Genomic DNA, 112,718 nt, shown 5'->3' on the forward strand with positions numbered 1-112,718 from the left:
CGACCTGACCGTCGACGAAGCCGCGGTCATCGCCGAACACGCCCGCTCCGGTGCCCTCGACGTCGACGACCCCGAGGTGCGGAAGGTCGTCGAGCAGGCGAACCGGGTGCTCGTGCGTGCGCAGATGTGGGGCGAAGAGCGGAGCCCGAAGCTGCGGCGCCGCCGACGGTTCATCGCGATCGGCGCCCTCGTGATGGTGCTCGTCTGGGTCGCCGGGTTGCTCGTGCCGCTGGCACTGCGCTTCGGCTGACGGGTCCGTCAGCGCCGGCCGCGGTGTGCGCGGTGTGCGCGGTGTGCGCGGTGTGCGCGGTGTGGACCGAACACGGTCAGACCCTGGTCAGACGCGCCCCGATGGTGCATGATCCGACGACCACACCACCGCCGCGCTGCAGGGAGCACGACTTGGACCAGCACATCGATCGACGGCGCTTCGTGTCGCTCGGACTCGCAGGCGCTGCCGCCACCGCGCTCGGCGTCACGGCGATCGGCGCGGACGGGTCGGCGCAGGCGGCGACCGGGGCTGCGGCCCCGACTGCCGAACCCGTCCTGCTCGCCGCCGACGAGTTCGACGGCCCGGCCGGCAGTGCACCGAACCCGGCGGTCTGGCGGTACGACCTGGGTGCCGGCGGCTGGGGAAACGCCGAACTGGAGACCTACACGGACTCGCGGCGGAACGCGGCGCTCGACGGCGCGGGCAACCTCGTCATCACCGCACAGCGCGAAGCCGACGGCTCGTACACCTCGGCCCGGCTGAAGTCCGAAGGCACCTCCACCGCGCAGTACGGCCGCATCGAGGCGCGGATCCGGATCCCTCGGGGGCAGGGCATCTGGCCGGCGTTCTGGATGCTCGGCGCCGACATCGGGCAGGTCGGCTGGCCCGCGTGCGGGGAGATCGACGTCATGGAGAACGTCGGGTACGAGCCGGGGATCGTGCACGGCACGGTGCACGGGCCCGGGTACTCCGGTGCCCAGGGCATCTCGGCGTCGTACACGGCTCCGTCCGGCGCAGCGTTCGCCGACGACTTCCACGTGTACGGGGTCGACTGGCGCCCCGGTTCGATCACCTGGACGGTCGACGGTGTCGCGTACCGGACCCTCACCCGCGACGACGTGGGGTCGAACCCGTGGGTCTTCGACAAGCCGTTCTTCGTCATCCTCAACGTCGCGGTCGGCGGCACGTGGCCCGGGCCGCCCGACGACTCGACGCAGTTCCCGCAGCAGATGACCGTCGACTGGCTGCGGGTCCACCAGAACGCCTAGCCGGGGTCGCGCCGGAGCAGGAGCGTGTCAGGGACGACGGTTCGCCCGGGCGACGAGCCACAGGTAGGTGCTGTGCCCGACCAGGGCGAGTCCGAAGAACACCGCGGCGACCGCGTACACCCGGTCGAGCTTGCCCTGTCCGATCACGAGCATCACGACGCAGAACACGACGGCGATCGCGAGGACACCGACCTGCACGGTCGACCAGATCCGTCGGAAGCGCGGCATGCCCGTCTCGTTCACGTCACCCATTCTGCCCGATGCCGTCAGTGCTTCTCCGGGTCGTGTCCCCAGTTCATGAGCGAGTACCGCCACGGGGTGTCGTGCACGTCGCCGTCGGGGCGCTGCTCCGCGTGCCGGGCGACGTAGCCGACGACCTTCCGCATGTGCGCCAGGTCGTCCTCGGTCCGGTCGGCCTTGCGCTTCTGGAGGATGCGGATGATGTGCCGACCGCTCTCGTGCCCGGGTCGACTCGCCGCCGCCGGAGGGCTTCTGCCCGACGGACTTCGACTCGTCGGTGTCGAGCCACCTCCGCAGCTCGGTGGCGGTCATGTTCACCGCGTCGTCGAAGTCGGCCCGGGTCTGCTCGTCGTCGTGCTCGCTCATGCGGTCGAGACAACCCGTCGGTCCTGGACGACTGCGCAGTGCGGGCCGGGTCAGATGGGAATGGAACGACCCCGCGCGGTGTCGAACTCTCCACTGACCACGAAGGAGCCCACCATGAGCGTCGACCTCCACGAGAGCACCGGCACCCGGATCGTCACCGACGAGCGGACGTGCCTGCAGACGACCGTCCTGCCGAAGCTGCACGACGAGCGCACCCCGTCCTTCGGCCGCTGGCTCGGACAGATCAACCACACCGGCTGAGCCGGCACCCGGCGACGGCACGCACGGCCCGGTCCAGACACCCGGCCCGCCAGGCCCGCCAGGCACGGCCTGTCGCCGCCGCAGTCGCCGTCGCCGGCACTGCTACCGTGCACCCATGTCCTGGGGCCGGCGGTACTACGCGCTGCAAGCCGTCGGCGGAGCGGCCTGGTGGATCGCCGTCGCCACGCTGCCGTGGGTCCGGACCACCACGCTCGGTTCGGTCGACCCGGTGCTCGTCGCCGTCCTCGACGTCCCGTTGTTCGTCGTGGCCTCGGCCCTCGCCGCCGCCGGTGTCCGGGCCGCCGCGGTCGTCACGACGGGATGGACCGCCGTGGTGCTCTGCGCGCTCGCCGTCTGGGCAACGGCCACCGGCGAGGCCGGCTGGGGCGTGCTGATCATGCTCGCGGCCACGATCGGCTCGGTGCTCGCGCTCGGTCTCGTGCTGCTCGGACGGATCCCGACCGAGTGGGTGACGAGCGGCCCGCTGCGGATCCGCACCGCCGACGCCGACGCCCCGCGGTCCCGGCACGTCGCCGCGACCGTGCTGCAGATCGTCGTGTTCTGGGGTCTGTTCCTCGGGGTGTTCCCCCTGGTCATCGCGTTCGCGGAGCACCGATGGGGCCTGCACCCGGACCCGCCCGTTCCCCTGGTGAGCGCCTCGACCGTCCTCGGGGTGGTCGTGCTCCTGCTGGCGAGCGCACTCGGCATCGCGTCGGCGGCGGCCATGTCGACGAAGGGCGGCGGCACCCCGCTGCCCTCAGCGACGGCGAACCGCCTGGTCGTCGCGGGGCCGTACCGTTCGGTGCGGAACCCGATGGCCCTGGCCGGCATCACCCAGGGCGTCGCCGTCGGCCTGCTGCTGTCGTCGTGGCTGGTCGTCGTCTACGCGGTCGCGGGTTCCGTCGTGTGGAACTGCATCGTCCGACCGCTCGAGGAAGCCGACCTCGACGAGCGGTTCGGCGACGACTTCCGCCGGTACGCCGAGCAGGTGCGCTGCTGGGTGCCTCGGTGGCCGATCCCCGCTCGGGTGGGCTCGGTGCCGCTCACCTCGTCGCGCCGCTGAGCGGTTTAACGACGCCGGCGTCGTCGTTCGGCGCCGCCGGGTCGTCGAGACGCCTCCGTTTCCGGCGGCGTCTCGACGACGGGGCGGCGTCTCGACGACACGCCGGCGTCTCGACGACGGGGCGGCGTCTCGACGACGGGGCGGCGTCTCGACGACACGCCGGCGTGTCCGGACCGGCACCGACACCGGCCTGGAGGCGCCAGGCGGCGCCGCCACGGGCCTCCTGTCCGTCAGCCGGCCGGGTCCACCACCGGCGGCCGCGCGGACGGGGCGAGCGCACGGATCCGCTTGGCGGGGACGCCGGCGTAGACGCCGTGCGCCGCCAGGCGGCCGACCACCACGGCGCCGGCTGCGACCACGACGTCGTGCTCGATGTGCGCCCCCGGCAGGATCGTTGCCCGACCGCCGATCCAGACGTGCTCCTCGATGAGGACCGGGCGGCCCGTCGGGACGTCGTTCCACCGGCCGTCGGCGTCGATGTCGTGGTGGCTCGTCATGATGAGCACCTGCATGCCGATCGCGGTGTTCGCACCGATCGTCACGGGTGCCACGGCCTCGACGGTGACGTTCCGGTTGCAGAACACGCCCCGGCCGATCGTCAGGTGCCTGGGATCGCCCGTCAGCGAGAACCCGGCGCCCACACCGGACTCCGCGCGGGCCCCGGCGACGAGCAGCAGGAGCCGCCGCACGATCCGCGGCAGCAGCGCCGACCCGAGCACGGCGGTGAAGAGCAGGTGTTCCCTGGCGTGTGCGGCGTCCTCGACGAGCCGCCGACCGAACGTCGACGGGGCAGGGACCGCCGGGGCAGGTGCCGAGGTCGGGACGGGTAGTGCTGCTGAGCCGGCCATGTGGTCTCCAGTCGTCGTGGCTGCGTGTCCGTGCAGCGCCACCGTAGGACGACGACCGTCGGCGATCGGCCGGACGACGGGCGGTTGCGGGATTCTTGCGGGGCCGCGCCGCTCGGCGGCCGCGCGCCGGCCCGGCTACGCGCGTGCGCCGTCGCGGGCGGTGGACGCCGTCTGCCGGGGCAGCTCGCCGAACTCCTCGCGGTAGCTCCCCGCGAACCGGCCCAGGTGGGCGAACCCGGTGGCACGGGCGATCTCGGCGACGCTCCGGCCGTCTCCGGACTCGAGCTGTTCGCGCGCGAGCAGCAGCCGGATCCGACGCAGGTACATCGTCGGGGTGATGCCGTGGTGGCGCTGGAACGCCGCCTGCACGCCGCGCACGCTCAGGCCGGCGGCCTCGGCGACGTCGTCGACGCTGATCGGTTCGGTGGCGTGCTCGAGCAGGAACGTCTCGGCTCGGGCGAACCGGGCCGTGGCGGCCACGACCGGTTCGTGCTGGCCCACAGGCCAGTGCGGGATGGCGGTGAGCAGGCCACCGGCCGCGAAGCGGGCGAGTTCCCGCTCACGCTCGACCCGCACGGTCTCCGGTCCGGCCAGGACCTCCTGGGCGACGGACCGGACCATCAGCCACCAGGCCGCCAGCGGTGCGCCCTCGGGGACGTGCCGCGGACGGAACTCGAGCGGGCCCGGGGCCCAGTCCCCACGCTCCGCTGCGACCTGCTCGACGATCGCGCGGTCGATGCGCAGGACGTCCTTGTTGCAGTCGATCCACCGGAAGCGCTGCGGGCCCTGCCGGAACAGCATCGGGCGGCCGATCTGCACCGGCTCGCCGTCGAGCTGCGCGACGCCCGACTTCATCCAGACGATCATCATCTCGCTGCCCGGCTCGATCGCTCCGCGCAGGTCGCCCGTGCAGCGGGTGGACTCGAGCGACAGCAGCGACGTCCCGCGGATCCGTTCCTCGAAGACGAACTCGGCGTCCGTCGGCTCGACCGACAGGTCGTGCGTGGTGTGCGTCCGAGCCAGGGCCTCGGCCGCGACCGACGGCTCGACGGTCTGGATCTCCCGCAGCAGGCGGTGCATCGTCTCGGGCACGTGACGATCCTCCCGAGATCTCGGCGTCCGCGCAACGAGCGACGCGCCGGGTTCCTGTACGGCGACCAGCGAGGGCACTGTTTGCTGTGCTCCAGGAGGTCGCCACATGAAGCAGATCCAGTACGACCGCTCGACGATCCTGACGAGCGACGACGTGGCCGATGCCGTGATCGAGTACGCCGCGGCCCTGGCCGGCGGCAACCGGGCGGACACCGTCGCGATCCCCTCGGTGGCGGCGGACGGCACCATGACGACCACCAAGGTGCTCATCGGCCCGTCGAGCCAGCTCGTCGTCGCCGATGCCGACGAGGACGAGCTCGAGCGCGAGGACGCGGACTTCGTCGAGCGGTTGCGTGCCGCCGCACTGACGTTCGAGCACGACGAGGTGATCCACGCGGACACCCGGTCGGACCTGACCGAGGGGCCCGTGGCCTAGCAGGGCCTGCGGGCGCGGGGAGGTGGACCGCTGGACTAGCGCCCGAAGTCCGGCGGCTCGGCGCTCGTGTCCACGGCGAGCACCGCTTCGGTGCGGCGCGCGACCTCGAGCAGGAACGCTTCGCCCTCGGGTTCGAGGTCGTCGTCGGGTGCGGGCTCCACCGCGACCGGGACACCCGGGGCCAGCAACACCTCGACGGTGCTCGCCACCCCGAAGTCGTCGGCGGTGGGGATCGACACGACGTCGCTCAGTCGGCTCTGGTGCAGCGCGGCCGCGTACCGGATCACCGCTTCGGCGATCGAGTCGCTCGTCAGGACACGGACGGTGCCCGCGTAGTTCACGTACTTCAACGTTGCTCCCTGGTGAAGAGGAGCATCCGCCGCGGTGACGGTTCCCTGATCCGGTGCCACGGTAGGCCGCCGTCGGGCCACGCACACATCTTCGCGGACAGAACGGGGTACGCGGCGCCCGGCCGGTCGGTGCCGGGTGACCGGTGTCGGGGGACGCTCCCCCTGAACCGTCGCCCACCGCGAGCGGCCTACGTTCTGGCCCATGTCCACGCGAGCGAAGACCGTCACGGCGCTGTTCGGCGCCGCCACCGTAGCCCTGCTGCTCACCGCCTGCGACCCCGGCGGAGCGCAGAACATCGACCCCGTCGGCAAGGTGCCCGGCTCCGAGCAGAAGTCCCAGTCGGCGCAGTGCGACGTTGCCGCGAGTGCCACCGTCGACATGATCGACGAGGCGGTCGGGTCACACGACACCACCGAGTTCGCGAACGTCCAGGAGGGCGACGGCGGCTGGTACCTCGGTGCGGCGATCGTCCCGGCGGACAGCAACGACTCGAACGACGACGAGATCACCGTCTGGGCGACCACCGCCGACCCCACGGCCGACGACTTCGACGGTCCGCTGTACGCCGTGAACGACGTCGCGAAGCAGGCCGTGGCCGACGAGTCGACCACCACCTCGGACGCGCCGACGCCGTTCGCCGACGACTCCGAGGCCGCCCAGCAGGTCGAGAGCTGCGTCGTCGAGGCGTCCGACCGCTAGTCGCCGGACACCCTGCCGTGGCCGGTCAGCCCTTGGGCTGGTCGGCCACCTCCACGTCCACGTGGTATTCGTCGCCCCCGTCGGTGCTGATGGTGGACACCGAGTCGTAGACCACGTCGTAGCCCGCGGTGTTCACGTCGCAGTGCACCTCGGCGCCGTCCTCGATCGCGATGTCGTCCTCGCCGCAGTCGACCTCGGGCGTCGCGTCCGAGATGTCCGCCAGCGCGTCGACGACGACCTGTTCGAAGGCCTCCGGCGTGACGGTCCGCGAGGACGAAGCGGTCGAAGTCGACGTCGTCACCGTGCACCCGCTGAGCGTCACCGCCAGCGTGATCGTCGCGGTGAGCGTCGCGAGCGTGGTGGTGGTGCGCTGGTGCATGGTGTCCCCCGTCGTCCCCTGGCCGGTGGCTGCCCGCGATCGGGGCCGGCCGTTCCCGACGGTAGTCGCCGCGACGGTGCGAGGACGCCGTCTGGTCCGAATCCGGTGGCGCACCGGCGGCTGGACGTCCGCCCGGGGTGTCGTGAAGGGGCGCTCAGCCGGTGGGCGAGTTCACTAGACGATCGTCTTCTGAACCCCTACGGTTCCGAACACCCCGTCCTGCCACGAACCGTGAGAGACCGCATGCGCACCCCTCGTCAGACCACACCCCTGATCGGGCCCGGCAGCTGACGTGGCAGCTGCGAAGGTCACCGTCCTGCTCGTGAGCGACTTCCCGCTGTCGGCGATGCGCGGCGAACGAGCCGCCCTGGTCCAGCAGGCGAAGGCGTTCGCCGCGTCCGGACACGTCGTCTGGGTGGCGACTCCCCCGACGAGCGACACTGCCGACCTGCGGAAGTCCGGTGTGCGCCTGCTCGAGGTCGAGCCGTCGATCAGCGTCCCGGGGGCGGACCTGCCGGTGGTCCGCAACTCGGTGCGGGTGCGTCGGCACCTCGGCACGGTGATGCTCGAGGAACGGATCGGTCTCGTCGTCACCCACTCGGACTTCGGTCTCGCCGCCGCAGCCCTGACCACGGCGCGCTCGCTCGGGCTGCCGACGATCCACACCGTGCACGGTTCCGCTCCGATCCGCGGGCGGACCGCCGCGGCGTTCGCGCCCCTGGCACGTCGTGCCCACCGCGTCGTGACCGGGCTCCGGACCGGCCGACACCGCGTCGGCGGCCACCCCATGGAGGACGCGCGCCGCAGGATGGCCGTCGCCGTCTCCGCGGCCGCCGACGTCGTCGTCACCTCGACCACCCGACAGGCAGGAGTCCTGCGTGCCGCCGGCCTGGACGAGGTGCACGTCGTGCCCAACGCCATCGGGAACCGCACGGTGACACCGCCACCACCGCCGGAGCTCGGCCCGCTCCGGCTCGTCTGGGCGTCGCGGTTCACGCCGGACAAGCGCCTCGACGTGCTCTTCAACGCGATCCGGCTGGTCGAGATCCGGTTGGGGGCACACGCGGTCCGGGTCGACGTCGCCGGCGGGACCGTCCCACCGACGCGCACGCCGGTGTCGGTGCGCGTGCACGGGCGCCTGTCCCTGCAGGGCGTCCACGACCTGCTGCTCTGCGGGCACGCGGCGGTCATCTGCTCGCTCGAGCACGACGGCCAGCCGATGACCGCGCTCGAGGCGTTCCGCGACCACCGTCCGGTCATCGTCTCCGACATCCGTCTGGCGAGCGAGTTCGGATCCGCCGCCGTCCTGACGGACGACGAGACCGCGTTCGGGCTCGCCACGACGATCATCGAACTCGCCTCGGACCGGGACCTGCTGCGACCGCACACCGACGCCGCGATCGCGCACGCCCGACTCGCGACGGCGGAACGCCACACCGAGCAGGTCCTCGGGCTCGTCGCGGGTCGCTGCGGTCCCTGAGCGCACCGTCCCGGAGCGCGCGGTCCCCGCGGCGACGCGCTCGGCCGTGGGGCCGCCACGGGACGGACGGGAGGCACGGTGCGGGCCCGCCCCGAGCCTCCCGCCCGGCGGTGCGTGCCGACCACGGCACAGGGAGAACGCCCCGATGAGGAGGGGGGATCTCATCGGGGCGTTCCGTTCGTGGGGCCGCGTCAGGCGGCGAGGCGCGCAGCGAGCGCCGTGGCGCGGGACCGGAGGTCCGCGTAGGTGGCCTCGTACGCGTCCGGCGTGCCGGTGCGCGAGGGGTTCGGCAGTGACCAGTGCAGGCTGTCACCGTCGTCGATCGACTCGTGCGCACGGTCGCAGACCGTGACGACCAGGTCGCCGTCGGCGACGACGTCGTGGAAGGACCGCGGGACGTGGTCGCCGAGGTCGAGGCCGTGGCGCGCACCGACGGCGACCGCGCCGGGGACGATGGCGGGGGCGGGACGCGTCCCGCCGGACAGGGAACCGATCTCGCTGACCTGCGCCCAGACGCCCGCGGCCAGCGGGGAGCGCGCGGAGTTGCCGGTGCAGACGAACAGCACGCGCGACACCGGGCCCGGCACCGCCGCCGCCCCGTGCGGAACACCGCTCGGTTCGAGGTGCAGGTAGCTGCGACGGCCGTCGCCGTCCGAGCGGCGCCGCGTGACCAGCCCGGCCTGCTCGAGGACGCGCAGGTGGTGCGCGAGGAGCGGGCCGGACAGGCCGAGGGCGGCCCGGACCTCGCTCGGGCTGGCGTCGGAGGCCGCGAGCAGGTCGACGACCGCCAGGCGTGCGACGTCGCCGATGGCCGCGTGCTGCGCCGCGCGCTGCTCGAGGTCCTGCTGCCGCATGTTCATCAGTTCAATGTTGACTGAACCATCTGCCGTCGTCAAGATGGGCGGGTGACGACGAGCCCCGAGCCCCTGCGATCGTCCGCTGCCTCGGTGTTCCTGGTGTTCCTGCGGCTCGGGCTGACCTCGTTCGGCGGGCCGGTCGCGCACCTCGGGTACTTCCGAGAAACCTTCGTGGTGCGTCGGCGGTGGCTGGGCGACGACGCCTACGCCGACCTCGTCGCGCTCTGCCAGTTCCTGCCCGGGCCGGCGTCGAGCCAGGTCGGGATGGCACTCGGCCTGCAGCGCGCCGGGCTGCTCGGACTCCTCGCCGCCTGGTGCGGGTTCACGCTGCCGTCCGCGGTGCTGCTCGTCGCGTTCGCCCTGCTCGTGTCCGGCACGCCCGACCTGGCCGGCGCCGGGTGGCTGCTCGGGCTGCAGGCCGCCGCAGCCGCGGTGGTGGCGCAGGCGGTGCTCGGCATGGCGCGCTCGCTCACGCCGGACCGCCGACGGGCGACCGTCGCTGCCGCAGCCGCGATCGTGGTGCTGCTCGTCCCCGGCCCGGGGCCGCAGGTCGCGGTGATCGCGGTGTGCGGTGTGGTCGGCGCCGTGTGGCTCCGCGGCGTCGTCGCCGTGGGCGTGGGCGTGGATGCAGGCGCCACCGACACGGGCGGCGCCGTCCGGCTCCCCCGCTGGGTCGCGGTGTCGGCGCTCGTCGCGTTCGCCGCCCTGCTCGTCGCGGCCCCGATCGCCGCGAACGGCACCGGTGCCGTGCGCCTGTTCGGGGTCTTCGCGCAGGCGGGCTCGCTCGTCTTCGGCGGCGGCCACGTCGTCCTGCCGCTGCTCGAGTCGCAGACAGTGGCCACACACCTGGTGGGGCACGCCGACTTCCTGGCCGGGTACGGCGCCGCACAGGCCGTACCCGGGCCGCTGTTCACCTTCGCCGCGTACCTCGGCGCCGTCGCCCACGGCAGCCCCGGCGGGGTCCTCGGCGCAACCGTCGCACTCGTCGCGATCTTCCTGCCCGCCGCGCTCCTGGTCATCGGCGCACTGCCGTTCTGGCACGTGCTCCGCGCCCTGCCGTGGGCCCGACGCGTGCTCGCCGGCGTGAACGCGGGGGTCGTCGGGCTCCTCGCCGCAGCGCTCTGGGACCCGGTCATCACCGAGGGGGTCCGCTCGGCCCCCGCACTGGCGCTCGCCGTGGCTGCCTTCACCGCCCTCACCCGCTGGTCCGCTCCCCCGTGGGCCGTCGTCATCGGAGCCGGCCTGCTCGGCGCCGTCGTCCTCTGATCGGAGCACCCCGCATGCCCACCGTCCTGTTCGTCTGCGTCCACAACGCCGGCCGTTCCCAGATGGCCGCCGGCTTCCTGCAGCACCTGGCCGGTGACCGCGTCGACGTCCGGAGCGCCGGCTCCGAACCGGCCGACCAGCTCAACCCCGTGGTCGTCGAGGCGATGCTCGAGGAGGGCATCGACATCCGGGGCGAGCAGCCCGCCCTGCTCCGCACCGACGCCGTCCGTGCCGCCGACGTCGTCATCACGATGGGCTGCGGGGACGCCTGCCCGGTGTTCCCGGGCAAACGCTACGAGGACTGGGAGCTCCCGGACCCCGCAGGGCTCGACCTCGACGCCGTCCGGCCGATCCGCGACGACGTGCGTGCGCGGGTGCAGGACCTCATCGCCCGGACCGCTCCCTGACGCGCTCGAGCAGGCGGTCGACGAGCTGCTCGCGCCACGGGACCGACGACCAGACGTGGTCCGCACCCTCGACCGCGGTGAACGTCGCCCCGCTGAGCAGTTCGCCGTAGCGCCGGCCGTACTCGACCGGGACGATCTCGTCGGCGGTACCGTGCAGCACGTCGACCGGCCCGTCGTACCCGCGCGCCTGGGCGTAGACGTCGAGTCCGTCCCGGACCTCGTCGACGAACCCGCGCCCGAGGGCGGTCCCAGCGAAGTCGAACCAGCCGCGGTCGCGGACGGGCGCGAGCGGCTGCCCCTGGATGGTGTCGTGCACGGCGATGTCGTCGACCACGACCCCGGCCGGCGACCACAGGGTCAGGCTCCGCACCAGGTCGGGGACCCTCGCCGCCGCCATCGCCGACTCGACGGCGCCCAGGCTGTGGGCGACGACGTGGATCGGTGCCCCCTGGTCGGCCGAGAACGCCCGGATCATCGTGACGACCTGCTCGACCTCGTCGCCGATCGAGATGTCCGCGAAGCGTCCGTCGCTCGTGCCGTGCCCGAGACGGTCGTAGGAGCGGACCGTCAGACCGCTGTCGGTCAAGGCGGTCGCGGCCTGCACGAAGAGCTGGCGCGGACCGATCGACGAGTCACCGAACCCGTGCACGAACAGCACCGAGCCGCCGGCAGCCGCGGGCACCGACGCCGGGTGGTACTCCCACCCCCGGAGCGCCCCGCCCCGGTGCTCGAGCCGGATGCTCGTCAGGGCACGCTCCAGCGGACGTTCCGCAGTCACGCTCAGTTGCTCCGGTCGGCGAACCCGGCCGGCAGGTCGGCGGGCGCGGTGTCGACGACGGTCTCGTCGTCCTGGCCGACGAACTCGAACAGGGTGATGTGGGCGAACTCGGGGACGACGTAGATCGGGTAGGTGGGGCCGGCGTCGCGGTACTCGCGCATCCGGTCCAGGTGGTCGTTCTGGAACAGCACGGTCTTGCTGCCGTCCTCCTCGACCCAGTGCGGGAAGAAGATCGTGCCGTGCAGCACGCGCTCCCCCGGCACCACGGTCACGACGACGCTCGTGCCGGTGGGCTCGTTCCACGACACCTTGTAGACGCCGGCGGTGAGCACCACGAGGTCGACCTGCTGGTCCTTGACCCAGCGCCCGCCGACCATGCCGGAGTGGATGCGGTAGTCGATGGTGGTGGCGTTCTTGACGTACATCTCGTACTGCCAGCCGTTGGCGTACGTGTAGATGAACCGGTGTCCGACGATGCCGGAGAGGTCCTGCGACGGGACGGGCTGTGCGACTGAGGTGGTGATCGTCATGCACCCATCCTGCGCCAAACATAGTTTTGTTGCAAACCTTTTTCGAGGACCTAAGCTGAGGACATGGGCAGCGAGCACGACACCGCAGGACTCCGGGACATCGCTCGGCGGCTCAGCGACCAGGTCGGCCCGTTCCGCCGCACCCTGCTGAACGCGTCACGCCGTGACGGTGCGCTGCCGGAACTGCCCGACGCCCAGATCGAGGTGCTGCGACGCCTCGACGAGGCCGGGTGGCTCACGCCGACGGCGCTCGGCCGGTCCCTCGGCCTCGCCCGCTCCACGGTCAGCAACCTCGTCACCGCGATGGAGCGCGGCGGGCTCGTCCACCGGCGGCTCGCCACCGGCGACGGCCGCAGCACCGAGATCGCCCTGACCGAGCTCGCGTCCGAGCGGCTCCGGGTCTACGACGCCTCGGCCGAGCACGTCCTGGTCGGCGCACTCGAACGCCTGGGCCCGGACGGGGTCGACGCGCTGCGCGCCGCGCTGCCCGTCCTCGCCGAGCTCCGTCTGACCATCGAGGAGCCCGGAGCGTAGGGATCGGCTGACAGTGCGCGTGAGCCGTCGCACAGGTCCGGCTCGTCGATCACCAGCGGGAGCGGGTCACCCTGGCAGGGTGTTCGCAGACCACCCGGGAGGCCCGCACCGCGCCTGAGAAGTCGGTCACGGTCGCAGCACGCGACGGCTCCAGGGCGCGCGGCGGCCCCCAGGGACCGGTTCCATCGTTCTGCCGTGCAGACGACATCACTTCTCCCCATCATCGCCAAGGCGTGCGCGGTGGCAGCTCCGGTCGCCATCGCCGTGTCGCTCGTGGCCGGCCCGGCCGTGGCGGCACCCCTCCACACCTCCACCACCACGACCTCCGCGCACCACACGGTGTCCCGCGCGGCGCGGACCACCGAGGGCGGCACGGCCGTCTCGCGGCTCGACCGTCGCGCCGAGCAGCGCAACGAGGCCACCGTCCGGCACCTGTTCCGGTGCGCCTTCCGCTCCCCCGCCTCGGCGACGGCACGCGCTGCAGCCCGGACCGCCGTGGCATCGGGTGCCGTCGCCCACGGCGCGAAGAGCACCTCGGGTCCAGCTGCACTGCTCGCCGAGTTCACCGCCGACCGCGCCCGGGTCCCCGGCGCCCACGCCGTGATCAAGCACATCGCCGGTGACGCCGACCTGGTGGCCGTGCACTGGCAGATCACCGCGAAGCCGAAGGACGAACGCACCGGTGACGCCGCCGTCGACCTGTTCCGCATGCGCAACGGCCGCATCAGCGAGTGGTGGGCGCTCCGGCAGACGGTCCCGACGGGCACGCCGGCCAGCGGCAACACGAACAGCATGTTCAGCGACCTGTACCCGGCCGCCAAGCGTGACCACCACCTGACCGAGCGGCAGGAGGAGCACAACCGGGTGCTCGCGGTGACCGCGTACAACCGGCTGTTCCGCGACCACGACGTGTCCGTGCTGGACGAGAAGTTCGACCCGGCGTACCTGCAGCACAACTCGGTCGCCGCGAACGGCACCGCCGCGCTCAAGCAGTTCTTCGCCGGCAGTGCCGCGCAGGGTCTGCCGAAGCAGGAGTCCGTCATCTCGCTGGCCGACGGCGACCTGGTGTGGACGTTCTCGAAGCAGGTCGGGGCGAAGGCCGACGCACCGTTCGGCGCAGCCGACCTGTTCCGGGTGGACGGCAACCTGATCCGCGAGCACTGGGACGTCGTCCCGACGAGCTGAGACCGGGCAGCGGGAACCGGAGCCGCGCGTCTCAGGACGCGCGGCTCCGGCGCGCCCGCTCCTTGATCGCCGTGATGACGGCCGTCTTCGCGTCGGCGTAGGCGTTCATGTCGTCCCAGCTCCGGCCGAGCAGCTCCCGCTTGGTGCGCTCGTACAGCGCGCGGTCGTCGGCGTCGACGCGCAGGTGGTCGCGGAGGAGCAGGTACTCCTCGACCGCCGTCGCGCCCTGCTCGTAGACGTGCACGTGCACGTCGCGAGCCGGTGTCCGGACCAGACGGTGGCCGGGTTCGCGCACGCGGAGCTCGTACCCGGCCGCGAGGAGCTGGTCGAGGTAGGTCGCCTCGGCGGTGATGTCGGCGACGACGACCACGATGTCGACGATGGGTTTCGCCGCCAGGCCGGGGACGGCCGTGGAGCCGATGTGCTCGACGACCGCAGCGTCCGCGCCGGAGCCGGGCAGGGCCTCCAGGATGCGTCGCCGGTGGTCCGCGAAGACCGCAGCCCACCCGCTGTCGGCGGGGTGCAGGGTCACGGTGACCGGTTCTGGGCCGCCGATGATCTCGACGGTCGTGACGTCCGGTCGGGGGTGGTCCTCGTCATGGTGCACCCGGCCATGATGGCAGCACCCGGAGCGCGGACCAGAGCAGTCCTTGACTTTCCGGCTACGCGTATTAGCCTTTGAGTTACTACCCGTAGCCGAAGGAGCCACGTCATGCTCGAACACCTGGACACCGAGGGCGGCACGATCGCCTACGACCTCTCCGGCTCAGGGCCGCTCGTGGTCCTCGCCCACGGGATGGGCGACAGCCGCCACTCCTACCGCTTCGTCGTGCCGGAGCTCGTCGCGGCCGGCTACCGGGTCGCGAACGTCGACCTGCGGGGTTGCGGCGACTCGAGCACCGGGTGGTCCGGGTACGAGCGCTCCGACATCGCACGCGACCTGGTCGCCGTCGCCCGGCACCTCGGCGGCCCGGCCGTGGTCGTCGGGCAGTCGATCAGCGGCGGCGCAGCGACGATCGCCGCGGCCACCGCACCCGACCTGGTCGCCGGCATCGTCGAGCTGGCACCGTTCACGCGCAAGCAGTCCGTCGACCTCGGTGGGCTCCTGCGCAACCGCCGACACCGCGCCGGCACCGTCCAGCTCGCACGCGTGATGACGAGCGGCAGCCTGCCCGGCTGGCTCGCGTACCTGGACATCGCGATCCCCGCCAAGCCCGCCGACTGGGCGACCGAGCGCGGCCGCATCGAGACGACCCTGCGGCAACCGGAGCGGATGGCGGTCCTCCGCGCCATGACCCGCACGTCGCCCGGCGACGCCGGCGAGCAGCTGGATGCCGTCCGGTGCCCCGTGCTCATCGTCGAGGGCAGCGCCGATCCGGACTGGGCCGACCCCCGCGCCGAGGGCGAGCGCGTCCTCGCCGACCTGCCCGACGGCCTCGGGGAGCTCGCCGTCATCGACGGCGCCGGCCACTACCCCCACACCGAGACGCCGACTGCACTCCTCGCCCTGCTGCTGCCGTTCCTCGCCCGCACCTTGCCCGTCGCAGGCCCCGTTGCCTAGGGCGGGGCTCGACCCGGCGACCGTCACCGAGACCGCGGCGACGCTGGCCGACGAGATCGGTCTGGCCCGACTGAGCATGAGCGTCGTCGCCGACCGCCTCGGGGTGAAGGCACCGTCGCTGTACAAGCACGTCGACGGACTCGGTGACCTCACGCGCAGGATCGCGATCCTCGGAGCGAACGAGCTCGGGGACGCACTCCGCGACGCCATGCAGGGGCGCAGCGGCCGGAGTGCGCTCGAGGCGGCGGTGCAGACCGTGCGCCGGAGCGTCCGGGAGCACCCGGCGCGGTACCAGGCAGCCGTCAGCGTCCGGCCGACCGACGCCCAGGACCCGCTGGCCGTCGCGCTCGGCCGCACCCTGGCGTCCTTCGCCGCGGCGCTTCGCGACCACCCGCTCGACCCCGCCGACGAGGTCCACGCACTCCGGGTGCTCCGCAGCGTCCTGCACGGGTTCGCCACGATCGAGGCGTCCGGCGGGTTCCAGATGGACACGGACGTCGATGCGAGTGCTGCGTGGATGGTCGACTTCCTGGATCGCGGGTTCCGTGCCGCGACGACACGGTGACCGTCACCACGGCGGCGCGCGCGTCGAGGCCCGTCGGTCACGACCCGCTCCGTGGCGGCCTGCGGTTCACGGCGGAGCTCGTCGCATGGGTGGCCGTGCCCTGGGCGCTCTGGCCCCGTTCGCCGGTGCTCGCGATCGCCGCCGTCCTGCTCCTCGTCGTGCCGCCGGCGGTCTTCGGGACGCCGGGTGACCGCCCCGGCGGCGACCCACCCGTCGCGGCACCGGGAGTGGTGACGATCGCGTCGGTCCTCGCGCACCTGGTCGGAGCCATCGCCGCGTCCTGGGTCGCCTGGCCGGCTGCGGTCGCGGTCGCCGTCACGGTCCTGTGCGTCGCCGTCGTCATCTCGGAACAGCGGCGGTGGCGCGTCCTGGTGGGGCGCGGGCGCGGGCGCGGGCGCGGACGCGGACGAACAGACGATCGTCTGGCCAAGCGGTAGCGTGTGGCGTGGCGACTTCCGCCACACGCCGTCCACGAAGGGGCCGACCATGTCGCGCAGCACCGACCGGGTCCGGGTGTCACCGATCGTCCTCGCCGCGGGGATCGCCGCGCTCGCCGTCGCGCTCGCCCTGCCGGCGCCGCCACCGACCACGACGGGTACCGAGACACTCGGCCTCGGGGCATCGGGAGCGCTCGGTGCCGCACTCGGCGCACCGCCCTCGACGAGCGGCGCGCACCGGTTCGCGATCCGCCCACCACGGACGGTCGGTACCGGCGGAGTCGTGAGCGTGCGCTTCGCCGGGAGGGGCACCCCCGGCGCCGTCGTGGTCATCCACTACGGCGAACCGCGGGACGGCACCGGGGACGATCGCGTCGCGGAGATCGCGCCGGGCAGCAGCGCGGTGGGTCGGACCGGCCGGTTCGCCTTCACCGCGGTCCTGCCGGAGTTGCCCCGCGACGCCGATCAGGCGTCCTGGAGCGCCCGACTGATCGACCCGGAGTCGCTGGACGTCATCGGGCGAGTCGACGGCGTCCACGTGGTCGAGCACACGGACCGCCGCTCCCACGATCCGCGGCCCACCGGATGAGAGGCCGCGCAGGGTGCTGGCCGCCGCTCGGTACTGCGGTTACGTTCGCTAGACGAACGTCTGGCCAGCAGTCAGCGGCGAGACCTGACCACGAGGAGCCCCCGTGTCGACACCCCACCGCACACCGTCATCCCGATCCGTCCCCGTCCTCCTCGGTGCCGCACTGGCCCTGAGCCTCGGACTCGCCGGCTGCTCCACGGCCGGCTCCGCGGCACCGTCGCCCTCGCCGTCCCCCGCCGCACAGGGCGACGCGCCCGCGACGACCGACTCGTCCCCCTCGGTCGACGCGACCGTCGCTTCGACGACACTCGGCAAGGTCGTCGTCGACGGCAAGGGCATGACCGCCTACTACTTCGACGCCGACATCAAGGACTCCGGCACGTGCACCGGTGCGTGCGCGGCGGCGTGGCCGGCGATCGAAGCGTCGACCACGAAGCCGAAGGTGTCGGGCATCACCGGGACGGTCGGCACCATCAAGGGCGTGGACGGCGGGCGGCAGATCACGATCGACGGGCGCCCGATCTACACCTTCGTCGGGGACAAGAAGGCCGGCGACGTGACGGGACAGGGCGACAAGGGCGTCTGGTACGTCGTCAACCCGGACGGCAGCGAGCAGAAGAAGTAGGCCCGGCGCCCCGGTGGACCAGCAGTCCGCCGGGGCCCCTCGGGAGGGGCGAGCCCTGCGGGGTCAGTCCCCCGGGGTGGCCGGGTGTCCGCCGACCCGCACGGGCTCCACCTGTTCGAGCAAGCCGTGCACGCCGGGCAGTCCGAGCCCGGTGAACAGTGCCGCCCACAGGTCCCGGAGCTGCCCCTCGGTGTCACGGGTCAGTCGTGCACTCGTCCGGGCCCACATCACCCCGAAGGTCGACGTCAGCACGAGGTCCGCCGCACGAGCCCACTCGGGATCGGTGGCGGGGCCGACACCCCCGCTCGAAGCCGACAGGTGCCGGCGGACGTAGTCGTCCCACGTGAAGACCCGCGGGATCACCTCTCCCGCACCGCGGAGTTCGTGACTCAGACGGATGGCCCCGGCAGCCACCGGACACCGGATGGCATCGGAACAGGCGGACGTCAGCATGACGAGCAGGTGCTCGAGGCCCTCGGGTTGCGTGATCAGCGAGTCGATCACCGCCCAGCGGGCCTGCTGCCGCTCGATGACCGCGAAGGCGAGCTCGTGCTTGGACGAGAAGACGTGGTAGCCGATCGCCGACTTCGGGCGGTCCATGGCGGCGGCCACCCGGGCGAACGACGTCCCCGCGTAGCCGTGGCTCGCGAACACCGCCGCCGCGGCCTCGATGATCTGCTCGCGGGTCCGGGTCTTCGCCTGCTGCCGCTGGTTCATCGCACTCCTCGTTCGGGTCTCGGGTCATCATACGAACGTCTGACAGCACGAGGGGAGCACGCCGTCCGGACGGTTTGCCTCTGATCCACTCAGCTTCCGGCATTCCCTAGACGATCGTCTGGCCCGTTGTTAGCGTTCACGCACACCGAGTCGACCCGAGCCGAACCGAGGAGTCCCCATGCGTCCCACCCCGTCCACCGCCCGCAAGCCGGCGTCCCGGCGGCTGACCGCGCTCATCGCCGGCGTCGCCCTCGGCGGAGCACTCGCCGCCGGCGCCCTGGTCCCCGCGCAGGCCGGGGCCGCCACGATCCCGCACACCACGCACACCGCCCACGCCCCGACCCGGTCTGCAGCCGTGGCGTTCACAGCGAAGACCCACGGCGGACCAGACCGGACGAGCTTCACCGGCACCACCTTCGCCGGCGCCGGCAAGCCCGGCACCCTGGTCATCGTCTACTACGACGCACCGGGCAAGCCCCGCGGCCTGTTCAGCAAGCACATCGCCGAGGTCACGAGCGGGGACGACATGGTCAGCGCCAGCGGGCACTACCGCTTCACCGCGGCGTTCCCCGACCTGCCGCGCGGCACGACGACGCTGCACTGGCACGCCCGCCTCGCCGACCCGGACACCCTGTCCGTGATCGGACGCGTCAACGGCACCCGCCGGCTCGGCTGAACCGTGTTCCGTCACACGCAAGCGGTGCGCGTCCGCACCCTGGCCGTCGCCCTGTCCGTCGCGGCCGCCGTCGGCATCGCCCTCGCCGGCACCGCACCGGCCTCGGCTGCCACGAGCGACCCGGACCGCACCGCGGCACCGATCATCGCCGGCACCCAGGTCGGGGTCCCCGGCAGCACCTGCACGGTCGGGGCGGTCCTGACCGCCAAGGGCTTCCGGAGCCAGGTCACCGCGTACCAGCGGGCGACCAGGTGGGTCGTGCTGGCGAAGCGCTGCGCGCCGCTGCAGGCGCCGGTGCGGCTCGACGGCGCGGCCGTCGGCAGCGTGGTCTGGCAGTCCGCGGACTCCGACGTCGAGCTCGCGGTCATCCCACCCCTGGCGTGCACGCGCGTCCGGGCGGCCGCCGGGTCCTGCGACCCGTCCGTCTCGACGTACACGCCGCGAGCATCCGGTCGTGTCTTCACCCGCGTCGGCGGCGACCCGGCACGTGCCGCCGTCACCGGCACCGGCCAGCCCGACGCCGATCCCTTCTGCACCAGCGGGGCGGCGAGCGGGGTGCTCTGCTCCTGGACGGCCACACGGGTGCCGACAGCGAGCCGCGCCGGCGCGCAGCACCTCGCCGCCGCACGCACCGATGCCGGCGTGGGCATCGAGCCGGGTGACGCCGGCGGACCGGTGATCAGCGCCACGAACCGGCTGTACGGGATCATCTCGGGCGGTTCGACGACGGGCACGACGAGCACGACGAGCACGACGGTTCTGCTCTACACGCCCGTGCAGCAGGTGCTCAGCGAGCTGTTCCGGTACCGGCTGGCCCCGGCGTCCTGAGCCGGCTGCGACCGGGTGGTGCACCCGGCCGCGGCCGTCTCGGCGACTGAGCGCTGCCTCATGACCCGGACACACCCCGGTCACCTCGCAGCCACTCGGCCGACCACCCACCTCGCGATCCTGCGGGGATCCGGACGTCACCGCGTCCGGATCCCCGCGACCCCCGGGTCCTGATCAGATCGAGGATGCCCCGTGCCCCCGCTCCACCGCTCCCCCCTCACCCACTCCCCGCGCACCGCCCGTGTGGCCGCGACCGCACTCGCCGGCCTTGCCGTCGTCGCCTCCGCCGCGTTCTCCGTCACGGCCGCCCACGCCGACACCGCACTCCAGCCCGCGTTCACCGCCGCGGACCACCCGATCACCGACGTCCCCGGACTGGTCAACGGTCGCGAGCTCGCCGCGGTGCACGGCCGGTCCGGTCAGACCGTGAACGCTCCGCGGCTGATCCGTTCCGAGTCGCTCGACAAGATCACCGCAGCCGGGGCCACGACCCTGGCCGACGAGTACCACGTCGACCTCGTCGTCGACCTGCGGACGTCGTCCCAGATCGCCGCGAAGCCCGACGTCGCGATCCCCGGCGCGCGGCACGTCGACATCTCGATGTTCGGCGCGGACGGCGACTACAGCGACGACACGGCGATGTACCACGACCTGGTCGACAAGGGCCACGTCGACCCGGCGACCCCCGGGTCGATGATCACCGCCTACCGCCGTGTGCTCCGGATCCTCGCCTCGCACACCAGCGGCACGGTGCTCATCCACTGCTCGCACGGCATGGACCGAACCGGCACCGTGGTGGACCTGCTCGACCGGGTCCTCGGCGTGGACAGCGCCGACATCCTGCACGACTACCTGCTCTCGAACACGCAGCTCGGGGTCACCTGGGCCACCCCGCAGCTGCTGCAGGGCACCTTCGAGCAGGACATCGCCACCGACTTCGGTGGGATGGACGCGTACCTGCGCGACACCATCGGCGTGACGGGGCACGAGGCCGCCGCACTGCGCCAGCGGTTCCTCGTGTCGAGCGACGCCACCGTCTCCTCGATCACGGTCGCGGGCGTGCGCGTCCACCTGCCCGCCGCCGCCTCGTCGCAGGGTGCGACGGTGACGGCGCCGGTCCGGACGCTCCGGGCCGCCGACGTCCACGTGCACACGACGAACCCGAACGCGGTCGCCACCGTGCACGTCTCCGGCCGGACCGCACGCATCACGGTCACCGCGCAGGACGGCACCACGAAGAAGGAGTACCGCCTGACGGTCCGTCGACCGGCGACGCACCGCTGACCCGACACCGCCACCGGCCGCCACCACCGGCCACCCACGCCGACCGCTCGGACTCCCCCGGGCGGTCGGCGTGACCAACTGTTCACCACCACCGTCGCCCGCTCCGGGCGTCCGTCCGGCTACCGTGACACTCGTGCAGTCATCTGAACGACGGTGCCCGCGGTGACCGGACACCCGGCAGTCCCGACCATCCACGACGTCGCAGCACTGGCCGGAGTGTCGAAGTCGGTCGTCTCCCGTGCCCTCGCGGGCTCGTACGGGGTGGCGCCGTCGACGACCGAACGCGTCAAGCGGGCGGCACTCGACCTGGGCTACGTGGCGAACGCGAACGCCCGCGGCATGTCGGCACACCGCACGCACACGCTCGGGGCGTTCGTCCGTGATGCCTCGACCCCGTTCTACGGGCACCTGCTCACCGCGTTCCAGCTGCAGGCCGCCGCGCGCGGGTACCGCGTCGTCACCGCCACCGGCGCGGGGTCGTTCCCGGTCAGCGAGGAACGCCGGGCGCTCGAGACCCTGGTGTCGCTGCGCGTCGAGGGGCTCATCGTCTGCAGCGGCGCGTTGCCCATCGACGACGTCCTGCCGTTCGCCCGACGCATCCCGACGGTGGTCTCCGGACGCCCCGAGACGGACCCGGCGGTGAGCAGCGCCTACTGCGACGAGCGCGGCGGCGGTCGCGGCCTCGCCGACCACGTCGCCGACCTGGGGCACCGTCGCGTCGCCGTGCTGACGGTCACACCGTCCGGGTCCCTGACGCAGTCGGCCCGCACCGACGCGATGGTGCGCCGGCTCCGTGCGCGCGGCGCCGAGGTGCTCCGGATCCGCTCCGAGGACCACGGCGCGGACCCCGAGGACCTCGACTCGTTCCTCGAGCAGGTCCTCGGCGCCGGCGGCGTGACGGCGGTCATGGCACCGAGCGACCGCTGGGCCGTCGGTGTGCTCGAGTCGATGCGCCGCCGTGGTCTCCGTGCACCAGACGACCTGTCGGTCACGGGCTACGACGGGGTCGCGCCGCTCGCCACCGAGCTGCTCGGCATCACCTCGTGGCGACAGCCGCTCGGCTTGATCGGCCGCCTGTCCGTCGACGACGTGGTCGACCAGATCGACGGCCGTTCGACGGGTGTCGCCCACAACGCCGTTGACGGCACCCTGGTGCCGGGCCGGACCGCCGCACGCGTCTGACCCGGCGTCGCCGACACCGATCGTTCACCGTCCCGTCACGGGCCGACGGGTGAGATCCGGGCCGCTCCGGTCGATCATGGGGAACGTTCCCGACGATCGGGAACGTTCCCCATCGACCGACCCCGGACGGACCCATGCCCCAGAATGTCACCGCCAAACTGCCGCGCGACCCGAGCGACCCCTACCGCCACGGCATCTACCTGCGCCCGGATGCCCGCACCTGCCGCGCCGTCACGGTCGTCACCGACCAGCTCCGCGCGCAGTACGGCCTGGTGTCCGCCGGCGCCTTCCCGCCGCACGCCACGCTCGTCGGCAGCCAGCCGTTCGGCAGCAACGAGGACCAGGTCATCGCGGCCGTCACGGCGCTGCTCGACTCACGCCCGGCGTTCGACGTCCACAACGCCGGCGTCCGCGAGCAGGGCATCGGGTTCGTCTACGACGTCGCGACCCGGCCCGACGGCTCGCACAACGACGACTTCGTCCGACTCGCCGCCGACATCGATGCCGTGGTCGCCCCCTTCCGGCAGCCGATGCAGGTCCCGCCGTCGAACGACTACGACCCGGAGCAGTACCGCGCGCACCTCTCGCTCGCCTCGCACGACCTGTACGTCCGCCCGGACCTGCACGACGAGGTGGGCGCGTACATCCACGAACTCGACGTCGACGTGCCGACCGGGTTCCGCGGCGACACCGTCGTGCTCTACCGCACCGCGAGCCCGGACTGGTCCGGCCGCTGGTGGCAGACGATGACCTGGGAGCACGTCCACACCTGGAAGCTCGCCTGACCGTGGCCGCCACCCTCCGCGACGTCGCCGAGCGCTGCGCCGTCTCGCGATCGCTCGTGTCACTCGCCCTGCGGGGCGACGACGGTGTGTCGCGACCACGTCGGGAACTCGCGGTGCGGACGGCGGACGAGCTGGGCCTCCCGGTCGGCACGCTCGCCCGGCGACGCGCGCAGGGCGCGCCGCTCGTGCTCGGCGTGCTGGTCACCGAAGCCGCGAACCCGTTCCACGACGAAGCGCTCCGGAGCGCACGCGCGACCGCCGAGACCCTGGGGTTCGCGCTCCGCGTCGTGGACGGGTTCCGTGACGCCGCCCGGCTGGCCGACGGCCTGGAGGCCCTGCACGCCTCCCGCGGGTCGGCCGACGGCGTCCTCGGGGTCGCGGTCCTGAGCAGCCGGGTCGCCCCGGCACGGCTCGCTGCGGTCGCGCGCGACCTGCCGGTCGCGGTCCTCGGCTCGAGCGGGTCGGGTCTCGCCGGACTCGGACTCGACACCGTTCGCGCCGACGAGGAATCGGGCATGCGCCACCTGGTGCACCACCTCGCCGCACTCGGGCACCGGCGCACGTGTTTCGTGGCGGAGTCGGACCACCCCTCGACGACCCGTCGTGCCGTCGCGCACGCCACGGTCTCGGCGCAGCTCGGCCGGCCCGGTGACCACCGTGTCGACGACGTCGATGCCCTGGCGGCGGACCCGGCGCGGATCGCCCGGCACCTGGGCGACGGGGTGACGGCGTTCGTCGCGACGAACGACGCGACCGCGGCGCGGCTCGTGGCGATCGCCGACGGCGCGGGACTCGCGCTCCCCCGGATGGTGGCGGTGACCGGGTTCGACGGCACCGGTCTCGGCGACCGGCTCGACCTGACGAGCGTCGACCAGCCGCGGGTCCGGATGGGCGCGCGGGCGGTGGAGCTCGTCGTCGAACGGCTGCGCGGGCGACGCGGTGACCGCCACGAGGTCCTGCCGACGCGCCTGCTGCAGCGGGGGTCGACGGCACGGGCGGTCGCCGGGCACCAGGTCGGCTGAGCACCGCGACGCCGTCGACGGCGCGGCTGGCGGAGGATCGGTCCAGTGGGCGGTGCGGTTCAGTGGGCGGTGCCGCTCGGTCGGCGGTGCGGCTCAGCCAGCGGTCGGGTCGGCGGCGGTTCGATCGGCGGCGGCTGCAGCGTCCGTGGAGGTCATCGCCGACAGGTCCTGCACCCGACGGACCAGCTCGGCGTGCAATCCCCCGGCGCCGGCAGCGACGTAGTCGTCGGCCAGGTGCGCACGGTCGACGGGCTCGCCACCGCGGAAGCCCCGGAACCACCCACCGGCCCGCTCGAGCACCAGTGCCCCGGCGGCGACGTCCCAGGGGTGCGTGGCGAAGCCCATCGTGGCGTCCGACCACCCCGCAGCGACGTGCACCAGGTTGAGGGCGCCGCTGCCGAGGCTGTGGTGGTGGCGGTACCGCACCGTCAGGTCACGCAGCAGGTCGAACGCCGCGGCCTCGCCGAGCAGGTCGAGGTCCTGCTGCACCGGGAAGCTCGTCAGCACCGTCGCGGCGTCGTCGGGGCCGGACGACGAGTGCATCGGCGCACCGTCGAGCCAGGCTCCGTCGTCGTCCGCCGCGAACACGTGGTCGGCGACCGGGTCGAAGACCACCCCCGCGACGACCTCGCCGTCAACCTCGGCGGCGATCGAGATGCACCAGTACGCGAGTCCGCGGGCGAAGTTCGCCGTGCCGTCGATCGGGTCGACGATCCACCGCACCACGGCGTCCCCGGTGGTGTCGGCGCTGCCGGGGCCGCCGGTGGTGCCGCCTTCTTCGCCGAGCACGACGGAACCCGGCACCGCCGCGGTGAGCACCGCGGTGATCGCCTCTTCGGCCGCGCGGTCGTGCAGGGTCACCACGTCGTGCGCATCGCGCTTCGTGCTGATCGTCATCGGGGCGCGGAACACGGCGAGGAGGTCGGGCGCGACGGCACGCGCGGCATCCTCGGCGATCACCCGGAGCGTCTGGGGAGCAGGAACGGTTCGCATGGTCCCCGGTTGTACGACGTCGAGGCCCCTGGACGGCGAACCACGCCGGTCGTCGGCCCGAACCGCAGGTGAACGGGTGGGTGCGAACGGTGAACGGCGGCTCTCCGCCGACGGAGGGGTTGAACGCCGCGTGAACGGGTGACGGCGGGTGATCGACGCGCCTTGACCCGTCTCCGGCACCCGCCGCAGAGTGGAGTCGTTCCCGGATAGGGAACGTTCCCTACTCGGAGGTGTCCGCCCCATGACGGTCCCCGTCACGTCCGGCCTGCTCGCCGGTCCCCCGCGTACCGCGGGATCGCCCCGGCCGCCGCAGTCGCGGCGTCCAGCACGGGCGGCCCGGTCGGCCCGGTCGTCGTTGCGCTCCGACCGACGGCTCGGTCTGGTGCTCCTCGCACCGGCGCTGCTCGCGTTCGCGGTCTTCGTCTTCTACCCGCTCGGCCGGGTCCTGGTCCTCAGCACCCAGGGCACCGACATCTTCGGCCAGCCGGCCGGCTCGGTCGGGCTGCAGAACTACGTCCGCACGTTCACCGACCCCGCGTTCGGACGGACGATGCTGACCACGGCCGTCTTCTGTGTCGGCGTGGTCGCCGGGCGGATCGTGTTCGGGCTGCTCGTCGTCGTGCCGCTCACCGTGAAGCTCCGCGGTCTGCCGGTGTTCCGAGCACTCCTGACCGCGCCGATGGTCGTCTCCGTGTCGGCCGGGTCCGTCGCGTTCGCGGCGATGCTCGCCCCCGGCAACGGGCTGTTGAACACGGTGATCACGCAGTTCGGCGGGGCACCCGTCCCGTTCCTGACGAGCACGCAGTGGGCCCTGGCGAGCGTCATCGTCGTCACGATCTGGGGGTCGCTCGGGTTCACCGTGCTGCTCCTGCTCGGAGCGTTCGGCGCCATCGACCAGGACGTCATCGAGGCCGCGCACCTCGACGGGGCCGGCCCCGTCCGGACACTGTGGTCGATCTCGTTGCCACTCGTCACCCCGACGCTCTTCTTCGTGGTCGTGACCGGCACCGTCGAGGCGTTGACGACCTTCGGACAGATCCAGATCCTGACCGGTGGCGGTCCAGCCGACTCGTCGAAGACCCTCGTCTACGCCATCTACCAGCAGGCGTTCGGCTCGGGCAGCGCGAACTTCGGCCTCGCCGCCGCGCTCGGGGTCGTGCTGTTCCTGCTGGTCCTGGGGCTGTCGATCGTGCAGTTCGGCGTGCTCGAGAAGCGGGTGAACTACTGATGCGCCCCGTCACCGTCCGCCGGCTCCGGAGCGCCTTCGTCTACGCCTGGCTCGTCATCGCGGTCGTCGTCGTCTGCTTCCCCCTGTACTACGTGTTCGAGGGCGCACTCACCCCGACCCGGTACCTGGACCAGGGCCTCGCCGGTCTCGTCCCGATCCACCTGACGCTCGACAACATCGTCCGCGCCACGCAGGTCGTCCCGCTCGGAGCGCAGTTCCTGAACAGCGTCGTCGTCACCCTCGCCCAGACGGTGCTGCAGGTCGTCATCGGCATCATGACCGCCTACGCGCTCGTGTTCTGCCGGCTCCGCGGCACCCGTGCCCTGTTCCTCGTCCTGCTCGCCAGCCTGATGATCCCCGGCGAGACGACCCTGATCGCGAACTACCTGACCGTGGCGTCCTGGCACCTCATCGACACGCTCCTGGTCGTCTTCCTGCCGTTCGTGGCCTCGGCGCTGACGATCTTCCTGTTCCGCCAGGCGTTCCTGAGCTTCCCCGACGAGCTGCGGGAAGCCGCGGTCCTCGACGGCGCCGGGCACTTCCGGTTCATCCGGTCCATGCTGCTGCCGCTCACCCGCCCGACGCTCGTCTCGGTCACGCTCGTGAGCGCGACGGCCGCGTGGAACGGGTTCTTCTGGCCGCTCCTCGTCACCAACTCGCCCGAGCACCGCACCGTGCAGGTCGGCATCGCCCAGCTGTCCGACGCCGAGGCCGCCGACATCGGCGTGGTCCTGGCCGGCGCCGCCATGGTGACCCTCCCTGTCCTCGTCCTGGTCCTCGTCGCCCAGCGGTTCCTCGCCGGTGGCCTCACCGCCGGCGCACTCAAGTGACGACGCACACGTTCCCCTCCCCGATCCCCGCCCGCCCCGCACCCGAAGGACGCACCATGCCCACTCGTCGTTCCACCGCCCTCACCGCACTCGCCACCGGCGCCGTCGCGGTCCTCGCCCTGACCGGATGCTCCACGTCGAGCTCGGCGTCGGAGCGCTCCGGCCCCGTCACCGTCGACTTCTGGCACGCCATGTCCGGTCCTGCGGCGACCGAACTCGACGCCCTCGTCGCACGCTTCAACAAGCAGAACGACCAGCACATCACCGTCAAGTCGTCGTTCCAGGGCGACTACGCGGCCGTCCAGACGAAGTACACGGCGGCGGTGCAGTCCGGCTCCACGCCCGACCTGCTCATGATGAACGACGTGTCGACCGGCTTCATGATCGACTCCGGCCAGACGGTGTCCCCCGCGACGGTGAGCGGCTCGACGTCGAGGACCGACACGATGGCACCGGCCGTCTCGACCTACTACAGCGACGGCAAGTCGCTCGCGGCGATGCCGTTCTCGGTCTCGATGCCCGTGCTCTACCTGAACAAGGCACTCGTCGCGAAGGCCGGCCTCGACGCTGCGAAGCCGCCGAAGACGCTGGCCCAGGTCGCCACCTGGGCCGAGAAGATCCACGCCGCGACCGGTGGCTACGGCATGAGCATGAACATGGGCGACTCGTGGATGCTCGAAGAACTGAGCGCCTCGGGCGGCCAGCCGTTCTGCACGCCGGACAACGGCCGGAAGGGCAAGCCCGTCACCGGCGTCTCGCTCACCTCGGACACCCAGGTGCAGTTCATGAGCACGCTGCAGAAGCTGTACCAGGACGGCGCCGCCCTGAACCCCGGCACCGACTCGACCGTGCAGAACTCGGCGTTCTCGAGCGACAAGGTCGGGATGCTGCTGACCTCGTCCGGCGCGTACACGACCGTCGACCCGGACGGCTCCAAGTCGGTCGTCGCCCGGTTCCCCACCACGTCGGACTCCGACGACGCCGGCCAGGTCATCGGCGGCAACGCCCTGTGGATCTCCGGCAAGGGCCACTCCACCGCCGAGCAGAAGGCGTCGTACACGTTCGCCAAGTGGCTCCAGAGCCCCGACGTGCAAGCCGAGTGGGCGAAGGCGACCGGCTACGTCGCGATGAACACCGACTCCGCGAAGACCACCGTCGGCAAGCGCTCCCTGTCGGACCCGAACATCGCCACCATGTACCAGCAGCTCAACGGCGACCCCACGAGCGTCGCAGCGGCCGGCTGCATCACCGGCGCGTTCCCGACGGTCCGTGCCACCGTCATCGGAGCCTTCAACCGCATCGTCGAGGGTGCCGACGTCGAGTCGACGATGCAGGACGCCGAACAGCAGGCCGGCAAGCAGATCGCGTCCTACAACGAGGCCGCCGGCAAGTGAGCACGGTCGGCGCGTGAGCGCCCCGCGAGGCTGACCAAGGGTTCATGGAGCACGACCGCCGTTCGCCATACGGTTGTCTGACGAAGCGGGCAGGCAGCCCGCACGACGATCGGAGCCCTGTGGTGTCTGCTGCGAACGGCCGGCCCGGCTACGGTGCTCCGGAACCCCTGCGCATCGTGTTCTCGTTCCCGCGGGGGCGCGGACACCTCGCACCGATGCTGCCGCTCGCCCGCGCGGCCAGCGCTGCCGGACACCGGACGGCCCTGAGCGGCGCACGCGAGGCGGTCCTCGAACAGACCGGCTTCTCGCACCGGCAACCGCGGGACGTGGACCTGCCGGCGAGCAGGCCGGGCACCGGCACCCTGACCCCGATCGACCCGAGCACGGTGCTCACCCGCGTCCCCCAGGTGTTCCTGGGGGACGCGGCCGCCGGTGCCGTCGTCGACGTCGGACGGCTGGTCACTCGGTGGACGGCTGACCTCGTGGTCTGCGGGGAGTTCGACTTCGGCGCGATGACCGCCGCCGAACGAGCCGGGGTGCCGTGCGTGGTGGTCCTGGCCTTCGCCTCGGCCAGCGGGACCTGGCGCGAAGCGGTGCGAGAGCCGCTCGAGGCGCTCCGTCGACGCGCGGGACTCGGGTCCGACCCGGAGCAGCACATGCTCGGCGGCGCGCTCACCGTCATCCCGTTCCCGGCGTCGATGCGATCCGGGCGCGAGCTGCGTGGCCCGGCGATCCGGATGCGACCGGACACCTGGTCGTCACCCCCGTCGGACGCCGCGGCGTGGTTGGCCGCCGGCGACGGACCCCGCGTCTACGTCACGCTCGGCACCGAGTTCAACACGAAGTCCGGCGACCTGTTCGCTCGGCTGATCGACGCGCTCGCCGCCCTGCCGGCGCGGATCCTCGTGACGACCGGACCCTGGGTCGACCCGACGACCTTCCCGGTGCCGGCGGGTCCGGGGACGATCCGGGTCGAGCAGTACGTGCCGCAGGACTCGGTGCTCGGGCTCGTGGACCTGGTCGTGAACCACGGCGGATCCGGATCGGTGACCGGGGCGCTCGCGCACGGGGCGCCCCTGCTGGTCCTGCCGCTCGGTGCGGACCAGTTGCCGAACGGCGGCTGCGTCGAGGCCCTGGGCGCCGGACTCGTCCTCGACGCCGCGACGGCGACCGCGGAGGACATCCGCACCACCGCGTCGCGGCTCCTGACCGACCCGGCGTTCCGCGTCGCCGCCGGACGGATCCGATCCGAGATCGCCGCCGGCGAAACCCCGGCCGTCGTGCTGGGCGCCGTCGAGCGCCTGGTCGGTGGGTGAGCGCGCACCGCGGGGACGAGCGCCGATCAGCCCGATGGTCAGCGTGCCAGGCACCGGGCCAGCACGAGGCCTCGTTGGACATCATGGCTGCCGCCTTCGCGACTGTCCTGCCGTGGCAGGGAGCACTGGCCGCGGTCACCGGCGAGTTGGCCTTGGACGGCTCCGGTACAACAACCGCAGCGGACCAGCTCTGCAGGGGGCGAGGCCCTCAAGCCGGTCGTGCGAAACAGGAGACGGCCCCGATGCCACATGGCGTCGGGGGCCGTCTCCTTGTCTCAGCGCAGATCAGTGCACGGGCACAGCGGCCTCGTGGTCCGAGTCCTGGGGCAGCAGCTCCGACTTCGAGCCACGGATGAACACGGCCGCGATGATCGACGCGAGGACCAAGCCGATGGCCGCAGCGAGGAACGCCGCGGAGTAGCCGCTGGTGAACGCGTCGAGTTCAGAGCCGCCGCCGTCGTAGCCAGCGACTGCCGAGGCGTAGAGGGCGGTGAAGACCGACAGACCGATCGAACCGCCGATCTGCAGCGCGGAGTTCAAGGTCGCCGAGGCCGCGCCGGCGTCCTGCGGCTTGACCCCCGTGAGCGCGAGGTTCTGCAGGGGGACGAAGACGAACGCCATGCCGATTCCCAGCACGATGAGTGCCGGCATGACCTGGACGACGTAGGAGCCGTCGGCCGTGATGCGGCTGAGGTAGATGACGCCGACGGCAGAGATCAACGGACCGCCGATCATCATCGGACGAGGTCCGATGGCGGGCAGCAGCTTGGTGGCGACCGGCGCCGTGATCATGATCATGAGGGTCATGGGGAGGGTGGCGAGGCCCGCAGGCAGGGGGTCCATCCCGAGGACGATCTGGAGGTGGAACGCGACGTAGAGCATCGCACCGATCAGGACACTGCCCACGATGGCCTGTATGAGGAACGCACCGCCACGTACCCGGTCCGTGACGACTCGAAGTGGCAGCAGGGGCTGGGCGACACGGCTCTCGATGACGACGAAGAGCGCCAGGAGGCCAGCACCCAGGGCGAGGAACCCGATCGTCTCGATCTGGGTCCAGCCGTGCTCAGCGAGGCTGAACCCGTAGACGAGGGCGCCCAGGCCGAGGGTGACGGTGACGGCGCCGACCATGTCGTAACGGTTGTTTCCTTCGGCCTTGGACTCCTTGACGAGCAGCATGCCGCCGATGAGACCGATGATCACGAAGAAGACGTTCACGAGGAGGCACCAACGCCAGTCAGCGAACTCGGTGAGGACGCCGCCGAGGACGAGCCCAACTGCGGCGCCGGCACCTGCGACGGTGCCGAACACGGCAAAGGCGGTGTTCCGCTCACGTCCGCTGGGGAAGGTCACAGTCAGCAGGGCAAGAGCGGCCGGGGCGAGGAGCGCGGCGAACACACCCTGAAGGCCACGGGCGATGATCAACTCCGTGCCGCTCTGGGCCAGGCCGCCGAAGGCGGAGGCCACACCGAAGCCGAGCATGCCGACCAGGAAGGTGCGCTTGCGACCCCAGTAGTCAGCGACTCGACCGCCGAGCAGCAGCAGAGCACCAAAGGCGAGGGCGTAGGCCGTGACGACCCACTGACGCTCGACGTCGCTGAGGCCGAGTTCTTGTTGCGCCTGTGGCAGCGCGATGTTGACGATGGTGCCATCAAGCACCACGACGAGTTGGGTGAGCGCGAGCACGACGAGCGCCCACCATCGCTTGGAAGAGGCGGATGTGTTGGATGGAGTCCGCGGGGGCATAGACATAGAGAAGATCTCCGGGCTTCGGTTGGGAATGCCGGAGGTTTTCAGCCTCGGATCGACCGCGCTGCTGCGGCGGGTCGACCGCACCGATCAGATTCGGTCAGAGGACAACCCTAGCTCAATCGGACCGATCTTCGTCAGTCGATCCGCAGCCCTCAGAGTCCTTGAAGGGGAGGAGATGTCCGAAGGGGTGCTCGCTGACGGTGCCCTCGGGCTGGAACGTGACGGCGTCAAGCTCGGACCACTCGTCCTCTTCCTTCTGCACCTCGAGGCCGAGGGTGTCGCGGTAGAAGGCGACGGCGCGCTTCATGTCTGTGGCGGGGACCCGCACCGTGACGACGTCGTTTGCCATGTTCTCTCCTCTGACCACCGGCGAGAAGCCTCTCGGCGGTGATCCATGGCTACCCGCCCAGGTGGCCATCACTCCCGGCTCAAGACACGGAAAGGCACCGCACGTTCGCAGGCGATGTAGTCGTTCTCTCCACCCCTGAGGACGACCGACCACTGCGACCGCCACTGTCCGACAGCCGATCATTCACCGGACACTCCGAGAGCTGCGCCAGTCCCCCGGAACCGTCCGCGTGAACAGTGTCCGGATGCTCGGTCCGGAAGCGGTTCCGGCGACGGTGCCCTGCGTGGGATCGTCCACGGAGAGCGGATGAGCCCTGGCGCGGCTGCTGGGTCGAGCCGATGGGCGCATGCTCCGCCGTTCGCAGGGCAGAGGACCCCACGACGCATCTGCCCGGAGGCCCCACCACGGCATGAGCCCTCAGCGCACCAGGCAGATCGTGCGGAAGTCGACGTCCGGACCGGGCCGCGTGTACGACGAGGTGCTCTCGAGCCAGTCGGCTGTGGGTGAGATCTGGTCGGGGACCAGGTCCGCCTCGGAGCGGGCACCGATGCCCTCGGACTCCCAGTACGAGCGGACGCGGTCCACGTCGCGGTTCGCACCCTCGATCATCGTGTGGTCCTCGGGCAGGAGCTCCTTGCCGTCGGCGTCGGTGTACTCCCCCGGGGCGTACCAGTACGTCCACCGCACCCCCTGGTGGGCGTTCGACAGCTTGCACTCCTCGCTGTACGCACCACCGGCTCGCTCACCATCGCGGTAGGCGGACTTCCGGTCGCCGCCGAGGATCCGCACGGTGCGGTCCCCGATCCGTTCGAGTGTGGCCCCGGCGTCGCCGTCGGCGAAGTGCCGCTCGGCGGCGGTCGCCGGCTGCGCCCTCTGCCGGGCGTCGGCGGCCATGCTCCGCACCTGTGACGTCAGGACCAGACCGTTCCACGGCACGGCGATGACCAGCACGACGATCGCCGCGACCACGGCGGCCAGCGAGTGCCGCCGTTCGCGCCGGCGAGCCCGGACCTGCACGACGAGCACCACCGCCGGGATCCCCACGGCCAGCGCGGCCCCGATCACCAGCCGGGTCAGCACGCCCCCTGGGCCGAGCCGGTCGTCCATCGACCCGAAGTCACGCTCCAGGTACGCCCCGATCTGGACCACCCAACTCACGACGAGCAGCACCGGCAACACGAGCGCGATGGCGATCGCGTTGCCCCGTCCCGTCGTCGGGCCCGTCCCGTGGTCGCGCCAGTCCTGCTGTTCCGTGCTCATGTCCGCCCCGCCCCCGTGGTGTCGGGGCCATCCTGCCAGCAGAACGCACCACCGGCCCCGCGACCGTCGCCTCCGTTCCACCCCCGAAGCGGTGGTGCCGCAGCGGCACCGGTTGCTGCCAAGATGACCGACGTGACCACGACCACTCCCCACGCCGATCCCGACGCCGCTGCCGGCGCCTTCGAAGGCGGATGGTTCCGCATCGACGACGACGTGGAGCACCTGGACTACCTGGTGTGGCGCCCCGCCACGGACACCGACGCCGCTGCTGCAGCCCCGGGCCCGGCCGCCGTAATCGTCGGCGGCGAACCGCGTGAGCACATCGGTTCGACGCTCCCGCTGGCGCAGCTGCCGGAACTCGACGCGGCGCGTCAGCGCACCGTGCGGAAGCTCTGGAGCAGTCTGATCAACCTCGTCGTGGGCGCGATCGTCATCACGGTGCTCGAGCTGTCCGGGCTGCCCTGGCGAACGGATCTCGGCAGACAGCTCCTGATCGGACTCGGGACGATCCTGCCGACCACGTCGCTCTGCACCGCGATCTGGTGGCGCATCACCCGTGACCCCTCGGGCGCAGTCGTGCGCAAGATGGGCGGACACCGGACCCGCCAGCAGTACGACCAGCAGCGCGCCGTCCTCGACCGCTGACCGCGCCGCGGCCCCTCACCGAACCCGCGCCGTCGCCGTCACCGCGGCCGCACCCGCAGCACCCGCACCACCCGCAGCAGACTCCGGCTCCGACGACGGCCGGACCCCGCGCCCGGGCCGCAGCACCGCGTCCACCCGCTCACGGTCGAGCGCACCCTGCCACCGCGCCACCACCAGCGTCGCGACGCAGTTGCCGAGCAGGTTCACGCTCACCCGCATCGCGTCCATGATCCGGTCGGCGCCGAGCAGCAGCGCGACGCCCGCGACCGGGAACAGCCCGAGACTCGTCGCCGTCGCGGACAGCGCCAGGAACGACGACCCCGGCACCCCGGCCATGCCCTTCGACGTCAGCAGCAGCACCCCGAGCGCGGCGACCTGCTGCTCGAGCGTCAACGGCACCCCGAACGCCTGCGTCAGGAACAGCAGCGAGATCGACAGGTAGATCGCTGCCCCGTCCAGGTTGAACGAGTACCCCGTCGGCACGACGAGCCCGGCGACGCTCCGTGAGACGCCGACCTCGGTGAGCCGGGTGATCATCCGCGGCAGCACGGCCTCGGTCGACGCGGTGCCGAGGGCCAGCCCGAACTCGGCCCGGGTGTGCCACACGAACCGCCAGATCGGCACCCCGGACAGCAGCCGCCCACCGACGAGCAACGCCACGATGAACACCGCGGCGGCGCCGTAGCAGGCGGCGATGAGGAGTCCGTACGACCCCAGGGTGTCGACGCCGTACTGCCCCACCACGTACGCCATCGCGCCGAACGCACCGAGCGGCGACAGGCGCATGACCCAGCCCAGGATCCGGTAGACGACCTCGAGGCACAGGTCGAGCCCCCGGACCAGCGGCCGCGCACGCTCGCTCCCGATCGCGGCGATGGCCGCGCCGACGAACACCGCGAAGACGAGCACCTGCAGGATGTCGTTCGTCGCGAACGCGTTCACGACGCTCGACGGGATGAGGTCGAGGATGAAGGTGCCGGCGTCCGGAGCCGTGCCGCCCGCGGTCTTCGCCGCCACGGCCGAGGCGTCGAGCGACGACGGGTCGATCCGCAGGCCGGCGCCGGGGCGCACGAGGTTGCCGACCAGTAGACCGAACACGAGCGCACACGACGACGCGAGCAGGAAGTAGACCATCGCCTTGCCGGCGATCCGTCCCACCGACCGCAGGTCGCCGACGTGCACGATGCCGGTCACCACGACGATGAAGACGAGCGGCGCGATCACCATCTCGATCAGGCGGATGAACCCCTGCCCGACGACGTTGAGCACCGGCGCCGCGGCCGGGAAGCAGACCCCGACCGCGATGCCGAGGGCGACGCCGATCGCGATCTGCACGAACAGCGACTGGTACCAGCGAGCGGGGGCACGATCCGTGGTGGTGACGTCCATGCACCCACCCCACCGTGCGCGTGTTTCGACGACGTTGCGTGCCTGTTCCCACCTGACGCGCCCCACGCACGCCGAAACGGGCCGGAACAGGGCCCCGCGAACGCCGAAACAGGCCGGAACAAGGCCGCGCACGCCGAAGAACGGCCCCGCACGCCGAAACCGGGCCGTGGTCCGCCTCAGGTGCGCGTGACGACCGTCAGGGTGGGCCGGTGCCGGGCACCCGAGTGGTCCTCGGCCGTCAGCACGCTCCACGACCGGACGACACCGGCCGACGGACCGGCCGACGGACCGACCAGGGTGTGGTCGATCGGCATCGCCAGCCGCGGATCGAGCCACGTCGGCCACGTGCCGAGTGCCGCGGCGTGCACGGCCGACGCGGCGTCCCGGCACGACCCGAGGCGGCCGCCGTCGAAGCTGTCGACCGATCCGTTGAAGTCCCCCGACACGATGACGTCCGCGCCGCGGCCGCACTGCTCACCGATCCACCGCAGGTCGGTCCGCCAGCCCGCCAGGCCGCCGGGCAGCATCGGCTGCGGGGCGTGCACCGCGACGATCGTCGGGATCGACGGTCCGGACACCGTCATCGTCTTCACCGGGTCGACACCGGGACGCATCGACGCTCCGGAGGCCAGGTCGGCGCGGACGAGCACCGCCACCTGCGCGCCCTGCCGGCGCATGAACAGCCGCACCGGCCGACCGTGCTCGCCCATCGAACGCGCCACCGCGGCGGCAGCGCGTCGGTCCCCCGCGTCGGGCAGCACGACGACGTCCGCCCGTGCGGACAGCGCCGCCCGGGCGACACCCTGCGGACCGACGAGTCCCCCGTTGGTGTTCCACTCGAACACCCGGAGCGAGTCACCCGCACCGCTGACGGCCCCGACGTCCCACCCCCGCGCGCCGAGGACGGCCGTATTGGCCACGGCGACGACGAGCACGACCACACCGACCGACGCGGCAACGAGTCGCACGCGACGCACGACGACGGCGACGAGCAGCAGCGAGAGGCCGACGGCGGCCAGCCCCACGGTCACGAGGGAACGTGCCGGCAGCACGGCGGCGAGCACCGGCGCTCGCCCGATCCCGAGCCACGGAGCGGTGACGAAGGCGACACCGACCAGCAGGGTCGCGACCACCACGGTGGTCCGGACAGCAGCCGCACGACGAGACACCCCTGGATCCTCGCGCACGGACCCCCTCGTCCGCCGGCGAACGGCGACGACGCGCTGAGGATCCTGCTGGGTCCCGGCACCGCAGCGGCGCGCTGCGCCAGCCCACGCCGTGGACCGCGTGACGACGGACGGGAGGCGCGACACCGGCCGGCACCGTGCCTCCCGTCCGCCACCGCGCACGTCGCGGGCCGCACGCGCGACCGCGGGCAGCTAGCTGCCGACCCCCTCGATGACGCCCCACACGAGCACGCCGACCGTCACCAGGGTGCCGAGCACCGAGACGATCGCCGCGACGACGCCGAGCCGTCGCCCGCGACCCGGCCGCACGATCGCGACCACGGCCAGGATCGACGCGATGAACTGGAACGGCCACCCGAGCACGAACACCGACGGCCAGCAGCTGCAGCACAGGCCGGTCAGGGCGAAGAACAGCGCGAGCAGGGCGATGCCGAGCCGGTTCGCGCCGGCGTCGTCCGGCTCGCCGCCCACGCTGTCGGCGTCGTCGTCGAGCGGGCCGCCCGGGTACGGGTTGTCGGGCCGGAGCGCCTGCAGTGCCCGGATCCGCTCGGCGTCGAGCGCACCGTCGCGGGCACGGGCGGCATCGGCCAGCGCGAGGACGTCGTTGCCGTGCCCCGCGGCCTCGTGCTGGGCGACGGCCCACGCGAAGAGCGCGCGCTGTCGGGGGTCCGATCGGGTCGCCGCGTCGACCGCCCAGCCGAACGTGGTGAGGAAGAGCAGGCCGCCGAACGCGGTCAGGAGCCCGCGTCCCGGTTCGTCGGGATCCGCCAGGAAGAGCACGACGCTGCACGCCACCATCCCGACGCCGAGCAGGGCCGTCGCCCAGATCTGGCCGCGCCAGTAGCCGTTGCCCGAACTCGCCCCCGCGGGTGTGGTCATGCAGCGACCCTAACGCCCCGGTGCGGATGCTCGAGGACTCTCACCCATTCCCAGTCCGTGCCGCGCCACGCGCGTGCTCGCCGCACCTACGCTCCGAGCGTCCGGTCATCCCCAGCGTCGAAAAGCGGCCCCGTGTCCTCGTACCTGCTCTGTTCACCGCCCGTCTACGGCCACCTCGCGCCCCTCGTCGACGTCGGACGTGTCCTCGCGGTGCGCGGCCACGACATCACCGTGCTGACCGGCACCAAGTACCGCGAGCTCGTCGTCGGCGCGGGGCTCCGGTTCGCTGCGCTGCCGGCCGACGTCGACTTCGACGACGCCGACCTGCAGGAGCGGCTCGCCGACGCCAGTGCGGCACGCGGGATCGCGGTCGTCCGCGAGGGCATCATCGCCATGTTCGTCCGGGCGATCCCGTCGCAGTACCGGGAGCTGACGGCGCTGCTGGCCGCGGGGCGCTTCGACGCGGTGCTCGGCGAGGCGTCGTTCACCGGGCTCGCGCCGTACCTGGCCCTGCCACCAGCGGAGCGTCTGCCCGTGCTCGGGATCGCGACCACCCCGGTGACGCTCACCAGCGTCGACGCGGCACCCTTCGGCACCGCGCTCCCCCCGGGTCGCGGGCCGGTGGCTCGCGCGCGCAACCGACTGCTCACGGCGGCGCTCCACCCCGTCCTCACCCGGCCGCTGCGTCGCGCGGTGGACGCCGTGCTCGCCGAGGTGGGGGCACCGCCGTCGACGATCGACACCTTCGACTTCGCGTACCGCGCGTTCGACACCCTGTTCCAGATGAGCGTCCGGGAGCTCGAGTACCCGCGCCGCGAGCTCCCGGACACGGTCCGGTTCGTCGGTCCGGTCGTGGCCCGTTCCGCGCCGACCTCCGCGGCCGACCTGCCCGCGTGGTGGGACGACCTGGACACCGACACCCCGGTGGTGCTCGTCACCCAGGGGACCATCGACACCGTCGACCTCGGCCGGCTCCTCGCGCCGACCCTGCGCGCCCTGGCGGACGAGGACGTCCTCGTCGTCGCGACCACGGGAGGCCGCCCGGTCGACCAGCTCGAGCGCGCACTCGGCACCGCCCTGCCCGCGAACGCCCGGGTGGCGACCTTCCTGCCCTACGACCAGCTGCTGCCGCGGTGCAGCGTCGTCGTGACGAACGGTGGGTTCGGCGGGGTGCAGCGCACCCTCGCGCACGGCGTCCCGCTCGTGGTGGCCGGGTCGACCGAGGACAAGCCGGAGGTCGCCGCCCGGGTGGCCTGGGCCGGGTGCGGGCGGAACCTGCGTTCCGGGACACCACGGCCTCGGGCGATCCGTCGGGCCGTCCTCGAGGTCCTCAGCACGTCGACCCACCGCGCCCGCAGCCGGCAGGTGGCGGCGTCGATCGCGGCCCTGCCGGACCCCGTCGACGTCATCGAGGCCGGGCTGGCGGCGGCCGTCGCCGCGGCCACCGCGGGCGGCACCCAGCGACGCTGACCCCGCCTGCCGGCCCACGTCGTGGGGCTGCACGGAGACGGACAGGAGGCGCGGTGCCGGCTGGCACCGCGCCTCCTGTCCGTCTCATCCCGCGTCGTCGGGCCCGGCGCCGACCCGCGGTGCCGCTGCGGACGCCGTCCGGATCCGGAGCGGCACCGTCCCGGCGACGTACCGGTCGTCGCCGGCCTCGAGCGGTCGGCCGTCCTCGGCGGTGCTCGACCGGCGGACCTGCAGGAGCGCCGCCCCGGGCCGCACCCCGAGGAGCGCGGCGTCGGCGTCGTCCGCCAGCAGCGCGTCCACGGTGGTGACGGCGGAGCCGACCCGGATGCCGAACCGGTCCTGCAGGGTCGCGGACACCGACGTCTGCCCGCCCGGGATCGTCCGGATGACCGCGGCGACCCACGGCGCGTAGGCGGTGCGCTCGAGCATGACGTCGACGCCGTCCAGGGAGCGCACCCGCGCGACGTGCAGGACGGGCTCGTCGGGCGCGGCGTGGAACAACCGCCGCTCGCTCATCGTGGCGGGGCGCTCCTCGACCGCCACCACCCGACCACCCGGCTCGTGTCCCCTGGCCCGAGCCAGCTGACCGAACGACTCGAGCGCGCCGGCGTCGTGGCCGAGCGTCGCGGTCCGGACACGCCAACGGGACCCCGGACGCGCCGTCAGCACCTGCCGGTCGCGGAGCAGACCGAGGGCATTCCGCACGGTGCCGCGCGCCACCCCGTAGTCGGCGGCCAGGTCGTGCTCGCCCGGCAGGAGCCCGGTGGCGTCGAACTCACCGCGGAGCACCCGGTCGGCGAGGTCCTCGGCGAGGTCCCGGAACAGTGGTCGCACCCCGTGATCCTCCCCCGCCCCAGCTCCACCTGTCCAGGTGCGTCGGAGTTCTGGTGGCAGCCACCCTGAGATGACAGGGTCCTGCCACGGCGCACCTGGACAGGTCGATCCCGATTCCACCGGACGCGTTCACCCCGCTGCCACGACCGGGCCAGGCACGGTTCAGCGCACCTCGTTGTCATGCTGACGGGTGCTCTTCCCCCGCAGCGCCCGCACTCCCCACCGATCTGGAAGGCCCGCGATGAGCACGAGGAAGCCCGAACACGGCGCACCCGACGTCAGCCTGGACGCCGCACCACCGCTGACCCCGGACGCCGCGTACACCGCAGCGGTCCGCCCCGGTCTGAGCCGCCGCACGGTCCTGGTCGGCGGCGCGGCCGCGATCATGGCCGGCGTCGCCGCAGGCTCCGCGTTCGGACCGGGCGCGGCCGACCGTGCCAGCGCCGCGACCGCCCGTGCCGTCCCCACCGGCACGATCGCCGACGTCAAGCACGTCGTCGTGCTCATGCAGGAGAACCGGTCCTTCGACCACTACTACGGCACGATGCCCGGGGTCCGAGGGTTCTCCGACAAGCAGGCGCTCGAGCTGCCGACCGGACACGACGTCTTCCACCAGCCGGCAGCGGCCCGCACCGACGGCGGCGCCATGCTGCCGTTCCGGCTCGACACCACGCGGTTCAACGCGCAGAACGCCGACGGCCTCGACCACTCCTGGGGTGGCGGGCACACCGCGTGGAACGGCGGGGCCTGGAACCGGTGGGTCGACGCGAAGAGCGCCCAGACGATGGGCTACTTCACGAGCGAGGACATCCCCTACCAGCGCGCACTCGCCGGCGCCTTCACGGTCTGCGACGACTACCACTGCTCGCTCAACGGGCCGACGACGCCGAACCGCCTGTACCAGTGGTCCGGCACGATCGACCCCCGCGGCACCCAGGGCGGACCGGCGACCGACAACCCGGCGGACTACGAACCGGTGTTCGCCTGGACCACCTACGCGGAACGGCTGCAGGCTGCCGGGGTCACCTGGAAGACCTACGCCAACGACGAGGTCGGCGACAGCTCCGCCGACCCCTACGTCGGCGACTACGGCGACAACCCGCTCTGGCTGTTCGAGCAGTACCACCGCGCCCTCGCATCCTCGGACCCCGCCCAGCAGGAGCTCGCCGCGCGTGCCGGGCTGCACGACGGGTGGAAGCCGAACTCCGGCAAGGGCCTCGACGTCACCCACCTGCTCAGCCAGTTCGGGCAGGACTGCGCGACCAACAGCCTGCCCACCGTGTCGTACGTCGTCGCCCCCTACGGCTGGAGCGAGCACCCCGCGGCCAGCCCGGACTACGGCGCCCACTACACGAACGCCGTGGTGCAGGCACTCTTCAGCAACCCGGACACCTGGGCCTCGACCGTCCTGCTCGTCAACTACGACGAGAACGACGGGTACTTCGACCACGTCGTCCCCCCGTTCGCCGAACCGGGCACCCCGGACGAGTACGTCGACGGCCTGCCCATCGGCATGGGTGCCCGCGTGCCGATGACCGTGGTGTCCCCCTGGAGCCGTGGCGGGTGGGTCAACTCGCAGGTGGCGGACCACACCTCCGTGATCCAGTTCCTCGAACACGTCACGGGGGTCCGCGAGCCGAACATCTCCGACTGGCGACGGACAGTCTCCGGCGACCTGACCAGCTGCTTCGACTTCAGTGCCCCCGACCCGAGCATCCCCGGCGCCGACGTCGTCCCCGGCATCGAGCAGACCCGCGCGCTGGTCGCTGCCGCCGACGCCGACCAGGCCAAGCCGCCCATCGAGGAACCCGCGATCGGCGCGCAGACGGTGCCCGTCCAGGAGCCCGGCACCGTCCGCCGTCGGCCCCTGCCCTACCGACAGCACGCGGACGCGACCGTCGACCACCGCACCGGTCGGGTCACCGTGGCGCTCGCGAACGACGGCCGCCAGGGCGTCAACTTCCTGGTGTACCCGAACACCGCGATGCCGTTCGCCGCCCACCCGAAGACCGTCCCCGTGGGAGCGAGCGCCGACTGGGTGTGGGACACCACGACGACCGGCGGCGCGTACGACGTCAGCGTCTACGGACCCGACCGGTTCCTCCGGCGCTTCGCCGGGACCGTCACGGTCGGCGGCCGGGCGACCGGTGGTGTCCCGCACGTCTCCGTCGTCCGGGACACCCGCGGCCGGCGAACCCTGCAGCTCCTGCTCGAGAACACCGGCACGGGCGAACTCCGCTTCGAACTCGTGGCCAACGACTTCGTCGAGCACCGCGAGACCGCGCACGTCCGTGGGTCCGGGCACAAGACGATGCACTGGCCGCTCGACGAGTGGGGCTACTACGACGTGGTCGTCACCGCGGACGGTGTGCCCGGGTTCCGGTACCGGTTCGCCGGGCGCGCGGAGCGCTGACGCGAGCCGACCCGTGGGGGTCGGCAGGGGCGGTCAGGCCGCGTCGACGACGAGACGGGAGGCCCGGTGCCAGCTGGCACTGGGCCTCCCGTCTCGTCTCGTGACCGTCTCACGTCCGTCCCGCGTGCCGTCTCGCTTGCTGTCTCACGCGTCGGCGGCGGTCCCGGCGGGTGCGACCGGAGCGACCGGTGTCGCGGCTTCGGCGTCGGCTTGCGCCGCCTGCCGGGCGAGCACCCGGTCCAGGAGGCGGTCGACGAACGGCAACCCGACGACGACCGCACCGACGACGGCCGCGACGGGGACGATCACCGTCCAGCCGCGCAGGGTCGAGTAGATGGTGGCACCGAGGAAGGCCCACACCACGATCGTGAGCGGCCGGACCGGGCCGACCGCCTCGTGCAGGGTCATCGCTTCGCCGAGGGCGGGCAGGGCACGCCGCCCACGCAGCGTCAGCACGACCCCGATCACCAGGAGAGCAAGACTCCGGACGACACCGACCCACGCAACGTCACTGCCCGGATCCGCCAGCACGCGCTGGACGAACACCACCGACCCCAGGAGCCCGGCGGCGAACACGAAGACGATCACGAGGACGGTCAGCAGTCGAAGGGAGCGGCGCACGAGGACTCAGCATAGGGACCCGTCGCGGCGACCCGTCGCACCGGTTCCGGTTCCGGTTCCGGTCCTAGGCGACGACCACCTTCGCGTTGACCAGGATGTCGTGCAGGTCCGGGCGGAGCGCTTCCTGCGACGTCGTCCGGACCTTCACGATGAGCGCGGCCCCGGGCTTCGCGAAGGCGCGCGCGACCGTCGCCGACCACGAACCGTCCGTGTTGTGCCCGGCGATCGACAGGAACTGCGCGGTCCCACCGGTCATCGTCGGCAGCAGCTGTTCCTCGAGCCGGTCGCCCGGGAGACCCGCCGCGGTGAACAGCTGCTCGGTGGCGGCGCGGTCCCCGATCGTCGGGTCGAGGTCGGTCAGCCGCTGCTGCGTGATGGTCGCCACGGAGCCGTCGGCGTTCGTGTACTCCCTGGACCCGCTGGTCTGGTCCTCGCCGGTCTGCTCCCAGCCGTCGAGTGCCGAGACCTCGAGCCCGAACGCGGGCAGGGTGCTCGACGAGAGCGCGGCGCCGTCCTCGAACGACAGGTCCTTCGTGGCAGCGTCGACGGTGGGTGCAGCCGACGGTGTCGGCGTCGGTGTCTGCGTGGGCGTCGACGACTGCGGGGCGGCCCGCTGCGTCCCCGGCGCCGTCGTGCCGGTGCCGGCGCAGCCGGAGAGTGCGAGCGCGACGATCGCCGCCGCTGTCCCCGCCGTGGTCATCCTGGATGTGATGGACATGTGGTTCCCCCTCGGATCCCGCCGTGCGCCCCGTGCACCGGTCGGTCCGACTCGGAGCCTACGGGTCCGATCGACGGCGCGCCGCTCGGGCTCGCGTATCAGCCGACCGGACCGGCGGTGTACATCGGTTCGGCGCCGGTCGTCACCGATGCCCGCACCCCGCCGCCGACCAGACGGACCGTCAGCGTCCCGCTGAGCGCCGTCGCCGACAGCGACACCCGTCCGTGCAGCGCCGCCCCGCGCGGCCAGCAGGCGCTCGTGCCCTCGAGTTGGTCGGCCGACGCGACGAGGCAGATCGTCGAACCGTCCCGACCGACCCCGGCCCAGACGTTCCACGGTGTCGCCGCGTCGTCGCCCGACAGCGATCGGTTCGTGAACACCAGACGGGTGCTCGAGCGTTCCATCGGCGTCGCGATCCCCGCTGGCGGCCGGTCGGCGACGGTCTGCGGCTGCTCGAACCGCTGGTCGATCGTCACCGCCCCGGCTGGCGGCGTGACGGTGTTCGTGGGGTCGACGGGGCGCGCCCCCAGCGACAGTCCGACCCCGGTCCCCGCGACGAAACCGATCACGACGGCGGCTGCGCCGAGGGTCCAGAGGACGCGGTGGTCGGAGCGTCGGATGCGACCGGCTCGCTGGCGGACACCGGCCAGGAGGCCCCTGCCGCGGTCGTCCGCATCCGTTCCGCGGTCGGCGGTTCGCGTTCCGTGCGCGTCGGCTCCGGGTGCGCGGTCGGCGCTGTGCGGGTCGGCGTTGTGCAGATCGGCGCCGGAGCGAGCGGCGAGGGCACTCCGCGCGTCGGCCGCGTCGGCCGGCGTGGACGCGGCTCCCCAGGCGATGCGTTCCAACCGCGCACGTTCGGCATCGGCGTCGGCGTCCTCGGTCGGGTTCATCGCGCTGGTCGCCCCGGCCCTGGACCGGTCACGAGTCCTTCCCTGCGCCCCGAGCACGCTTGCGGCTGTGCGCACGGGCAACGAGCACCGAGCCGATCTGCACGGCGACGAGGATGCCCCAGAGGACCGCCATCTCGGTGTGGAACCGGGACGGCTCCACGACGGCCAGCACCAGCCAGACCAGGGCGATCACCGCCCACCCCCAGACGAGCCACGGCAGGGGCTTGCCGATCAGCCGTTCGAGCAGACTGCGTCGCTGCGTCTCGGTCATGGCGCTGACGCTACCGGACGCCGGGGTGATCGCCGAGGACCCGGGGTGCCGATCGGCTGGGTCCTGCCGGATCTGGTGGCTGCCGATCCGGGAAGCGGGTCGAAGCGGTCAACCCGCCGACAGCTCGCGCCGTCAGGGTCAGCTCCGCACCGTGGACGGCCGCGATCATCGCGACGAGCGGCAGGCCGAGCCCGTGCCCGCTCCCGTCCGTCCGCGTGCGGTGGCGTCGTCGGAACGGCTCCGTCAACTCGTGCGCCTCGTCGGTCGGGATCACCTCGCCGTCGTTCTCGACCCGGAGCTCGGAGGACCGAGCGTCGAGCACCACCCGTAGGCTCCCGCCGGAGACGTTGTGGACCACGGCGTTGCGGATCAGGTTGCCGACGAGTTGCCCGAGCAGGGGTCGGTTGCCCAGCACGACGACGTCGTCGAGCTGCACCGACACGACGATCCGCCGGGCGAGGCGTTCTGCGTCCACCGCCAGCAGCGCGGCCGCGACCTCGTCGCGGAGCGACACCGGGCGTGCGTCGATGGGCTCGTCCCCCCGTGCCAGGTCGAGCAGCGCCGTCGTCATGCGGATCATCTGGTCCGTGGTGACGAGCAGCCGTTCGAGGGTCTGCGTCCGGTCCGGCCCGTCGGGTGCGCGGAGGGCGACCTGCAGCATCGTCTTCATCGTGGCGAGCGGCGTCCGGAGTTCGTGCGAGGCGTTCGCCGCGAACCGCGACCGGCTGACGAAGGCGGTCTCCAGGCGGTCGAGCATCCGGTTCAGCGTCGCACCGACGTCGCGGATCTCGTCCGGTGGACCCGAGACGTCCACCCGGGCGTCCAGCGTGCCGGCACCGAGCCGGTCGGCGGTCGTGATGATGTCGCGCAGCGGGCGGAGGAGTCTGCCCGCGACGAGCCAACTGACGACACCACCGATGCCCCCGACCACGAGCAACGCCGGGACCGAGACGATGACGAAGAGGCGCAGGACGTCGTCGCGGCCGGTGATCTCGTACACGTCGTGGGTCGATCCGTAGGGGAACGGGCCCGCCGTGAACGCGTAGCCGGGCACGATGGCGAGGACTGCGAAGACGACCGCGAGCATGACGGCACCGGTCAGCAGGATCAGCGCCGTGTACGTCAGGGTGAGGCGCGCCCGGATCGACAGACGGCGCAGCGCGGCGATCCTCATGCTTCCGGACCCTCGTGCACTGGACCCGGCGCGACCGCGTACCCGACACCGGGCAGCGTCCGGATGGCGTCGGGACTGCCGAGCTTCTTCCGCAGGGTCGAGATGGTCAGCCGCACCGCGTTGGTGAACGGGTCAGCGTGCTCGTCCCACACCTGCTCGAGCAGCTGCTCGGCACTCACGAACCCGCCGTCGGCACGCAGCAGGACCTCGAGGACCGCGAACTCCTTGCGCCCCAGGCGCAGGTAGCGGCCGTCGCGGTAGGCCTCGCGTCGGAAGGGATCGAGCCGGAGACCAGCCGTCTCGAGGACCGGTGCGACCGCGCGACGTGCTCGACGGTTCAGCGCCCGGAGGCGTGCCACGAGCTCCTCGAAGTCGAAGGGCTTGCCGAGGTAGTCGTCGGCCCCGAGCTGGAGGCCGTGGACGCGCTCAGCGAGTGTCGTCGACGCCGTCAGCATGAGGACGCTCGGTGCTTCCGGGTCAGCGACGATCCGGGCGCAGACGTCGTCCCCGTGCAGACCGGGGATGTCCCGGTCGAGCACGACCACGTCGTACGTGTGGACGGCCAGCTGATCGAGCGCGGCCAACCCGTCGCCCACCGTGTCGGCGGCGATCGCCTCGAGCCGCAGGCCCGCGCGGATCGCCTCCGCCAGGAACGGCTCGTCCTCCACCACCAGTACCCGCACGTCGCTCCTCGCTGCTCCGGCCGATCCGGACCCGGTCAGCACAGCAGATCGGATGTATGCGGAGCGTATGCGCTCGACCAGACGCCCGGCTGACGTGCCGACTGTTCCGATGAGGGCATGTCCAGAACCGACCCCGCGCTCGAGCACCCCGTCCTGCCGTCGTTGACCGGCCTGCGCTGGGTCGCGGCGTTCGGGGTGTTCGCCTACCACGTGCGGAACCTCGGGTACTTCGACGGGACCGCGCAGACGGCCCTGAGTGCCGTGGTCGGTAGCGGCGACACCGGCGTCTCGTTATTCTTCATGCTCTCCGGCTTCGTCCTGGCCTGGTCGGACCGCGCGGACGACGACACCGCGGGACCGGTGCGAGCCGCACTGCGCTTCTGGGCCCGCCGTGCCGCGCGGATCTGGCCGCTCCACCTGGTCGCCGTCCTCGCCACGATCATCGTGGCAGCGACACTTCTGCCGGGCATCCGGACGACGTCGCCGGCAGCCCTCGTGGCGAACGTCCTGCTCGTCAACGCCTGGCACGCCCCGTGGTGGCAAGCCGGGAACCCGGTGTCGTGGTCGCTGACCTGCGAAGCGTTCTTCTACCTGACGTTCCCGTTCCTCATCCGGCTGCTCCGTTCCGCGCACCCCGCCGTGCTCGCGGCCCTCGCCGCGCTGGCAGCCGTCCTCGTCCTGGTCGCGCCGGTGCTCGTGCCGCACCTGCCCGGTTCTCCGGTCCCGGCGAGCTGGCCACCGGCACGGTTCCCGGAGTTCCTGCTCGGTGCCCTCACCGCTGCCCTGGTGCGCTCGGGCGCCTGGCGCGGACCACGACTCGCGGTCCCCGTCCTGCTGACGGTCGCGGGCCTCCTCGCCGCAGACCTGCACCCCACGTCGCGCTTCGCACTGACCGGCTGCACGGTCGTGGGGTTCTCGCTGCTGCTGCCCGCGCTCGCCAGGGCGGACGTCGAAGGACGCACCACCGGCCTGTCGTCTCCGCTGCTCGTGCACCTGGGGACCAGGTCGTTCGCGTTCTACCTCGTCCATCTCCTGACGATCGACGCGGTGCTGGCCTTCCGACCCCCGGGCACGGCCGCCGGAGGAGTGACCAGCGTGCTCCTGACCCTGCTGGCCTTGGTGGCCGCACTCGCCGTCGCGTCCGTCCTGCACGACGCGGTGGAGGTCCCGGTGCGCCGACTCCTGCTCCGCGGACTGCGGCCCGCTGCTCGAGGTGGGCCGGAGGCCGGACGAACGGACCAGGGCTTCAGGCAGCTGATCCGCCCGACGGTCGCACGTTCCCGTCGGTGATCGACTGGCGGTACGCGTCGATCTTCCGTTCCAACGCGGCCAGGTGACGGAGCAGTTCACCCTGTCGCTCCAGCACGACCGCGTGGTGGCGCTCGAGGAGCGCGAGTCGTTCGGCGTCATCGGCACCGGCTCGGTACGCGGCCGCGTACTCACGCATCTCCTGCACGTTCATCCCCGTACCGCGGAGCATCACCGTCCCGGCGAGCCAGCGCAGCGCAGCCGTGTCGTACCGCCGCCATCCATCCGGACCACGCTCGGGCGCGGGCGCGATGCCTTCCTTCTCGTAGTAGCGGATCGTGTCGACGGTGATCCCGAGCACGTCCGCCGCGACGCCGATCGTCACCGGTTCGACGACGTGGACCTCGGGAAGCAGCACAGGGCGCAGTCTCGCACTTGACATGGTGTGCGCACCAGGGTGGATCGTCATCCTCGCCCGGGTCCTCCCCGGAGAAGAACGGAGCACTCCCGTGCAGCAACTCCCCCTCGGCTCGCAAGGCCTCGTCACGTCCGCACTCGGGCTCGGGTGCATGGGGATGAGTGCCTTCTACGGCGGTGCCACCGAAGCCGGGTCCGTCGAGACCATCCGCCGCGCACTCGACACGGGGATCACCCTGTTCGACACGGCAGAGGCGTACGGGCCGTTCGCGAACGAGGAGCTGCTCGGCCGGGTCCTCGGCGCCGACCGGGGCCGCGTGGTCGTCGCATCGAAGTTCGCCACCGACTTCGCCGACGACGGCACCCCGATCGGACTCGACGGGTCCCCCGAGCACGCCCGCCGCGCGATCGACCGCTCCCTCAGCCACCTCGGCACCGACCACGTCGACCTCTGGTACCTGCACCGCGCCGACCCGAACGTGCCGATCGAAGACACAATCGGTGCGATGGCTGAAGCCGTCACCGCCGGCAAGGCCCGTGCCATCGGCGTCTCGGAGACCTCCGCCGAGACCCTGCGCCGTGCGCACGCGACGTTCCCGATCACCGCGATCCAGTCGGAGTACAGCCTGTTCGAGCGTGACGCCGAACACAACGGCGTCCTCGACACCGCCAGGGAGCTCGGCATCGGGTTCGTGCCCTTCTCACCGCTCGGGCGGGGGTTCCTGTCCGGGAACATCACCAGGAAGGACGGCCTCCCCGCCAGCGACGCCCGACGGAACCTCCCCCGGTTCTCCGACGAAGCCATCGACGCGAACCTCCGCATCGTCGACGCACTCACGGTCATCGCAGACGAGAAGGGCGTCACCACGGCGCAGCTCGCCCTCGCGTGGCTGATCCGGGCCGGTACCGTGCCGATTCCCGGCACCACGAGGGCATCGCGTGTCGAGGAGAACGTCGCCGCTGCCGACGTGGTGCTCACCGACGGCGACCTGGATCGCATCGAGGCGGCCGCACCGCACGGTGTCGTCGTCGGCGCCCGCAACACCGAGGCCGGGATGGCGCGAGACCGCGGCTGACCGAGGTGCGTGGCGGGAGTGCTCACTGCACCCTGCTGCTCGGAGGTTCGTCGCGGATCAGGTCGACGGGTCGAACCGGTACATCCACGCCGCAGGTCCCCCACGGTCTCGCCGCGCCGTGAACGCTGCGCCGGGCAGGACGAACCGATCGCGGACGATGGATCCCACCCTGCCGAGCGTCTTGCTCGTGTCCAACAACTCCCCTTGGCGCGTGATGGCGCGCACACGCTGACCGCGTCGCTCGTGCATGTGGACCGCAAGGGTCGTTGCCGGCACGCCACTCGCCACCAGCGAACCGAGGATGACGGCGTCCTCGAGAGCGAGGGAAGCACCCTGCCCCGCCGTCGGAGGAATCGCGTGTGCCGCGTCCCCGACGAGGACCATCCGCCCGCATCCCCACCGCACCGGGCGCGGCGTGGTGCGCGACGCCCACACGTCCACGTCGGCCGAGCCCGCCAGCAGGGCAGGCGTCGGCAGGACGTCCCGCCCGACGAGACGCGGGAGCATCGCGACCCACTCGGCTCCGGTCATCCCGACTGCAGCTGAGGCGCCGCCGTCCACGGCGCTGAGCCGGGGGTTCGCGAACCACATGACGGTGGAAGCGTCGACCCGCAACGTGCAGACGAAGCAATCCCTGCCGAACCGGAACTGCAGGGTGCCTGCGGGACCGGTCTCGGATTCCGTGAGCCCGGTGCCGGAGGAACTGCCACCGACGTTGACGACGGGAGCCAGCACATCCGTCGGGGTTGCGCCACCGTGCTCGGGTCCGTGGCTCCCGAAGGTGCGTCGGACAGCGGAACCGATGCCGTCGGCGCCGACGACGATGTCTGCGGTGAACCGCTCGAGCGTCTCGGTGAGCACGCTCGCCCGGTCACCCTCGTCGACAGCGCTCAGCACCCGGGCGCCCTGGATGATCGTGATGCCCCGCTGTTCCGTGTCGGTCCGGAGGAGCCGGTGGAGATCGGCTCGTTGCAGCGAACGGGTCGCGCCCTCCTCCTGCTGGAGCCCGAGCGGGAGCTCCGCGGTCAGCCGCCCCTTCGGGTCGAAGGTCTGCAACCGCGGCGTCGGGACCCCGATCTTCGAGACGGCGGCGCCGAGACCGAGCGCACGGAGCGCTCCGACCCCGTTGCTGGCCACCTGCAACCAGGATCCGGCGTCGTCTGCAGCGCCGGTGCTCCGCTCGAGCACGATCGGGACGTGCCCTGCTCGGTGCAGCGCGATGGCTGTGGCGAGGCCTGCGACACCGCCCCCGACGACGATTGCGTGCATGCGATGAACCCGTTCGTCTCGTCACGGAAGTCGTCGCACTCGCGCCGGACCTGCCGGGGTTGCGCTCGTGAGACGATCGTATGACCGGACGCGACCAGGTGCGCTGAGAAGCGTTGCAGGCTCACTCGCTGGACAGCGCGCCGTCGGACTCCCGCGCCCTTCGATCGCCATCCGGCAAGGTGGATGCATGACCGACTCCGACCCGTCCACCGTCCACTTCCACCAGAAGCACCACGAAGCGATCATCAGCGGCGAGAAGGTCACCACCGTCCGGTGGAACGAATCCGTGCGGGTCGGCGATGCGACGTTCGTGTTCGACGACCACCCGACTGCCGAACCGCTGGCCGGCACGATCACCGCCGTGCACCAGTACCGGCTCGACACCCTCACCGCAGAACAGGCGCGCCAGGCTCCGGAGACGGACATGCGGCTCTTCGGGCAGCAGCTCCGCGAGAACTACTACCCCGACATGCCGGACGATGCTGTCGTCGAGGTGGCCGAACTCTCGATCAAGCCCGCTCGATAGCCGTTCCGGCTGCGTGTCGTCGCGGTCCGCTGTCCGGGGATCGAGCGCGTGCGGAGCGCTGCGGGTCTCGGGAACCTGGCCAGCACCCCGACAACACGTCTCGCTCGCCGATCTGCTGGCGGCGGCCGGTAGCCGATCCGCTGCCGACACCGCATCTCGACGTTGCGCGTGCCGGTTCGTCCTACGCTGGCGGTGTGGACGAGTGGTGGGATCTTGTTGACGCGGCCGGGGTGCCGACGGGTGGGACGTTCCGGCGCGGTGACGCGGGTTGGCCGGGTGGGGCGTTCCATCTGGTGGTCACGGTGTGCGTCCACCGGGCCGACGGAACCGTCCTGCTCACGCAGCGGGCGCCGACGAAGGAGTTCGCCTTCGGGTGGGAGTTCCCCGGTGGGAGCGCGTTCGCAGGCGAGACTGGTCGTGCAGCTGCGTGCCGAGAGCTGCTCGAGGAGACCAACGTCACCGTCGAGCCCGAGGCGCTGCGCCGCGTCGGCCGCTTCACCGAGGAGACGGCGCTCGTGGACCTCTTCGTCGTGCAGGAGCCGAGTGGGTCAGCGGTGCGAGCGGATCCTGCCGAGGTGATGGACTGGCGTTGGGTCTCCCTGTCGGAGGTCAGCACGCTTCGCACGAGCGGGGTGATGGCGGCCCCGTGGGGGCCGCGGCTGGATGCGCTGTGGCCCGCGGCGACGGCAACGATCCTGGCCGCCGACGACTCCCGAGAGCGCACGTCTCCGCCGCACGAGAGCTGGTGACACCCCTGCGCCAGGCCGGAGACCCTGATCGATCGACCTCGCCGCCTCACCGCCAGCTGACGAGAGACCGATCGACCACAGCTCGCGCACGCGCGATGTGACCGCGCACGGTCGAGTGCGGCAGACCCAGCGCCGCGGCGATCTCGGCGTAGGACCGACGCTCGAGATGGCGCAACTCCCAACACCGTCGCTGCATCGGCGCCATACCGTCAATGACCCGCTGCGCGGCTGCGACCAGCAATGCTCGCTCCGCGACGGCTCCCGGGGCGTTGTCGACGGACACAGGAGCCGTCTCATCGAGTTGCGTCCGGTACCGCGTCGCAGCACTCCGGAGCCGATCGAAGCTCCGGCGTCGGACCGCGGTCACGAGCCATGCCGTGATCGCGTCAGCATCGCGCAGCGCTTCGAGATGGGTCCACGCGGCGATGAAGGTCTCCTGCACGACGTCGTCGGCTTCACTGGACCCGCGCAGGATCCGCACGGCGATCGTTCGGAGCAGAGCAGCATTCCGCCCGACGATCATCGCGAACGCGCGATCGTCCACGGCGTCGGGAGCCACTCGCATCGGTGCCGCCGGCGGAGCGAATGCGTGCTGCTCCTTCACTGGGTTCCGTCGCCGGACCGGGGACTCGAGCACCCCGGTCGGGGCGGACGCGGTCTGCTGCAGTGTCGTCATCGACATACGGGTCCACTCCTCGAATCAATTGCGTGAGGATGTTTCGGACTCGTGGAGCAGGAGGGTCGGTGGGCGAAGGTCCCCAGTGCGAGGGCCAGGACGCCGGAACGACAACCGCTCGCTGCGGAAGCGCGGTCCGGAACCGGACGTTCTACCGAGGCAGAGAACGGGACCGCGGCGATCCGGTCGGCGACGCGGTGGATGCGGCGGCGATCGTCTACGAGCCGACGAGCCCCGTTGCCAAGGCGACGATCACACCGACGCCGGCGAACACTGCAACCAGACCCCCGACGATCGCGGCGAGCTGCTGGTCCTTGTTCATCCCCATGGTCGGAGCATACGAGTTCCGACCGCTCGGTCGTGGCCTTCGGTCTCTGTAACGGACCCTGCAGCACCGTGGTCCCGAGCCGGACTGCATGCGTTGTGGCGCAGCCCCAGCACGTTCTGGTCCGGCCTCGTGAGTGGGCCCTGCCGGGATCGAACCGACGACATCCACGGTGTAAACGTGGCGCTCTACCAGCTGAGCTAAAGGCCCTCACCACGATCCTAGAGTGTCAGCGCTCGATCGTCGTCGAACCGAGCAGGCACGTCACGACGTCCCGCACCGGGGTCGATCGCACCGGATCACGAGGCCAGGCACGTCCTCGTCCCGGTCGTCCGTCGCACCACCGGACAGCACCATCGGGGTGTCGTCGGCGGTCAGGCCGATCGCCAGGGTGCCGGTGCTCGACCGTGCGTCCTGCAGCGGCGGGAACCGGGCGATCGTCGTCTGCTCGGAACCGGTGCACCGCGCATCACGGCACGACAGGAGTCCCAGGGTGCCGCGTTCCTCGTCACGGACCGCGACGAGTGGCCGCCCCGATCGGTCGATGACGAACGCCGGGAGCAGGTTCGTCGGCCCGTTCGGCGTGATGTCCGTGTGTGACGAAGACGAGCACGACGCATCCGCGCAGAACGTCAGCCGTTGGGTCGCGATCCCGTTCGACCGCGCGAGCACGACCGGGTTCCCGTCGCCGCCGATCGCCACCCGCGCGTCGTACGCCTCGTCCCACGCCCGCACCGGCTTGCCCGGCGGGATCGCGTGCGACAGGTCGCGGACGACGGGCTGGCCGCCGTCCGGGCGGAACGACACCAGCCGCAGGGCGGAGAAGGTCGGTGAACCGGCGTCGGTCTCGGACACCAGCGAGACCACGGCGGTGCCGTCCGGCGCGACGGCGACGTCCACACCCTGGTGGTCCAGCGGCGGGATCCACGGCAGCGCCACCTGCCGAACCGTGTGTTCGGCGCAGGACACGTCTTCGCAGAACACGGCGACCAGGTGCGAGCGTCCTTCCGGTTCACCGCCGCGGGCGATCCCGACCACGACCGGCCGGTCGCCGGAACTCGCGACTGCCACGTCGGTCATCCAGTAGCTGACGCGCCCCTGCTCGGTCTCCACGATGTCGACGGCGGCGACCGTGGTGCGGCGCCCTTCCGGGCGGTCCACGGCCGGCGCCTCGTCGGCGGAGTCACGCTTCTCCGCCCGTCTCCCCGCGGGCCAGGCGGCACCGTCCGACTTCGGTGCCACATCGAGTTGGTCCGCGCGTGAGTGCACGACCTCGAGCTCGTACTGCTGCGCTTCCTCGCCGTCGAACCGCACCTTCCACTGGGCGGTGAGCAACCCACCGTCGCCGGCGCTCCCGATCGCGGAGCCGCCGGTCAGGCCGGGCATCTCGACGGGGGTGTCGCACGACGCGTCCCCACACATCCGCAGACGGCTGGGCGGTGTCGACGGCGTGCTCACGACCGCCGTCCGGCCTCCGACGTCCGCGATGTCGCCGCCGAGCAGGCCGCGCGCATCCGCAGGGGCGGCGTCGTACTGCACGACGCCGATCGGATTGCTCGAGACGATCACCGCGAACACCACCGCCGGGACGACCACCACGCCCGCTCCGACGAGTCCAGGTCGCGCCCGTCGTCCCCCGGCCACCGGGTCCGTCGTCAGCGGTGACCGGAGCCGACCGCCGTCGTTCCGTGTTGCGGCCCCGCGCACCGCGATCGCGACGACGACCAGCACCAGGCCGGTCACGGCGATGCAGCACCAGGCCACGACGACGCTGCTCCGGAGCGCCGACGGCGGCAACAGGCGCAGCAGCAGCAGGACGCCGACCCCGAGCACCGTCACCAGTGTCGCTCCCCCGACGAGCGCACGACGTGGCGTCGCCGTCGCCTCGTGTCCACCACGGACGATGACCCGACCAGATCCCCAGGCGCGACGGTAGGCCGATCGACGGGGCACACCGGCCACGACCAGCGCCCAGCCGAGCAGCAGCGGCGCCACGATGACGGCACCGACCGCCAGCAGCACGACGATCACGACGGTGCCCCATCCACCTGCCCGCCACCACACAGCGGTGGCCGTCACCACCGCCACCGCCACCAACGCGACGAGAGCGGCCTCGACGACGAGCCGCCAGTGGTGGACCGACCACCGCCAGGCGTCGCGCGGCCCCGCCACCGCATCGTCTGCGGCCGCGAGCACGACCACGGTGGCTGCGGTCACCCCGAAACCGAGCCCGAGCGCCGCGATGACCGCGCCCACGGCGAAGAGGGGCGCAGGCACCCCGGTCCCGTCGAGGGCCGCGAACGCACCGTTCACCAGGGCGACCCGACCACCCGGTACGCCGAGCAACAGCACCACCCCGGCCAGCAACAGCCCGGCAGCGAACGGCGCCCCGAAGGCGAACACCGCACGGCCACCGCTCCAGACGATCAGCGGCACGGGTGGTGGGCCGTACTGCCGCCGCACCGCGGTCCCCGTCGATCCGGCGCCTGCGACACCCGTCCCCGGTCGTGCATCATCCATCTGCTCGTCCCCCTCCGACAGCGTCCGCCCATGCTGTCAGGTTCGACGGCACACGTCCAGAAGGTGACATTTCAGCCGTCAGCCCGCCCCGGTGCACGAGCGACCGACCCGAATGGTTTAGCCCAAACCTTACTTTCAACGATATGAAGCTCTACGCTTAACCCATGCAGCCCGAGCCCGTGTTCGCCGTGATCGTCGACCTGGTCGACTCCCGCACGCTCGCGGACCGCTCCGCAGCCCAGCACGACGTCGAGCGCGCGTTCGACAGTACCGCTGACGTCACCGCCCTCGATCCCCTGCGCGCCACCGTCGGCGACGAGTTCCAGGTCATCTACGGCACGCTCACCGACGCGCTGCTGGCGACCACGGCAGCGACCCTCGCGCTCCCCCAGACGGTGCAGATCCGGCTCGGCATCGGCCGCGGACAGGTCCGGACGATCGGTACCGGCGGCGGCGGCCCCCTGCAGGACGGCCCCGGCTGGTGGTCGGCGCGGGACGCCATCAACGAGACCCACCGCCGCGAGGACGGCCGGACCGCGTTCCTCCGGTCCTGGTACCACGACGCGGACGACCGCCACGGAACGACGGAGCGCCTCGTGAACGCCTACTTCCTCGGTCGCGACCACGTCGTCTCGCGGCTCGCACCCCGCGCCCGCCGGATCGCACTCGGGCTCGTGCAGGGCCGGACGCAGGCGCAGATCGCCGCGGACGAGGGGATCAGCCCGTCGGCGGTGTCCCAGACCGTGCAGAAGTCGGGCGTGGCAGCCGTGGTCGAGGGCCTCCGCGTCCTCGGGGACGGGGGCCGCTGATGCTCGCCGGTGTCCTCCTCGCCCTCGTCGGGCTGGCCGACGTCGTCCGAGCACGGACCGGGACGGACGCGGCACCACGGCGCGTGCTGACCACCACCGTGATCGTCCTGCTCTGGGCCGCCGTGACGACGACGGCGGTGCTCGGCCTCGGCCTCGCCGTCTGGTCGGCGCTCGTCACGGTCGTCCTCGCAGCCCTGTGGGTCGCGACCACGATCCCGGTGCGCTCCGGCGGAACCCCCGGCGGTCGGGATCGACCACTCCCCTGGCTCCGCCGCTCGGGGTCCTGGCCGGCCGTCCTGCTCGCGGTCGCCGTCGCCGTGCTGCTGCTCTGGGCGCCGGGCCCGGACGCGCCCGGCTTCGTGGCCGACTGGCACCGCGACGCCGGCCCGACGTTCGTCGGAGCCGTCCCGCTCGCAGCGATCGTCGCCGGCGTCGGCTCGGCGCTGTTCCTGGTCGACTCGGCCAACGTGGTCGTCGCCCAGGCGCTGCCACAGGGGCTGTCGTCCGACGCACGGCCCGACGCGGCGGCAGCGGCCGAGCAGACCCGCCGCAAGCGCTTCGGCTGGCGCCGCACCGCCAAGGCACCCGCGGCCGACGCAGCCGCAGCCGCGGACAGCACGGTCACCCTCAAGGGCGGACGCATGATCGGCCCGATCGAGCGGCTGCTGCTGGCCGGGTTCTCGTTGGCCGGCGCCTTCCCCGTCGTCGCCGCCCTGATCGCCGCGAAGGGGATCGTCCGGTTCCCCGAGATCCGCCGCGAGACGACCGGGTACCAGGCAGAGTACTTCCTGATCGGCAGCCTGGTGAGCTGGGCGATGGCCTTCTCCGCCGCCGGCATGTGCTGGTTGCTGGCACTGGGCTGACGAACGCACCCGGCCCCCGATGTCCGCAGGTACGCTCTCCTGCGTGAACGGTGTCGGAGTCGGTGTGCTCGACGAAGCCGGGCGGCTCCGCCTGCTCGGTGCAGGTGTGACGGGTGCCGCCTTCGCCGTCGTGCTGGTCATGCTGGTCCTGTCGTCGTGGACCGAGGCGACGACCACCGTCCTGGTCTCGGTCGGCATCCCGACCGCGGCGGCCGGAGCCGCGATCGCCGTCGTCCTGCAGCGCCGAGCCTGGCGCGCCGAGGGCGGCTACGAACGGTCGATCGTCGTCCGCGAGTGGATCGCCGACGGCCAGGTGCCCGCCGGGGTGCCGGCAGACCAGTGGATCCCGCTCGTGCAGGCCCAGGCCGACCGCGAAGGCGCCGGCTGGGGCAAGGTCGTCCTCGGCGTGCTGTGGATCGCGATGACGTGGTCGATGCGCGACCAGCACGGCACGCTCATCACGACGATGCTCATCCTGCTCTGGAGCGCGATGGCCCTGTGGGCGGCCGTCTGGGTCATCCCCCGTGCCCGGGCAGCGCGAGCGCTCCTGCGTCGCGGCGTCTCGACGATCGGCTGAACCCCGGTCGGCTGAACCCCGCTCGGCTGAACCCCGCTCGTGCGCGCCTGACTACGCTCGGACCCATGCAGAGTCGCACCCTCGGCCGCACCGGCCGCTCCGTCTCCCCCATCGGCCTCGGCACCTGGCAGTTCGGCGGTGACTGGGGTCCGGTCTCCGAAGCCGACGCGAACGCCGTCATGGACGCCTCCGTCGAGTCGGGCGTCACCCTGTTCGACACCGCCGACGTCTACGGTGACGGCCGGAGCGAGCAGCTCATCGGCGCGTGGCGTGCCGCGAACCCCGACGTGCCGCTGACGATCACCACGAAGATGGGCCGTCGCGCCGACCAGGTCCCCGAGAACTACGTCGCCGCGAACTTCCGCGAGTGGGTCGACCGCTCCCGCCGGAACCTCGGTCAGGACACGCTCGACCTCGTGCAGCTGCACTGCCCGCCGACCCCGGTCTACGAGGACGACGCCGTCTACGATGCCCTCGACGCCCTGGTCGCCGACGGCTCGGTCGCCGCCTACGGCGTCAGCGTCGAGACCGCCGACCAGGCGCTCACCGCGATCGCCCGGCCCGGCGTCGCGAGCGTCCAGATCATCCTCAACGCGTTCCGGCTCAAGCCGCTCGACCGCGTGTTGCCGGCCGCTCTGGAGGCAGGGGTCGGGATCCTCGCGCGCGTCCCGTTGGCCTCGGGGCTGCTCTCCGGCAAGTACACGACCGACACGTCGTTCGCCGAGGGCGACCACCGCAACTACAACCGCCACGGCGAGGCCTTCGACCAGGGCGAGACATTCAGCGGCGTCGACTACGACGACGGCGTGCGCGCCGCCCAGACCTTCGCGGCGTCCCTGCCGGACGCCGTCTCCGTCCCGCAGGCAGCGCTCGCGTGGATCATCGCGCAGGACGGCGTCACGGCGGCGATCCCGGGCGCACGCAACCCGGAGCAGGCGCGTTCGAACGCCGCTGCCGGCGACCTGCCGCCGATCGAGGGGCTCGACGCCACCGTCCGCGACCTGTATGACACGTGGTTCCGCGCGAGCGTCCACGACCGCTGGTGAACCTGCGGAGCGTCGCGGTCGCGGTGGCCGCACTCCTGCTGCTGTCCGGGTGCGCGGCGCCCGGAGCGGTGACCACCCGTGACGCTCCGCCGTGGCCACGCCCGACGGACCTGACGGCCCGCGCGGAGTCCGCCGGGCTGCACAACGTCTGGGGCGAACGGCTGGCCGAGCACGTGCACTCGCACCTGACGATCCTGGACGGCGACGAACCGGTGACCGTCCCGGCGAACATCGGTCACTCCGACGACCGCGAGTTCGCCGCCGAGATCCACACGCACGACACCTCGGGCATCGTGCACGTCGAGTCCCCGACGAAGCAGACGTTCACGCTCGGGCAGTTCTTCGACGAGTGGGGTGTCTCGCTCGGTCCGGAGCACGTCGGTGGCCTGCGCGGCGAACTGACCGTGTGGGTCGACGGGCACCGACGGATCGGCAACCCGCGATCGATCGAGCTGACGGACCTGCGGCAGATCGTCCTCATCGTCACGACCGTGGGCGAGGTCCCCCGCCTGCCGGCTCCCTTCGACTGGCCGCCGCAGTACGACTAGCGCCGGAACCGGCTCGCTTCAGGCCTCCTTCGCAGCGACCCACGACAGGTCGAGGTCCCACTGCTCGACCGAGCCGGCCGGCAGCTGCCACACGTACTCGTTCTTGAGTTTCTTGCCGTCCTCGCGGAACGGCCCCGTCCGGTACGGGTAGAACGCGACCGTCGGCAGTGTGCCGGGCGGGGCCGTGCGGATCGCGTTCGAGAAGTCCTTGTTCAACCGGCGGAGCTCGGCGATCACGGCGCCGCGAGCGGCATCGGCGTCGAACCCACCGGCGCCCGTGGCGAGCTGGAACGCGATGTGCAGCTGCCGGTCCCCGTGGTCGTCCTCGTAGCTGATCAGCCGGTGGTTCTCGACGGCTTCGAGCAGCTCCGGGTCGCCGTACACGACGTCCCGCACCACGTCGGGCGCGACGACGGCCCCGTTGTAGTCGACGGACAGGTCGGACCGGCCGTAGTGGAACAGCAGCGGCAGGTCGAGCTCGGCCTCGGCGGCGAGCGCCGCGTGCCCCGTCGCCCGCAGCACGGAGCGGAGTTCCTTCATCCGCACCACGTGTCCGCGGTCGTGGATGTTGTACCGGATGCGGGGGCTGATGTTCTCGGAGCGGGCGATCGTCACCACGAGTTCGCCGAGGTCGTTCGTCTCGATCAGGTAGCCGAACGGGTTGAACTGGAACACCATCGGCAGCACCCCGTACTCGCCCTGCTTGGTCAGGGCGGCGGAGAGTTCCGGTGAGGCGGCGATCGCCCGGCGGAGCTGCACGCTGAACGGTGTCTCGATGCCGAGGTTGATCTCGAGGTCGCTCGCCCCGTAGGAGCCGAGCACGGCCTGCGCGTACTGCTCGATGTGGGCGCGCATGTTCTCGCTGATGCCCTCGCCCCCGAACGCGGCGACGATCGTGTACTGGCTCCAGTCGAGCCGGTCGTCCTCGAACAGGGCCTTCAGGAACGGTGGGTAGCTGCAGATGATGTAGGTGAAGTCGGTGCCGAACTCCCGCATCGTCTGCACGATCTTGTCGCGGTCCGGGCCGATCGACTTGATCATCGACGACTCGGTGAGCGAGGCGGTGACGTTCATGCCGGTCGCCCAGGCGCCGAGCGAGAAGGCGTTGAGCACGAACGGCTGTTTGGACAGGTCCTTCGCGGTGCGCGAGAACCCGAGCTGCAGCAGCTGTCGGGTGGCCTGGCGTTCGTCGGGCCCGCGCACCCAGCTGGTCGGGGTGCCGCTCGATCCGCTGGACTCGTCGACGACGACGCCGCGTCGGGGCAGGCGGCCGTCGATGCAGCGTTCGGGGATGCTCCAGCGCTTGACGTAGGAGTCCTTGTCCATCTCGGGCAGTCCGGAGATCGCCGCGGCGATCCCGCCGCGGGTGTCGAGCCTGGAGGCGCGTCCGGACTCCGCCAGGAACGCCCGGTAGGCGGGGACCCGCTTGGCGGCCCGTTCGGCGGTCCGCCAGGCGCGCCAGCGTCCGAGGGTCCAGCGGAGCGGCTCGATGCCGGGCGTGAGCAGGAGCTTGTGGGTGCCGACGCGGGGCATGAACAGTGCGACGAAGGTCTCGACCACCCACACCACCGTGAACACCGCTGCGCGCTTCACCGGGTCCCCCCGACGGTCATCGCTGCTGCGGGTCGGCGGTGTGCCAGGGGTGGTGGGTCGCTGTGTCCGAAGCGGAACAGCATCCAGGCCATCCGCCCGTCGGACTCGTCGACGCCCGCGCGTTCCACGAACGCGGCGTGTGACCGCGGGTTGGTGATCACGGTGCCGAAGGGGTGCATCGCGATGCCGCGTGCGGAGAACTCGAGCCAGATGCGCATGAAGACCCGTCCGGCCTCGACGTACTCGGCCGGGGTGCTGAACGGTCCTTCGAGCCAGGCGAGCTGTCGGACGCCCCGCATGGTGGTCAGGTACACCCTGCGGAAGACCCCGCCGATGCCCGGTGCCTGCCAGAGTCCGCGGTGCTCCATGGCGAACCGGAGCACCGGGCCGGGCATGAGCATCGTCTCGGCGGACAGTCCGTCGCCGGTGGCCGCTGCCTGTCGCTTCGAGAACCGCAGCCAGTGCAGGATCTCGTCGTGCACGGCGTCGTGCTGCAGGTCGTCGAACAGGGTCTCCTGGTTGACGCGGACGATCTCGTCGACGGTGGCACGGTCGTCGGTGGTGCGGAAGCGTTGCCCGGCCGCCGAGGCGATGGCGGCTGCGGCCTCGATCGCGGTGGCGTCCACCAGGGTCGAGTCGTAGGGCCTGCGTGAGGTGCGCCGGGCGAGGAAGCCGGCCAGGGCCTCCCGGTCGTCGGCGGTGACCACGTGCGGACGCAACGTCACGGTGCCCAGCCGGTGCAGGTGGTCCTCGGCACCAGCGCCGAGCCGACCGAAGTCCATCTCGGCGTGGTCGAGCTGTTCCTGCACGGTGAACCCGTGCGCCCGTGCCACCACGTCGAGCCCGGCCAGGAACACCCCGGCGCAGACGTGCCCGAACGGGATGCCGAACGATTCCGCCGGCAGCCCCCGTCGCAGGTCGTAGAACACGGTCGCGGTGTGGTCGTCCTCGACGCGCACGACGATCGGTTGCGAGTTGTGCGGCGACGGGTAGTGCCGCGCGTCCTCGATGATGCCCGTCCACGGTGATGCCATCGTTCCCCCTCGGTGGTCCCTGGCGACGATCATACGAACCCTTGCCGTCCGCCATGCCCGTCGGGGCATGCACGGTGGAGGACTCCTGCGTACCCTGCTCCTCGTGCAGACCATCCGGACCGGGACCGACCTCGCCGCGGTCGAGGACGTCGTCGACGCCGTCGCGGCCCACGGCGAGCGGTACCTGGACCGCGTGTTCACCGTCCGGGAGCGCGCCGACACCGGTGACGACCCGGAGCGCCTGGCGGCTCGGTTCGCCGGCAAGGAGGCCGTGGTGAAGCTGCTCCGGCCGGCCCCGGACCAGGCGATCCCGCTGCGTGACGTCGCCGTCGTGCTCGACGCCGCCGGCGCCCCCACGGTCACGCTCTCCGGGGCGGCGGCAGCGCTGGCGGAGTCGATCGGGTGCGGCCCGATCGCGATCTCGCTGGCGCACGAACGGGGGCTTGCGGTGGCGACGGCGGTGGCCCTGTCCGAGCGGTGACCCGGGGCGCGTGACAGGGGTGCGGTTTCCCGCATCCGCACGGCGGTTTCCCGAGGGCTGTTCCTCTTTATGGTTGCCGTCATGGAACAGGACCCGAACCCCTCCAGCGCCACCGCCACCGCCACGATCGCCGGACCGGCCACCGACCGGGCCGTCCGCCGTGCCCTCGCCGAACACGGCCGGCTGACGGTCGACGCGTGGGGCGTCGCGTCGATCGCCGACCTCTACGTCCTCGGCCTGACCTCGCACGCGACCGTCAACGTGATGCTCGCGGTGGAGTCGGAGCTCGACGTCGAGTTCCCCGACTCCGTGCTCAACCGGTCCACCTTCGCGAGCGTCGAGTCGATCACCGCCGCCGCGGAGCTCGCCGCGGAGCTCGCCTCGTGACGCTGGTCCTGCCGGCACCGTCGGTCGTCGACCGGTTCGCCGAGCGTGCGAGCGCGGTGGCCGAGGTCGCCGCGCAGTTCGCCGACGAGGTCGACCGCGACGCCCGGCCCCCGCGTGAGGCCATCGCCGCGATGCGGGAGTACGGCCTGCTCGCGGCAGCGGTGCCGACCGAGCACGGTGGCGAGGGTGCCTCCGTGGCCGAGCTCTCGGCGATCGCGACCGAACTCGGCCGGGCCTGTGCAGCGACCGGCATGGTGTTCGCGATGCACCAGGGCCAGGTCATGGCGCTCTGGCGGCACGGCGGCGACGGCGCGGGCGTACTCGAGACCATCGAGGACGTCCGGGGCGGGGCACTCGTCGCGTCGGCAACGAGCGAGCGCGGCGTCGGCGGCGACGCCCGGCGTTCCACCTGCTCCATCGAGCCGACCGACGACGGCCGGATCCGCCTGCGCAAGGACGCGCCGGTGATCTCCTACGCCACCGAGGCCGACGCGGTGTTCGTCACCGCGCGCCGCGACCCGGACGCCCCGGCGTCGGACCAGCGACTGCTCATCTGCCGCACCGACACGATGGTCCTGTCGCAGACGTCGACCTGGGACACCATGGGGCTCCGCGGCACCTGCAGCAACGGGTGGATCCTCGACACCGAGACGACGACCGACCGGGTGTTCCGCGACGACTACGCCGCGATCTCCGCCCAGACCGTCCTGCCGGTGTCGCACGTGCTGTGGGCCTCGGTCTGGCTCGGCATCGCCGTGTCGTCCGCCGAACGTGCCCGCAGCGCCGTCCGCAAGCAGGCCCGGGCATCCGTCGGCACGACCCCGCCGGGTGCCCTCCGGCTCGCCGAGCTCCTGGTCGACCTGCAGGCGCTGGCCGACTCGGTGCGCCACGCCGCCGAACGGTTCGACGCCGCCGCCGACGACCCGGACGTGCTGGCCTCGAGCGCGTACGCCCTCGCCGCGAACGCCCTGAAGATCGGTGCGTCCGAGCGCGTCACCGACATCGTCACGAAGGCGCTGCGCATCGTCGGGATCGCCGGCTACGCCGCATCGGGTCCGATGAGCATCGCCCGCCACCTCCGAGACGCCCACGGTGCCGCCGTCATGGTGAGCAACGACCGTCTCCTGGGGAACGACGCCGACCTGGCCATCATGACGGGAGTGATCCTGTGACCACCACGGACACCACCACGCACACCACCGACGCCTCCACCGCGGACACCGCGGACACCGCCGGCACGGACACCGCCACGGCGCTCGACGCCGCCCGCGCCGCCCTCCGCGCCCGCCTGCTCACCGACGGCGTGCTCCTCGACCTCGGCACGCCCGGCCTCTACGGCCGCACCGGGGTGTTCGAGCGCGTCTCCGCCGCGGTCGACGCCGCAGCAGTCCGCAGCCAGCAGCACCTCGGCGCCGAGGTCCTGCGTTTCCCGCCGGTCGAGCCGCTCGCGTCGTTCGAGCGCACCGACTACATCGCGTCGTTCCCGGACCTCGCCGCGTCGATCTCCGGGTTCACCGGCGACGACCGCACCCACCGCGCGCTGCTCGCCGCCCGCGAGCGCGGTGAGCGCTGGGAGGGCTTCCTCGAGCCGGCCGACCTCATGCTCACCCCCGCTGTCTGCCACCCCGTCTACGGCCTCATCGGCGACACCGTGCCGCAGCAGGGCCGGTTCCTCGACGTCCTGGGCGACTCCTTCCGCCGGGAGCCCTCGCTCGACCCGATGCGCCTGCAGGCCTTCCACATGCACGAGTTCGTGCACGTCGGCACCCCCGCGTCCGCAGCGGCCCACCGCGACGGCAGCATCCCGGTGATGCGCGCCCTGCTCGAGTCGTTCGGGCTCGAGATCGACGTCGTCCCCGCCAACGACCCCTTCTTCGGCCGCGTCGGGCAGATGCTCGCCCGCAACCAGGTCGAGCAGGCCCTGAAGTTCGAGTTCGTGACGAAGGTCTACGGCGCCGACCACGACGCCACCGCGATCAGCTCCGCGAACCTGCACGAGGACCACTTCGGTACCTCGTTCGGCCTGCGCACCGAGGACGGGCAGGTGGCGCACAGCGCCTGCATCGCGTTCGGCCTGGAACGCATCACCATCGCCCTGTTCGCCGCCCACGGCACGGACCTCGACGCCTGGCCGGCGTCCGCCAGCGCCGCCCTGGCACTGTGACCACGCTGCACGGCTGGTCCGGATCGCCGGCGATCCGCGCCGCGGTCCAGCTCCCCGCCGCCGCGCGCGCCGGTGTCGTCATCTGCCCGCCGCTCGGGCAGGAGGGCGTCATCGCGTACCGCACGCTCCGCCTGCTGGCCGACCGTCTGGAGGCCCGTGGCATCGCCTCGGTGCGCTACGACCCGTCCGGACGTGGTGACGGCGCACCCGACACCACGTCCGACGCGCAGGTCCGGTCCGCGCGCCACGCCGCTGCGCTGCTCCGGTCGACGGGCATCCGGGACGTCGCGTTCGTCGGGCTGGCGTCCGCCGCACTCGTCGCCGCCGCTGCCGCCCAGACGACCGACGGCCTGCTCGTCTGGGACGCCCCGGCGTCCGGCAGGGGCTGGCTCCGCCGACAGCGTGCCCTGGCGACGATCACCATCGGGGCCGATCGGGTCGTCGACGGTGTCGAGAGCCTCATCGGCATCGAGGTCGACACCGACGAGGCCGCCGCACTGTCCGCCCTGGCGTTCGCTCCGCGCACCGGACCGACCGTCGCCCTCGTCCGTCCGGGTACCCGTGCGCCGAAGCCCCTCGGTGGCGTCGAGGTGACCGAGGTCACCGGCAGCCCGGAGCTGCTCGACGGCACGAGCATCCACGCCCGGATCCCCGGCACCGCCATCGACACCGCCGTCGCCTGGCTCGGTGCCTGGGCACCCACCGCTGCGGCACCCGTCGCCCCGCCCGAGCTCGACGAGGTCCTCGACGTGGACGGCCGCGTCTCGGAACGGATCGTCCGCCTGGGCCCCGAGCGGCTGTTCGCCGTCGAGACCGTGTCGTCCGCGCAGCACCACGACGCCCCGCTCGTCGTCCTGCACAACGGCGCCGCGGAGCACCGCGTCGGCGCCACCGACTACCAGGTCGGACTCGCTCGGGCCCTGGCACGCGACGGCGCTCGGGTGGTCCGCGTCGACCGCCGCGGCACGGGCGAGAGCAGCGCCGTGCACGAGGACGAGCGCAGCTTCCTGTTCGCCCAGGAGTGGGTCGAGGACCAGTCCGCCGTCGTCACCGCCCTCGGCGAACCCTCGGACCGTCTGGTGCTCGTCGGCATGTGCGCCGGTGCCTGGCTCGCGGGCCGCTCGGCCGAGGAGGCCCCACGCCTCGTGGTCGAGATCAGCCCGAACGACTACCGGCGGCATCCCGCGGCCCCCGGGAGCTACGAGGACGCCGTCCGCGCGATCGACGCCCCCTCACCGACGCGACTCTGGATCCGGCACCGCTACAACGCCCTGGTGCCGAAGGCCCTCCGCGACCGCATCGCCCGACGCGACCGGGTCGGCGGCGTCGTCGAGCACGTGCGCCCCCTCGTCGAGCACGGCACCGACGTGGTCGTGATCGTGGCCCCGGACGACGCCGCACTGTTCGACCGTCTCGGCGGGCAGAAGGCCGTGCGTCGCTACACCGGCACCGGCCGCCGTGGCGCCCTGTCGGTCGTGCGGGTCGAGGCCGGCGACCACTCGCTGTTCTCGCCCGTGATGCGGCAGGCGGTGCAGGCCGAGGTGCGCTCCCGCGTCGCGGCGACGTTCCCCGTGCCCGCCTGACGGCTGCCGACCGTGCGGCAGGCTGGCGTGCAGGAGCTCAGACGAACCCGAGCTCGTGCGCGACCGCGTCGGGACGCTCGACGTGGGCGAAGTGCCCGCACGCCTCCAGCAGCACCGTGCGGGTCTGCGGCACGAGCGCCCGCAGTGCGGCCAGGTCCGAGACGCGAGCGAACACGTCGTCGCGGCCCGCGATCGCCGTCACCGGGCAGGTGATCGCGCGCCACCGGTCGACGTCGTACGCCGCCGCCGACCGTGCCGCCTCGGTGAACTGCTCCGGCCGGAGCTCGTCCACGAAGGCTGCCAGGACGCTCGGGTCCAGGCGTCGCACGTGCGTGAACACCGGCGCCGCGACGAGTAGCAGCAGGCCGATCCGGGCGATCCCCCGGAGCAGCGGACGAGCGGCGCCACCGGTCACCGTCAGGCCGGCTCGCAGCAAGGTGAACGCCGGCAGGGTGCCGAGCGCCCGGACGGGGTGCCGAGCTGCACCGGCCGTCGCGACCGTCGTGCCGGACACCAGCGCGAGCGACCGGACCCGCTCGGGCGCCACCACGGCCAGGTGCAACCCGACGAACGCGCCCATGGAGTGCCCGACGACGTCGACCGCACCGAGGTCCAGTGCTCCGAGGACCGCGGTCACGGCAGCCGTGACGGCGTCGAGCCCGAACGGACCGTCGGGGGCCGGCGAGGACCCCCAGCCGGGCAGGTCGACGAGCACCAGTCCGCGGGCACCGATGCCGTCCGCGGCGCGCAGCAGCGGGGTCCACGTCGACCAGGAGCCGGCGATGCCGTGCAGCAGCAGGAGCGGGTCCGGGCCGACGCGGTGGTGCACCACGACGGGGCCGGTCGGGGTGTCGACGACCGTGCGGGTCAGGCCCCAGGCGCCGGGCGTGACGCGCACCGGGTACGGGGCGTAGCCGTCGGAGGCGACCCCGCGACCACGCGGGTCGGTGTCGATGGCGTGCACCGGGCCTCCTGTCCGACCGTCGACGCGGATGCGTCCGTCAGCAGGGATTCGGAACGCTAGCCGACGGGGACGGGTGCCGAGCAGGCGGCGAGCCGGTCGAGGGCCGCCTTGTACTCGGCCACGTCGCGCTGCAGGCCGGGCTCGGTGATGATCGAGGCCTTGATGCGGCCCTGCACGTCGATGACGAAGGTCGCGCGGGTGGCGAAGCCCTTGTGCTCGAGGAACACGCCGTACTCCTTCGAGACCGCGCCGTGCGGCCAGAAGTCGGCGAGCAGCTCGAAGTCGTAGCCGTTCGTCTCGGCGAACGACCGCAGCGTCGCCTTCGAGTCGACCGAGATGCCGAGGAGCTCGATGCGCTGGTCCTGGAACATCGTGATGTTGTCCTGCAGGGTGCAGAGCTCGTTCGTGCACCCGGACGAGAACGCCAGCGGGAAGAAGACGAGTGCGACCGGGCGGTTGCCGCGGAAGTCGCTGAGTCGGACGTGCTCACCGAACTGGTTCGGGAGCTCGAAGTCCGGCGCGAGTGAGCCGATCTCCAGTGCCATCGCTACGTGTGCTTCTTCCTCGGGCGTGGGGTGTGCCCGTCGGGTCCGTGCGCCGCGGATCGCGTGTGCACGATCGGCCATGCTACGCCGACGACACGCGAATGCAAGCACCCGTCCACCTGCACGTCACCATCAGCATCAGCGTCGGTCCTGGGGCCTAGAGTGGACGGGGCCCCAGCCGGTCGCGACCCGACCACCGGAGCCACCATGTCCACCACCACGAGAACGAACGAGGTCAAGGGTGACGGTGAACGACCAGGACCCGTACAGCACCGGGGCGAACGACCAGGATCCGCAGGAGACCGCCGAATGGCGTGAGTCCCTGGACGGGCTGGTCCAGACCCACGGACACCAGCGCGGTCGCGAGATCATGCTGAGCCTGCTCAAGCGGTCCAAGGAACTGCACCTCGGTGTGCCGATGGTCCCGACGACGGACTACGTGAACACCATCGCGCCGGAGAACGAGCCGGAGTTCCCCGGCGACGAAGAGCTGGAGCGCCGGTACCGCCGCTGGATCCGCTGGAACGCGGCCATCACGGTGCACCGCGCGCAGCGTCCGGGCATCGCGGTCGGCGGGCACATCTCGACGTACGCGTCGAGCGCCGCGATGTACGAGGTCGGCTACAACCACTTCTTCCGCGCGCAGGACCACCCCTCCGGTGGCGACCAGGTCTTCTTCCAGGGCCACGCCTCCCCCGGCATGTACGCCCGCGCCTACATGGAACGGCGCCTGTCCGAGGACCAGCTCGACGGGTTCCGGCAGGAGAAGTCGCACGCCGGCGGCGGCCTGTCGTCGTACCCGCACCCGCGCCTCATGCCGCACTTCTGGCAGTTCCCGACCGTGTCGATGGGCATCGGCCCGATCAACGCGATCTACCAGGCGCAGCAGGCCAAGTACCTGTCGAACCGCGGCATCAAGGACGCCATGGACCAGCAGGTCTGGGCGTTCCTGGGCGACGGCGAGATGGACGAGGTCGAGTCCCGCGGCCAGCTCCAGGTCGCTGCGAACGACGGCCTCGACAACCTGAACTTCGTCATCAACTGCAACCTGCAGCGACTCGACGGTCCGGTCCGTGGCAACGGCAAGATCATCCAGGAGCTCGAGGCGTTCTTCCGCGGTGCGGGCTGGAACGTCATCAAGGTCGTCTGGGGCCGCGAGTGGGACGACCTGCTCGCCCGCGACACCGAGGGCGCGCTCCTCAACCTGATGAACCAGACGCCGGACGGCGACTACCAGACGTACAAGGCCGAGAACGGTGCCTACGTGCGCGAGAACTTCTTCGGGCGCGACCCGAAGGCGCTCGAGCTCGTCCAGGACTACACCGACGACCAGATCTGGAACCTCAAGCGCGGTGGCCACGACTACCGCAAGGTCTACGCCGCCTTCAAGGCCGCGACCGAGCACAAGGGCCAGCCGACCGTCATCCTGGCGAAGACGGTCAAGGGCTACGGCCTCGGCCCGAGCTTCGAGGGCCGCAACGCGACCCACCAGATGAAGAAGCTCACGCTCGACAACCTCAAGCAGTTCCGCGACGAGATGCGCATCCCGATCTCCGACGCGCAGCTGGAAGAGAACCCCTACACGCCGCCGTACTACCACCCGGGCAACGACGACGAGGCGATCCAGTACATGCACGAGCGCCGTCGCGCGCTCGGTGGCTACGTGCCGGAACGTCGCACGAAGTACACGCAGTTCACGCTGCCGGACGACTCGAAGTACCAGGTCGTGAAGAAGGGCTCCGGCAAGCAGGAGGTCGCCACCACCATGGCGTTCGCCCGCCTGCTGAAGGACCTGCTGCGCTCGCCCGACTTCGGTGACCGCGTGGTCCCGATCATCCCGGACGAAGCACGCACGTTCGGCATGGACGCCTACTTCCCGTCGGCGAAGATCTACAACCCGAACGGCCAGCACTACACGTCCGTCGACCGCGAACTCCTCCTCGCCTACAAGGAGAGCCCGCAGGGCCAGATCATCCACGTCGGCATCAACGAGGCGGGCGCCCTGGCGGCGTTCACCGCGGTCGGTACCTCGTACTCGACGCAGGGCGAGCCGCTCATCCCGGTCTACGTCTTCTACTCGATGTTCGGGTTCCAGCGCACCGGCGACGCCATCTGGGCCGCCGGCGACCAGATGACCCGTGGCTTCATGATCGGCGCGACCGCCGGCCGCACCACGCTGACGGGCGAAGGCCTGCAGCACGCGGACGGCCACTCGCCGCTCCTCGCCACGACGAACCCGGCCGTCGTCTCGTACGACCCGGCGTACGGCTACGAGATCGGCCACATCGTCAAGGCCGGCCTCGACCGCATGTACGGCACGAACGAGGACGGCTCGCCGAAGCACGCCGACCCGAACGTCATGTACTACCTGACGGTCTACAACGAGCCGCTGGTGCAGCCGGCCGAGCCCGAGGGCGTCGACGTCGAGGGCATCCTCAAGGGCATGTACCTGCTCAAGCCGAGCGAGCACGACGGCCCCAAGGCCCAGCTGCTCGCGTCCGGTGTCGCCGTGCCGTGGATCCTCGAGGCGCAGCAGCTCCTCGCCGAGGACTGGGGCGTGTCGGCCGACGTGTGGAGCGTCACGAGCTGGGGTGAGCTGTACCGCGACGGTGTGGCCGCCGAGCAGCAGGCGTTCCTCAACCCGAACGAGCCGGCCCGCACGCCGTTCGTCACCGAGCGTCTGCTCGGCACCGAAGGACCGGTCGTCGCCGTGAGCGACTTCATGCACCTGGTGCAGGAGCAGATCCGTCCGTTCGTGCCGACCGACTACGCCACCCTCGGTGCCGACGGCTTCGGTTTCTCGGACACCCGTCCGGCCGCTCGCCGCTTCTTCCACATCGACGGCCCCTCGGTCGTCGTGCGGACGCTGCAGCAGCTCGCCCGCCAGGGCAAGGTCGACGGCGCGCTCGTCCAGCAGGCGATCGACAAGTACCGCCTGCACGACGTGACCGCCGGCACCACCGGCAGCGCGGGCGGCGAGAGCTGATCACCCCGTGACGACGGTCCGCCCGGACCACGAGAGCCAGGAGAGCGCGCGTGAGCGTGCGCTCTCCTGGCTCCGTCAGGTGTCCGGAGAACTCTCCACCGCGACCATCAAGCGGCTCGAGGACACCCTCCCCTGGTACAGCGAGATGCCACCGGGGCGCCGCTCCGCCGTGGGCCTCGTCGCCCAGGCCGGCATCACGTCGTTCATCAGCTGGCTCGAGGGCACCGCGTCGACGCCGTGGATCGCCGCGGCCGACGTCTTCGGGTCCGCCCCACGGGAGCTCCTGCGCTCGGTGAGCCTGCAGCAGACCCTGCAGCTCATCCGCGTCGTCGTCACCGTGGTCGAGGAACGCGCCGCCGACGACGAGATGCTGCAGGAGGCGATCCTCAAGTACTCCCGTGACATCGCGTTCGCGGCCGCCGACGTCTACGCCCGCGCGGCCGAGGCCCGCGGCCTGTGGGACGCCCGGCTCGAAGCCCTCGTGGTCGACTCGATCCTCTCGGGCGAGTACGACGACGAACTGCCGTCCCGCATCGCCGCCCTCGGGTGGCACGGGCACGGCGAGGTCGCGGTGCTCGTCGGCACCGCGCCGAAGCAGCTCGAGGTCGACCAGGTCCGTCGCACCGCACGGCACATGGACGCCGACGTGCTCGTCGGGGTCCAGGGATCGCGGCTCGTCGTGGTCATCGGTCGCGCCACCCCGCGTGACGACGTGCCCGAGGGCGAGGAGCCCGTCTCCTTCACGACCATCGCGCAGGCCCTCGAACCGCTGTTCGGCGACGGCCACCTGGTCCTCGGCAACGAGGTCCCCGGGGTCGTCGACGCCTCGACCAGCGCGAAGGCCGCCTTGGCCGGGTTCGCCGTCGCGCGTGCCTGGCGCGGTGTCCCCCGTCCGGCCCTCGCCGACGACCTGCTCCCCGAGCGCGCCCTGGCCGGTGACCCGCTGGCCCGCTCGGCCCTGGTCCAGCGCATCTACGTCCCGCTCAAGGACCAGTCGACCGAGCTCCTGCAGACGCTGTGGTGCTACCTGGACACCGGCCGCTCGCTCGAGGCCACCGCCAGGGAGCTCTTCGTGCACCCGAACACCGTGCGCTACCGCCTGCGGCGCGTCGCCGACATCATCGGCTGGGACGCCACGAACGCCCGGGACGCCCTGATCGTGCAGTCGGCGCTCATCCTCGGCGCGATGTCGGAGTCCGCGACCGGCCGTCGCCGCATCACACCCCGACGCTGACGCGCCGGGGCGTAGAGAACCGACAATGTCCCACCGGGATTCGTGTGGGAAGTCCACACGTGCCCTGCGGGGCGAGAACGCGAGGATTGTCCGGTGATCGTCGTCGTCGCGCCCGGACAGGGCTCCCAGACCCCCGGCTTCCTCGCCCCCTGGCTCGAGGACGCCACCGTTCGTGAACGCGTCGGGCAATGGTCGGAGTCGATCGGCGTCGACCTCGCCGAGCACGGCACGAACTCCGACGCGGACACCATCAAGGACACCGCGCTCGCACAGCCCCTCATCGTGGCCGCCGGCCTGGTGACCGCCGACGCACTGCTCGCCGAGGGCCGTCGTGCCCTGGTGGGCGGGGTCGCCGGACACTCGGTGGGCGAGTTCACCGCCGCCGCGGTCGCCGGGATCCTCGAGCCGACCGACGCCGTCGCCCTGGTCGCCGAGCGCGGCCGGGCCATGGCCGACGCCGCAGCGCTCGAACCGACCTCGATGGCCGCCGTCCTCGGTGGCGACGCCGATGCGGTCGCCGCCGCCCTCGCCGAGCACGGCCTGGTGCCCGCGAACCACAACGGTGGCGGCCAGACCGTCGTCGCCGGCGCCGCGGACGCCATCGCCGCCCTCGCCGCAGCCCCGCCCGCCAAGGCCCGGGTCATCCCCCTCGCCGTCGCCGGCGCGTTCCACACCCGCTACATGGCGCCCGCCGTCGAGCGGGTCGCACCGGTGGCGGCCGCCGCGGCCGTGCAGGACCCGACCCTGCCGATCTGGACCAACGCCGACGGCTCCCGGGTGGACGACGGCCGACGCTTCGTCGACCTGATGGTCCAGCAGATCGCGAACCCCGTGCACTGGGACGCGGTCATGGAGTCCTTCTCCGCCGCCGGCGTGACCGGCATCATCGAGCTCGCACCCGCCGGTGCCCTCGTCGGCCTGGCGAAGCGCGGCCTCCGCGGCACGCCGACCGTCGCCATCAAGACCCCCGACGACCTGCCTGCAGCGATCGACCTGCTGCAGCGCGCGGGCCAGGAAGCAGACGCAACCGCATGACCGACCCGACCACCCCGACGGACGCCCCCACGGGCCTCCCGACCGGATCCGCGCGCCCGCTGCTCCAGCAGCGCCGCGGCCACGAGTTCACCCGGATCCTGGCGTTCGGCGCCGCCCGCGGCGAGAACGTCGTGCCGAACGACGACCTCGTCGGCCCGATCGACTCGTCCGACGAGTGGATCCGCCAGCGCACCGGCATCATCACCCGCAAGCGTGCCGGCGAGGACGTCGAAGCCGTCGACCTCGCCGAGACCGCCGCACGCGAGGCGATCGAGAAGGCCGGCATCGAGCCGTCCCAGATCGGCGTCGTGCTCGTGAGCACCGTCACGCACACCGTCGCCACCCCGTCGATGGCGTCGCTGCTCGCCGAACGCATCGGTGCCACCCCGGCCGCCGCGTACGACATCAGCGCCGCCTGCGCCGGGTACGCCTACGGCATCGCCCAGGCCGACTCGTTCATCAAGTCCGGGCTCGCCGACCACGTGCTGGTCGTCGGGGCCGAGAAGCTCAGCGACGTCGTCGACCCGACCGACCGCTCGATCTCGTTCCTGCTCGGGGACGGTGCCGGCGCCGCCGTGATCGGCCCGAGCGACTTCCCGGGCATCGCCCCCACCATCTGGGGCTCGGACGGCTCGAAGTGGGACGCCATCGGCATGACCGCGACCTACAACGAGTGGGAGGCCGGTGCACCCCGCCCGACCATGCGCCAAGCCGGCCAGACGGTGTTCCGCTGGGCCGTCTGGGAGATGGTCAAGGTCGCCCGACAGGCGCTCGAGACCGCCGGGGTCCGCCCCGAGGACCTCGCAGCCTTCGTGCCGCACCAGGCGAACATCCGCATCATCGACGAGTTCGCCAAGCAGCTCGGCCTGCCCGAGACGGTGACGATCGCCCGCGACATCACCACCACCGGCAACACCTCCGCCGCGAGCATCCCGCTCGCCACGCACCGCCTGCTCGAGGAGCACCCGGACCTGTCGGGCGGTCTCGCCCTGCAGATCGGCTTCGGCGCTGGACTCGTGTTCGGCGCCCAGGTGGTCGTCCTCCCCTGATCCCACCCCGGTCGCGCACCCGCGCGACCGGTCCCCATCCCGACGAGCCTCCGCGCACCCGGACCCCGCGTGCCCTAGGCTGGTCAACGGTCAAACGACACCCCCCTTCAAGGAGAACACTCATGGCCCTGTCCAACGAAGAAGTCCTCGCCGGCCTGGCCGAGCTGATCAACGACGAGACCGGTATCGCCACCGACACCGTCGCCGCCGACAAGTCCTTCACGGACGACCTCGACATCGACTCCATCTCGATGATGACCATCGTGGTCAACGCCGAGGAGAAGTTCGACGTGAAGATCCCGGACGAAGAGGTCAAGAACCTCAAGACCGTCGGCAACGCGGTCGACTACATCGTCAAGGCCCAGGCCTGACACGAGCTTCCTGAGCGCCGCGGCCCGCGGACCCCTGCGGGCCGCGGCGCTCATCTTGTTCACCCCAACGAAAGAACACGTCGTCCCATGACCAAGAAGACCGTCGTCGTCACCGGGATCGGTGCGATCTCACCCCTCGCCGCGACCGCCCCGGACACCTGGGACGCGCTGCTCGCCGGCAAGTCCGGCATCACCCGCATCGAGGACCCCCGCTACGCCGACCTCGAACTCCCCGTGGAGTTCGCCGGCCAGGCGCGCACCTTCCTCACCGACCAGCTCACCCGCCCCGAGTCGAAGCGCCTCGACCCCTCGTCGCAGCTGTCGCTCGTCGCAGCGCGCGAAGCATGGGCCGACGCCGGCATCGACGACGAGTCGGTCGTCCCCGAGCGCTTGATCGTCGACTGGGCAACGGGCATCGGTGGCGTGAACACGCTGCTCGACGCCTGGGACACCCTGCGCGAGAAGGGCCCGCGTCGCGTCCTGCCGATGACGGTCCCGATGCTCATGGCGAACGGTCCCGCCGCCGCCATCGAGATGGAGTTCGGCGCCCGTGGCGGCGCCCGCACCTACCTGTCGGCGTGCGCCTCGTCGACCGAGTCGCTGGCCGAGGCCTACCGGCACATCGCCGACGGCGACGCCGACATCGTCATCACCGGTGGCGCCGAGGCCGCGCTGCACCCGCTCCCGCTGGCCGCGTTCGCCGCCATGCAGGCCCTGTCGCGCCGCAACGACTCCCCCGAGACCGCGTCGCGCCCCTACGACGTCACGCGTGACGGCTTCGTCCTCGGTGACGGCGCCGCGGCGCTCATCCTCGAGTCGAAGGAGCACGCCGAGGCCCGCGGCGCGACCATCTACGCCGAGGTCGCCGGCTCCGGCATCACCTCGGACGCCTTCCACATCACCGCGCCGGACCCCGAGGGCAGCGCCGCCGCCCGTGCGGTCCTGCAGGCCCTCGAGCACGCCGACGCGAGCATCGAGGACGTCGTGCACGTCAACGCGCACGCCACCTCGACCCCCGTCGGGGACGTCGCCGAGTACCACGCGATGCGTCGGGTCTTCGGCGACCACCTGGACAACGTCGTGGTGTCCGCCACCAAGGCGTCAACGGGCCACCTGCTCGGTGGTGCCGGTGCGATCGAGGCGGTCTTCACCGTCCTCGCGCTGCACAACCGCGTCGCGCCACCGACGATCAACCTGCACGACCAGGACCCGGAGATCGTCATGGACGTCGCCCGCGAACCGCGTGCGCTGCCCGAAGGCGACCTGCTCGCCGTCAGCAACTCGTTCGGCTTCGGCGGACACAACGCCGTGGTCGCGTTCCGCAGCGTCTAGTCACGGCAGCACCTGCCAGGAGGCCCGTCCCGCGTCGTCGGGGCGGGCTTCCGTCGTTCCGGTGCCCGGCTCTCAGCCCCCCGTCCACACGCCGTCGTGTCGCTGCCGCGCCCTGGGAACGACGAGACGCCGCCGTATTCGGCGGCGTCTCGAGTCTGTGGCGGTGTCCGGGCGACACACCGGCGTCTGGCGCACCCGACACGCCGGCGTCCGGCGCACCCAACACGCCGGCGTGTGGCGAGTCCGGGTCAGCCGACGCGGTGCAGCCAGACGACCGGGTTGCCCTCGGCGGCGTGGCGGAAGGGCTCGAGCTCGTCGTCCCAGGCCTGCCCGAGGGCCAGTCGCAACTCACGGTGCAGTTCGAGGGCGTTGCTGCCCGCGACCTCCATCGCGTAGCGCACCCGGTCCTCGGGGATGACCATGTTGCCCGTGACGTCGGTCTGCGCGTAGAACACCCCGAGGTCGGGCGTGTGCATCCAGCGACCACCGTCCGAGGCGCTCGTCGGCTCCTCGGTGACCTCGTACCGCAGGTGCTCCCACCCGCGCAGGGCAGAGGCGATCGCGGCACCGGCACCGACCGCACCGGTCCACGTGAACTCGGTCCGACGCGCACCGTCCTGCGCGGGCTGGTCGAGCCACGAGAAGTTCACGGCGCGGTTCATCGCGCGACCTGCTGCCCATTCGACGTGCGGGCAGAGCGCGCGGGGTGAGGAGTGCACGTAGAGCACTCCTGTCGTCGTTCCGTTCACGGTTCCTCCGATACGTCAGGTGCGACTTCCCCATCGACCTGGTGCGGAGGATCCTGACCCGAGGGGCCACGGAACCATCGGTATGCGATTGTGATGTCCCGACGGGACACGCCCATTATGCAGCGCCACGCCTGGGAACGGCAAGGACCCGACCGGGTTCAGTGCAGGACGGCACCGCTCGCGTCGACCGGGTGCCGCTCCCCCGCCGTGATCGGCACGGGGACACGGTTCTCCTCCGGAGGGATCGGGCAGGCGTACTGGTACGAGAACGCGCACGGCGGCAGGACCAGCAGGTTCCAGTCGAGCTCGACCGTGGACTCGGCGCCGGGGTCGTCGAGGTACAGGAACCGACCCATCGAGTAGCTGCTGCTCGGGTCGTCCTCGGCCAGGGCACTCGTGGCGTCCTGCACGATGAGCTGCAGTCTCGCGGCTCCGCGGAACGCGGCCGACCGGACGGCGACGAACCGCACCGTGGCGCCGTTCACGACGGTCTCGACGTGTCCGGCAACCGGCAGGGCGTCGCCGGCGGCGTCGCGGACGCTGCCACGGGCCTCCTGGCCGTCGTCCACCAGTGGGACGTACGTGCCGGACGTCACCCGGTCGCCGGACCGCGCGAAGCGGGCGATGTGCGCGAAGCGGGCGATCGCCTCGGACGACGGGTCCCAGACACGCAGGGTGTCGCCGGTGACGGTGCCGGCGAAGCCGTCCGGCAGCGCGACGGTGGACGGGACGACGGCGGTGTCCCCCGCGACCAGGACCGTCCCGTCGACCGGCACGCCGTCCACGACGACGCCGTCGGACGCCTCGGCCGTGACGGTGAGTCCGCCAGGCGCCGGAGCCCAGGTGCCGGGGACCGGCCAGACCGGCTGCGGGTGGTCGACGTGTTGCGCGTTCACCAGGGCGAGCGGTCCGCGAGCACTGCGCGCCCAGCGGTCACGTTCGTCGACGTGCTCGGCGAAGGCGGCGACCGCGGCGTCGGCGCTCGCGCCGTCGCCGCGCGTCACGACTGTTCCTGGCGGGGGTAGATGACCTTCTGCACGATGATGATGACCGACGCCGCGACGGGCAGGGCCACGAGTGCGCCGAGCACACCGCCGATGGTGCCGCCCGCGACGGCGGCGATGACCACGAGCGCACCGGGTACCTGGACCGCTCGCGACATGATGCGCGGCGAGATCAGGTAGGCCTCGACCTGCATGTACACCAGGTAGTAGATCGCCGCGGCGAGGGCGGTCGCCGGTGACGCGAAGAAGCAGAGCAACGAGATCACGATCGCGGCGGCCAACGTTCCGACGAGCGGGATGAGCGAACCGAGGAACGCGAACGACGCGAGCAGCACCGGCAGCGGCGCCCCGATGATGAGCAGGAAGAAGAAGCTGAGGATGCCGTTGATGAGCGCCTGGGACACCTGCCCGACGACGTAGCGACCGACCGCCTGCGTGATCTGCTCGCTCACGTCGATGAAGTTCTGACGACGCGACGCCGGGACGAACCGGTACGCCGCACGCTTCATGCCCCGCATCGACGCGAGGAAGTAGAGCATCAGGATGATGACGATGAGCGCCCCAGTGACCCCGGACAGGATCCCGCTGCCGACCGCCAGGATCCCGCCGCCGACACTGAGCAGGTTGCCCGGCTTCTCGACGAAGGACTGCAGCGACTGCAGCGCGTGGTCGATGTCGAACGACCCGGCGAACTGCTTCGACAGGTCCTGCACCCACTGCTGCTGCGAGATGTCCTGCACGATCTCGGGGAAGTTCTGGATCAGGTTCGACGCCTGGTCCACCAGGATCGGCACCACCGCGAACACGATGCCGGCGAAGGCCCCGAGCACCCCGACCACGACGATCGTGATGGCCGCCCACCGCGGGATGATCCGCTCGAGGAACGACACGAGCGGGTCGATGCCGAGCGCCAGGAACAGCGCGACCCCGATGTAGACCAGGACCGTGCTCAGCTCGTTGATGATCGACCCGGCGAGCAGGGCGACGAGGACCCCGATGGCGCCCATGAACCCCAGCCGGAACGCGTTCACGCGCACGCCGGTACCGCCACGGGTCACCTCGAAGGTGACGTTCGGTGTCGGTGCGTGGTCGTCCTGCGACGTGTCGCGCTTCCTTGGCATGTGCACGTAGGGCGGGCGGGACTCGAACCCGCGGATCGTTCGGTTATGAGCCGACTGCCTTGACCAGCTTGGCTACCGCCCCTCGCCGGAGGCCCTCAAGCCACCGGCTCACCACGATACAGCGACTCGAACGTCGACAGCGTGCGGTTGATGTCGTGTGCCTCGATCATGGCCAGACTGCGTTCCCGCATCGCGACGTAGTCGGACTCCGGGGCGGTGAGCACCGTCGTGAGCTTCGCTGCCAGGTCGTCCACGTCGCCCGGGGTGAACAGGTACCCGTTGCCGTCGATCAGGTGCGGGAGCGCCATCGAGTCGGCTGCGACCACGGGGAGTCCGGACGCCATCCCCTCGAGCGAGGAGATGCTCTGCAGCTCGGCCGTCGACGGCATCGCGAACACCGTCGCGTTGGTCAGGGCCTCCTGCTTGCGCTCGTCCGAGACGAAGCCCAGGAACCGCACGCGGTCCTCGAGCCCGAGCTCCTTCGCCAGTGCGGTGAGCTTCGGGATCATCTCGCCGTCGCCGACGATGGTCAGGGTCGTGGCCAGCTCGGCCGGCAGCAGCGCCACGGCACGGACCAGGACGTCGAGGTTCTTCTCCGGGGCGACCCGGCCCACGAAGACGATGTCGTTGTTGACCGGGCGCCCCTCGCGCGCGACGTAGCGGGACGCGTCGATGCCGCACGAGATCGCCAGGACCTGCTGGCCGGCGATGGCCTTCCGCAGGTAGTCGGCGGCCAGGTTGGTCGGCGTCGTGATCGTGTCGGCCAGCCGGTAGGTCTTGGCGGCGTCGCTCCACGCGATCTTCAGCGCGAGGGGCAGCGTCCACTTGCCGAACGGCGTGTACTCGAGCAGGTTCTCCGGCATGAAGTGGTTCGTCGCGATGACCCGGATGCCGCGGTCGTTCGCCTCGTGCACGATGCCACGACCGATGACCACGTGCGACTGGATGTGCAGCACGTCGGGCTTGACCGCGTCGAGGATCGGGGCGGTCCACTTCCGGACGCTCCACGGCCACACGAAGCGCAGCCACGGGTGCAGCGGCCACTTGTACGACTTCAGGCGGTGCACGACGAGGGTGACGCCGTGGTGCTCCTCGTCGAAGGTGCCGTAGTGGCGGCTCGACGCCGGGGCCACGATGTGCACCTCATGCCCGCGCTCGGCCAGTCCGACGGCGAGCTGCTCGGCGAAGGTCGCGGCGCCGTTGACGTCGGGGGCGAAGGTGTCCGCTGCGATCAGCACGCGCAGCGGTCGGTGACCGCCCGTCGCACCCGTCGGTCCGGCGGTGGCGGTGGTGGCGTCTCCTGACACGGCTGAGTTCGTCCTCTCGTGGGCGATGGCTGGTCGGCTGTGACGCTATCGCACCAGGATCGACGGTCGCGTCAGCCGCGCGGATGAGCGCCGCGACCACCGGGCACCGAGCGCCGAGCGCGCCGCGGCCGTCAGGTCCGGGTCTGGGGGTGGTGCTTGGCGAGCAGGAACACCCCGGTGATGGCGATGCCCGCGGCGACCACGAACCCCGCCACCGCGAACCACGGCGCCCCCGTTGCCTCGCCGAGCACGATCACGCCGATGCCGACCGCGACGATCGGGTCGATGACGGTCAGCCCCGCGATCACCAGGTCGGCCGAGCCGCTGGAGTACGCGTTCTGCACGAAGTACCCGCCGAGCGACGCCGCGACGACCACGCCGACGATGGCGAGCACGGTCAACCAGTCGAAGGTGTGGTTCACGAACCGGTTCAGCACCACCTTGGCCAGCGTCGCCACGAAGCCGTAGAGCACGCCGGCGCCGACGATGTAGTACAGGGCGTTCCGGCGCTTGGCGACCAGGCGGAACGACACGAGCACCAGCACCAGCACGACCGCCAGGATCACCAGCACGGTGACGAGCTGCTGGCGGGTGATCGCGCTCTCGTGCCCGACGAACGCCGCGATCCCGACGAAGATGCCGACACCGATGATGCACGTCCACACGGCACGACGAGCACGACGGCCGAGCGGGATCCCCGACGCACGCGACGAGAACCACGTCGTGATCACCAGCGCCACGGCCCCCAGCGGTTGCACGACGATCAGCGGCGCGAACGTGATGCTGATGAGCTGCAGCACCACCGCGATGCCGAGCATGAGCGTGCCGAGCACCCAGTAGCCGCTCGAGACGAGCCCCACCACGTGGCGGACGCTCAGCCCCTTCGACTGCCGGCCGAGACGCGCTTCGACCCGCTGCACCCCACGGCTCTGGAACTGCGCCCCGAGCGACAGGAACACCGCACCGACCAGGGCCACCGGGATCATCAGCGCCTGGAACGGCGTGAGGTTGCTCACGGCGTCGGGCAGCTGGAGGTCCGTCGTCACGCGTCGAGGCTACCGTCCCCCGCCGGATAACCTGGGTGAATGGCCGTTCTCCCGATCCGCATCACCGGCGAACCCGTCCTGCACGAGCGTGCAGCCGAGGTCACCGCGTTCGATGACGACCTCCGTTCCCTCGTCGCCGACATGCTCGAGACCATGGACCTGGCACCGGGCGTCGGCCTGGCCGGACCGCAGGTGGGCGTCGGCAAGCGCCTGTTCGTGTACTCCTACACCGACGACGACGACGTGCTGCACCGGGGCGCCGCCGTGAACCCCGTCCTGTGGACCACGCCCCCGGTCCCCGAGTCCGTCGAGGAGATCGACGAGGACGAGGAGTCCGAGGGCTGCCTGTCGATCCCGGGCGAGCGCTTCCCGCTCCGCCGCTCCGAGGGCGCCCTGCTGCGCGCCTCCGACGAGCACGGCACCCCGTTCGAGGTCGAGGCGCACGGCTGGCTGGCCCGCATCTTCCAGCACGAGTACGACCACCTGGACGGCTGGCTCTACGCCGACCGTCTCGTGCACCCCTACGGCAAGCAGGTCGCCAAGGCGATCCGCAAGAGCAGCTGGGGCGGCCCCGGCCAGTCCTGGCTGCCGGGTCGCGACCACCCCGAGGGCTGACGCCCGTCCCGCGGCCGTCGGTCGGTCGTGGGTCAGGCGGTCGGTCTGGAGGCCCGGGTCAGCCCCGGTACGCCGCCAGCGCGTCCCGCAGGCGGTCGGTCTCCGGGTGCCCCGGGCAGTACCGCAGGAGCCCCTCGGCCACGTGGGCACCGCGCTCGTCGGCGACCGCCGACGTCCACGGCGCCGAGTCCCGCACCGCGCAGGCGCTCGCGAGCTCGACCAGGGTCGCGTCACCGCGCGCCGCCGTCACCGCGGACTGCTGCTGGCTCGACGGCACCGAGCCGGTCAGCCGCTTCGCCGAGCAGTCGGCACGCGCGGCTTCCCACACCGCTGCGTAGGTCGTGTAGCTCGCGCGGTCAGCGCCGTCCCCGCCGCAGACGAACGCGAAGACGACCGGTGACGCGCCTGAACCCAGCCCGGTGTCCGAGCTCGTCGGGTCCTCGGACGCATCGGTGTCAGGGCCGACGCTGCTGCAGCCGGTGAGCACCGCCGTCACCGCCACGACGACGCCCAGCAGGGCGGATCGAGGGGAACGAGAACGGTGCACCTGTGAACGCTAACAGCATCCGCCGGGTACCAGCCGCACGAGCGACGTCGGTCAGGGTGTCGGGCCGGTGACCGTGATCGTCGCGCGCTGGTCGAGCCGACCACCGCGGTCGGCATCGGTGCTCATCCGGCAGCGCACCTGGGTGGTGCCGACCGGAGCCTGCACGTCCTGTCGGACGCAGCTCGTCGACGACACCCCGCGCGGCAGGTCGAGCCGGATGGGCACGGTCACCGGCTTGCCGTCGGGGCTCTGCAGCGTCCGGTCGGCGAGTTCCAGTGGCGTCCCCTTGACGGTCAGACCGGCCAGCTTCGCCTTGCTCAGGTCGATGCCGTCGATCTGCGCCCCGCTGATGTCGGCGACCGTCAGGTCCGCGCTGCCCAGGTCGGCGTCACGCAGGTCCGCCCCCCGCAGGTCCGCGCTGTACAGGTCGACACCACGCAGGTCCGCTCCGCGCAGGTTCGCCCCCTGCAGGTCGGCGCCGTAGAGCACGCTGTCACGCAGGTCCGAACCGCGCAGGTCCGCGCCGTGCAGGTCGGCCAGACGCAGGTCGACGGTGGCGAAGCGCACACCGGCGAGGTCCTGTTCCGCGCAGGTCGTCACGGCACCCGGCTCGGGCGCCGTGCGGACCGTGCACGAACCGATCTGGCGTTCCCCGGCGCTGGTCCCCCCGGTTCGCGCGAAGGCCGCGACGCCGATGACGACGAAGAACAGGATGGTCAGGGCAGCCACGACGACGCCGCGGAACCGTGCGGCGCGGTTCACGAGCGCACCCCCGTGAGCCACTGGGGCAGGACGTCGCGGGCCCAGCTCGAGTACCAGGCCGCCGAGTTGGCGTACGGGAAGAAGGCGCTGATCGGGTTGTAGAAGACGAAGAGCACGACGCCCACCACGATCACGACGACCCACGCCACGGTGGCCGCGCGTCCGTGCAGCCGTCGGATCCACGAGGCGAGACCGAGCAGCACCACGGCCGCGATCATCGGCAGCACCGGCAACAGGTAGCGGCCCGAGAACGCGAAGTCCTGCCGGAGGTTCACCGCGGTCGCGGCGTTGAAGCACAGCACCGCCACCGTGTAGGCGACGGGGACGGCTGCCAGCCACCACATGGCCGCGTTCCGGAGCACCCGGCGCATCTGGGTCACCGCGATCGCCACGGCACCGACGCTGGCGACGGCGCCGAACAGCACGACGGCGGTGTTCGGGCGCCAGGGCAGCGACGGACCCCAGAAGAAGAAGAGCGACCGGAAGTAGGTGGTGATCCACATCCAGAGGAAGGAGACCGGCCGGAACGGTTCGAGCGTGCCGGCGGCGACCTCGAGGTCGTGGGTCCGGACCGCGTTGTAGTTCCGACGGAAGATGCCGAAGTTCATGCACGCGTCGCGGCTGTGGATCTCGGCGCAGTCGGGGTTGAGTGCCCGGTAGACGAGCAGGTTCACACCGAAGCGCTCGAGCACCAGGGCGAGCAACGCACCGCCGATCACCACCAGGACGACGGATCGCCACGGCCGTTCGCGGAAGCCCGAGACGGCTCGACGTACGGGGTGCCGGAGCCACGAGAAACCGTCGACGCGGTACCGGAACAGCACGGCGAAGAAGGCTCCGGCCAGCACGAGCGGCGCCTGGGAGTACTTGAACATGAGCGCCAGCATCGCGGTGACGACCAGCCACGCGAGCGTTCGCAGTCCACCGCCACGGGCGACCTTGACCGCGACGGCGGCGAAGAGGAAGAAGGCGGCCATCGACGGCGCGTCGTAACTGATGGTGGCGGCCTGCCAGGCGTAGCGGCCGGTGGAAGCGGTCACCACGGTGGCGAGCAGGCCGATCGCCGTCGGGACCCCGGCGTTCCGGAACATCGCACGGAGGGCGTACAGACCGGCCCCGGCAGCCAGGACGTCGATGCTCCGCAGCACCATCACGGTCTGTTCCAGGTGGAGCCCGAGCGCCTGCGTCCCCTTCGCCGGGAACGACATCAGGTAGTAGTAGAGGTACGCCGGGAACCGCGTGACCTCGCCGAGCCACAGCTTCGACGCGTCGACGTCCTGCAGGAACGGGCCGGCGTTCCACGGGCGAGCCGCGTAGAGCATGATGTTGCCGATGTGCCGACGCTCGTCCGGGGCCGCCGAAGCAGGGACGTGGATCGTGACGGCGAACAGGAAGCCGACGAGCAGGAACGCCACGAGCAAGACCACGAACGCGGTGCGTGAGGAGAGCACGCGGTTGGCCCGGTCCAGCAGACCCGTGGACCGGTCACCGGTCACACGTCCGGTGGCGGACTCGTGGGTCAACGACATCGAACAGTGGCCTTCCGTGGTTCTGGGTGCGCCCGCCCAGGCTAGCAGCGCGCCCCGCTGGGCCCGACGAGGGCATTCGGACCGTCGGGAACACAAAAGGTCCTCACCCCGAGGGGTGAGGACCTGTCGCTCCCCGAGTTGGACTCGAACCAACAACCTGCCGGTTAACAGCCGGCTGCTCTGCCAATTGAGCTATCGAGGATCACTGTCCGCTGGCGAATGACGTGCGAACAACGGGTAACAGCATAGCAGGACCCTGAGGCCCGCCACCGCATCGGACACGCCGCCCGGGCGCGCCGCGCGGTGGGCGCCCGGAGTCAGTACCCGGCGACCGGGTCGACGACGCCGACGAAGCCCTCGCCGGCACCCCCGAGGAAGGCGGTGGTGTTGAGCCGGACGCGCTCGGCGAGCAGGGGCGCGACCATCTCCGGGGTGTCGGCCTGGTGCGGGGTGATGACCGCGCCGGGCTCGGACCAAAGCGGGTGGCCGTCGGGCAGCGGCTCCGGGTCGGTGACGTCGAGGCCCGCCGCAGCGATCTCCCCGGCACGCAACGCGGCGACCAGGGCATCGGTGTCGACGAGTCCGCCGCGCGCGATGTTCACGAGCCGAGCGGACGGCTTCATGAGCCGGAACTGCCGCTCGCCGAAGAGCTTCGCGGTGCCCGAGGTCATCGCCGCCGCGATCATCACGACGTCGGCGTCGGGCAGGACCTGATCGAGTTCGTCGGTGGTGACGGTCCGAGCGGCTCCCGGTACGGGGTCGGGCGAGCGACGCACCACGGTGGCCTCGACGTCGAACGGCGCGAGCAGCCGGAGGTACTCGAGCGCGACCCCGCCGGCACCGATGACGACGACGTTCCGCCCGTACAGCGAGACGCCCTCGGGCTCGGTCGCCCACGACGACGCACGGGCACGCTGCTGCAGGACCCGCAGCGTGCCGAGGGTCAGTGCCAGTGCGTGCTCGGCGACGGGCTCCGCGTAGGCGCCCTTCGCCGAGGTGAACAGCACGCGGTCGCCGTGCTCCTGGATCAGGTGCGCGAAGGCGTCGACGCCGGCGAACGGCAGCTGGACCCAACCGACGCCGGGCACGGACGACAGGGCGTCGGCCAGGCCGGACGGGTCGTGGGGGTCGAGCCAGACGATCCCGCGGGTGTCGGCGTCGAGCGGCGCGACGGTCCCACCGGCCGCGGTGACGGCGTCCACGTGCAGGTCGGTCGGCTCGGGCAGCACGGCGACGGGACCGGCCTGCGGGGCCTCGACCGGCAGCGGCGCACCCGAGGTGGGGACGACGGCACGGTGGCCGCGCGGGCCCTGGGTCGGGGTGCTCATGCGTTCTCCTGACGGTCGGTGCGCGGGCCGGTGCCGGCGGCGAACGGACGGCGCGGCGCGGACGAGCGGCGGGCCGTCGTCGGCGCCGGACGGCGCTTCACACCACGCGCCGCGGTCGACGCGAGGGTCTTCACGTAGGGGTCGACGGGGTTGTCGAGGACCTCGTCGAAGGTGCCGAGCCCGACGAGCCGGGCATCGGCCATCACGGCGACGCGGTCGGCCAGCGCACGGGCCTCGCGCAGGTCACTCGACACGACGACGGCGGAGAACTGTCGTCCGCGCTGCAGGGTCGCCAAGGCCTCGAGCACCGACTGCCGCACCAGGACGTCGACACCGCGCGCGGGCTCGTCGGCGACCAGCAGCTGGGGTTCGAGCACGAGCGCCTTCGCCAGCGCCACACGCTGGCGCTGACCGCTCGAGAGCTCCCACGTGTTCAGGCGCATCGTCCCGAGCGGCAGGTGCACGGCGTCGAGCAGCCGAGCCACGATGAGCCCCGCTTCACGCCGGTCGAACCGGCGGTCGCGTGCGTAGATCGGTTCGGCCACGGCCTCGCCGACGGTCAGGTCCGGGCTGAGCCGGTCCGCGCCGTCCTGCGGCAGGTAGCCGATCCGGCCGCTCAGCCGTTCGAGCTTGCGCGACGAGGGACGCAGGCCCCGGGTCTTCTGCCCGAGCACGGTCAGCTCGCCGCCGACGATGTGCCGACGCAGCGCACCCTCGCCCTCGCCGTGGGATCCGAGCTGACCGGCGATGGCGGCGGCGAAGGTCGACTTGCCCGACCCCGACTCGCCGAGCAGGGCGAGGATCTCCCCCTGCCGCACCGACAGGCTCACGCCGTCGACGGCCCGGATGGACTCGCCCCCGCGTCCGCCCCGGTACTCGATCGACACGTCGTCCGCGACGACCGCCGGTCCGTTGACCGCGATCATGGGTCCCCTTCCACGCCGCCCCCTGGCGACGGTTCGCGACGGGCCGCCCTGGCAGGCCCGTCGTGCGTACAGCAGTGGAGGTGACCACCCTGGAGGCGCGGCGTTCGTCGACGACGTCGGCCGGGCCTCCGGGGCGGGTCACGTCGGGTCAGGACCCGACGTTCTCCAGTCGCTCCAGCGTACGCCGTCGCTCCGCCTGCTCCGCTGGGTCGGGCACCGGCAGCGACGCGAGGAGTCGCTGCGTGTACGGGTGCTGCGGGGCGCCGAGGACCTCGGCCGTCGTGCCCGTCTCGATCAGGTCGCCGCGGTAGAGCACGGCGATCCGGTCGGACAGCGCGCCCACGACCGCGAGGTCGTGGCTGATGAACAGCGACGCGAAGCCGAGGTCCTGCTGCAGTTCGAGGAAGAGCTCGAGCACCCGAGCCTGCACCGAGACGTCGAGCGCGCTCGTCGGCTCGTCGGCGATGAGCAGCTTCGGCCGGAGCGCCAGCGACCGGGCGAGCGACGCGCGCTGGCGCTGCCCACCGGAGAGCTCGTGCGGGTAGCGGTCGCCGTACGCTGCCGGCAGCTGGACGGCCTCGAGCAGCTCGTCGACCCGCTTGCGCGCGGCGCGGGGGCTCGAGACCTCCTTGTGCACGACCAGCGGCTCGGCGACGCACTCGGCGATCGTCAGCAGCGGGTTGAACGAGGTCGCCGGGTCCTGGAACACGAACCCGATGTCCTTGCGCAGGTGCTTGAAGTCGCGTTCGCGGTACCCGAGCATCTCCGCACCGAGGACCGTGAGCGAGCCGCCCGTGACCTTCGTCAGACCGGCCATGGCGCGGCCGATGGTGGTCTTGCCCGAGCCGGACTCCCCCACCAGGCCGAGGACCTCACCAGGACGGATCGCCAGGTCGATGCCCTTGACGGCCTTGAACGCCGGCGAGCCGAGCCGGCCGGGGTACTCGATCTCGAGCCCCTTCGCCTCGACCAGGGGCGTGACGTCCTCGGCGATCGCGGCGCGCCGGGCCACCCCGGTCGACGCTTCGAGCCGCGGCACCGCTGCGAGCAGCCGCTTGGTGTAGTCGGCCTGCGGCGTCGCGAAGAGCGCCGTCGCCGTCGCCTCCTCGACGATCTCGCCCTGGTACATCACGGCGACGCGGTCGGCCAGGTCGGCGACGACGCCCATGTTGTGCGTGATGACGACGATCGCCGTGCCGAACTCGTCGCGGCACCGGCGCAGCAGGTCGAGGATCTCGGCCTGCACCGTGACGTCGAGCGCGGTCGTGGGCTCGTCGGCGATGATGACGCTCGGCTCCAGGGCCAGGGCGCTCGCGATCACCACGCGCTGCTTCTGCCCACCGGAGAACTGGTGCGGGTAGTGGTCGACGCGGGTCTCGGGGTCGGGGATCCCGACGCGACCGAGGTAGTCGATGGCCTTCGCCCGTGCTTCCTTCCTGGACACGCCGCCGTGGGCACGGAGCCCCTCGGCGATCTGCCACCCGACGGTGAAGACCGGGTTGAGCGCGGTCGACGGCTCCTGGAACACCATCGCCCCGGCCGTTCCGCGCAGGCTGCGGAGCTTCTGCGCGCCGACGCTCACCACGTCGGTGCCGTCGAGCAGCACCGCGCCGCCGAGTGTCGCCGTCTCCGGCATGAGCCGCAGCATGCTGCGGGCCGTCACGGACTTGCCGGAGCCGGACTCGCCGACCAGGGCGAGGACCTCGCCGGGGCGGACGTCGAGGCTGACGCCCTTGACCGCGTCGACGGCGCCGCCGTCGGTCGCGAAGGTGACCGTCAGGTCGTCGACGACGACGACGGGTTCGGTGGTGGTGTCGCCCGGTTCCAGGCGGGTGGTCGGGGTCATGCGCCCGTCCCTTCCGTGTCGTTCCGCGTGTCGGGCGCTGCGTCGGCGTCGGGCGATGCCTTGCCGTCGGGGGTGTGGCGCGCGTCGCGCGCTGCCTCGGTGCCGCGCGCGTCGCTCGTCGACACCAGCTGCTTCAGCCGTCGGCGTGCACGCAGGCGGGGGTCGGAGATGTCGTTCAGGCTCTCGCCGATGAAGGTCACGCCGAGCACGAGCACCACGATCGCGACACCCGGGTACACCCCGGTCCACCAGACGCCGCTCGCGACGTCGGAGAGCGCGCGGCTGAGGTCGTAGCCCCACTCGGCGCCGGACGTCGGGCCGATGCCGAACCCCAGGAAGCCGAGCCCGGCCAGGGTCAGGATCGCGTCGCTCGCGTTGAGCGTCAGGATGAGCGGCAGGGAACGCGTCGAGTTCCGCAGGACGTGGCGCGTCATGATGCGCCACGGGTTCGTGCCCATCACGCGCGCCGACTCGACGAAGGCGTCGTTCTTCAGCCGGACGGCCTCGGCACGGACCACGCGGAAGTACTGCGGCACGTAGACGACGGTGATCGAGATCGCCGCGGCGATGATGCCGCCCGAGTAGCTCGAGTTGCCGCCGGAGATCACGATGGACACGATGATCGCGAGCAGCAGCGACGGGAACGCGTAGATGGCGTCGGCCACGACCACCAGGACGCGGTCGAGCCAGCCGCCCAGGTACCCGGAGACCATGCCGAGCAGGACGCCGACGATGATCGAGACGATCACGGCGACGATGACGACGAGTACGGCCGTGCGGGCGCCGTAGAGCACGCGGCTGAACACGTCGAAGCCGCCGACCGTGGTGCCCCAGATGTGCTCGGCGCTCGGTTCGCCGGTGCGGGGGAAGCTCTCGCCGTCCGCGCCCTGCAGCTGGCCGAAGCCGTACGGGGCGAGGAGCGGGGCGAACACCGCGACGAGCAGGTACAGGGCGCAGATGACGACGCCGACGATGAGCATCGCGCGCTGCCAACCGGTGCTCTTGCGGAGCTGGACCACCACCGGGAGCCGCTTCCAGAGCGGCTCGTGGCGGTCGACGAGGGTGGTGTCGGCCATCGTCAGAACCTCACTCTCGGGTCGATCAGGGCGGCGACGACGTCGACGATGAAGTTGGTCACCGCGACGATCACCGCCAGCATCGCGACGATGCCCTGCACCGCGACGAAGTCACGGGCCGACAGGTACTGGTTGAGTTCGAAGCCCAGGCCGCGCCACCCGAAGGTCGTCTCGGTGAGCACCGAGCCGCCCAGGAGCATCGCGATCTGCAGCCCCATCACGGTGATGATCGGCACGAGCGCCGGACGGAACGCGTGGGTGCGCACCAAGCGCGACTCGCGCACACCGCGGGACCGGGCGGCGTCGACGTACTCGGAGCCGAGCGACCCGATCATGTTCGCGCGCACCAGGCGCAGGAAGATGCCGGCGGTGAGCAGGCCGAGCGTCAGCGCGGGCAGGACGGCGTGCTGGAGCACGTCACCGATGACCTCGGCGTTGCCGGTGCGGAGCGCGTCGACGATGTAGATCCCGCTCGCGCCGGGGATGCCGTCGAGGATGAGCGACACCCGGGTCGACGCGCGGTCGCCCAGGGGCAACCAGTCGAGCCACACCGAGAAGACGAGCTTGAGCAGCAGGCCGCCGAAGAACACCGGGGTGGCGTAGGTCAGGATCGCCAGCGCACGGAGCAGCACGTCCGGCCACTTGTCGCGGGTGTACGCGGCGAGCATGCCGAGCGGGATGCCGAGCACCAGCGCGACGATGAGCGCGTAGAACACGAGCTCCGCGGTCGCGCCGCCGTACGTGACGATGATGTCGGTGATCGGACGGTTGTCCGTCGACGAGGTGCCGAAGTCACCGCGCAGGATGTTGCCGAGGTACTCGAAGTACTGCACGAGCACCGGTCGGTCGTACCCGGCGGCGTGCAGGCGTTCCTGCAGCTGGCTCGGCGTGAGCCGGCCGCCGACCGACGCGGTGATCGGGTTCCCGATGACGCGCATCAGGAAGAACACGAGCGTCACCAGGATGAAGACGGTCGGGATGATGAGGAGGAACCTGACGAGGATGTACCGGCCGAGTCCGCCGCCACTGTTCTTGGCACTGCGTTGTGCCTGTGGCTTGGTGGGATCGGTGCCGTTCACGTCCTGCGTTGCCTCGGGAGTGCTGAGGGTCACGGGGTGGGTGCCTTTCGTCGCCGTTGCACAGGCACGCGGGCGTCCCTCGTGGGAACGCCCGCGGCCTGCACGTGGGGCTTGGTGCTACTTGCTCAGGGTGGCGTACCGGAACTTGAACGAGGCGTCGAGGGTCAGGCCCTTGACGTCCTTGCCGGCGACCGCGACGGACTTGCCCTGCAGCAGCGGCAGCGTCGAGATCTGGGTGGCCTCGCGTTCCTGGGCCTGCTCGATCAGGTCAGCACGCTTGTCCGGGTCGGACTCGGCCTGCTCCTTCGCGATGAGGTCCTGGATCTCCGGGTCGTCGTAGTGGTTCTGGACGAAGTTCTCCTTGGTGAAGAACGGCGACAGGTAGTTGTCGGCGTCGGAGAAGTCCGGGAACCAGCCGAGCTGGTAGACGGGGTAGGCGTCCTTGGTGCGCTCCTGGGCGTAGGTCGTGTAGACCGTCGACTGGATGTTGACGGTGAACAGGCCGGAGTCCTCGAGCTGCTGCTTGAGCAGCGCGTACTCGTCGTCCGACGCCGAACCGTAGTGGTCGGGCGCGTACTGGATGTCGAGCTGCACCTTGCCCGTGACGCCGGCGTCCGACAGCGTCTTCTTCGCCTTGGACACGTCTGCGCCGCCGTCGCCGTCGCCGTACATCTCCTTGAACGGCTGGACCGCGCCGGTCAGGCCGTCCGGGACCATCGAGTACAGCGGGGTGAAGGTGTCGTTGTAGACCTCCTTCGCGAGCTGGGCACGGTCGACGACGTCGGCAGCGGCCTGACGCACGGCCAGGGCCTTCGCCTCGTCGGCGTCGTCCTGCCCGGTGCCGAACGGCTGCGTCTTGAAGTTGAAGACCACGTAGCGGATCTCGCCGCCGGGGCCGTCGGTGACCTTGAGGGAGTCGTCTCCCCGCAGGTCAGAGATGTCGGTCGGCGTCAGGGAGCGGTAAGCCACGTCGACGTCGCCCTTCTGCACGGCGAGCTTGAGGTCGGTCTCCTTGGTGTAGTAGCTGGCGGTGACCTCGTCGGTCTTCGCCTTGCCGAGCAGGCCGTCGTACTTCGGGTTCGTCTTGTACTGGATCGTGTCGTTCTCCTTGTAGGAGCTGATCTGGTACTGCCCGGCGAAGGCCTTGCCCTTGACGATGTCGTCGGCGCTGGTGAGCTTCGTGGCGCTGAAGACGTCCTCGTCGACGATCGGACCCGCGGGGCTCGAGAGCACCTGCGGCCAGGTCTGGTCGGCGTGGTCGAGGGTGAACACCACGGTGGTGTCGTCCGGGGTGTCGATGCTCTTGAGGTTGGCCAGCAGCGACTGCGGACCGTTCTCGTTGTTGATCTTCAGTTCGCGGTCGAACGAGAACTTCACGTCGCTCGACGTGAGCTTGTTGCCGTTGGCGAACTCGAGCCCGTCCTTGAGGGTGACCTCGTAGGTGGTCGGGTTCGTGAACTCCGCCTTCGTGGCGATGTCCGGCTCGACGTCCGGGCTCCCCACGGGTGTGTTCATCAGGAACGGGAACACCTGGTTCTGCACGGCGAAGGAGCCGTTGTCGTAGGAACCGGCCGGGTCGAGGGACGTGATCTTGTCCGTCGTCCCGATGCTCAGGCCGTTCAGTTCGGTGTCACTCACGCTGCTGCTCGCGCAGCCGGTCAGCACCAGCGCCGTCGCTGCTGCACCGGCGCCGAGCGCGATGCCGCGCTTGCCCCACTTGGTCACGGATGCCATGTCCGCTGCCTCTCTGGTCATGATTGCAAGAGTCCTGTGCCGGAGGGTGGAACGTCTGTGTGCCCGGCCAGGAACGCTCATTGGTATCACCCTGTCACGGAACAGAACGAACCGGGGGCGATTTGTTTACACCGCTGTAATGCACGGGCTGATCGCGTGATGCATGATTCCGCCGGAGTCGAGCGGCGCGTCACGCACGAAAGTTGCGCGGTGCAACCTGGGTGTTCGGGCGGTCGAGGTCGCACGGACTGCCGGTTGCTGGTCCGTCGTGCACCGGTTCGCGCGACCTCGTCGAGGTGCACGCCCGTCCCGGAGGCTCGTCCCCCTCCCGCCACGCCCCGCACCCCCGCCGACCGGTCACGACTCCCTGCCCGCCCCGCCCCGCGCGGTCACGTCCCGTCGGCCGGACCCCGCCCAGCCGACGGTCTGTGACCACTCGACGCCTCACGCACGGCACGTCCTGACCACGCGCGGGCCCCCCGGGGCCGCACGGACCGCCGCCCGCGGGCCCGCCGCACGACAGTTCATGCGCCCCCGGCGACGCACGCGCGCGTGTCGTGTGACCTCGCCCCGCCCGCGCACCCCGCGCACCCCGGCCGGGAGGCCCGTCCCGGCGCCGCCGATTCCTCCCACCCCCGCCCACTGGTCACGACTCCCCGCCCGCCCCACCCCGCGCGGTCACGTCCCGTCTGCCGGACCCCGCCCAGCCGACGGTCTGCGACCACTCGACGCACCACGAGCGGCACGTCCTGACCACGCCCCGCACCCCGCCGACCGGTCACGACTCCCCGCCCGCCCCACCCCGCGCGGTCACATCCCGTCGGCCGGACCCCGCCCAGCCGACGGTCTGCGACCACTCGACGCACCACGCACGGCACGTCCTGACCACGCTCGGACCCCCTGGGGCAGCACGGACCGCCGCACGCAGGCCCGCCGCACGACAGTTCACGCGCCCCCGGCGACGCACGCGCGGCGTGTCGTGCGACCGGACGCGGGCACGCCCGCTCACCCCGGCCACAAGCGGCACGACGAGCGGCTAGGACGCCTCGGCGTCAGCGCGCAACCGCATCCGCTGCCCGTCGATGTCGACGAGCTGCCGCTGGATCTCGGCGCGACGCTCGGCCTGCTCGTGCGGGTCGGCCCGCTGCAGCTGCCCCAGCAACGAGGCCTTGCGGGCAAGCAGGTCGCGCTCGACCAGGGCCACGACGATGCTCCGGCAGTACGCCGCCAGGTCCTCCGCGTTGCGCGCTGGGATCGGCGCGAGAGCGAGCTCGTGGGTCAGGGTGCGCAGCGGCGCGGGCACGTCGGTGAGCAGCCGGTCGAGCCAGTCCCCCGCACCGATGACGTCGACGTTCGCGACGACGGCGTCCCGCACCGCGGCGAGCATCGGGGTCGAGAACGTGGCCGACGCGGCGAGTCCGAGCATCGGTGCCCCGACGGACGTGGGCTGCTGCACCATCGCCATCACGGCGTCGCGCTCCATGCGGCTGATGGGGTCGTTCGGCAGCGAGCGGATCCCGGCGACGGGCTCGTCGGGGGTGTCGGCTGCGTCGGTGCCGGTTCCGGCACGGCCGTCCCGCCCCGAGCCTGCGGACCGATCGTCCTGCCCGGACCCCGCACGGCGTCGGGCGGTCTCGACCGACCGACGGACCTCGGGGATCTCCATGCCGAGCCACCCGGCGAGTTCGCGCACGTAGCCCTGCGTCAGCGAGCGGTCACGGATACCGGCGAGCACGGGCGCGGCCGCACGCAGGGCACCGACGCGCCCCTCGACGGTCTCGAGGTCGTGGCCGTCCAGGGTGCGACGGATCATGAACTCGAACATCGGGCGCTTGTTCGTGACCAGTCGGCGGATGGCGTCGTCACCGCGCGCCAACCGGAGGTCGCACGGGTCGAGTCCGCCCGGCGCGACGGCGACGTAGGTCTGCGCCGCGAAGCGCTGTTCCTCCGCGAAGGCACGCGAGGCGGCACGCTGCCCGGCTTCGTCCGGGTCGAACGTGAACACGACCTCGCCGTTGGCGTTCGGGTCGGCGCCCGCCAGGTCACCGAGCATCGGCCGCAGCACCTTGATGTGGTCGACCCCGAACGACGTGCCGCAGGTGGCGACCGCGGTCGTGACGCCCGCGACGTGGCAGGCCATCACGTCGGTGTAGCCCTCGACGATGACGACCTGCTTCTGCTTCGAGATGTCACGGCGGGCGAGGTCGAGCCCGTAGAGCACCTGGCTCTTGTGGTAGATCGGGGTCTCGGGCGTGTTGAGGTACTTGGGGCCCTTGTCGTCCTCGAGCAGGCGGCGCGCGCCGAACCCGATGGTGGCTCCGGTGACGTCGCGGATCGGCCACATCAGGCGCCCACGGAACCGGTCGTACGGCGAGCGGTCGCCCTGGCTGACGAGACCGGCGGAGACGAGTTCTTCCATCGTGAAGCCGCGCCCGCGCAGGTGGTCCTTGAGCATGTCGTAGGACTTCGGGGCGAAGCCGACGCCGAAGTGCTGGGCGGCCGAAGGGTCGAACCCGCGCTCCCCCAGGAACCGGCGGGCGGGGTCGGCGGCAGCCGTGGTGAGCTGCCCCGTGAAGTACTCGAGCGCGGCTTCGTTCGCGGCGATCAGCCGTGCGCGGGTGTTGTAGTCGGTGCGCGGCCCGTCGCCCTCTTCGTAGTGCAGGGTGTAGCCGATCTTCGCGGCCATGCGCTCGACGGCCTCGGCGAAGGTGGTGTGGTCCTGCGCCATGATGAAGCTGAAGACGTCGCCGTCCTCGCCACAGCCGAAGCAGTGGTAGCGGCCGACCTGGGGCCGGACGTGGAACGACGGGGAGCGTTCGTCGTGGAAAGGGCAGAGGCCCTTCATCGACCCGACGCCCGCGTGCTTCAGCGTGACGTAGTCGCCCACGACGTCGGCGATGTTGACACGCGAGCGGACCTCGTCGATGTCGTTCCGCGCGATCCTGCCAGCCACCCCTCGATCCTAGTTCGTGGGACCGACGTCGGCGGACCGGTCAGACGGCGATGTGGACCGGTTCACGGTCACCCACCACCAGACGTCGGTGCCAGGCGAAGGCGCCCTGGTCGGTCAGGCTCGCGACCTGGTCGACGACGGCGCGCAGTCGGCCGGCGTCGTCGTCCGCGGCGTGCCAGTCGGCGGCGAACCCCGGCTCCAGGTCGGACGCACCGGTGGCCGCCAGTGCGTCGAGCAGTTCGGTGAGCACGCGGCGCTGGTCCTCGTACACGGGCTGACGGTCGCCCTGGGTCATCACGAAGGCCGCGACGATGCCCTTGAGCACCGCGATCTCCCCGATGATCTCGGGTGGGGTGACGACCGACGCGGCGAAGCGCACGAGCGACCCCGAGGCGTAGGACTCGCGGGTGGCGGCCGTCGCGGTGCGCGCGAAGCGTCCGATCAGCTGCGACGTCAGGTTCTTCAGGCGTGCGGCGTCACGGCGGGAGCCGTCGTACGCGGTCATCCACAGGGGCAACGCACGCAGGCGGTCGAACGCCTCGAGCAGCTCGTCGCGGCTCAGGTCGTCGCCGACCCAGGCGTGCATGGCGGTCACGATGTCGTTCTCGCCGACGCGGTCCCCCAGGGCCGCGACGTCGATGAACCCGGCGACGACGGCGTCCTCGAAGTCGTGCACGGAGTACGCGATGTCGTCGGCGAGGTCCATGACCTGCGCCTCGATGCACCGCTGACGACGCGGAGCACCGGCGCGGAGCCACTCGAAGGCGTCGTGGTCGTCGTCGTAGAAGCCGAACTTGGTGCGCCCGGACGACGACTCCGACACCCCCTGCGCAGCGGGCCACGGGTACTTGCAGCTGGCGTCCAACGATGCGCGGGTCAGGTTGAGCCCGAACGGACGGTCGACGTCGGCGCCGGGCCGGACGCCGTAGACCTTCGGCTCGAGCCGCGTGAGCAACCGGAGCGTCTGCGCGTTGCCCTCGAACCCACCGATGCCGCTCGCCCAGGCGTTCACCGCGGTCTCGCCGTTGTGCCCGAAGGGCGGGTGCCCGATGTCGTGCGCCAGGCAGGCGGTGTCGACCACGTCGGGGTCGAGCCCGAGCGAGTCGGCGAGCTCGCGACCGACCTGCGCGACCTCGAGCGAGTGGGTCAACCGGTTGCGGGCGAAGTCGAGCCCCGCGGTCGGGCTGAGCACCTGGGTCTTGGCGGCCAGACGCCGGAGCGCGCTGGAGTGCAGCAGTCGGGCGCGGTCACGGGCGAAGTCCGAGCGGCGGTTGCCGTGCTCCTCGGGGAGCCAGCGCTCCGCGTCGGCCGGGCCGTACGAGGCGGTGGCGCTCATCCGCCGCTGTGGTGCAGTTCGGCGGCGGCCAGGACCTTGCGGAACTCGGAGTCGACGTCGCGGCTCTCGAGCCAGCGGTCGGGCAGGGCGGTGCGCTTGGGGTGACCGGCACGACCGCGCGGCCCCTCGGCGTCGGCACCCGGGTACGGCGCGTCGTGGTCGAGCTGGCCGAGGAAGTCGTCGATCTCCTGCAGGCTCGACGCCATCGCCAGGCCGGACCGGACGTTGCTGCCGATCGGGTACCCCTTGAAGTACCAGGCCACGTGCTTGCGGATGTCGCGGCAGGCGTGCTCTTCGTCGCCGAAGAACTCGACGAGCAGCTCGGCGTGCCGGCGGAACCCGTCGGCGACCTCGCCCAGGGACGGCATGTAGCGCAGGCCCTCGCCACGGAACGCCGCGGCCAGGTCGCCGAACAGCCACGGGCGGCCGAGGCAGCCACGCCCGACGACCACGCCGTCGGCGCCGGTCTCGTCGATCATCCGGAGGGCGTCGGCGGCCGACCAGATGTCCCCGTTGCCGAGGATCGGGATGTCGGTCACCGTCTCCTTCAGCGTGGCGATCGCCGACCAGTCGGCGTGCCCGGAGTAGTGCTCGTTCGCGGTGCGGGCGTGCAGCGAGACCGCGGCGACCCCGGCGTCACGCGCGATGCGGGCGGCGTCGAGGTAGGTCAGGTGGTCCTCGTCGATGCCCTTGCGCATCTTGACGGTGACGGGGACGTCGCCCGCGGCGCGCACGGTCTTGGTGACGAGTTCGCGGAACAGGTCGAGCTTCCAGGGCAGGGCCGCGCCGCCGCCCTTGCGGGTGACCTTGGGCACCGGGCACCCGAAGTTCAGGTCGATGTGGTCGGCACGGTCCTCGCCCACCAGGATCGACGCCGCTTCGGCCACGGTGTTCGGCTCGACGCCGTACAGCTGGATCGACCGCGGAGTCTCGGACTCGTGGTGCTGGATGAGCTGCATCGACACGGGGGTCCGTTCGACGAGCGCCCGCGAGGTGATCATCTCGCACACGTAGAGCCCGGCGCCGTACTCGCGGCACAGCCGGCGGTACGCCATGTTCGTGATCCCGGCCATCGGCGCGAGCACGACCGGCACGTCGACCTCGATCGGGCCGATGCGCAGGGGGCCGCCGACTCGCGAGGCGGGTGCTTGTGTGATCGTCATACCTGACCCATCTTCCCACGTCGGTGCACGCCGGTAGCGTTCTCCACATGACGACCGACGCCAGCACCCGGTTCGACGCCGACGCCCAGGCCCGCGGCCTGCCGGTCGAGGTGGTCGAGCGACCGGCCGCGGACTCCCTGCACCAGGCCGCCGAACTGCTCGGCATCGAACCCGGCGACATCGTCAAGACCCTGGTGGTGAAGCGCCACGACGGCGGCTTCCTGCTCGCCCTGGTGCCGGGCGGGCGCAGCATCGCCTGGAAGAAGCTGCGCACCGTCGTCGGGGTCAACAAGCTCTCGATGCCCGACGCTGCCACCGCGCTCGGCGCGTCCGGCTACGAACGCGGGACCATCACGCCGATCGGCGCCACGGGTGACCTGCCGGTGTACGCCGACGAGCGCATCGTCGGACGCAGGGTCGCCCTGGGCGCCGGACGCCACGGCGCGAGCGCCTTCGTGGACGCGGACGCACTCGTCGCCGCCTACGGCGCGACCGTCGCCGACATCACCGACGAAGAACCGCAGCGCGACTGATCGGTCTGGCGACCGACGGATCGCGCCCCCGCACAGCCGTCGCGCCCCGCAGGGTCGGGGCGCAACGACCGCGCGGGGGCGCGGGACCACCGGCGCGCGACGCGCGACCGACGGAAGCGTCAGTCCGGCACCTCGGTCCAGTCGCCCTCGGCACCGGCGAACGATCCGGCGTCGATCAGGCACGAATCACCGTCGCAGACCGGCGCACCGCCGGGCGTGACCAGCGTGAGCAGGCCGGGGCGCGCCTCCAGACCGGAGATCGCACCCGGGACCGACGGGGCGGACGGGAGGCCCGCCCCACCCCCGACGGTGGCCGTCGCGTCCGTCATCGGGTCGCCGCCACGTCCGCGCTCGCGTCGTCCGCAGCGCGCTCGGCCGCCGAGGCGACCTCCTCCGGCGTGGTCTCGCGGAGCGCGACCACCTGGCGGAGCACCTGCTCGAACGCCGAGGGGTCCTGGGCACCGGAGACGCCGTACTTGCCGTCGATCACGAAGAACGGCACGCCGTTGATCCCGTAGGCCTGCGCCTGGGCCTGGTCGGCACGGACGGCGGCGAGCTGGGCGTCGTCGCGCAGGGTGCGGAGGACCTCGTCGCGGTCCAGGCCGATCTCCGCCGCCAGGTCGGCCAGCGAGGACTCCTGGCCGACGTGCTCGCCGCGCTCGAAGTAGGCGGTGAACAGGCGCTCGACCATCTCGAGCTGCTTGCCGTGCTGCTTGGCGAGGTGGATGACCTGGTGGGCCTTCACGGTGTTGGTGTGGTGCATCGCCTCGAAGTCGTAGTCGAGCCCCGCGCCTGCGGCGATGCCCGTGACCTGGTCGAGCATCTGCTGCGCCTGGTCGACGGGCATGCCCTTGTGGCCGGACAGGAACTCGGCCTCGGTCCCCTCGAAGTCGACGGGGGTGTCCGGACTCAGCTCGAAGGAGTGGTACTCGACCTCGACGGGACGGCCCTCGGTCGAGGCGCCGAACGCGGCCACACCGGCCTCGAACTTGCGCTTGCCGATGTAGCACCAGGGGCAGGCGATGTCCGACCAGACATCGACCTTCACGGAGTCGTTCATGCTGACCCCAACGCGCTCGTGCGCCGCGCATTCCCGGCGCCGGCAGCAGAACACCGGTGTTCGCAGGTCGAACACCCGATTGCGGGTGTGCAACGCACGAACACCGGCGTCTTGCGGAGCCGCGGAACCCCTACGCGCCGAGCAACCGCTGCGCGAGGTACCCCTGCAGCTGGTCGAGCGAGACGCGCTCCTGGCCCATGGTGTCGCGCTCGCGCACCGTGATGGCCTTGTCCTCGAGCGTGTCGAAGTCGACCGTGATGCAGAACGGCGTGCCGATCTCGTCGTGGCGACGGTAGCGACGGCCGATCGCGCCGGCGTCGTCGAAGTCCACGTTCCAGTTCTTGCGCAGGTCGTCGGCCAGGCCGCGGGCGACGGGCGAGAGCTGCTCGTTGCGCGACAGCGGCAGGACGGCGGCCTTCACCGGGGCCAGGCGCGGGTCGAGGCGCAGGACGGTGCGCTTGTCGACGCCGCCCTTCGCGTTGGGCGCTTCGTCCTCGTGGTAGGAGTCGAGCAGGAACGCCATGAGCGCACGGGTCAGGCCGAACGACGGCTCGATGACGTAGGGCACGTACTTCTCGTTGGCGGCCTGGTCGAAGAACCGGAGGTCCTGGCCGGACGACTCGATGTGGTTGTTCAGGTCGAAGTCGGTGCGGTTCGCGACGCCCATCAGCTCACCCCACTCCGAGCCGGTGAAGCCGAAGCGGTACTCGATGTCGGCGGTGGCGTCGGAGTAGTGCGCCCGCTCGCCGTCCGGCACGTCGAAGCGACGCAGGTTCTCGGGGTCGATGCCGAGGTCGGTGTAGAACGCGACCGAGTCGGCGATCCACTGCTCGTAGTGCTCCCCCGCCTCGGCCGGCGGCACGAAGTACTCGATCTCCATCTGCTCGAACTCCCGCGTGCGGAAGATGAAGTTGCCGGGCGTGATCTCGTTGCGGAACGCCTTGCCAACCTGGCCGATGCCGAACGGGGGCTTCATGCGGCTGGTCGTGACGACCTGCGCGAAGTCGACGAAGATGCCCTGGGCGGTCTCGGGGCGCAGGAAGTTCAGGCCCTCTTCGGACTCGACCGGGCCGAGGTAGGTCTTGAGCATCCCGGAGAACTCGCGGGGCTCGGTCCACTCGCCGCGGGTGCCGCAGTTCGGGCAGGCGATCTCGGCCATGCGGCCCTCGGGGTCGCGGCCCTTCTTGGCGACGAACGCCTCGATCAGGTGGTCCTCGCGGAACCGGTGGTGGCAGTGCAGGCACTCCACCAGCGGGTCGGTGAAGGTCGCGACGTGGCCGGAGGCCTCCCACACCTTGCGGGGCAGGATCACCGCGGAGTCGAGGCCGACCATGTCCCCGCGGCCGCGGACGAACCGCTGCCACCACTGGCGCTTGATGTTCTCCTTGAGCTCCACACCGAGGGGCCCGTAGTCCCACGCGGAGCGGGAGCCTCCGTAGATCTCACCCGACTGGAAGACGAAGCCGCGGCGCTTGGCCAGGGCGATGACGCTGTCGAGACGGGAGGGCTGTGCCAAAGGGTGCTCCAGAGGTCGCCGAGCTGGGTGCTCGGTGCGGAAACGGTCCGGGCAAGACTACCGGCGATCGTCGGCCGGGAGGCCCGCCCCGCGTCCGCCCGCCGCGCTCACCTGGCCGACGTGGTCGGCCCCACGCCGCCGAGCGCGGCCGCGACGTCGGTCACGTCCGACTCGTCGTTCCACAGGTGGAACGCGATGCGCAGCCGACCGGCACGCCCCGAGGCGGTGAGCCCGGCGGCGGTGAGGGCCCGCAGGGACGAACCGTCGGCGTCCGCGAACGTCACGATCGCCTGCCCGTCCCCCTGCCCGTCGCCCTGCCCGTCGCCCTGCCGAGGCGACCCGAGGGCGTCGCACAGCCGATCCGCGAGACCGGTGGCGTGCCTCCAGACCGCATGCTGGTCGAGCGCGACGGCGTGCTCGAGCGCGGCCACGGCGCCGGGCCACGCCTGCCAGGCCGGGGAGACGTCGAAGCGGCGGGCGTCGTCGGCCAGGTGCATGGCGGGTCCGTAGCAGGAGGACCACACGTCCGCTCCCGCGTACCAGCCGGCCTGCACCGGGCGGAGCCGACCGAGGGCGGTGTCGGAGAGCGTCATGAAGGCGACGCCGCGCGGTGCGCAGAGCCACTTGTAGGTGTGCGTGAGCGTCACGTCGAACGGTGCGGCGTCGACGGGCAGGACGCCGGCGGCCTGCGTGAGGTCGCAGAGGGTCAGGGCACCGACGCGTCGCGCGGCGGCGACGACCGGGTCGGGGTCCGTGACCACACCGGTGGCGGACTGCACCGCGGACCACGCGACCAGGGCCGTGTCGGGTCCGACCGAGGCGGCGAGCCGGTCCAGCGGGACGCTCCGGACCCGGATGCCGCGGTGCGCCTGCGCGAGGAACGGGAAGACGACCGAGCTGAAGTCGCCGTCGGGGACGACCACTTCGGCACCGTCCGGCAGCGCGTCGGCGACGACGGCGGCCATCGCCGAGGTCTGCGAACCGGTCGCGACACGCTCCGCGGGGACGCCGACCAGCGCGGCGAAGAGCGTGCGGCCTTCCTCGACCAGGGCCCCGTACCGGGCCGGTGAGGTCTCCGCACGGGACCACGCGTCGAGGTCGGCTCGCTGGGCGGCGAGGGTGCCGCGGGTCGGCAGGCCAGCGGTGCACGCCGCCAGGTAGCCACGGCCGGCCGGGAAGGAGTCCATGCGGACAGCGTCCTCGCTCCCTTCCCATCACACCAGGGCCGGTTCGTTGTGCCACCGATAACATGGCGTGATGGACGAGATCGATCCCCAGCTGCTCCGGGTCCTGCGCGCCGTGGCCGACGGCGGCTCGATCACCCGCGCCGCCGCCGCGATCGGGTCGAGTCAGCCCGCCGTCAGCCAGCTGGTGGCCCGGGCCGAGCAGCGCCTCGGGCACGCGCTGGTGCTGCGGGGCGGACGCGGGGCCACACTCACCCACGCCGGCCAGGTGCTCGCGGACCACGCCCTGCACGTCCAGGCCGCACTCACCGCCGCGCGCGAGGACCTGGACGCCGTCGGCGGGCTCAGCCGCGGTCGGGTGCGCCTCGCCGGGTTCCCGAGCGCGTCCTCGGCGCTCGTGCCCGCCGTGCTCGCCCGGCTGGCGGCGACGGCACCGGGCGTGACGACCTCGTACGTCGAGGTCGAACCGCCCGAGGCGCTCGACCTGCTGCGCGGCGGTGCGGTCGACGTCGCCCTCACGTTCACCTACGTCGGGGACGAGATCGGGTCGGCGCCGGACCCCGGGCTCGTCACCCGGGCGCTCGGGCGCGATCCGCTCGCCCTGGTGACGCCGGTCGAGCCGGGAGGCGCGGAACGACGCCGCCCCGTCGGCTCCACCGTCGTGGACCTCGCGTCCCACCACGACGCCCGGTGGATCGGGGGCTGCCCGCGCTGCCGAGGCCACCTGCTCGCCTCGTGTGCGAGCGCGGGGTTCACGCCGGACATCGTGCTCGAGACGGACAACGCGGCCGCGGTGGTGGGACTCGTCGCCGCGGGGCTCGGGGTGGCGCTGCTCCCCCGGCTGGCACTCGCGACGACGGTCATCCCCGCCGGCGTCGCGATCGATCCGGTGGACGACGACCTGGCCCGACGCGTCGAGGTCGTCGTGGCACGCGGGGCCGAGCGGGTCCCCAGCGTGCTGGCCGCGCTGGACGCCGTGCGGTCGGCGGCGCACCTGCTCGACGGGCCGTTGCCGGGCTGAGGTGTGGCGCGCAGCCGAGTCTCGGCTGCGCGGACATTCCGCGCCGCTCAGACGGCGCAGCCTGTCCGCGGATCCGAGACTCAGCCCCGGCCCGGCGTCCGCCTCGGCTCGGGCTACGCCGTCGGGGTGTCGACCGCGCCGCCGTAGCGGCGGTCGCGGCTGGCGTACTCCTCGATCGCACCCCACAGGTCGGTGCGGCGGAAGTCCGGCCAGAGCCGGTCGAGGAACACCATCTCGGCGTAGGCGGACTGCCAGAGCAGGAAGTTGCTCGTGCGCTGCTCGCCGGAGCTCCGGAGGAACAGGTCGACGTCGGGCATCTCCGGCACGTACAACCGCTTCGCCAGGGCCTTCTCGGTGACCTGGCTCGGCTTCAGGCGCCCGGCGGCGACGTCCTCGGCCATGCCCCGCACCGCGTCGACGATCTCGTTCCGGCCGCCGTAGTTCACGCACATCGTCAGCGTCAGGACGTCGTTGCCCGCCGTCATCCGCTCGGCGGTCTCGAGCTCGTCGATGACGCTCCGCCACAGTCGCGGACGCCGACCGGCCCACCGCACCTTGACGCCCCACTGGTGCAGTTGGTCGCGGCGCCGACGGATGACGTCGCGGTTGAAGCCCATCAAGAACCGGACCTCTTCCGGGGAGCGCTTCCAGTTCTCCGTCGAGAACGCGTACGCCGACACGTGCCCGACGCCGATCTGGATGGCGCCCGCGACGACGTCGAGCAACGACGCCTCGCCCGCCTTGTGCCCCTCGATCCGCGTCAGACCGCGGCCGTTCGCCCACCGGCCGTTGCCGTCCATGACGATGGCCACGTGCTCCGGCACGAACCGGGCCGGGATCGCCGGGGGCGTCTCGCCGGTCCAGTCGATCGGGCGGAACGGTTCGACGTCGTCGGGGCGGCGTGGGCTCATGCGGTGGGGGCTCCTTCGACAGCGGGATCGGGGTCGGGCACGGCGGGTGCCGGGGTCGAGGCCACCGCGCGCGCTGTCGCCTCGGGTCCGCCGTGGGTCTGGGGCACGGGCATCGGGTGCTCGGAGCGGTCGACGTGCGGCAGGGACCGGAGCGATCGTTCCAGGTGCCACTGGGCGTAGGCCGCGACCACGCCGGAGGCCCGCGAACGCGTCCGCTCGTCGGTGGCGTCCACCGTCGCCCAGTCACCCGCCAGCAGGGAGCCGAGCACACCGAGCGTCGCCGGGTCGAGCCGGGGAGTCCCCGGGGGCGCCGCACGGTCGGCGACGACACCACCGAGCTGCACCACGAAGGCCGAGTGCGGGCCGGGCTCCCCCGTCACCGCACAGTCGCTGAACGAGGGCGCCCACCCTGCGATGCTCATCGCGCGGAGCAGGTACGAGTCGAGGGTCGCGCTGGACTGGTGTTCGCCGCGGGACAACGAGCGGAGCGCCCCGACGAGCAACAGGTACTGCTGCAGCCCGGCGTCGGCCTCGCTCAGTCGGTCGGCGGTCTCGACCATGGCGCTGGCCGCCGTGTACGCGCCGTAGTCGGCGACGATCTGGGCCCCGTACGCACCGAGGGACTCCGCCTGGGTGACGATGTCGAGCGACCGGCCCTCGTAGAACTGGGCGTCCACGACCATGAACGGCTCGAGCCGGCTGCCGAACTTCGACGCCGTCCGCCGCACGCCCTTGGCCACCGCGCGGATCTTGCCGTGCTGCCGCGAGAGCATCGTGACGATGCGGTCGGCTTCACCGAGCTTGTGGGTGCGCAACACGACGCACTCGTCCCGGTACAGCGGCATGTCCCCAGTATCCCCCGCCCCGCCGACAGCCGCGTGCGGTGCCGGGCGGGGGCACTGCGACAAGACGCCGACGTCTTCGCCGGACGCCGCGCACTCGTCGAGACGCCGCGACTTCCGGAGGCGCCTCGGCAACACGACGGCGTCTTGCGTGAGGCAGTGAACGTGCGCACAGACAGGAGGCGCGGTGCGGGACGGACCCACACCTGGGCCCACACCGGCCGGTACCTGGTCGACGCGCCAGCGGCGATCAGGCCGTGCCCGGTGGGGAGCCTCCTGTCTGGTTGCGTCTCAGGCGGAGACGAGCTCCGGCGCGTCGGCACCGGCCGCGGCACCCGCGCGCACCGCGCGGTTCACCGCGGACACGATCGCCTTGAGCGACGCCGTCGAGATGTCGGCGTCGATGCCGACGCCCCACAGGCGCACGCCGTCGACGTCGAGCTCGACGTAGGACGCGGCCTTGGCGTCACCGGAGGCGCTCATCGTGTGCTCGGAGTAGTCGTACAGGGTGACCTGGACGCCCTGCTCGGCGAGCACCTTCAGGAACGCGTCGATGGGACCGGTGCCGACGGCCTCGGCCGTGACCGCGCCCTCGTCGACCCGGAGAGCCACGGACAGCGAGGTCGTGCCCCCGAAGTCGCTCGACGTCGCCGTCTTGGTGAGCTCGTAGCGGCCCCACTTCTCGTCGTCGATCGACGCGGGCAGGTACTCGTCCTGGAACACGTCCCAGATGCGCTGCGACGAGAACTCGCCACCCTCGGTGTCGGTGTGCCGCTGGACGACGCCGGAGAACTCGATCTGCAGCTTGCGGGGCAGGTCGAGGGCGTGGTCGGTCTTGAGCAGGTACGCCACACCGCCCTTGCCGGACTGCGAGTTGACGCGGATGACGGCCTCGTACGACCGGCCGATGTCCTTCGGGTCGACGGGCAGGTACGGCACCGCCCACGCGATCTCGTCGATGTCCTTGCCCGCGGCGGCGGCCTTCGCCTTCATCGCCTCGAAGCCCTTGTTGATGGCGTCCTGGTGCGAGCCGCTGAACGCCGTGTACACCAGGTCACCCGCCCACGGCTGGCGCTCGGGCACCGGCAGCTGGTTGCAGTACTCGACGGTGCGCTTCACCTGGTCGATGTCGGCGAACGAGATCTCCGGGTCGATGCCCTGCGTGAACAGGTTCATCCCGAGGGCGACCAGGTCCACGTTGCCGGTGCGCTCACCGTTGCCGAACAGGCAGCCCTCGATGCGGTCGGCGCCGGCCAGGTAGCCGAGCTCGGCGGCGGCGACCGCGGTGCCGCGGTCGTTGTGCGGGTGCAGCGACAGGATGACGTCCTGGCGGTGGGCGAGGCGGCGCGACATCCACTCGATCGAGTCGGCGTAGACGTTCGGCGTGGCCATCTCGACGGTGGCGGGCAGGTTGATGATGACCTTGCGCTCGGGCGTCGGCTCGAAGACCTCGAGCACGGCGTTGCAGATCTCCAGCGCGACCTCGAGCTCGGTGCCCGTGTAGGACTCCGGCGAGTACTCGTAGTAGATCGTCGTGTCGTGCTGCAGCGTCGCCTCGGCAGCCTTGCACAGCTTCGCGCCGGTGACCGCGATGTCCACCACGCCCTGCACGTCGGTGCGGAAGACGACCTCGCGCTGGACGATGCTCGTGGAGTTGTACAGGTGGACGATGGCCTGCTTCGCGCCGTCGATCGCTTCGTAGGTGCGCTGGATGAGGTGCTCACGCGCCTGGGTCAGCACCTGGATCGTGACGTCGTCGGGGATCGCGCCCTCGTCGATCAGCGACCGGACGAAGTCGAAGTCGGTCTGCGAGGCGCTCGGGAACCCGACCTCGATCTCCTTGTAGCCCATCCGGACGAGGAGGTCGAACATCGCGCGCTTCCGCTCGGCGTCCATCGGGTCGATGAGGGCCTGGTTGCCGTCACGCAGGTCGACGGCACACCAGCGCGGGGCCTTGTCGATGCGCTTCGTGGGCCACGTGCGGTCCGGCAGCTCGACGGCGATCTGCTCGTGGAAGGGGACGTACTTGTGGATCGGCATCCCGGAGGGCTGCTGCGTGTTCTGCATCGTTCTTCGCTTTCGTCGCGTGTTCGTGAGCCGGTGTTCGTGGGCTCTGGTCAGTGCGGCCACGACGGACTCCGCGACGAGGTGGGCCGGAGTGTCAGGCCTCGTCGCGGCAGCGAAGGAGGAGCAGTGCGGAGTACATCGGGACCCACGGTAGCACCGGAGCAGCGGGCTGGCGCAAGCGTGTGACGCAGGACCTCGGCGCGCTCGAGCGGGGATGCAGGCTGGCGTGCCGAGCGGGTTGCCGAGTGGCTCCGAACAGCTCCGAGCGGTCACGACATGCCGCGGGTCGGTCGCCGAGTGGTCACGTTCTGTCGCCCGGACCGCGTCCAGACGACAGTTCGAGACCACTCGGCGGGCGTGAGCGGCGTGGCCGCGCCGTGCAGAGGACGTCGGCGTGACGCCACGACGACACGGGAGGCCCGGTGCCAGCTGGCACCGGGCCTCCCGTCTCGTCGTGTGGTACGCCGAGGGCGCCGGGTCAGTCGACCGCGAGCGCCTCGGTCGGCGGGACGCGCATCGCGCGGCGCACCGGGGCGATGGTCGCGACGACCGCCAGGACCAGCGCGCCGAACACCACGATGCCGATCGTCAGCGGCGGGAGCACCGGCGACACGGGGGTCCCGAGCGACCCGAGGAGCGTCTGCCCGCCGACCCAGCCGTACAGGGTGCCGAGCGCGAGACCCGAGACGACGGCCGCGACGACCATCTGTACGGCCTCGGTGACGATCATCCGGCGCACCTGGGCACCGGTCAGGCCGAGCACGCGGAGCAGCCCGAGTTCGCGTCGACGCTGGAGCACCCCGAGTGCCAGGGCGTTCACGACCCCGACGGCGGCGATCACGGCGGAGAACCCGACGATCACGCTGACGACGGCGTTGATCTGCACGAACAGGTCACGCTGCGCCTCGATCATCGCCGGTGTGGCACTCCCCTCGCTCAACGCGCGCATCTGGGTCTCGAGCACGTGCTGCATGATCCCGAGCGCCACCGCGAAGGTGACGAGCAGGGTGACACCGATGACGAGCCCGATGGTCGCCCGCGAGGACCGCCCCGGCGCCCGCATCGCGTTGCGCCCGGCGAGCAGGACCACCGGGTCGTGCGAGCCGATGCGCCCGATGAGCTGCAGCACGGGCGGCATCACGATCGTCGCCCCGACCGCGACCCCGGCGAAGGAGACGAACCCGCCCAGCGCCGCCGGCAGGACCGCGACCGGGGACACCGAGCTGACGGCGAGCCCGAGCGCCATCAGCAGCGCACCGCCGGCCATGAGCACGATCGCCCAGACCTTGCGGGCGGTACCGGACCGGACGTCGTCGTGGCTGGGCTCGACGGACGACGAGAGCGCTTCGAGCGGGGTGACGGTGAGCACGCGACGCGACCCGGAGGCGAAGGCGCCCCAGGTGGCGAGGACGACGGCAACGACCGGTAGCACGAGCTCCCACGGCACGTACGTGTACTCGGTGTCGGGCAGGACACCGTTGCCCCGCAGGACGACGACGAAGAGTGCCGAGAGTGCGGTCCCGACGACGGCACCGATGACCCCGCCGAGCACGCCGACGACCAGACCGGTCCGGGTGATCCGCGCACGGAGCGTGGCTCCGGTCGCCCCGACGAGCCGCTGCAGCGCGATGATCCGGGTCTGCCCGGCGATCAGGGTAGCGCAGGTGTTCGCGGTGACGATCGCGCCGACGTAGAGCGCGATGCCGAGGAACAACCACCCGACCACGGACAGGATCGCCTTGATCGGCCCGAGGTCGGCGACGCCGGCTGCTCGGAGCGCTTCGGTGACGATGCCCGGTGCGATGACCAGGGCGGAACCGAACGTGGTGCCGAGGGCAGCGACCAGGACGGTGGGGGCGAAGGAGCGGACGCCGTTCACGCTGCCGCCTCCATCCCGAGCATCGTGGTGGAGATCGCGCCGGCGTCCATCGCCGGGCGGTCGGCGACGATCCGGCCGTCGGCCAGGAACAGGATGCGGTCGGCGTTCGCGGCGGCCACCGGGTCGTGCGTGACCATGACGACGCTCTGGCCCCATTCCTGCACGGCACCGCGCAGGATCGACAGGACGTCGCGACCCGTGCGGGAGTCGAGGGCACCGGTCGGCTCGTCGGCGACGACCACCGCCGGTCGCGAGGCGAGGGCCCGCGCGATGGCGACGCGCTGCTGCTGCCCGCCGGAGAGCTGGTGCGGCCGGTGGGTCAGCCGGTTGCCGAGTCCGAGCATCTCGACCAGACGGTCGATCCAGGCGGTCTCTTCGCGCGAGGGCTTGTGCCCACCGAGCAGGAACGGCAGCCGGATGTTCTCGCTGACATCGAGCGTCGGGACGAGGTTGAACGACTGGAAGACGAAGCCCAGTCGGCGACGGCGCAGCTCGGTGAGGTCCTTGTCGCCCAGGGCCGTGATGTCGACGCCGTCGATGTGGATCCGGCCGGTGGTCACGGCGTCGAGGCCGGCCGCGACGTGCATGAGCGTCGACTTGCCGGACCCGGACGGCCCCATCACCGCGGTGAACTCCCCCGCGCCGATGTCGACGCTGACGTCGTCGAGCGCGGTGACGCGTCGGGCGGCGTCGCCGTAGTGCTTGGACACGTGGTCGAGGCGGATGATCGGAGCGTGGCTGGTGGTCATGCATCCACGATGGCCGCCGCCGGCCCCGTCACGCGTCGCTCGGACGGCTCCTGTGGATCGTCCGCTCGGCTCGGTTGTCTGTGGAGGGGTCATCCGTCGGGATGACCCGGCGTCACTCGGCCTTGGTGACGAGCCCGTGTTCGTGGGCGAAGACGACGAGACGGACCCGGTCGCGGAGCTCGAGCTTCGTCAGGACCCGCGAGATGTGCGTCTTCACGGTCGCCTCGCTGACGTACTCGTGCTGGGCGATCTCGCTGTTGCTGAAGCCGCGGGCGGCCAGGTCGAAGATCTCGCGCTCACGCGGGGTGAGGTCGGAGAAGGCTGCGGGCACCGCAGCGGCGCGTCCGACCGAGTCGTCGTACCGTCGCAGGAGCTCACGGGTCGCCGAGGCGGCGAACACCGCGGTGCCGGCGTGCACGGTGCGGACCGCGGCGAGCAGGAACTCGGGGTCGGCGTCCTTGAGCACGAACCCGCTCGCTCCGGCACGGATGGCCTTGGCGGCGGCTTCGTCGAAGTCGAACGTCGTCAGCACGAGGACCTTCGCGCCGTCGGTGCCGGACTGCTCGACGATGTGGCCGGTCGCCGTGATGCCGTCCATCACGGGCATCCGGACGTCCATCAGCACCACGTCGGGGCGGGTCCGGCGGACGAGCTCGACCCCCTCGGCCCCGTCGCCGGCCTCGCCGACGAACCGCAGGTCGGGCTGCGAGTCGATGAGCATCCGGATGCCGGTGCGGAAGAGCGCTTGGTCGTCGACGAGGGCAACGCGGATCGCATGATCGTCGGTCGGGGTCGTGGTCATCGGGCGCTGCGCTCCTGCTCGGTGGGGGTGATGCGACCGCGGGGCATCTGCCCACTGGCCGGGACGGTCGGCATCCGGACGGCGACCGCGAAGTCGTCGCCCCGGGCTCCTGCGGTCATCGTGCCACCGGTCATCACGGCGCGCTCGCGCATGCCGACCAGTCCGTGGCCCGTGCCCGGGCCGCGGACACCGTCGTCGGCTCGGCGGTTCACGACGGCGATCTCGACCGTGTCCGGTCGGTAGGTCAGAGCGGCGTGCACCGGACAGCCCGGCTCGCCGTGCTTGTACGCGTTCGTCAGGCTCTCCTGCACGATCCGGTACACCGCGAGCTGCGTGGTGGTCGGCAGCCCGCCGGGGTCGCCCTCGCGCTCCACCCGGACGTCGAGCCCGAGTTGACGCATCTCGTCGACGAGCCGGTCGATGTCGTCGATCTCGGGCGTCGGCGCGGTCCCCTGCTCGTGCCGGAGCGCGCCGAGGAGTTCACGGACATCACCGAGCGCCCGCCGGGCGGTGGTCGAGATGGTGCTGAGCGCTTGATCGGCGACGGCGGGGTCGGCCTTCAGCGCGTACCGGGCGCCGTCGGACTGCGCGATGACGACCGCGAGCGAGTGGGCGACGATGTCGTGCATGTCGCGGGCGATCCGGACACGCTCCTGCTCGACGGCCACGGCCCGGTCGGCCCGCGCGGCGTCACGCTCGGCGAGCAGCTGGGCTTCGCGGCTCATGCTCGCCGACCGACGGGTCCGGACCACGAGCCCGGCGAGCCAGGGCAACAGGAGCAGGAGCAGGACGACGGCGAAGAACGAGAACGTGACCTGCAGCGACTCCTGCAGCGGGGTCGAGGCGGTCTCGTACGTGAGCCGGTTCTGGTAGTCGTCGAAGCCCAGGTAGGCCGCCGCGGTCACCGAACCGACGATCGCCGACACGAGTCCGGCCAGCCGCACACGACGGCTGCCGTACGCACTCGTCGTGTACATCACGCCGGCGATGAACGCGTTCGAGACGTCCGGCACCTGCAGGGTGACCATCTCGAAGACCGCGAACACCCACGCCACGGCCAGTGCCAGCCCCGGTGACGACCGACGGAGCGCCAGAGCGGCGGTCATGCCGACGACCGTGATCACCGACAGCGGACCGTCGATGCCGCGCCCGCTGGCGATCAGCACGAGGCCGCCGAGCAGCACGGCGATCACCAGGTCGGTGATGACCTGCGCACGGAGCATCGGACGGAACACCCGTCCACGGTACGGCGGACCGCTCACCAGCGCGTCCCTCGCCCGGATGACCCGGGCTGCAGGGGTCCGACGATCAGAAGCCGAGGCGTCCGAGCTGCTTCGGGTCACGCTGCCACTCCTTGGCCACCTTCACGCGGATGTTCAGGTAGACGTGCCGGCCACCGAGCAGCGACTCGATCTCGACGCGGGCCCGCGAGCCGACGTCCTTGAGACGCTCGCCCTTGTGCCCGATGACGATCGCCTTCTGGCTGTCGCGCTCGACGAACAGGTTCGCGAAGATGCGCAGTGGCCCGTCGGCGTCGTCGTCCTCGTCGGGTTCGACGATGTCCTCGATGACGACGGCCAGCGAGTGCGGCAGCTCGTCACGGACACCTTCGAGCGCCGCCTCACGGATGAGTTCGCCGATGCGCTCCTCGTCGGTCTCCTCGGTCACCGCGCTCGAGTCGTACAGCTGCGGAGACTCGGGCAACAGGCTCGTGACGACGCCCAGCAGGTCTTCGAGCTGCATGCCCCGTGTGCCCGAGGTCGGCACCACGGCGTCCCAGTCGCGGAGCTTCGAGACGGCCAGCAGCTGCTCGCCAACGCGGTCCTTCGAGGTGCTGTCGATCTTGGTGACGATCGCGATCTTCTTGGCGCGCGGGTACTGGTCGAGCGTGTCGTTGATGAACCGGTCGCCGGGACCGACGGGTTCGTTCGCCGGCACGCAGAACCCGATCACGTCGACGTCGCCCAGCGTGGACTGGACGAGGTCGTTCAGCCGTTCGCCGAGCAGCGTGCGCGGACGGTGCACGC

114 protein-coding genes, 3 tRNA genes and 1 pseudogene (2 of these 118 cut by a window edge) are annotated in these 112,718 nt (G+C 71.8%); 52 read left to right on the forward strand and 66 right to left on the reverse strand.

Features of this window, described 5'->3' with window-relative positions:
• Positions 1–250 carry the 3' portion of a hypothetical protein gene (locus tag ITJ50_RS11765; protein WP_017885652.1) on the forward strand. Its footprint begins 11 nt before the window's first position, so 250 of the gene's 261 nt are visible here — the last part of the coding sequence; its start codon lies off the left edge, out of view; the stop codon is at positions 248–250.
• Between the two features lie 152 nt (positions 251–402).
• Positions 403–1,260, forward strand: coding sequence for a family 16 glycosylhydrolase (locus ITJ50_RS11770; protein ID WP_194590547.1), 858 nt, complete (start codon positions 403–405; stop codon positions 1,258–1,260).
• Positions 1,261–1,287: 27 nt separating this feature from the next.
• Here ITJ50_RS11770 and ITJ50_RS11775 read toward each other — a convergent pair whose 3' ends face one another.
• The 3 genes and pseudogenes from ITJ50_RS11775 to ITJ50_RS17910 all read right to left on the reverse strand — a co-directional run.
• Entirely contained in the window at positions 1,288–1,503 is a 216-nt protein-coding gene (locus ITJ50_RS11775; protein WP_139179681.1) for a hypothetical protein, read from the reverse strand.
• Between the two features lie 23 nt (positions 1,504–1,526).
• Complete coding sequence (locus ITJ50_RS17655) at positions 1,527–1,703, reverse strand: DUF3140 domain-containing protein (RefSeq protein ID WP_323749911.1); 177 nt, start codon at positions 1,701–1,703, stop codon at positions 1,527–1,529.
• A gap of 70 nt (positions 1,704–1,773) precedes the next feature.
• Positions 1,774–1,866: pseudogene (locus tag ITJ50_RS17910) on the reverse strand (DUF3140 domain-containing protein); the annotation flags it as partial.
• Between the two features lie 114 nt (positions 1,867–1,980).
• On the opposite strand from ITJ50_RS17910, the gene ITJ50_RS11785 reads away from it, so the two are divergent.
• Together ITJ50_RS11785 and ITJ50_RS11790 are read left to right on the forward strand one after the other, a co-directional pair.
• Entirely contained in the window at positions 1,981–2,127 is a 147-nt protein-coding gene (locus ITJ50_RS11785) for a hypothetical protein (RefSeq protein ID WP_156155412.1), read from the forward strand.
• A gap of 115 nt (positions 2,128–2,242) precedes the next feature.
• On the forward strand, positions 2,243–3,190 hold the full coding sequence (locus ITJ50_RS11790) for a methyltransferase family protein (protein ID WP_194590548.1): 948 nt from the start codon (positions 2,243–2,245) through the stop codon (positions 3,188–3,190).
• A gap of 230 nt (positions 3,191–3,420) precedes the next feature.
• Here the strand turns inward: ITJ50_RS11790 and ITJ50_RS11795 are convergent, their stop codons facing one another.
• Both ITJ50_RS11795 and ITJ50_RS17915 read right to left on the reverse strand, forming a co-directional pair.
• Positions 3,421–4,038 (reverse strand): acyltransferase, encoded by a 618-nt coding sequence (locus ITJ50_RS11795; protein ID WP_194590549.1) that lies wholly within the window; start codon positions 4,036–4,038, stop codon positions 3,421–3,423.
• A gap of 135 nt (positions 4,039–4,173) precedes the next feature.
• On the reverse strand, positions 4,174–5,130 hold the full coding sequence (locus ITJ50_RS17915) for an AraC family transcriptional regulator (protein ID WP_194590550.1): 957 nt from the start codon (positions 5,128–5,130) through the stop codon (positions 4,174–4,176).
• Between the two features lie 106 nt (positions 5,131–5,236).
• Here ITJ50_RS17915 and ITJ50_RS11805 point away from each other — a divergent pair, with 106 nt between their 5' ends.
• Positions 5,237–5,566 (forward strand): hypothetical protein, encoded by a 330-nt coding sequence (locus ITJ50_RS11805; protein ID WP_017885660.1) that lies wholly within the window; start codon positions 5,237–5,239, stop codon positions 5,564–5,566.
• Between the two features lie 35 nt (positions 5,567–5,601).
• Here ITJ50_RS11805 and ITJ50_RS11810 read toward each other — a convergent pair whose 3' ends face one another.
• Positions 5,602–5,916, reverse strand: a complete 315-nt coding sequence (locus ITJ50_RS11810; protein WP_152427129.1) for a hypothetical protein — start codon at positions 5,914–5,916, stop codon at positions 5,602–5,604.
• A gap of 202 nt (positions 5,917–6,118) precedes the next feature.
• On the opposite strand from ITJ50_RS11810, the gene ITJ50_RS11815 reads away from it, so the two are divergent.
• On the forward strand, positions 6,119–6,616 hold the full coding sequence (locus tag ITJ50_RS11815) for a hypothetical protein (protein WP_194590551.1): 498 nt from the start codon (positions 6,119–6,121) through the stop codon (positions 6,614–6,616).
• A gap of 25 nt (positions 6,617–6,641) precedes the next feature.
• Here the strand turns inward: ITJ50_RS11815 and ITJ50_RS11820 are convergent, their stop codons facing one another.
• Positions 6,642–6,995 carry a hypothetical protein gene (locus ITJ50_RS11820; protein ID WP_194590552.1) on the reverse strand — a complete coding sequence of 118 codons (354 nt, stop codon included), beginning with the start codon at positions 6,993–6,995 and terminating at the stop codon, positions 6,642–6,644.
• Positions 6,996–7,287: 292 nt separating this feature from the next.
• On the opposite strand from ITJ50_RS11820, the gene ITJ50_RS11825 reads away from it, so the two are divergent.
• Positions 7,288–8,475: a glycosyltransferase gene (locus ITJ50_RS11825; RefSeq protein ID WP_194590553.1), complete on the forward strand. Its 1,188-nt coding sequence runs from the start codon at positions 7,288–7,290 to the stop codon at positions 8,473–8,475.
• A gap of 191 nt (positions 8,476–8,666) precedes the next feature.
• Here ITJ50_RS11825 and ITJ50_RS11830 read toward each other — a convergent pair whose 3' ends face one another.
• Positions 8,667–9,335: a MarR family transcriptional regulator gene (locus tag ITJ50_RS11830; RefSeq protein WP_194590554.1), complete on the reverse strand. Its 669-nt coding sequence runs from the start codon at positions 9,333–9,335 to the stop codon at positions 8,667–8,669.
• 45 nt (positions 9,336–9,380) lie between these two features.
• Between ITJ50_RS11830 and chrA the strand changes: the two genes are divergently transcribed.
• The gene (gene chrA / locus ITJ50_RS11835; RefSeq protein ID WP_194590555.1) at positions 9,381–10,598 is read left to right on the forward strand and encodes a chromate efflux transporter; all 1,218 of its coding nucleotides are present in this window, start codon (positions 9,381–9,383) and stop codon (positions 10,596–10,598) included.
• 14 nt (positions 10,599–10,612) lie between these two features.
• On the forward strand, positions 10,613–11,005 hold the full coding sequence (locus ITJ50_RS11840) for an arsenate reductase ArsC (protein ID WP_017885667.1): 393 nt from the start codon (positions 10,613–10,615) through the stop codon (positions 11,003–11,005).
• Here the strand turns inward: ITJ50_RS11840 and ITJ50_RS11845 are convergent.
• Positions 10,983–11,783, reverse strand: a complete 801-nt coding sequence (locus ITJ50_RS11845; protein WP_052481948.1) for an alpha/beta hydrolase — start codon at positions 11,781–11,783, stop codon at positions 10,983–10,985. The two genes, ITJ50_RS11840 and ITJ50_RS11845, sit on opposite strands and share 23 nt — an antisense overlap.
• 2 nt (positions 11,784–11,785) lie before the next feature.
• Positions 11,786–12,313 (reverse strand): phenolic acid decarboxylase, encoded by a 528-nt coding sequence (locus tag ITJ50_RS11850; RefSeq protein ID WP_017885669.1) that lies wholly within the window; start codon positions 12,311–12,313, stop codon positions 11,786–11,788.
• Positions 12,314–12,376: 63 nt separating this feature from the next.
• On the opposite strand from ITJ50_RS11850, the gene ITJ50_RS11855 reads away from it, so the two are divergent.
• Together ITJ50_RS11855 and ITJ50_RS11860 are read left to right on the forward strand one after the other, a co-directional pair.
• Positions 12,377–12,847 (forward strand): MarR family winged helix-turn-helix transcriptional regulator, encoded by a 471-nt coding sequence (locus tag ITJ50_RS11855; RefSeq protein WP_042541067.1) that lies wholly within the window; start codon positions 12,377–12,379, stop codon positions 12,845–12,847.
• Between the two features lie 240 nt (positions 12,848–13,087).
• Positions 13,088–14,032, forward strand: coding sequence for a nuclear transport factor 2 family protein (locus ITJ50_RS11860; RefSeq protein ID WP_071251128.1), 945 nt, complete (start codon positions 13,088–13,090; stop codon positions 14,030–14,032).
• 31 nt (positions 14,033–14,063) lie between these two features.
• Here the strand turns inward: ITJ50_RS11860 and ITJ50_RS11865 are convergent, their stop codons facing one another.
• The gene (locus tag ITJ50_RS11865; RefSeq protein WP_017885672.1) at positions 14,064–14,639 is read right to left on the reverse strand and encodes a GrpB family protein; all 576 of its coding nucleotides are present in this window, start codon (positions 14,637–14,639) and stop codon (positions 14,064–14,066) included.
• 105 nt (positions 14,640–14,744) lie between these two features.
• On the opposite strand from ITJ50_RS11865, the gene ITJ50_RS11870 reads away from it, so the two are divergent.
• From ITJ50_RS11870 to ITJ50_RS11890, 5 genes are all read left to right on the forward strand, one after another.
• A complete protein-coding gene (locus tag ITJ50_RS11870) occupies positions 14,745–15,593 on the forward strand; it encodes an alpha/beta fold hydrolase (RefSeq protein WP_194590556.1) in 849 nt (282 codons plus the stop codon).
• The gene (locus ITJ50_RS11875; protein ID WP_194590557.1) at positions 15,586–16,158 is read left to right on the forward strand and encodes a TetR/AcrR family transcriptional regulator; all 573 of its coding nucleotides are present in this window, start codon (positions 15,586–15,588) and stop codon (positions 16,156–16,158) included. The genes ITJ50_RS11870 and ITJ50_RS11875 overlap by 8 nt, the downstream gene beginning before the upstream one ends.
• On the forward strand, positions 16,155–16,595 hold the full coding sequence (locus ITJ50_RS11880; protein WP_194590558.1) for a hypothetical protein: 441 nt from the start codon (positions 16,155–16,157) through the stop codon (positions 16,593–16,595). Before ITJ50_RS11875 ends, ITJ50_RS11880 begins: the two co-directional genes overlap by 4 nt.
• 49 nt (positions 16,596–16,644) lie before the next feature.
• Positions 16,645–17,184: a hypothetical protein gene (locus ITJ50_RS11885; RefSeq protein WP_139179683.1), complete on the forward strand. Its 540-nt coding sequence runs from the start codon at positions 16,645–16,647 to the stop codon at positions 17,182–17,184.
• Between the two features lie 103 nt (positions 17,185–17,287).
• Positions 17,288–17,809 carry a hypothetical protein gene (locus ITJ50_RS11890; RefSeq protein ID WP_194590559.1) on the forward strand — a complete coding sequence of 174 codons (522 nt, stop codon included), beginning with the start codon at positions 17,288–17,290 and terminating at the stop codon, positions 17,807–17,809.
• A 63-nt stretch (positions 17,810–17,872) separates the two neighbouring features.
• On the opposite strand, the gene ITJ50_RS11895 is transcribed toward ITJ50_RS11890, so the two are convergent.
• Positions 17,873–18,526: a helix-turn-helix domain-containing protein gene (locus tag ITJ50_RS11895; RefSeq protein ID WP_017885678.1), complete on the reverse strand. Its 654-nt coding sequence runs from the start codon at positions 18,524–18,526 to the stop codon at positions 17,873–17,875.
• 178 nt (positions 18,527–18,704) lie between these two features.
• Here ITJ50_RS11895 and ITJ50_RS11900 point away from each other — a divergent pair, with 178 nt between their 5' ends.
• From ITJ50_RS11900 to ITJ50_RS11925, 6 genes are all read left to right on the forward strand, one after another.
• Entirely contained in the window at positions 18,705–19,202 is a 498-nt protein-coding gene (locus tag ITJ50_RS11900) for a hypothetical protein (protein WP_042541053.1), read from the forward strand.
• Between the two features lie 24 nt (positions 19,203–19,226).
• Entirely contained in the window at positions 19,227–20,030 is an 804-nt protein-coding gene (locus ITJ50_RS17920) for a trypsin-like serine protease (protein WP_194590560.1), read from the forward strand.
• 192 nt (positions 20,031–20,222) lie between these two features.
• Positions 20,223–21,314 (forward strand): tyrosine-protein phosphatase, encoded by a 1,092-nt coding sequence (locus ITJ50_RS11910; RefSeq protein ID WP_194590561.1) that lies wholly within the window; start codon positions 20,223–20,225, stop codon positions 21,312–21,314.
• A gap of 162 nt (positions 21,315–21,476) precedes the next feature.
• Complete coding sequence (locus tag ITJ50_RS11915; protein WP_017885682.1) at positions 21,477–22,496, forward strand: LacI family DNA-binding transcriptional regulator; 1,020 nt, start codon at positions 21,477–21,479, stop codon at positions 22,494–22,496.
• A gap of 134 nt (positions 22,497–22,630) precedes the next feature.
• Positions 22,631–23,281 (forward strand): 2'-5' RNA ligase family protein, encoded by a 651-nt coding sequence (locus ITJ50_RS11920; RefSeq protein ID WP_017885683.1) that lies wholly within the window; start codon positions 22,631–22,633, stop codon positions 23,279–23,281.
• A gap of 2 nt (positions 23,282–23,283) precedes the next feature.
• On the forward strand, positions 23,284–24,303 hold the full coding sequence (locus ITJ50_RS11925; RefSeq protein ID WP_194590562.1) for a LacI family DNA-binding transcriptional regulator: 1,020 nt from the start codon (positions 23,284–23,286) through the stop codon (positions 24,301–24,303).
• A gap of 93 nt (positions 24,304–24,396) precedes the next feature.
• Here ITJ50_RS11925 and ITJ50_RS11930 read toward each other — a convergent pair whose 3' ends face one another.
• A complete protein-coding gene (locus ITJ50_RS11930) occupies positions 24,397–25,296 on the reverse strand; it encodes an inositol monophosphatase family protein (RefSeq protein ID WP_228500347.1) in 900 nt (299 codons plus the stop codon).
• A gap of 241 nt (positions 25,297–25,537) precedes the next feature.
• Between ITJ50_RS11930 and ITJ50_RS11935 the strand changes: the two genes are divergently transcribed.
• The 4 genes from ITJ50_RS11935 to ITJ50_RS11950 all read left to right on the forward strand — a co-directional run bounded on the left by ITJ50_RS11935 (position 25,538) and on the right by ITJ50_RS11950 (position 30,064).
• Complete coding sequence (locus tag ITJ50_RS11935) at positions 25,538–26,524, forward strand: carbohydrate ABC transporter permease (RefSeq protein ID WP_017885686.1); 987 nt, start codon at positions 25,538–25,540, stop codon at positions 26,522–26,524.
• Positions 26,524–27,354 (forward strand): carbohydrate ABC transporter permease, encoded by an 831-nt coding sequence (locus ITJ50_RS11940; protein WP_017885687.1) that lies wholly within the window; start codon positions 26,524–26,526, stop codon positions 27,352–27,354. Before ITJ50_RS11935 ends, ITJ50_RS11940 begins: the two co-directional genes overlap by 1 nt.
• A gap of 56 nt (positions 27,355–27,410) precedes the next feature.
• Positions 27,411–28,748 carry an ABC transporter substrate-binding protein gene (locus tag ITJ50_RS11945; RefSeq protein ID WP_194590563.1) on the forward strand — a complete coding sequence of 446 codons (1,338 nt, stop codon included), beginning with the start codon at positions 27,411–27,413 and terminating at the stop codon, positions 28,746–28,748.
• A 122-nt stretch (positions 28,749–28,870) separates the two neighbouring features.
• Positions 28,871–30,064 carry a glycosyltransferase gene (locus ITJ50_RS11950; protein WP_323749909.1) on the forward strand — a complete coding sequence of 398 codons (1,194 nt, stop codon included), beginning with the start codon at positions 28,871–28,873 and terminating at the stop codon, positions 30,062–30,064.
• A 285-nt stretch (positions 30,065–30,349) separates the two neighbouring features.
• Here the strand turns inward: ITJ50_RS11950 and ITJ50_RS11955 are convergent, their stop codons facing one another.
• The 3 genes from ITJ50_RS11955 to ITJ50_RS11965 all read right to left on the reverse strand — a co-directional run bounded on the left by ITJ50_RS11955 (position 30,350) and on the right by ITJ50_RS11965 (position 33,425).
• Positions 30,350–31,900 (reverse strand): MFS transporter, encoded by a 1,551-nt coding sequence (locus ITJ50_RS11955; RefSeq protein WP_236559503.1) that lies wholly within the window; start codon positions 31,898–31,900, stop codon positions 30,350–30,352.
• A gap of 31 nt (positions 31,901–31,931) precedes the next feature.
• The gene (locus ITJ50_RS11960; RefSeq protein ID WP_194590565.1) at positions 31,932–32,165 is read right to left on the reverse strand and encodes a VOC family protein; all 234 of its coding nucleotides are present in this window, start codon (positions 32,163–32,165) and stop codon (positions 31,932–31,934) included.
• 417 nt (positions 32,166–32,582) lie between these two features.
• Positions 32,583–33,425, reverse strand: a complete 843-nt coding sequence (locus tag ITJ50_RS11965; protein WP_017885701.1) for a hypothetical protein — start codon at positions 33,423–33,425, stop codon at positions 32,583–32,585.
• Positions 33,426–33,557: 132 nt separating this feature from the next.
• On the opposite strand from ITJ50_RS11965, the gene ITJ50_RS11970 reads away from it, so the two are divergent.
• A complete protein-coding gene (locus ITJ50_RS11970) occupies positions 33,558–34,070 on the forward strand; it encodes a hypothetical protein (protein WP_194590566.1) in 513 nt (170 codons plus the stop codon).
• Positions 34,071–34,085: 15 nt separating this feature from the next.
• On the opposite strand, the gene ITJ50_RS11975 is transcribed toward ITJ50_RS11970, so the two are convergent.
• From ITJ50_RS11975 to ITJ50_RS11985, 3 genes are all read right to left on the reverse strand, one after another.
• Positions 34,086–35,459 (reverse strand): C4-dicarboxylate transporter DctA, encoded by a 1,374-nt coding sequence (locus ITJ50_RS11975; protein WP_017885703.1) that lies wholly within the window; start codon positions 35,457–35,459, stop codon positions 34,086–34,088.
• Positions 35,460–35,635: 176 nt separating this feature from the next.
• Positions 35,636–36,628 carry an endonuclease/exonuclease/phosphatase family protein gene (locus tag ITJ50_RS11980; protein ID WP_194590567.1) on the reverse strand — a complete coding sequence of 331 codons (993 nt, stop codon included), beginning with the start codon at positions 36,626–36,628 and terminating at the stop codon, positions 35,636–35,638.
• A 210-nt stretch (positions 36,629–36,838) separates the two neighbouring features.
• The gene (locus tag ITJ50_RS11985) at positions 36,839–37,525 is read right to left on the reverse strand and encodes a hypothetical protein (RefSeq protein ID WP_194590568.1); all 687 of its coding nucleotides are present in this window, start codon (positions 37,523–37,525) and stop codon (positions 36,839–36,841) included.
• Between the two features lie 132 nt (positions 37,526–37,657).
• Between ITJ50_RS11985 and ITJ50_RS11990 the strand changes: the two genes are divergently transcribed.
• On the forward strand, positions 37,658–38,995 hold the full coding sequence (locus ITJ50_RS11990) for a nucleotide disphospho-sugar-binding domain-containing protein (protein WP_194590569.1): 1,338 nt from the start codon (positions 37,658–37,660) through the stop codon (positions 38,993–38,995).
• Positions 38,996–39,079: 84 nt separating this feature from the next.
• Here the strand turns inward: ITJ50_RS11990 and ITJ50_RS11995 are convergent, their stop codons facing one another.
• The gene (locus ITJ50_RS11995; protein ID WP_017885707.1) at positions 39,080–39,829 is read right to left on the reverse strand and encodes a GntR family transcriptional regulator; all 750 of its coding nucleotides are present in this window, start codon (positions 39,827–39,829) and stop codon (positions 39,080–39,082) included.
• Positions 39,830–40,070: 241 nt separating this feature from the next.
• Here ITJ50_RS11995 and ITJ50_RS12000 point away from each other — a divergent pair, with 241 nt between their 5' ends.
• The gene (locus ITJ50_RS12000; protein ID WP_194590570.1) at positions 40,071–42,242 is read left to right on the forward strand and encodes a phosphocholine-specific phospholipase C; all 2,172 of its coding nucleotides are present in this window, start codon (positions 40,071–40,073) and stop codon (positions 42,240–42,242) included.
• A 144-nt stretch (positions 42,243–42,386) separates the two neighbouring features.
• Here ITJ50_RS12000 and ITJ50_RS12005 read toward each other — a convergent pair whose 3' ends face one another.
• The 6 genes from ITJ50_RS12005 to ITJ50_RS12030 form a co-directional block, all read right to left on the reverse strand.
• Entirely contained in the window at positions 42,387–42,863 is a 477-nt protein-coding gene (locus ITJ50_RS12005) for a hypothetical protein (protein WP_017885709.1), read from the reverse strand.
• A 64-nt stretch (positions 42,864–42,927) separates the two neighbouring features.
• Positions 42,928–43,581 carry a hypothetical protein gene (locus ITJ50_RS12010; RefSeq protein WP_152427135.1) on the reverse strand — a complete coding sequence of 218 codons (654 nt, stop codon included), beginning with the start codon at positions 43,579–43,581 and terminating at the stop codon, positions 42,928–42,930.
• Positions 43,582–43,679: 98 nt separating this feature from the next.
• Positions 43,680–44,471: a hypothetical protein gene (locus ITJ50_RS12015; RefSeq protein ID WP_194590571.1), complete on the reverse strand. Its 792-nt coding sequence runs from the start codon at positions 44,469–44,471 to the stop codon at positions 43,680–43,682.
• A 28-nt stretch (positions 44,472–44,499) separates the two neighbouring features.
• A complete protein-coding gene (locus tag ITJ50_RS12020) occupies positions 44,500–44,742 on the reverse strand; it encodes a hypothetical protein (protein WP_194590572.1) in 243 nt (80 codons plus the stop codon).
• A gap of 10 nt (positions 44,743–44,752) precedes the next feature.
• On the reverse strand, positions 44,753–45,916 hold the full coding sequence (locus ITJ50_RS12025) for a sensor histidine kinase (protein ID WP_017885713.1): 1,164 nt from the start codon (positions 45,914–45,916) through the stop codon (positions 44,753–44,755).
• Positions 45,913–46,599: a response regulator transcription factor gene (locus ITJ50_RS12030; RefSeq protein ID WP_040418670.1), complete on the reverse strand. Its 687-nt coding sequence runs from the start codon at positions 46,597–46,599 to the stop codon at positions 45,913–45,915. The genes ITJ50_RS12025 and ITJ50_RS12030 overlap by 4 nt, the downstream gene beginning before the upstream one ends.
• 117 nt (positions 46,600–46,716) lie before the next feature.
• Between ITJ50_RS12030 and ITJ50_RS12035 the strand changes: the two genes are divergently transcribed.
• Entirely contained in the window at positions 46,717–47,889 is a 1,173-nt protein-coding gene (locus ITJ50_RS12035; protein WP_194590573.1) for an acyltransferase family protein, read from the forward strand.
• Here the strand turns inward: ITJ50_RS12035 and ITJ50_RS12040 are convergent.
• Positions 47,846–48,265 (reverse strand): MerR family transcriptional regulator, encoded by a 420-nt coding sequence (locus ITJ50_RS12040; protein ID WP_194590574.1) that lies wholly within the window; start codon positions 48,263–48,265, stop codon positions 47,846–47,848. The two genes, ITJ50_RS12035 and ITJ50_RS12040, sit on opposite strands and share 44 nt — an antisense overlap.
• Positions 48,266–48,356: 91 nt before the next feature.
• Here ITJ50_RS12040 and ITJ50_RS12045 point away from each other — a divergent pair, with 91 nt between their 5' ends.
• Entirely contained in the window at positions 48,357–49,340 is a 984-nt protein-coding gene (locus ITJ50_RS12045; RefSeq protein ID WP_042538984.1) for an aldo/keto reductase, read from the forward strand.
• Positions 49,341–49,397: 57 nt separating this feature from the next.
• Here the strand turns inward: ITJ50_RS12045 and ITJ50_RS12050 are convergent, their stop codons facing one another.
• Complete coding sequence (locus tag ITJ50_RS12050; RefSeq protein ID WP_194590575.1) at positions 49,398–50,609, reverse strand: FAD-dependent oxidoreductase; 1,212 nt, start codon at positions 50,607–50,609, stop codon at positions 49,398–49,400.
• Positions 50,610–50,796: 187 nt separating this feature from the next.
• On the opposite strand from ITJ50_RS12050, the gene ITJ50_RS12055 reads away from it, so the two are divergent.
• Together ITJ50_RS12055 and ITJ50_RS12060 are read left to right on the forward strand one after the other, a co-directional pair.
• Positions 50,797–51,135 carry an ASCH domain-containing protein gene (locus tag ITJ50_RS12055; protein ID WP_194590576.1) on the forward strand — a complete coding sequence of 113 codons (339 nt, stop codon included), beginning with the start codon at positions 50,797–50,799 and terminating at the stop codon, positions 51,133–51,135.
• 194 nt (positions 51,136–51,329) lie between these two features.
• On the forward strand, positions 51,330–51,884 hold the full coding sequence (locus tag ITJ50_RS12060; protein ID WP_194590577.1) for an NUDIX domain-containing protein: 555 nt from the start codon (positions 51,330–51,332) through the stop codon (positions 51,882–51,884).
• Positions 51,885–51,930: 46 nt separating this feature from the next.
• Here the strand turns inward: ITJ50_RS12060 and ITJ50_RS12065 are convergent, their stop codons facing one another.
• From ITJ50_RS12065 to ITJ50_RS12075, 3 genes are all read right to left on the reverse strand, one after another.
• On the reverse strand, positions 51,931–52,488 hold the full coding sequence (locus ITJ50_RS12065) for an RNA polymerase sigma factor (protein ID WP_194590578.1): 558 nt from the start codon (positions 52,486–52,488) through the stop codon (positions 51,931–51,933).
• 534 nt (positions 52,489–53,022) lie between these two features.
• A tRNA-Val gene (locus ITJ50_RS12070) sits at positions 53,023–53,095 on the reverse strand.
• A gap of 54 nt (positions 53,096–53,149) precedes the next feature.
• Complete coding sequence (locus ITJ50_RS12075) at positions 53,150–55,405, reverse strand: hypothetical protein (RefSeq protein WP_194590579.1); 2,256 nt, start codon at positions 55,403–55,405, stop codon at positions 53,150–53,152.
• Positions 55,406–55,569: 164 nt separating this feature from the next.
• Between ITJ50_RS12075 and ITJ50_RS12080 the strand changes: the two genes are divergently transcribed.
• The 5 genes from ITJ50_RS12080 to ITJ50_RS12100 all read left to right on the forward strand — a co-directional run bounded on the left by ITJ50_RS12080 (position 55,570) and on the right by ITJ50_RS12100 (position 59,248).
• Positions 55,570–56,214, forward strand: coding sequence for a SatD family protein (locus ITJ50_RS12080; protein WP_159556430.1), 645 nt, complete (start codon positions 55,570–55,572; stop codon positions 56,212–56,214).
• A complete protein-coding gene (locus ITJ50_RS12085) occupies positions 56,214–57,077 on the forward strand; it encodes a hypothetical protein (RefSeq protein ID WP_194590580.1) in 864 nt (287 codons plus the stop codon). The genes ITJ50_RS12080 and ITJ50_RS12085 overlap by 1 nt, the downstream gene beginning before the upstream one ends.
• Positions 57,078–57,120: 43 nt before the next feature.
• Positions 57,121–57,654, forward strand: a complete 534-nt coding sequence (locus tag ITJ50_RS12090) for a hypothetical protein (RefSeq protein ID WP_056068335.1) — start codon at positions 57,121–57,123, stop codon at positions 57,652–57,654.
• A 65-nt stretch (positions 57,655–57,719) separates the two neighbouring features.
• Positions 57,720–58,700: an aldo/keto reductase gene (locus ITJ50_RS12095; protein ID WP_042538995.1), complete on the forward strand. Its 981-nt coding sequence runs from the start codon at positions 57,720–57,722 to the stop codon at positions 58,698–58,700.
• Positions 58,697–59,248, forward strand: a complete 552-nt coding sequence (locus ITJ50_RS12100) for a hypothetical protein (protein WP_056068331.1) — start codon at positions 58,697–58,699, stop codon at positions 59,246–59,248. Before ITJ50_RS12095 ends, ITJ50_RS12100 begins: the two co-directional genes overlap by 4 nt.
• Positions 59,249–59,266: 18 nt before the next feature.
• Here ITJ50_RS12100 and ITJ50_RS12105 read toward each other — a convergent pair whose 3' ends face one another.
• Both ITJ50_RS12105 and ITJ50_RS12110 read right to left on the reverse strand, forming a co-directional pair.
• Positions 59,267–60,841: a phenylacetate--CoA ligase family protein gene (locus ITJ50_RS12105; protein ID WP_235517466.1), complete on the reverse strand. Its 1,575-nt coding sequence runs from the start codon at positions 60,839–60,841 to the stop codon at positions 59,267–59,269.
• Positions 60,838–61,875 (reverse strand): hypothetical protein, encoded by a 1,038-nt coding sequence (locus ITJ50_RS12110; RefSeq protein ID WP_194590581.1) that lies wholly within the window; start codon positions 61,873–61,875, stop codon positions 60,838–60,840. Before ITJ50_RS12110 ends, ITJ50_RS12105 begins: the two co-directional genes overlap by 4 nt.
• A 103-nt stretch (positions 61,876–61,978) precedes the next feature.
• On the opposite strand from ITJ50_RS12110, the gene ITJ50_RS12115 reads away from it, so the two are divergent.
• The 5 genes from ITJ50_RS12115 to ITJ50_RS12135 all read left to right on the forward strand — a co-directional run bounded on the left by ITJ50_RS12115 (position 61,979) and on the right by ITJ50_RS12135 (position 66,490).
• Complete coding sequence (locus ITJ50_RS12115) at positions 61,979–62,356, forward strand: holo-ACP synthase (RefSeq protein WP_194590582.1); 378 nt, start codon at positions 61,979–61,981, stop codon at positions 62,354–62,356.
• A gap of 81 nt (positions 62,357–62,437) precedes the next feature.
• A complete protein-coding gene (locus ITJ50_RS12120; RefSeq protein WP_194590583.1) occupies positions 62,438–62,743 on the forward strand; it encodes an acyl carrier protein in 306 nt (101 codons plus the stop codon).
• Positions 62,740–63,915, forward strand: coding sequence for an acyl-CoA dehydrogenase family protein (locus ITJ50_RS12125; RefSeq protein ID WP_194590584.1), 1,176 nt, complete (start codon positions 62,740–62,742; stop codon positions 63,913–63,915). The genes ITJ50_RS12120 and ITJ50_RS12125 overlap by 4 nt, the downstream gene beginning before the upstream one ends.
• Positions 63,912–64,907, forward strand: coding sequence for an amino acid--[acyl-carrier-protein] ligase (locus ITJ50_RS12130; protein ID WP_194590585.1), 996 nt, complete (start codon positions 63,912–63,914; stop codon positions 64,905–64,907). Before ITJ50_RS12125 ends, ITJ50_RS12130 begins: the two co-directional genes overlap by 4 nt.
• Complete coding sequence (locus ITJ50_RS12135) at positions 64,904–66,490, forward strand: alpha/beta hydrolase (protein WP_194590586.1); 1,587 nt, start codon at positions 64,904–64,906, stop codon at positions 66,488–66,490. The genes ITJ50_RS12130 and ITJ50_RS12135 overlap by 4 nt, the downstream gene beginning before the upstream one ends.
• 37 nt (positions 66,491–66,527) lie before the next feature.
• On the opposite strand, the gene ITJ50_RS12140 is transcribed toward ITJ50_RS12135, so the two are convergent.
• Entirely contained in the window at positions 66,528–67,454 is a 927-nt protein-coding gene (locus tag ITJ50_RS12140) for an alpha/beta fold hydrolase (protein ID WP_194590587.1), read from the reverse strand.
• A 56-nt stretch (positions 67,455–67,510) separates the two neighbouring features.
• A complete protein-coding gene (locus ITJ50_RS12145) occupies positions 67,511–67,999 on the reverse strand; it encodes a peroxiredoxin (protein ID WP_017886715.1) in 489 nt (162 codons plus the stop codon).
• A 241-nt stretch (positions 68,000–68,240) separates the two neighbouring features.
• Here ITJ50_RS12145 and aceE point away from each other — a divergent pair, with 241 nt between their 5' ends.
• The 6 genes from aceE to ITJ50_RS12175 all read left to right on the forward strand — a co-directional run bounded on the left by aceE (position 68,241) and on the right by ITJ50_RS12175 (position 76,006).
• Positions 68,241–70,985: a pyruvate dehydrogenase (acetyl-transferring), homodimeric type gene (aceE, locus tag ITJ50_RS12150; protein ID WP_194590588.1), complete on the forward strand. Its 2,745-nt coding sequence runs from the start codon at positions 68,241–68,243 to the stop codon at positions 70,983–70,985.
• Between the two features lie 7 nt (positions 70,986–70,992).
• A complete protein-coding gene (locus tag ITJ50_RS12155) occupies positions 70,993–72,219 on the forward strand; it encodes a PucR family transcriptional regulator (protein WP_017886713.1) in 1,227 nt (408 codons plus the stop codon).
• Between the two features lie 93 nt (positions 72,220–72,312).
• Positions 72,313–73,254, forward strand: a complete 942-nt coding sequence (locus ITJ50_RS12160) for an ACP S-malonyltransferase (protein ID WP_159556448.1) — start codon at positions 72,313–72,315, stop codon at positions 73,252–73,254.
• Entirely contained in the window at positions 73,251–74,303 is a 1,053-nt protein-coding gene (locus ITJ50_RS12165) for a beta-ketoacyl-ACP synthase III (RefSeq protein WP_017886711.1), read from the forward strand. The genes ITJ50_RS12160 and ITJ50_RS12165 overlap by 4 nt, the downstream gene beginning before the upstream one ends.
• Positions 74,304–74,425: 122 nt before the next feature.
• A complete protein-coding gene (locus ITJ50_RS12170; protein ID WP_017886710.1) occupies positions 74,426–74,674 on the forward strand; it encodes an acyl carrier protein in 249 nt (82 codons plus the stop codon).
• Positions 74,675–74,761: 87 nt separating this feature from the next.
• Positions 74,762–76,006, forward strand: coding sequence for a beta-ketoacyl-[acyl-carrier-protein] synthase family protein (locus ITJ50_RS12175; RefSeq protein WP_017886709.1), 1,245 nt, complete (start codon positions 74,762–74,764; stop codon positions 76,004–76,006).
• 248 nt (positions 76,007–76,254) lie between these two features.
• Here ITJ50_RS12175 and ITJ50_RS12180 read toward each other — a convergent pair whose 3' ends face one another.
• The 6 genes from ITJ50_RS12180 to ITJ50_RS12205 form a co-directional block, all read right to left on the reverse strand.
• The gene (locus ITJ50_RS12180) at positions 76,255–76,755 is read right to left on the reverse strand and encodes a DUF3145 domain-containing protein (RefSeq protein ID WP_031259468.1); all 501 of its coding nucleotides are present in this window, start codon (positions 76,753–76,755) and stop codon (positions 76,255–76,257) included.
• A 158-nt stretch (positions 76,756–76,913) separates the two neighbouring features.
• Positions 76,914–77,759 (reverse strand): DUF1684 domain-containing protein, encoded by an 846-nt coding sequence (locus tag ITJ50_RS17925; protein WP_194590589.1) that lies wholly within the window; start codon positions 77,757–77,759, stop codon positions 76,914–76,916.
• Positions 77,756–78,880 carry an AI-2E family transporter gene (locus tag ITJ50_RS12190; protein ID WP_017886706.1) on the reverse strand — a complete coding sequence of 375 codons (1,125 nt, stop codon included), beginning with the start codon at positions 78,878–78,880 and terminating at the stop codon, positions 77,756–77,758. The genes ITJ50_RS17925 and ITJ50_RS12190 overlap by 4 nt, the downstream gene beginning before the upstream one ends.
• A 7-nt stretch (positions 78,881–78,887) precedes the next feature.
• Positions 78,888–78,962: transfer RNA gene (locus ITJ50_RS12195), tRNA-Ile, on the reverse strand.
• Positions 78,963–78,975: 13 nt separating this feature from the next.
• The gene (locus ITJ50_RS12200) at positions 78,976–80,187 is read right to left on the reverse strand and encodes a glycosyltransferase (RefSeq protein ID WP_042539008.1); all 1,212 of its coding nucleotides are present in this window, start codon (positions 80,185–80,187) and stop codon (positions 78,976–78,978) included.
• Positions 80,188–80,318: 131 nt separating this feature from the next.
• The gene (locus ITJ50_RS12205; protein ID WP_017886704.1) at positions 80,319–81,233 is read right to left on the reverse strand and encodes a hypothetical protein; all 915 of its coding nucleotides are present in this window, start codon (positions 81,231–81,233) and stop codon (positions 80,319–80,321) included.
• A gap of 39 nt (positions 81,234–81,272) precedes the next feature.
• On the opposite strand from ITJ50_RS12205, the gene def reads away from it, so the two are divergent.
• A complete protein-coding gene (gene def, locus ITJ50_RS12210; RefSeq protein ID WP_194590590.1) occupies positions 81,273–81,848 on the forward strand; it encodes a peptide deformylase in 576 nt (191 codons plus the stop codon).
• Between the two features lie 58 nt (positions 81,849–81,906).
• Here the strand turns inward: def and ITJ50_RS12215 are convergent, their stop codons facing one another.
• From ITJ50_RS12215 to dusB, 13 genes are all read right to left on the reverse strand, one after another.
• Positions 81,907–82,395 (reverse strand): hypothetical protein, encoded by a 489-nt coding sequence (locus tag ITJ50_RS12215; RefSeq protein WP_140447958.1) that lies wholly within the window; start codon positions 82,393–82,395, stop codon positions 81,907–81,909.
• Between the two features lie 51 nt (positions 82,396–82,446).
• Positions 82,447–83,157, reverse strand: a complete 711-nt coding sequence (locus ITJ50_RS12220) for a pentapeptide repeat-containing protein (protein ID WP_323749910.1) — start codon at positions 83,155–83,157, stop codon at positions 82,447–82,449.
• Positions 83,154–84,686 (reverse strand): hypothetical protein, encoded by a 1,533-nt coding sequence (locus ITJ50_RS12225; RefSeq protein WP_194590591.1) that lies wholly within the window; start codon positions 84,684–84,686, stop codon positions 83,154–83,156. Before ITJ50_RS12225 ends, ITJ50_RS12220 begins: the two co-directional genes overlap by 4 nt.
• A 129-nt stretch (positions 84,687–84,815) precedes the next feature.
• Positions 84,816–84,888: transfer RNA gene (locus tag ITJ50_RS12230), tRNA-Asn, on the reverse strand.
• 115 nt (positions 84,889–85,003) lie between these two features.
• The gene (locus ITJ50_RS12235; protein ID WP_228500351.1) at positions 85,004–86,014 is read right to left on the reverse strand and encodes a D-isomer specific 2-hydroxyacid dehydrogenase family protein; all 1,011 of its coding nucleotides are present in this window, start codon (positions 86,012–86,014) and stop codon (positions 85,004–85,006) included.
• Complete coding sequence (locus ITJ50_RS12240; RefSeq protein ID WP_194590592.1) at positions 86,011–86,940, reverse strand: ATP-binding cassette domain-containing protein; 930 nt, start codon at positions 86,938–86,940, stop codon at positions 86,011–86,013. Before ITJ50_RS12240 ends, ITJ50_RS12235 begins: the two co-directional genes overlap by 4 nt.
• 148 nt (positions 86,941–87,088) lie before the next feature.
• Positions 87,089–88,786, reverse strand: a complete 1,698-nt coding sequence (locus ITJ50_RS12245; protein ID WP_194590593.1) for an ABC transporter ATP-binding protein — start codon at positions 88,784–88,786, stop codon at positions 87,089–87,091.
• On the reverse strand, positions 88,783–89,862 hold the full coding sequence (locus ITJ50_RS12250) for an ABC transporter permease (RefSeq protein WP_042539014.1): 1,080 nt from the start codon (positions 89,860–89,862) through the stop codon (positions 88,783–88,785). Before ITJ50_RS12250 ends, ITJ50_RS12245 begins: the two co-directional genes overlap by 4 nt.
• Before the next feature lie 2 nt (positions 89,863–89,864).
• Positions 89,865–90,941 carry an ABC transporter permease gene (locus tag ITJ50_RS12255; RefSeq protein WP_082046916.1) on the reverse strand — a complete coding sequence of 359 codons (1,077 nt, stop codon included), beginning with the start codon at positions 90,939–90,941 and terminating at the stop codon, positions 89,865–89,867.
• A 117-nt stretch (positions 90,942–91,058) separates the two neighbouring features.
• Positions 91,059–92,675, reverse strand: coding sequence for an ABC transporter substrate-binding protein (locus ITJ50_RS12260; RefSeq protein WP_194590594.1), 1,617 nt, complete (start codon positions 92,673–92,675; stop codon positions 91,059–91,061).
• 1,036 nt (positions 92,676–93,711) lie between these two features.
• On the reverse strand, positions 93,712–95,628 hold the full coding sequence (gene dnaG, locus ITJ50_RS12265) for a DNA primase (RefSeq protein ID WP_194590595.1): 1,917 nt from the start codon (positions 95,626–95,628) through the stop codon (positions 93,712–93,714).
• Between the two features lie 40 nt (positions 95,629–95,668).
• Complete coding sequence (locus ITJ50_RS12270) at positions 95,669–96,964, reverse strand: deoxyguanosinetriphosphate triphosphohydrolase (protein ID WP_017886692.1); 1,296 nt, start codon at positions 96,962–96,964, stop codon at positions 95,669–95,671.
• Positions 96,961–98,127, reverse strand: coding sequence for a tRNA dihydrouridine synthase DusB (gene dusB / locus ITJ50_RS12275; protein ID WP_194590596.1), 1,167 nt, complete (start codon positions 98,125–98,127; stop codon positions 96,961–96,963). The genes ITJ50_RS12270 and dusB overlap by 4 nt, the downstream gene beginning before the upstream one ends.
• 47 nt (positions 98,128–98,174) lie before the next feature.
• Between dusB and ITJ50_RS12280 the strand changes: the two genes are divergently transcribed.
• The gene (locus ITJ50_RS12280) at positions 98,175–98,660 is read left to right on the forward strand and encodes an aminoacyl-tRNA deacylase (RefSeq protein WP_017886690.1); all 486 of its coding nucleotides are present in this window, start codon (positions 98,175–98,177) and stop codon (positions 98,658–98,660) included.
• Between the two features lie 119 nt (positions 98,661–98,779).
• Here ITJ50_RS12280 and ITJ50_RS12285 read toward each other — a convergent pair whose 3' ends face one another.
• The 4 genes from ITJ50_RS12285 to ITJ50_RS12300 all read right to left on the reverse strand — a co-directional run bounded on the left by ITJ50_RS12285 (position 98,780) and on the right by ITJ50_RS12300 (position 102,423).
• A complete protein-coding gene (locus tag ITJ50_RS12285; RefSeq protein ID WP_194590597.1) occupies positions 98,780–98,989 on the reverse strand; it encodes a hypothetical protein in 210 nt (69 codons plus the stop codon).
• Positions 98,986–99,720, reverse strand: a complete 735-nt coding sequence (locus tag ITJ50_RS12290) for a DsbA family oxidoreductase (protein ID WP_194590598.1) — start codon at positions 99,718–99,720, stop codon at positions 98,986–98,988. The genes ITJ50_RS12285 and ITJ50_RS12290 overlap by 4 nt, the downstream gene beginning before the upstream one ends.
• 130 nt (positions 99,721–99,850) lie before the next feature.
• Positions 99,851–101,236, reverse strand: coding sequence for a glycine--tRNA ligase (locus ITJ50_RS12295; protein ID WP_194590599.1), 1,386 nt, complete (start codon positions 101,234–101,236; stop codon positions 99,851–99,853).
• A gap of 107 nt (positions 101,237–101,343) precedes the next feature.
• On the reverse strand, positions 101,344–102,423 hold the full coding sequence (locus ITJ50_RS12300; RefSeq protein ID WP_194590600.1) for an aminotransferase class V-fold PLP-dependent enzyme: 1,080 nt from the start codon (positions 102,421–102,423) through the stop codon (positions 101,344–101,346).
• 70 nt (positions 102,424–102,493) lie between these two features.
• Between ITJ50_RS12300 and ITJ50_RS12305 the strand changes: the two genes are divergently transcribed.
• A complete protein-coding gene (locus ITJ50_RS12305) occupies positions 102,494–103,441 on the forward strand; it encodes a LysR family transcriptional regulator (protein ID WP_159556464.1) in 948 nt (315 codons plus the stop codon).
• Positions 103,442–103,554: 113 nt separating this feature from the next.
• Here the strand turns inward: ITJ50_RS12305 and ITJ50_RS12310 are convergent, their stop codons facing one another.
• From ITJ50_RS12310 to era, 8 genes are all read right to left on the reverse strand, one after another.
• On the reverse strand, positions 103,555–104,352 hold the full coding sequence (locus ITJ50_RS12310; protein ID WP_071251399.1) for an isoprenyl transferase: 798 nt from the start codon (positions 104,350–104,352) through the stop codon (positions 103,555–103,557).
• On the reverse strand, positions 104,349–105,197 hold the full coding sequence (gene recO / locus ITJ50_RS12315) for a DNA repair protein RecO (RefSeq protein ID WP_042540155.1): 849 nt from the start codon (positions 105,195–105,197) through the stop codon (positions 104,349–104,351). Before recO ends, ITJ50_RS12310 begins: the two co-directional genes overlap by 4 nt.
• A 288-nt stretch (positions 105,198–105,485) precedes the next feature.
• Entirely contained in the window at positions 105,486–107,261 is a 1,776-nt protein-coding gene (leuA, locus tag ITJ50_RS12320) for a 2-isopropylmalate synthase (protein ID WP_194590601.1), read from the reverse strand.
• 478 nt (positions 107,262–107,739) lie between these two features.
• Positions 107,740–109,140 (reverse strand): ABC transporter permease, encoded by a 1,401-nt coding sequence (locus ITJ50_RS17930; protein ID WP_194590602.1) that lies wholly within the window; start codon positions 109,138–109,140, stop codon positions 107,740–107,742.
• Positions 109,137–109,889 carry an ABC transporter ATP-binding protein gene (locus ITJ50_RS12330; protein WP_017886680.1) on the reverse strand — a complete coding sequence of 251 codons (753 nt, stop codon included), beginning with the start codon at positions 109,887–109,889 and terminating at the stop codon, positions 109,137–109,139. Before ITJ50_RS12330 ends, ITJ50_RS17930 begins: the two co-directional genes overlap by 4 nt.
• A 112-nt stretch (positions 109,890–110,001) precedes the next feature.
• Positions 110,002–110,691: a response regulator gene (locus tag ITJ50_RS12335; RefSeq protein ID WP_017886679.1), complete on the reverse strand. Its 690-nt coding sequence runs from the start codon at positions 110,689–110,691 to the stop codon at positions 110,002–110,004.
• A complete protein-coding gene (locus ITJ50_RS17935; RefSeq protein WP_194590603.1) occupies positions 110,688–111,926 on the reverse strand; it encodes a sensor histidine kinase in 1,239 nt (412 codons plus the stop codon). Before ITJ50_RS17935 ends, ITJ50_RS12335 begins: the two co-directional genes overlap by 4 nt.
• Before the next feature lie 73 nt (positions 111,927–111,999).
• Positions 112,000–112,718, reverse strand: the 3' portion of a protein-coding gene (era, locus tag ITJ50_RS12345; protein WP_042540163.1) for a GTPase Era. 220 nt of this gene lie beyond the right edge of the window; 719 of the gene's 939 nt are visible here — the last part of the coding sequence; the start codon falls outside the window, past its right edge; it ends in the stop codon at positions 112,000–112,002.

The sequence above is a fragment of the Curtobacterium sp. VKM Ac-2889 genome (assembly GCF_015350855.1).
GTDB classification, from domain to species: Bacteria; Actinomycetota; Actinomycetes; order Actinomycetales; family Microbacteriaceae; genus Curtobacterium; species Curtobacterium poinsettiae.

Bases quoted from the DNA above. Each gene is read 5' to 3' on its own strand.
- ITJ50_RS11785 (WP_156155412.1), top strand. From the start codon at position 1,981: ATGAGCGTCGACCTCCACGAGAGCACCGGCACCCGGATCGTCACCGAC.
- ITJ50_RS11790 (WP_194590548.1), top strand. From the start codon at position 2,243: ATGTCCTGGGGCCGGCGGTACTACGCGCTGCAAGCCGTCGGCGGAGCG.
- ITJ50_RS11795 (WP_194590549.1), bottom strand. From the start codon at position 4,038: ATGGCCGGCTCAGCAGCACTACCCGTCCCGACCTCGGCACCTGCCCCG.
- ITJ50_RS11805 (WP_017885660.1), top strand. From the start codon at position 5,237: ATGAAGCAGATCCAGTACGACCGCTCGACGATCCTGACGAGCGACGAC.
- ITJ50_RS11815 (WP_194590551.1), top strand. From the start codon at position 6,119: ATGTCCACGCGAGCGAAGACCGTCACGGCGCTGTTCGGCGCCGCCACC.
- ITJ50_RS11820 (WP_194590552.1), bottom strand. From the start codon at position 6,995: ATGCACCAGCGCACCACCACCACGCTCGCGACGCTCACCGCGACGATC.
- ITJ50_RS11830 (WP_194590554.1), bottom strand. From the start codon at position 9,335: ATGAACATGCGGCAGCAGGACCTCGAGCAGCGCGCGGCGCAGCACGCG.
- ITJ50_RS11840 (WP_017885667.1), top strand. From the start codon at position 10,613: ATGCCCACCGTCCTGTTCGTCTGCGTCCACAACGCCGGCCGTTCCCAG.
- ITJ50_RS11850 (WP_017885669.1), bottom strand. From the start codon at position 12,313: ATGACGATCACCACCTCAGTCGCACAGCCCGTCCCGTCGCAGGACCTC.
- ITJ50_RS11855 (WP_042541067.1), top strand. From the start codon at position 12,377: ATGGGCAGCGAGCACGACACCGCAGGACTCCGGGACATCGCTCGGCGG.
- ITJ50_RS11870 (WP_194590556.1), top strand. From the start codon at position 14,745: ATGCTCGAACACCTGGACACCGAGGGCGGCACGATCGCCTACGACCTC.
- ITJ50_RS11885 (WP_139179683.1), top strand. From the start codon at position 16,645: ATGTCGCGCAGCACCGACCGGGTCCGGGTGTCACCGATCGTCCTCGCC.
- ITJ50_RS11895 (WP_017885678.1), bottom strand. From the start codon at position 18,526: ATGAACCAGCGGCAGCAGGCGAAGACCCGGACCCGCGAGCAGATCATC.
- ITJ50_RS11900 (WP_042541053.1), top strand. From the start codon at position 18,705: ATGCGTCCCACCCCGTCCACCGCCCGCAAGCCGGCGTCCCGGCGGCTG.
- ITJ50_RS11920 (WP_017885683.1), top strand. From the start codon at position 22,631: ATGCCCCAGAATGTCACCGCCAAACTGCCGCGCGACCCGAGCGACCCC.
- ITJ50_RS11930 (WP_228500347.1), bottom strand. From the start codon at position 25,296: ATGCGAACCGTTCCTGCTCCCCAGACGCTCCGGGTGATCGCCGAGGAT.
- ITJ50_RS11935 (WP_017885686.1), top strand. From the start codon at position 25,538: ATGACGGTCCCCGTCACGTCCGGCCTGCTCGCCGGTCCCCCGCGTACC.
- ITJ50_RS11940 (WP_017885687.1), top strand. From the start codon at position 26,524: ATGCGCCCCGTCACCGTCCGCCGGCTCCGGAGCGCCTTCGTCTACGCC.
- ITJ50_RS11945 (WP_194590563.1), top strand. From the start codon at position 27,411: ATGCCCACTCGTCGTTCCACCGCCCTCACCGCACTCGCCACCGGCGCC.
- ITJ50_RS11960 (WP_194590565.1), bottom strand. From the start codon at position 32,165: ATGGCAAACGACGTCGTCACGGTGCGGGTCCCCGCCACAGACATGAAG.
- ITJ50_RS11965 (WP_017885701.1), bottom strand. From the start codon at position 33,425: ATGAGCACGGAACAGCAGGACTGGCGCGACCACGGGACGGGCCCGACG.
- ITJ50_RS11975 (WP_017885703.1), bottom strand. From the start codon at position 35,459: ATGGACGTCACCACCACGGATCGTGCCCCCGCTCGCTGGTACCAGTCG.
- ITJ50_RS11985 (WP_194590568.1), bottom strand. From the start codon at position 37,525: ATGACCACACCCGCGGGGGCGAGTTCGGGCAACGGCTACTGGCGCGGC.
- ITJ50_RS12000 (WP_194590570.1), top strand. From the start codon at position 40,071: ATGAGCACGAGGAAGCCCGAACACGGCGCACCCGACGTCAGCCTGGAC.
- ITJ50_RS12010 (WP_152427135.1), bottom strand. From the start codon at position 43,581: ATGTCCATCACATCCAGGATGACCACGGCGGGGACAGCGGCGGCGATC.
- ITJ50_RS12015 (WP_194590571.1), bottom strand. From the start codon at position 44,471: ATGAACCCGACCGAGGACGCCGACGCCGATGCCGAACGTGCGCGGTTG.
- ITJ50_RS12020 (WP_194590572.1), bottom strand. From the start codon at position 44,742: ATGACCGAGACGCAGCGACGCAGTCTGCTCGAACGGCTGATCGGCAAG.
- ITJ50_RS12025 (WP_017885713.1), bottom strand. From the start codon at position 45,916: ATGAGGATCGCCGCGCTGCGCCGTCTGTCGATCCGGGCGCGCCTCACC.
- ITJ50_RS12035 (WP_194590573.1), top strand. From the start codon at position 46,717: ATGTCCAGAACCGACCCCGCGCTCGAGCACCCCGTCCTGCCGTCGTTG.
- ITJ50_RS12050 (WP_194590575.1), bottom strand. From the start codon at position 50,609: ATGCACGCAATCGTCGTCGGGGGCGGTGTCGCAGGCCTCGCCACAGCC.
- ITJ50_RS12055 (WP_194590576.1), top strand. From the start codon at position 50,797: ATGACCGACTCCGACCCGTCCACCGTCCACTTCCACCAGAAGCACCAC.
- ITJ50_RS12075 (WP_194590579.1), bottom strand. From the start codon at position 55,405: ATGGATGATGCACGACCGGGGACGGGTGTCGCAGGCGCCGGATCGACG.
- ITJ50_RS12080 (WP_159556430.1), top strand. From the start codon at position 55,570: ATGCAGCCCGAGCCCGTGTTCGCCGTGATCGTCGACCTGGTCGACTCC.
- ITJ50_RS12085 (WP_194590580.1), top strand. From the start codon at position 56,214: ATGCTCGCCGGTGTCCTCCTCGCCCTCGTCGGGCTGGCCGACGTCGTC.
- ITJ50_RS12095 (WP_042538995.1), top strand. From the start codon at position 57,720: ATGCAGAGTCGCACCCTCGGCCGCACCGGCCGCTCCGTCTCCCCCATC.
- ITJ50_RS12110 (WP_194590581.1), bottom strand. From the start codon at position 61,875: ATGGCATCACCGTGGACGGGCATCATCGAGGACGCGCGGCACTACCCG.
- ITJ50_RS12120 (WP_194590583.1), top strand. From the start codon at position 62,438: ATGGAACAGGACCCGAACCCCTCCAGCGCCACCGCCACCGCCACGATC.
- ITJ50_RS12145 (WP_017886715.1), bottom strand. From the start codon at position 67,999: ATGGCACTGGAGATCGGCTCACTCGCGCCGGACTTCGAGCTCCCGAAC.
- ITJ50_RS12165 (WP_017886711.1), top strand. From the start codon at position 73,251: ATGACCGACCCGACCACCCCGACGGACGCCCCCACGGGCCTCCCGACC.
- ITJ50_RS12170 (WP_017886710.1), top strand. From the start codon at position 74,426: ATGGCCCTGTCCAACGAAGAAGTCCTCGCCGGCCTGGCCGAGCTGATC.
- ITJ50_RS12175 (WP_017886709.1), top strand. From the start codon at position 74,762: ATGACCAAGAAGACCGTCGTCGTCACCGGGATCGGTGCGATCTCACCC.
- ITJ50_RS12190 (WP_017886706.1), bottom strand. From the start codon at position 78,880: ATGCCAAGGAAGCGCGACACGTCGCAGGACGACCACGCACCGACACCG.
- def (WP_194590590.1), top strand. From the start codon at position 81,273: ATGGCCGTTCTCCCGATCCGCATCACCGGCGAACCCGTCCTGCACGAG.
- ITJ50_RS12225 (WP_194590591.1), bottom strand. From the start codon at position 84,686: ATGTCGTTGACCCACGAGTCCGCCACCGGACGTGTGACCGGTGACCGG.
- ITJ50_RS12235 (WP_228500351.1), bottom strand. From the start codon at position 86,014: ATGAGCACCCCGACCCAGGGCCCGCGCGGCCACCGTGCCGTCGTCCCC.
- ITJ50_RS12240 (WP_194590592.1), bottom strand. From the start codon at position 86,940: ATGATCGCGGTCAACGGACCGGCGGTCGTCGCGGACGACGTGTCGATC.
- ITJ50_RS12245 (WP_194590593.1), bottom strand. From the start codon at position 88,786: ATGACCCCGACCACCCGCCTGGAACCGGGCGACACCACCACCGAACCC.
- ITJ50_RS12250 (WP_042539014.1), bottom strand. From the start codon at position 89,862: ATGGCCGACACCACCCTCGTCGACCGCCACGAGCCGCTCTGGAAGCGG.
- ITJ50_RS12260 (WP_194590594.1), bottom strand. From the start codon at position 92,675: ATGGCATCCGTGACCAAGTGGGGCAAGCGCGGCATCGCGCTCGGCGCC.
- ITJ50_RS12270 (WP_017886692.1), bottom strand. From the start codon at position 96,964: ATGAGCGCCACCGCCTCGTACGGCCCGGCCGACGCGGAGCGCTGGCTC.
- dusB (WP_194590596.1), bottom strand. From the start codon at position 98,127: ATGACGATCACACAAGCACCCGCCTCGCGAGTCGGCGGCCCCCTGCGC.
- ITJ50_RS12280 (WP_017886690.1), top strand. From the start codon at position 98,175: ATGACGACCGACGCCAGCACCCGGTTCGACGCCGACGCCCAGGCCCGC.
- ITJ50_RS12285 (WP_194590597.1), bottom strand. From the start codon at position 98,989: ATGACGGACGCGACGGCCACCGTCGGGGGTGGGGCGGGCCTCCCGTCC.
- ITJ50_RS12290 (WP_194590598.1), bottom strand. From the start codon at position 99,720: ATGAACGACTCCGTGAAGGTCGATGTCTGGTCGGACATCGCCTGCCCC.
- ITJ50_RS12300 (WP_194590600.1), bottom strand. From the start codon at position 102,423: ATGGACTCCTTCCCGGCCGGCCGTGGCTACCTGGCGGCGTGCACCGCT.
- ITJ50_RS12305 (WP_159556464.1), top strand. From the start codon at position 102,494: ATGGACGAGATCGATCCCCAGCTGCTCCGGGTCCTGCGCGCCGTGGCC.
- ITJ50_RS12310 (WP_071251399.1), bottom strand. From the start codon at position 104,352: ATGAGCCCACGCCGCCCCGACGACGTCGAACCGTTCCGCCCGATCGAC.
- recO (WP_042540155.1), bottom strand. From the start codon at position 105,197: ATGCCGCTGTACCGGGACGAGTGCGTCGTGTTGCGCACCCACAAGCTC.
- leuA (WP_194590601.1), bottom strand. From the start codon at position 107,261: ATGCAGAACACGCAGCAGCCCTCCGGGATGCCGATCCACAAGTACGTC.
- ITJ50_RS12330 (WP_017886680.1), bottom strand. From the start codon at position 109,889: ATGACCACCAGCCACGCTCCGATCATCCGCCTCGACCACGTGTCCAAG.
- ITJ50_RS12335 (WP_017886679.1), bottom strand. From the start codon at position 110,691: ATGACCACGACCCCGACCGACGATCATGCGATCCGCGTTGCCCTCGTC.